Genomic DNA, 111,940 nt, shown 5'->3' with positions numbered 1-111,940 from the left:
CTGCACCACCGGAAGAATGATCACCTCGGCCGGGCTGTCGGGCATGACGCGCCCCCCGGCCGGCTGTGCGTGCGCCCTGCATGTCGGAAACGGCACTAAGGCACCCATCGCGCCCTCCCCTGTCCCGCCAAACGGCATAGGCTCAGTACGGAACAACCATGGTTAACGGCTTTCTAACATTCGGGAGCTAGTTTGGTTGCGCACCCCCGATCGGCGGTGCGACGTGCCAAATGCGAGCTGTCCGCCTCCATGCCCTCCCTGTCCGGTTCCGGCCCCATCCTCCCGCATGATCCGGCGCGCCGTCCCCTCCAGGACACCCGGCCGGCGATGCTGCGGCTTCTGATGCGCGAATTCCTGCGCCAGCCGCTTCTGAACGAGGCGGCGGAAACCCGGTTCACCACCCTCGCCATCCGCCTGATCGAGAGTGTCGACCTCGCGCTCGCCGCCCGCCATGTGCGCGAAATCGCGGCGCATCCGGGGCTACCGCGCGCGCTCGCCCGCCATCTCGCCGCCGGCCCGCTCTCGCTCGCAGGGCCGATCCTGCGCCTGTCGCCGGCGCTGGACGACAAGGACCTCACGGAACTCGCCGAGCAGCTCGGCCCCGCCCATCTCGCCGCCATGGCGGCCCGGCGCGAGGTGACGCCGGCGCTGGCCAAGCGACTCGCCGAACTCATCCATCGCCGCAGCGCTGGCCCCACCCCGGCGTCTGCCGAGGACGGGCCGGACGCTGACGCAGCAACAATCGGCCCCGCGCCCGCCGCCATCTCGGGCAAACCCGCCGAGCCCGCCGAGCCCGCCCCGCCGGCGGTGCCGGACTTCTTCCGCGCCGGCCCGGAGGAGCGTGCCGCCCTCATCGCCCGCCTCGTCACCCTGCCGCCGCTGCCGCTGGCCGAACGCCCGGCGGCGGCGCCGGCCGCCTTCATCGACGCGCTGCTCGACGCCGCCAAGGCCAAGGACAGCGCCGCCCTCGCCGCGCTGATGGAGCGCGCGCTCGCCGTGACGCCGGCGAACGCCGCTCGGATCGTTGCGGAGGAAACCGGCCAGGCGCTCGCCGTGGTCGCCCGCGCCCTCGGCCTGTCTTTCGCCATCCTCTCGCGCGTACTGTTCCGGCTGCACCCGGTGGCCGGACGTTCGGCCGGGGAGATGGCGCGGCTGGCGGAAATGTTCGACGAGCTGCCCCTCGCCAGCGCCCAGCATCTGGTCGCCTCCTGGCGCGCCGAGCGCCGGGTGGCGCGCGAGCGGGCGGAAGACGCGCCCTCGATGCGCAGCTTCAACCAGCCCCATGCCGCCCCGGCGACGAGCCCCTCCGTCACGGAGAACCGCCAGCGCAGCAGCTAGCGACGGCGGCTAATCCGAGGCGAGATCGAGAAAGCAACGGCCGGCGCGGTCTTCGATTTCCACCAGCCAGAGATCGGAATCATAGCGCGCCTCGCGCGCCATCCGCGCCTCCGCCTCGCTCTCGGGACTGCCGGGCGGCACCAGAAGGGTGAAGCGCCGCACCCCGTCGTCTTCAGCCGCCGCCGCGTCCAGCGAGGGCAGCGCCGGGCCGTACAGCGCGGCCCGGCCATCCTGCGTCGCCACGATCACGAACACCGCGCCCGCCTCTTCCGCCCCGCGCCGGCGCACGGCGGCGAAGGCGCCGGCGCCATTGGCGCGGCGCAGCAGGGCGGATACGAAGATCGCGCTTTTCAGCCGCATGCGGGGCTACCGGATGGTGAAGCCGGAAACGGCGGTGAGTTCGCGGATGACGCGGTCGGACATCTGCCCCGTCACCGGCAGGCGGCGGTCACGCTCGAAGCGCTGGATCGCCTCTTCCGTGGCGGCGCCGAAAATGCCGTCAATGCGGATCGGGCCGTAGCCGAGCCGCGCCAGCGCCTTCTGGATGTCCATCACGCGCGGCGACACCGGCACATCGCCGGGCGGCAGCAATTCACCCGCCGGCGCGGCGGCTTTCGGCGCCAACGGTGCAGCGACGCTGGCCGGGGGAGCGGCGGCGGCCGCGCGCGGCGCGTTGGGCTTGGAGGGCGGTACGGGCGCCGGCACCGGGGCCGTGTCCAGCGGCAGCGCAGCGGCGGGCGCCGCTGCAGGGGCGGCGGCGGGCGCGGGCGGGATCACCGGCGGCATGCTCTGGGTGGCGCGCGGCGTTTCCACCTGGCGAATATCGGGTGCGGCGAGGCCCGGCGTGCCGCCGCGTGTCAGCGGACCGGGACGGCCCTGCTGCAGCGCCAGCGCGTTGAACAGCACGGCGGCGCTGGCGCCGGCGGCGAGGACGAGCATGAACAGGTCCGAGCGCCGCCGCCCCTGGCGGTAGGGGCGCCCCGCGACGCGCTCGCCATCGAGGTCGATGTCGTCCACCAGAAGATCGCTGGCATAGGAACGGGGCATGGAACCGTGTTCTGGAATTCCGAATCGAAGGGCACGCGGCGCTGTCGGCAGACAGTGCCATGCGGGGGTTTAAGCGAACCCTAAAAGCCCACCGCGTGCTTAACATCGGCTTTCCGATATCGGGCGATTTTGCGGTTTTTCGACACAGCTTGGGCAACCCGCAGGCGTTATCCTGCGCGCTTGAGGACTACCGCGAGACGACCCATGTTCTTTCTGCTGCGCGTCGCCTTCTGGCTCACTGTCGTTTTTCTGCTGCTGCCGACCGTAATCGGCGGCCCGGCTTCCAACAGCCCCTCGGAGGTGCCGGCGGCGGTCGGCGCCACCGGAGGCAGCGAGCCGAAGGTGAGCGCCTTCGACGCGCTCTCGGCCGCCAGCGCGGCGGCGGCGGATGCCGGCGGCTTCTGTGCCCGTCAGCCTCAGGCCTGCGCCATCGGCGCCAGCCTGATCGAACTGATCGGTCAGCGGGCGGAAGCCGGGGCGCGCTTCGCGCTCGGTTATCTCTCCGATCAGATCGTCGAGGAAAAGCGCAAGGCGGCAGCCCGCGCCACCGGCACGCGCTCCGGCGACACGCTGACCACCCATGATCTCAGCCCCGCCTGGCAGGGCCCGCGCCTGGCCCCGGGCGAAACGGCCGAGCGCACCGGCGCGGCGGGAGCGGCACCGACAGCCTCGCCGCCGACCGCTGTTCCGGCATCGCCCGCCACGCCCGGCGGCGTGCCGCTGCCGCCCAAGCGCCCGGCCTGAGAGTATCTCCGCGCCGGCGCCATTGCGTTCCCTGCCGGCGCGCCCCTATATGCGGGCGCACGAGGCACTGAATGACATCCAGAATCGACAGCATCGTCGAGGATTTCGAACTTCTCGACAATTGGGACGACCGCTATCGCTACCTCATCGAACTGGGGCGCGCCCTGCCACCCTTCCCGGAGGAGCGGCGCAGCGAGCAGTCGAAGGTGCAGGGCTGCGCCAGCCAGGTCTGGCTGGTGAGCGATGTCACCGGCGACGCCCATGACCCGCGCCTGGTGCTGCAGGGCGATTCCGACGCTCATATCGTGCGCGGCCTCGTCGCCCTGCTGCTGGCTTTCTATTCCGACCGTCCGGCCCACGAGATCGTCGCCGCAGACCCCGCCAATGTGTTCGCGCGCATCGGCCTCAAGGACCACCTGAGCCCGCAGCGTTCCAATGGCGTACGCTCCATGGTCGAGCGCATCCGCGCCGATGCGCGGGCGGCGCTGCAGGGGACGCAGCAGCCCTAATCGGCGCCGGCGCTGTCCGGCGCCCTCCATGCGCGGAGACGGGCGCGGCTCGGGCCCTGCGCGGCCGCACTCAGCCCGTAATGGCGCGCGAGCCGGTCGAGCCCCAGCGCCAGCACCACCTTGGCGGTCCGCGCGGGCCAGCCGCGCTCCTGCTCCACCTGTTCGAGCCCTTTGAGGAAGCCGCACACATCCAGCAGCAGGCCGGCGAATTCCGGCCCCACCGCGTCCATCGCCCGCGCCAGCCGCTGGCGGGCGGCGAGCATCGCTTCCGAGGCGTTGAGCCCGGCGCCGGCGCCGGCCCGGTCGGTCCGTGTCGCCGCCTCCCAATTGGCGGTGACGCGCGGCGCCATGCCGGCGCGGGTGAAATCGGCCCGCAGCCGTTCCCCCGCCAGAAGCTGCAGCGGCGCGATGAAGCATCGGCCATCACGTCCGCGCCGGCGCGCCAACCAGCCGAGCGGGCTTTCCTCGAGATCGACGGCGACCATCCGACGCTCGCCCTCGATCTCCACCTCCACATGGTCGATACGGCGCTCAGCCATGGGCGCCTCCTCCCTGCGGAGCGGCGCCGGGTGCCGCAGGCAGCAGCCGCCGCGCGTCGTCTTCCAGCGCGGCGACCCAGCGGTCCCAGCCGGCACTCTCGCGCCGCTCCTCGATCCGGCGGCAGGCATGGGCGACGGTGGAGCGGTGGCGGCCGAAGCCGGCGGCGACCCGGCTCATCGGCAGGCCGAGCCCGACATGGGCGAGATACATGGCCAGCGCACGGGCGGAGGCGGAGCGCCGGTCGAGGCGGCGCGGATGCAGCAGGTGCGGCAGCGGGATGGCGGTGGCATCCGCCGCCAGCCGGGCAACGAGCAGACACGGCTCGGCCGCCGGCCGCACCGCGCGGGAAAGGGAGGAAGGGTCAGCCATGGGATTCTCCGATCAAGGAATTAAAGCCTAATCTCGGAACGAATGATTGACAAGAACAAAACACGAACGTCGCGAATGAAAAACGGACGTAACAGTCGGACCGGTTCGAGTCCCGGCCACTGTCGCGCCGTTCCTGAACTAGGAATTTTATCCGCACCGCGCTTCCGACCCGCGATACTCGCCCCTTCCTGCGAGCTTCCGGATGAACCGCGCCATGAAAGACCCTGCCCCGCCCGGCCCCTTGTCGACGCACCGCCCCGCCCGCCGCATCCGCGCCGCCCGCAGTGAGGAGCGCGAGGAGATCATCGCCCGGCGCACGGCAGCGCTGCGGCCGTTTCTCGGTCCGGCGGCGGACGAGGCCGGCGCCACGCTGCACCGCCTGCTACGGGCGGAGCGGAGGGCCGCACGCTCTGGCATGGGCTATGACCCGGCGCGCCACGCCGCGCTGGCGCGGCTTCTCGCCGAGGCCGAGGCGGTGTCGCGTGCCGGAGCGGCGGCCGGCAACGAAAAAGGCCGCCACCGGGGGTGACGGCCTTTCCATCGTTTCGAGTTGCCGCCGGGCGGCGGCGGCTCAGCCGGCGGCGCTGCGCCGGCGCTGCTGGCCGAGGCCCATCTCCTTCGCCAGCGCCGAGCGGGCGGCGGCATAGTTGGGCGCAACCATGGGATAGTCGGCCGGCAGGCCCCATTTCTCGCGATAGGCCTCGGGCGTGAGGTTGTACTGCGTCCGCAGGTGCCGCTTGAGCGACTTGAACTTCTTGCCGTCTTCCAGACACACGATGTAATCGGGCATCACCGACTTTTTCGGCGGCACCGCAGGCTTGAGCGGTTCGACCACCACCTCGGCCTCGCCCTTGTCGACACGCTGCAGCGCGCCGTGCACTTCCGCAAGGAGGGTGACGAGTTCACTGGCCGAAACGGCATTATTGCTCACATAAGCCGAGACGATATCGGCGGCGAGTTCGATATAGCTGTCGGCGTCGTTGATATCGCTCATGACACATTCTTCAATTCAAGTTACGGAATTCTCGTGCGTTTCCCGGATGGGCCCGCCGGCCCTTCACTGTACGTCAAAATACGTGACCACCTCACGTATTCGCGCGAGCGGCAACGCTACAGCTACAGATAGACTTGAAACGGTGGGATAACAAGGTCTTTCAAGCGTCTCCCGCCGCAAAGAGCTGTGCAACAGGCGGCACCGACGAGACTGTTCCCCCGCCGCCAAAGCTGAGCGGAAACGAAAGCCTGCGGCGAAGCGCCGCCGCCGCCGGCGATCCCGAGGGCAAAACTTCGTGAAGAATGAGAACACTTCGTGACGGATGAGAACACTTGCCGCTGTCGACCTGGGCCATTATCTCTTCGGAAAACCTCAAGGATTTTGCCATGGACCAGATCTCCCGCCGTCCCCGTGTGGTGAAGTCGGACGCGGAGTGGCGCGCCCAGCTCACCCCCGAGCAGTACCGCGTCACCCGTGGCCACGGCACGGAATGCGCCTTCAGCGGTCCCCACCTGTCGCAGAAGGAGCCCGGCCTCTACCGCTGCGTGTGCTGCGAGGCGCCGCTGTTCCGTTCCAACGCCAAGTTCGAATCGGGCACGGGCTGGCCGAGCTTCTTCCAGCCGGTCGATGCCGGGGCGGTCGCCGACTATCACGACCATTCCTACGGCATGCACCGCATCGAGGTGCGCTGCGCCAGTTGTGACGCGCATCTCGGCCATGTCTTCCCCGATGGCCCGCCCCCCACGCGCCAGCGCTTCTGCATCAATGGTGTCGCGCTCTCTTTCGAGGCGGATGACGCAGGCGGAGGAACGCGCGGGTGAGCCAGGACACGACGCCGCGCCCCGCGGCCGACCATCCGCCGCTGGTGCGCCAGTTCCACGGCCAGACGCTGAGCGACCCCTATGCCTGGCTGAGGGCCGACAACTGGCGCGAGGTGATGCGCGACCCGGCGCTTCTCGCCGCCGACATACGCGACTGGCTGGACGCCGAGAACACCGCCGCCGAGGCGTGGCTGGCGCCGCATGCCGAACTGCGCCGCCAACTGGTCAAGGAAATGCGCGGGCGCATCAAGGAGGATGATTCGTCCGTGCCATCGACGGATGGTCCCTTCGCCTATTTCACCCGCTTCCGCGAAGGCGGCCAGCATCCGCTCATCTGCCGCCGCCCGGCCGGCGCCATCGCCGGGGAGGCCGTGCTGCTCGACGGCGACGCGCTGGCGGAAGGCAAGGCCTATTTCCAGTTCGGCGACGCCCGCCAGTCGCCCGACCACCAGCTCTATGCCTGGACCGCCGACGAGGCCGGCTCGGAATATTACACGCTGCGCATCCGCGACATCGAGGCCGGCACCGACCTACCCGATCGCGTCACCGAAACCACGGGCGACGTGCTGTGGAGCGCGGATGGCGCCTATCTCTTCTACATCCGCCGCGACGCCGAGCACCGTCCGAGCTTCGTCTACCGCCACCGGCTCGGCACCGACCCCGCAGAGGACGTGCTGGTCTATGAGGAGCCGGACAAGGGCTTCTTCGTCTCGCTCGGCCACACCCAGTCGCGCCGCTTCGGCCTGATCTCCTGCGGCGACCACGACACCAGCGAGGTCTGGCTGCTCGACCTCGACGCTCCGCTCGACGCTCCCGTTCTGGTGGAGCCGCGCTCACCGGGCCTGCGCTACGGGGTGGAGCACCATCCCGCGCTCCATGGCGTGGAAAGCCTCGTCATCGAGACCAATGCCGACGGGGCCGAGGACTTCAAGATCGTCGTGACCCCGCTCGATGCCCCCCGCCGCGCCAATTGGCGCGATCTGGTGCCGCACAAGCCGGGGCGCCTGCTGCTCTCGGTCTGTGTGCTGCGCGCGCACCTCATCCGGCTGGAGCGCGAGGACGGCTTGCCCCGCCTCGTGGTACGGGCGCTGAGCGATGGCAGCGAGCACGCCATCGCCTTCGCCGAAGAGGCCTATTCGCTCGGCTTCGACCCCGGCTTCGGCTTCGACAAGACGGAAATCCGCTTCACCTATTCCTCCATGACCACGCCCTCCGAGGTGTGGGACTATGACGTGGCGAGCCGCGCCCGCGTGCTGCGCAAGCGTCAGGACGTGCCTTCGGGCCATGACCCCGCGCGCTATGTCACCCGGCGGCTGATGGCGCCCGCGCCCGATGGCGAGCTCATTCCCGTCTCGCTGCTCTATGCCGCCGGCACCCCGCTCGACGGCAGCGCCCCCTGCCTGCTCTATGGCTATGGCGCCTATGGCATCGCCATTCCCGCGGCCTTCTCCACCTCACGCCTGTCGCTCGTGGATCGCGGCTTCGTCTTCGCCATAGCCCATATACGCGGCGGGACGGAGAAGGGCTGGCGCTGGTACCGCGAGGGCAAGCTTGCGAAGAAGACCAACACGTTCAGTGACTTCATCGCCGCCGCCAAACATCTGATCGCCGAGAAGATCGTCGCCCCCGACCGCATCGTCGCCCATGGCGGCTCGGCCGGCGGCATGCTGATGGGGGCGGTGGCGAATGTGCGGCCCGACCTGTTCGCCGGCATCGTCGCGGAAGTGCCCTTCGTCGACGTGCTCAACACCATGCTCGACGACACGCTGCCGCTCACTCCGCCGGAATGGCCGGAATGGGGCAACCCGATCGCCGACGCTGAGGCGTTCGCCACCATCCGCGCCTATTCGCCCTACGACAATGTGACGGCGCAGGACTACCCCGCCATCTTCGCGCTGGCCGGGCTGACCGATCCGCGCGTGACCTATTGGGAACCGGCGAAATGGGTGGCGAAGCTGCGGGCAACCAAGACCGACGAACGCCCGCTGCTGCTGCGCACCAATATGGAAGCCGGCCATGGCGGCGCCGCCGGCCGCTTCGACCGGCTGGAGGAAACGGCGATGATCTACGCTTTCGCCCTCGCCACGGCCGGGCGTTGAGGCGCGCGCCCCGGCAAAGAAAAGGGCGCCCGCGGGCGCCCTTTACGCATCCGGGGGCCGGTCCGTTCAATCGCGGGCCACGCTGCCGGCGACATGGTCGCGCAGAGCCTGCAGCGAGGCGAAGCGCAGCACGCCGTCAGGCAGGTCGGCCTCGATCGAGCCATCCGAATAGAGCGTGTAGCTCATGCCGCCAATCGTGCCGGATTTGAGCACGGTCACGGAAGGCTCGGCGGGCGCGGGTTCCTCTGCCAGCAGATCGGTGTCGCGGAGGAAGCCGGACGGCGCGCTCTCCGGCTCGGGTTCGGGCCTGGCCAGGTACGGTTCGCGCACGAGGGCGGGCGGAAGCTCCTCGACGGCGGCAGCGGGCGCGGGACGCTCCGCGGGATGCGCGGCACCTGTCCCGCGCAGGAAGCCCGGCAATTCGCGACGCGGCGGCTCGGCTGGCTCCGGCTCGGCCCGCTGAGGCTCAGCGTGCGGGGGCTCGGCACGCAGGGGCTCGGCACGCGGGGGCTCGGGGCGCGTCGGTTCGGGACGCACCGGCTCACCGCGCGGCTCGGTGTGGGCAGTATCGACGCGGGGGGCGTCGAAACGCGGCGCCTCGTGACGCGGCGGTTCTTGGCGCGGTGCCTCCGCCGGCGGGGGTTCGGCCCGCGCCGTCTCCAGGCGCCGGCCTTCCGGCCGCGCGGCGCCGGGCAGAGGCGAGCGGAACGGCGGCAAGGGCTCGGCCTCCCGCTCGAAATCGGGCTCGCCATCGCCCGCGAAAGCCGGTTCAGGTGCGATCACCGGCGCCGGCTCGAAGGCCGCCTCGGCCGCGCGCGGCGGCGCGGCGGCGCGCTTGCGGCCGAACCAGGCGGGGGGCTCGCGCGTATCGGCGAGGTCGAGCGGTGCAAGCTCCTGTGGCGCCCGCACCGGGGCCGCCTCCTCATAAGCCGGCGCAGGCGGGACCACCGCCTCGGCCGCGAGCGCCGCCGCCACCTCGACACGCCCGGCGGGATGCTCATCCTCCAGCGGCTCGAAATGCACCGCCCCTTCCAGCTTGTCGGCAATGTCGCTCAAGATCCGCAGAATGAAGCCGAGGGCGACCATCAGAAGACCGCCGACAAAAACCGAGCTGCCGACCATCATCAGGCCCGCGCCGGAAGTCGTCTCCGCGGAACCGAAGCCGATCAGGCCGAAGACAAGACCGAGCACGGCCAGAGCCGCGCCGATTCCGATGACTGCTGCACCCATGAAGAAACTCCGCCGGACCGATTCGCCGTCGGCCCTTCTTGTACGAGACCTTACGTGCAGTACAGCTTTAGCGAAAGCCGGCAGCGCAATTGTTCGCCGCTCGGGCGCGGCGCCGGTGGGGTGGCGAAGAATTCGGCCGCGCGCGACGCTTTTGGTTGTCGCCTGCCGCGCCGCGCCCTATCTAGTCGGTGCCGATCTTTCACGGTGCCTGCGCACCCGCAAGGGGCGCCGAGGCGGCGCGGCCGGATTTCATTTCTGCGGAGACAGATTCCATGTCCTTCACGCTTCCCGAGCTTCCCTACTCCTACGATGCTCTCGCCCCCTACATGTCGCGCGAGACGCTCGAATATCACCACGACAAGCACCACCTCGCCTATGTGAACAACGGCAACAACCTGCTGAAGGGCACCGAGTGGGAAGGCCAGTCGCTGGAAGAGATCGTCAAGGGTTCCTTCGGCAAGAATGCCGGCCTGTTCAACAATGCCGGCCAGCACTTCAACCACCTGCATTTCTGGAACTGGATGAAGCCGAATGGCGGTGGCGCCCTTCCCGGCGAGCTTGAGAAGAAGATCGTCGAGGATCTCGGCTCGGTCGAGAAGATGAAGGAAGACTTCATCCAGGCCGGCGTCACCCAGTTCGGCTCGGGCTGGAACTGGCTCGCGGTCAAGGACGGCAAGATCGTCGTCATGAAGACCGCCAATGGCGAGAGCCCGCTGGTGCACGGCGCCACCCCGATCCTCGGCTGCGACGTGTGGGAGCACTCCTACTACATCGACTACCGCAACCGCCGCCCGGACTATCTCAAGGCGTTCGTCGAGAACCTGGTGAACTGGGACTACGTCGCCGAGCTCTATTCCAAGGCCGTCTGACCGGCCCTCGCGCGCGAAAATCGGGCGCCGTCGCCAGCCGACGGCGCCTTTTTTCATGGGCGGCTATTGGCCGAAGGGGACTTCCGTGCGCGGCCCGGACGGACGGGTCCTGGGCGGCCAGCCCTTGACGCAATAGTCGTTCCAGAAATTGAACTGCCAGGCCGAGCGCCACTGATAGAGCCAGTTCTCGCATTCCGCCTTGCTGCGGAAGCAGCCCTCGACCGTGCGGCCCTCGATGAAATCATAGTTCCACGGCGCCTGCCGCCGGCCGGTGAAATGGCCGTACCAGAGTTGCGCCGGCGGGGTCGCCGCCGCCATCTTGCGGCAGTCGCCGCCCGGGAAGGTCCCGGTGAACTCATAGGCGTCGGCCACACCGCCCGCCGCCCCCAGCATCAGCGCGGCGAGGCCCGCCGCTGCCGCAATCGCTTTCCTGCGCATGGCACATCCCTCCGGGGCCGGCACTGGTCGCGGCCCGCCATTCGTCAATGTATGCGCCTGCCCTGCAACGGGAAGGGTCTACAGCCAGCGGATCATCCGCAGCCACGCCACCAGCCCGACGCCGAGCGCGGCGGCGAGCAGGGTCACGGCCCAGAAGCCGTTGGGGTCCTGTGCGCCGGGAATGCCTTCCACATTCATGCCCATCAGGCCGGTGATCAGCGTCAGCGGCGCGAAGATCACCGTCACCGCCGCCAGCACCAGCATGGAGCGGTTCATCTGCTCGGCGCGCCGTTCCACCATCTGGTCATAGATGACGGCGGCACGGTCGCGCACCGAATCCAGTTCCTCGGCGAAGCGCGTCACCCGGTCCGCCGCCTCGCGCAGACGGTTGCGGTCGCGCGGCGAGAGCCATTCGGCGTCTTCCAGCGAGAAATGGTTCAGCGCCTCCCGCTGCGGGGCGATGTAGCGACGCAGGATGATGGCGACGCGCCGCACCTCCGAGACCTTGGGGCTGAGATTGGACAGGGTGGCGCTCAGCACCTGCTCTTCCAGCTCGTCCGCCTGCTCGGCCAGCGCGGTGATCACCGTGTCCATGCGGTCGACGAGACGCATGGACAGATCGGCGACGAATTCCCCCGGCGTGCGCGGCGCCCGCCCACGCAGGATCGCGTCCTCGAAATCGCCCACCGCCGACAGCACCTTTCGCCGCACCGAGATGATGCGGTGCGGCTCCACCCAGAAGCGGATGGAGTGCATCTCGTCCGGCAGCGAATAGGGCATCAGGTTGATGCCGCGCAGATTGAGGAAGGCACCATTGTCGAACAGGGCGCAGCGCGGGCGCGTCTCCGCCGCCACCAGGGATTCGACGATGGAGGGATCGACGCCGCTATGCAGGTCGAGCCAGGTGTTGCGGCCGTGACGATTTTCGAGGAGTTGCAGATTGATCCACTGGAAGCGCTCGCCCGAGGGCGCGCCTGCGGCGATTTCGTCCCAGTCGATCCGTCGCGCTCCGCCATTGCCGTCGAACGTCCAGGCGGAAACGAGGCCTTCCTTGTCATAGTCGGGCAAAGTGGGCTCCTGCGTTTCCCGAATGAATGGCAGATGAACGCCTGAAGTGGAATGCGTTCAGTTTGATGAACCTTTCGCAACAGCGGGTTCAGATTGGGTTCGGCCGACGCTGGCTAGGGTGTGTGCATCAAGGGCCGATGCGGCCCGGCCATCCGAGGACTACGCCATGACCGGCATCACCAAGACCAGCAAGCTTGTCGCCCTCGCCCTCGCCGGCACCACTCTCCTCGCCGCTGTTCCCGCCGCCGCCGATGGCTGGCGCGGCCCCGGCTGGGGCGGGCCGGGCCCCGGCTATGGCTGGGGCCGTCCCGGTCCCGGCTGGCGCGGTCCGGGCTGGCGCGCCCCCGGCTATTATTACGCACCCCGCCGCAACAATAACGGCGCCGCCATCGCCGCCGGCATCATTGGCGGCCTGGCCGTCGGTGCGATCGCCGCCGGCGCCGCGAACAACTATTACCGCCCGAGCTGCTGGATGGAGACCCGCACGCTCTACAATAGCTGGGGCCAGCCCTATTACCGCGATGTCGAGGTGTGCCGCTGAGCGGCCTTCCCTTCCAAGGCGCGACGGACGAGCGGGCGGCGGAGCGATCCGCCGCCCTTCGCGTCTTTCGCGTCGCTCAGGGCGCCTCGCACTCGCTCGCCGGCTGCGGCTCGACCCTGACGATGCCGCTGCGGTCCAGCCCGGCCAGCGCCGCCGACACCGCGACACCGCCGACCTTCAGGTCGGGCGCCAGCTCGCTCAGCGGGATCAGCGCGAAGGCCCGCTCCATCATGCGCGGATGCGGAATTTCGAGATCCGGCTCGGCGATCACCTCCTCGCCATAGAGCAATATGTCGATGTCGATTTTGCGCGGCCCAAAGCGCACCTCGCGCGTGCGGTCACGCCCGAAGGCGTGCTCAACGCCGAGCAGCAGGTTGAGCAGTTCCCGTGCGGCAAGCTCGGTTTCCACCGCCACCACCATGTTGAGATAGGGCCCCTGCGGCACCGGCCCCCAGGGCGGGGTCTCGTAGAGCGAGGAGCGGGCGATGATCTTCAACCCCGCGCGGGCGATCAGCCCCACCGCCTTCGCCATGGTGCCGGCGCGGTCGCCGAGATTGGAGCCGAGACAGAGATAGGCGACCGCCTTCTCCACCTTGCGCGGCCGGCGGACGAAAAAGTCGGGTGTCGGCTTAGGAGGCATGGAGTATCGCCTCCGTCACCCGCGCCGCCTGCACATGGGCGGCGACATCATGCACGCGGATGAGGGCGCAGCCGGCGCGGATGCCCAGCACATTGGAGGCGATGGTGCCCGGCAGGCGCTCGGCCGGCGTCGCCTCGATCACCTTGCCGATCAGCGATTTGCGCGAGGTGCCGAGCAGGAGGGGAAAGCCGAGCCGCGCGAAGGTCTCCAGCGAAGCCAGCGCCTTGAGATTCTGCTCGAACGTCTTGCCGAAGCCGATGCCGGGATCGAGCGCCATCCGCTCGGGCCGGATGCCGGCGCGCGCCGCCCGCTCCAGCGACTGCTCGAAAAAGCCGAGAATGTCGGCGACGATGTCGACTGCGGGATCCACGTTCGCGCGGTTGTGCATCGCCACCACGCCGGCATCATAGGCGGCGGCGACGCGGGCCATGTCGGGATCGCCCATCAGCCCCCATATGTCGTTGAGAATACAGGCCCCGGCCTTCAGCGCCGCCTCTGCGACCGTCGCCTTCTGCGTGTCGATGGACAGCGGCACGTTCAGGCCCGCCAGGGCCTCCACCGCCGGCAGCACCCGGCGCAGCTCTTCCTCCGCCGGCACCGGCGTGTGGCCGGGCCGCGTCGACTCGCCGCCAATGTCGAGAATATCCGCCCCCTCCGCCACCAGCCGGCGGGCATTGGCCACGGCGTCGTCGAGCGCGGCACTGCGCCCGCCATCGGAGAAGGAATCGGGCGTCACGTTGAGAATTCCCATCACCAGCGTGCGGCCGGCATAATCGAGCCGGCGGCCGCGCGCATCGAGACAGCGTTGGGTGGGCGGAGCAAGAGCGGCCATGAGCGTCCACAGTTTGGCGTTTCACGTTCACATCGCGCGACAGGGCGGCGAAGGCAAGCGGCTAAGGCAAGCGGCGAAGGCAACCGCCGATGCTGCCCAGCGACACCCTTACCCTCCCCGGCCTTCGCCACGCTTGCCGAACGGCCCCTGCCTGCGCTCTAAAGGAGCAAGGCGAGCGTGCGCAGGAGACGGCCATGTCCGGTGACACTGACGGCAAGATCTTCGTCGGCCAAAGCACGGGCGACGATGGCGGCAAGGCCGAATATCTCGCGCTGAAGCTCGCCAACCGCCACGGCCTCGCCACCGGCGCCACCGGCACCGGCAAGACGGTGACGCTGCAGACGCTGGCGGAGGGCTTTTCCCGTGCCGGCGTCCCGGTCTTCGCCGCCGACATCAAGGGCGACCTCTCCGGCATCGGCATGCCCGGCGAGGGCCAGGACTGGATCGTCAAGCGTTGCGCCGAGATCGGCATCGACTATGTGCCGGACGAATTTCCGGTGATCTTCTGGGACCTGTTCGGCGAGCAGGGCCACCCGGTCCGCGCCACCGTCTCGGAAATGGGGCCGCTGCTGCTGGCGCGGCTCCTGGACCTCAACGACGTGCAGGAAGGCGTGCTGAACGTCGTGTTCCGCATCGCCGACGAGCAGGGCCTGCTGCTGCTTGACCTCAAGGATCTGCGGGCGATGCTGGCCTTCGTGGCGGAGAACGCGGCCAAGCTCACCACCACCTATGGCAATGTCTCGCCCGCGACCGTCGGCGCCATCCAGCGCGCGCTGCTGGTGCTGGAAAATCAGGGCGCCGACAAATTCTTCGGCGAGCCGGCGCTGAAGATCACCGACCTGATGCGGGTGGAGCCGCGCTCGGGATACGGCACCATCTCGCTACTCGCCGCCGACAAGCTGATGGGATCGCCCCGGCTTTACGCTTCCTTCCTGCTGTGGCTGCTCTCCGAGCTGTTCGAGGAGCTTCCCGAGATCGGCGACCCCGACAAGCCGCGCGTGGTGTTCTTCTTCGACGAGGCACATCTTCTGTTCGACGGGGCGCCGAAGGCACTGCTGCAGAAGGTGGAACAGGTGGTGCGGCTTATCCGCTCCAAGGGGGTGGGCGTGTATTTCGTCACCCAGAACCCGCTCGACATACCCGACAGCGTGCTCGCCCAGCTTGGCAACCGCGTGCAGCACGCGCTGCGCGCCTTCACCCCGCGCGACCAGAAGGCGGTGAAGGCGGCGGCCGACACCTTCCGCCCCAACCCGAAGCTGAACACCGCCGAGGTCATCACCCAGCTCGGCAAGGGCGAGGCGCTGGTCTCGATGCTGGAGGGCAACGGCACCCCATCCATGGTCGCGCGCACGCTTATCGCCCCGCCCGCCGCCCGCGTCGGCCCCATCACCCCGGAACTGCGTCAGGTCGCCCTCGCCCGGAGCCCGGTGCGCCACGCCTATGACGAGACGCTCGACCGCGAATCCGCCTATGAAATACTGGCGAAGCGCGCCGAGCAGGCGACCGCGCCCGGGGGCGCGCCCGCGCCATCGGAAGCCGAGGCGCAAAGCGGCGGCTGGCTGGCGGACACGCTTGGGGGCCTGTTCCGGCGCGGCCCGCGCGGCGGCATGAGCATGGGCGAGCGCATGGTCAACCAGGTGACGCGGCAGGTCACGAATGAGGTGACCAAGGCCATTCTGCGCAACGTGCTCGGCGGTGCCCGCCGGCGGTAGACACCAATGAGACCCTCATGGCCGGGCTTGACCCGGCCACCCAGTCCTTGACAGAGGCGCAAGGTGTCTGGGTCCCCGGGTCAAGCCCGGGGATGAGGCGGAAACGCCTCCTTGAAACGACAAGGACTCCCGGCCATGGCCGCTCTTTCCAGGACAGACCTCGACCGCGTGCTCGCGGCCGTCGACGCCGATCTCGACGCCTCGCTCGCGCGTCTGTTCGACTTCCTGCGCATCCCCTCCATTTCCACCGACCGCGCCTATGCCGCCGATTGCCGCCGCGCCGGCCAGTGGCTGGCGGACGATCTCGCCACGCTCGGCCTCGACGCCAGGCTGAACGACACCGCCGGCCATCCCATCGTCACCGGCACCTCGGCCGGGGGAGCGGAGCGGCGGGTGCTCTTCTACGGCCATTACGACGTGCAGCCGGTCGATCCGCTGGAATTGTGGAACAGCCCGCCTTTCGAGCCGCGCATTGTCGAGACGGCGGAGGGCGTTAAGCAGATCGTCGCCCGCGGCTCTTCGGACGACAAGGGCCAGGTGATGACCTTCGTCGAGGCCTGCCGCGCCTATCAGCGCACCATCGGCCGCCTGCCGGTCGACGTGGCGATCGTCGTCGAGGGCGAGGAGGAGAGCGGATCGGCCAATATCGGCCCGTTCCTGGAGGCGCATAAGGATGAGCTGAAAGCCGATCTCGCCCTCGTCTGCGACACCGGCATGTGGGACGCGCAGACGCCGGCCATCATCCTCTCGCTGCGTGGGCTGATGCATGACGAGTTCGTCGTGCGCGCCGCCGACCGCGACCTGCATTCCGGCTATTATGGCGGCGCCGCCGCCAACCCGCTGCATGTGATCGCCAAGATCATCGGCGGCGTGCATGGCGAGGACGGGCGCATCACCATTCCCGGTTTTTATGACGGCGTGGTCGAGCCCTCCGCGCATATGCGCGAATCCTGGTCCAAGCTCGACCTGACGACGGAGAACTTCCTCGGCCCCATCGGCCTCTCCCATCCCATCGGCGAGAAGGATCGGCTGCTGATCGAGATGGTCTCGACCCGCCCGACCTTCGAGGTCAACGGCCTGTGGGGCGGCTATATCGGCGAGGGTGGCAAGACCGTCATCCCCTCCATCGCCACCGCCAAGATCACCTGCCGGCTGGTGGCGGACCAGGACCCCGTCCATGTGCGCGACTGCGTGCGCGCCTATATCCGCTCCAAGCTGCCGGCGGACTGCACGGTCGAGTTTCTCGGTGGCGAGGGCAACCGGGCGGTGGCCGTCGCCCATGACAACCCGCTGCTCGCCAAGGCCGCGAGCGCGCTCAGCGAGGAATGGGGCGCGCCGGCCGTCACCTATGGCGAGGGCGGCTCCATCCCCGTGGTCGGCCAGTTCAAGAAGGTGTTGGGGCAGGACACGCTGCTGGTCGGCTTCGCGCTGGACGATGACCGCATCCATTCGCCGAACGAGAAATACGACCTCACCTCCTTCCACAAGGGCATTCGTAGCTGGGTCCGCATCCTCGCGGCGCTGGCGGAGTAACGGGCATGGCGCATCACTGGACGCAGACCTGGACCTTCTTCGACGGCGCCTGGCAGGAGGGCAACATCCCGATCCTGGGCGTGCGCAGCCATGCGACCTGGCTCGGCACCTCGGTGTTCGACGGCGCCCGCGCCTTCGAGGGGGTGACGCCGGACCTCGACCTGCACTGCGCGCGGGTCAACCGCTCGGCGCTGGCGATGGGGCTGAAGCCGCTGGTCTCGGTGGAGAAATGGATCGAGCTGGCGCATCAGGGCGTGAAACGCTTCGCGCCCGGGGCCGCGCTCTACATCCGGCCGATGTACTGGGCGGAATATCCCGGCGCACGCACGGTGGACGCCGACCCGGAATCCACCCGCTGGTGCCTCAGCCTCTACGAGGCCGGCATGCCGAGCCCGGACCACGGCACGGCGATCACCCTGTCGCGTTACCGCCGGCCGACCATCGAATGCGCCGTCACCGACGCCAAGGCCGGCTGCCTCTACCCCAACAATGCCCGCGCGCTGGTCGAGGCGCATGCGCGCGGCTTCGACAATGCCGTGCTGTGCGACATGCTGGGCAATGTCGCCGAGCTCGCCACCGCCAATGTGTTTCTCGCCAAGGACGGTGTCGCCTTCACCCCGGCGCCGAACGGCACCTTTCTCGCCGGCATCACCCGCACCCGCACGGCGAATCTGCTGCGGGAGGCCGGCATCGAGGTGGTGGAAGCCGCGCTCACCTGGCGCGACTTTCTGGAGGCGGACGAGATCTTCTCCACCGGCAATTACTCGAAGGTCACGCCGGTGACGCGGATCGAGGATCGCGCTCTCCAGCCCGGCCCGGTCTATCGCCGCGCGCGCGAACTCTATTGGGAGTTCGCCCATTCCTGAGGTGACGCACGCCGCCCCGCTGCCCGCACTCGACGCGCTCATCGAGGGTGTTCGCTCCGGCCACCGCGCCACGCTCGCCCGGGCGATCACCCTGGTGGAATCGCGCAAGCCGGCGCATCGCGCGCTGGCGGGCGAGCTCTTGCAGGCGCTGCTGCCGCAGACCGGCCGCGCCCTGCGCCTCGGCATCACCGGCGTGCCGGGGGTCGGCAAGTCGACCACCATCGACGCGCTCGGCAGCCATCTCATCGCGCAGGGGCACCGTGTGGCGGTGCTGGCGGTCGACCCCTCCTCCACCCGCACCGGCGGCTCCATTCTCGGCGACAAGACGCGCATGGCCCGCCTGTCGCTGGAAGAGCACGCCTTCATCCGCCCCTCCCCCGCCGCTGGCACGCTCGGCGGGGTCGCGGCGCGCACCCGCGAGACCATGCTTCTGTGCGAGGCGGCGGGCTATGACGTGGTGCTGGTGGAGACGGTGGGCGTCGGCCAGTCGGAAACCGCGGTGGCGGACATGACCGACACCTTCCTCGTGCTCATGCTGCCGGGCGCCGGCGACGAATTGCAGGGCATCAAGAAGGGCATCATCGAGCTGGCCGACATCGTCGCGGTGAACAAGGCGGACGGCGCCAATCTCGCCCGGGCCCAGGCGGCGGCGGGCGAATACCGGGCCGCGCTGCATGTGCTGGGCGGGCGTGAACCGTTCTGGTCGGTACCGGTGCTCACCTATTCCGGCCTGACCGGCGAGGGCATCGCCGCCCTGTGGGACGCGGTGCTGCGCCATCGCGAGCACAGCCAGGCGGCCGGGGCCCTCGCCGCCCGCCGCAGCGCCCAGCAGGTGAAATGGATGTGGACCCTGTTCGACGACCGACTGCGCGAGAAAATGCGCAGCGAACCCGCGCTGCGGACGCAATTGCCCGCCATCGAAAGCGCGGTGGCGGCGGGAGACATGTCGCCCACGCTCGGCGCCGCGAAGATCGCCGCTCTGTTCGGCTGGGCCGGCCCGTGAGGGCGGACTCGCAAAAAAGCCGAAATGAGGGAGAATACTCAAAATGGCGGCGGTTGCTGGCCGGCACCGATTGGGCAAGCCCGGCCAGAAGGAGTGACACATCATCATGCAGGATCAGCCGACGCTGTCGGGCCAGCGCGTCTTCGTGGTCGAGGACGAAACGCTCGTCGCGATGATGATCGAGGGCATGCTTGAGGAACTCGGGGCCACGGTCGTCGGCAATGAATCGCGCTTCGACGACGCGCTGAACTTTGTCGCGACGCGGCACGAGGAGATTGATGTCGCCATGCTCGACCTCAATCTCGGCACCCGCCACAGCTACGACATCGCCGAGGCCATCGCCCGCCACGGCATCCCGATCGTGTTCTCCACCGGCTATAACGACTCCGCCATAGATGCCGCCTGGCGCAAATGTCCGGTGCTGAACAAGCCATTCCAGCTTTCCGATCTTCAGGGCGCCCTGGCGCGGGCGCTGGAGGCGCGCGCCGCCTGATGCGTGCGGGGCAGGCCGTGCCGCCTGACCGGCCGCGCCTGCTCATCACAGGCTTCGGCCATTTTCCCGGCATGCCGGCAAATCCGTCCGCTCAGCTTGCCCGCCACCTCGCACGCAGCCGTCCGGCCGGGGGCGCCACGGCCGCGTTTCACCTGCTCGCCACGCGGTGGGACGAGGCTGCCGGCTTCCCCGCCCTTCTCGCGCAATCCGCGCCGGATATCGTGCTCATGCTGGGCGTCGCCGCCCGGCGTCGGCGCGTGTCGATCGAGGTCGTCGGGCGCAAGGCGACGGGCGCGTTTCCCGATGCCGCTGGCCGCCGCCCGGCCTCGCTTGTGCTGGAGCCCGGCGCGCCGTCGCAGCGAGCGCTGACCGCCCGCCCGGCCCCGCTGCTGGCGGCACTGCGCGCGGCTGGGGTGCCCTCCCATCTCTCGCGCCATGCCGGCCGCTATGTCTGCAATGCGCTGGCGTTCCGCGCCTATGGCTGGGCCCGGTCCGGTCCTCGCGCCGATGGCGGGCCGCGTCTCGCGGTGTTCGTTCATGTGCCGATGCCGCGCCCCCGACCCGGACGGCGCGGCATAACCGGCCTCGCCCGTGGGCTGGAGGCGCTGCTCGCCGCCCTGCTGGCGGATTTCCGGCAGAGCCGTCTGCAGGGCTGAGGCCGGCGCCGTTCAGCGTTCCGGCACCTGCACGCTGATCTTGATCGAGGCGTACCATGCCGCGAGATTGGCGATATCGGCGTCGGTCAGGTCCTTGGAGACCACCGTCATCATTTCATTGACGCGGCGGCCGGCGCGGAAATCCTCCAGCGCCTTGGCGAGATAGACTTCCTGCTGGCCCGCGAGATTGGCGGCGGTGGGCAGTTGGGCGATGCCGTCGGTTCCGTGACACACGGCGCATTGGGCGGATGCCCTGGCGCGGCCGGCCTTGGCGTCCTGCGCCGTGGCGGGGGCGACGCCAAGCGCCGCGGCCAGCAGCAGCGGCACGCAGAAGAAGCGTTTCATCGAATGTTCCCGGCAAGAGAAAGAGCCCCCGCGCCGGTCTTGCGGCGCAGGGGCGATGAGGCGAAACCGCTTACTTCTCGTAGGAGATGCGGTAGATCGCGCCCGAGGTGTCGTCCGCCACCAGCAGCGAGCCGTCATTGAGCTGCGCCACCGAGGAGGGACGGCCGAGATATTCGCCGTTCACCAGCCAGCCCTCGGCGAAGGGCTCGGTCTTGGCGGCGGTGCCGTCCTCGTTCAGCGTGGTGAACATCACCCGCGCGCCGACCGGCGTGGTGCGGTTCCACGAACCGTGCTGCACCGAGAAGATGCCGCCCTGATACTTCGCCGGGAACTGCTTGCCGGTGTAGAAGGTCATGCCGAGATCGGCGGCATGGGCTTCCATCTCCACCTCGGGCGGCACGGAATCGGCCGGCGGCGCCTGGTCCTTGTACTCGACGGTGCGGACATTGCCGCCGCCGAAATAGGGGAAGCCGAAGGTCTGGCCCGGCTTGGTGGCGCGGTTCAGCTCGCCCGGCGGAATGGTGTCGCCCATGCCGTCCACCTGATTGTCGGTGAACCACAGGGTCTTGTCCTTCGGGTTGAAGTCCATGCCCACGGAATTGCGGATGCCCCAAGCATAGACCTCGCGGTTCTTGCCGTCGCGGTCCATCCGCACGATTCCGCCGATGCCGTTCTTCTTGTAGAGGTCGTATTTCTCCGGTGAGAAGACGTTGAAGGGCTGGCCGAGCGTGATGTAGAGCTTGTCGTCCGGCCCGATGCGGCAGACGCGGGCGGTGTGGTTGTACGATTCCTCGGCCGGCGGAATGAGGTCGCCCTGCTTCACCACTTCGAAGGCGGCGACATCCGGCCCCTCATAGAAGAACTCGGCGGCGGGGAAGAGCAGCACGCGGTTCTGTTCGGCCACGAACAGGAAGCCGTCCTTGGAGAAGCACACGCCGTTCGGCAGCTTGAACTGGATCGAGGGCGCGAACACCTTCACCTCGTCGGCGACGCGGTCCTTGTCGCGGTCGGTCACCGCCCATACTTTCGATTTGCGGGTGCCGACGAAGACGACGCCCGTGGTCGGCCCGACCGCCATTTCCCGCGCGTCCGGCACGATGGCATAGAGCGAAATCTTGAAGCCGTCCGGCAGCTTGATGCCGGCCAGCGTGCGGTTGAAGGCGTCGACGCGCGGGCCGGTCTGCGGCACCGTTTCCATTTCCATGGACGCGCCGGTCTGCTGGAAATTGGACAGTTTCTGCATGTTATCGGTCGACTGGGCCTGAGCCGAAGCCGACAGCATCACCGCGCCCGCGAACATGGTGGTGGCGAGCAGCGCCGCGGTCCGCGAACCGCGCCGGAAAAGAGACATGGGGTTCCTCCTAGGATGCCGGACCTCGTTCGGGTCCGTTGCCGCGGCACGCTAGCATGACCTCCTCAAACGTTAAGTCAGCAATGCTGGCGTTTTCGCCACTAATTACACTTGAAGGACAAAAAAATTTACCACTCAAAGCCACGCAACATTCCGCTACTACAGAGATCGCAAGAACAAGACCGACCTTATCTTTCATAATGTATTACAGAATCCGCCACTCTGCCGACGCAGCCCCCGCCGTCGCGCCGGTGTTAAAACCTTGTGAGGCGAATCCTGCTATGGCCAATGCTGCTATGGGCTGAGGCAGCCCCGACACCGTGCGGATGCGCCTGTGACGATCTACCTGCCGATCGCGGAACTGCCGGTGAATATCTTCACGCTGCTGGCGCTGGGGATCGCGGTCGGCTTCATCTCCGGCATGTTCGGCGTCGGCGGCGGCTTCCTGATGACCCCGCTGCTCATTTTCCTCGGCGTTCCGCCGGCGGTGGCGGTAGCGAGCGTGTCGACGCACATGGCCGCCTCCTCCTTTTCCGGCACCCTCACCTATCTCAGGCGCCGGCTGGTGGATGTCCGGCTGGGCTTTTTCCTGCTGGCCGGCGGCCTCACCGGCACGCTGGCCGGCGTGGTCAGCTTCATGCTGCTGCGCCGGCTCGGCCAGCTCGATCTCGTCATCGCCGTCACCTATATCGTCCTGCTCGGCACCATCGGCTCGCTCATGGTGGCGGAGAGCCTGCGGGCGCTGCTGCGCGAGTGGCGGGGCGAGAAGGCGCAGGTGAAGCGGCCGGGCGCGCATCCCTGGTTCCTGCGCATGCCGTTCAAGATGCGCTTCCGCCAGTCGCGCATCTATGTCTCCATCATCCCCGTGGTGACGATCGGCTTCGCCATCGGCTTCCTCGGCGCGCTGATGGGCATTGGCGGCGGCTTCCTGCTGGTGCCGGCGCTGATCTATCTGCTGCGCGTGCCGACGCTGACCTCCATCGCCACCGCGCTGATGCTGACGCTGGTGACGATGACCGCCGCCATCCTCATGCACGCCGTGCTCAACCAGACCGTCGACGCGGTGCTGGGGCTGGTGCTCATGGTGGGGGGCACCATCGGCGCACAGTTCGGCGCGCGTGCCGGGCAGGCGATGCGGGCGGAAAAGCTGCGCCTGCTGCTCGGCCTTTTGGTGCTCGCCGTGGGCCTGCGGGTGGCGGTGGACCAGATCGTCACCCCCGCCGATCTCTACGCCGTCAGCATCAGCGAGGTGGCGCGATGAGCGGGCGCGGCGCGCTTCTCCTGCTGGCGCTGCTGGCCCTCGCCGGCCCGCCGGCGCGCGCGGCTGAACTCGTTCTGTCGCTGTCGAAGGCCCGCGTCACCATCACCTCGAACTTCACCGGCGACACGCTGGTGCTGTTCGGCGTGATCGACCCCGGCACTGCCGAGCCCTCCGCCCCGACGGATGTCGTCGTCACCGTCCGCGGGCCGAGCGAGAGCTTCACCACCTGGCGCAAGGAACGGCGCTTCGGAATCTGGGTGAATGTGGACAGCCGCAGCTTCCTGGCCGCGCCGTCCTATCTCGCCGTGCTCGCCAGCCGGCCGCCCGCCCTCATCGCCGATGCGGAGACGCTGCGGCGCGAACAGGCCGGGCTCGACAACAACCATCTGTTGCAGCGCATCGGCTCGGACTATGCCGATGTGGTGCGCGAGGACCCGTTCCGGCAGGCTTTCCTGCGGGTCAAGCAGACTCAGGGGCTTTATTTCGAGCGGCCGGCGGGCGTCGACTTCATCGCGCCGAATGTGTTTCGCGCCACCATCCCCATTCCCGGTACCGCCCCCATCGGCGCCTATGAGGTGGAGGTGAAGACCTTCGCCGACGGCGCCCTGACCGGCCGCGGGGTGCTGCCGCTGGAAGTGGCGAAGGTGGATTTCGAGCAGACGGTCGCCACCACGGCGCAGGATTATCCCTGGGTCTACGGCCTCGCCACCGCGCTGATGGCGCTCAGCGTCGGCTTCATCGCCAATCTCGCCTTCCGCAAGGACTGAGCGCTACAGGGCAGGCTCGGGCGCCAGCGCGACACCGGCCCGCTCCAGCACCCGCGCCGCCTGCAGCGCCCGGTCCTCGCGCCACGGGGCGGCGATGAGCTGCACGCCGATCGGCAGCCGCTCCCCGGTCGGAATCGGCGCGGCGGCGACCGGCAGGCCGATGAAGGAGATGGGCTGGGTGTAGATGCCGATATTCGGCCGCACCAGCATTTCCCGCCCGTCGAGCACGAAGGTCGTCTGCCCGCCGCGCGGCGCCGGCACCGGTGTCGCTGGGGCGATCAGCACATCCCAGTCGGCGAAGAGTTCCAGCGCCCGCTCGCGGAACCAGCGGCGGAAGATCTGCGCGCGGGCGATCCACATGGCCGGCAGCACCGCGCCGGCCAGCAGCCGCTCGCGCACCGCCGGGTCGAAATCCTGCGGGCGGGCGCGCAGCCGCCCCTCATGCAGCGCCGCCCCTTCCGCCATGGAGATGAGATAAGCCGCCGCCCGCGCCCGCTCCACCTCCGGCAGTTCCACCGTGACCGTCGCCCCCAGCGCCTTCGCCGCGCGGGCCACCGCCGCATAGGCCTGCGGCGTGCCCTGCCGGGCGAACCAGCCGCCCAGCACCGCCACTTTGAGATCGCCCGACGCATCGAGCCCGGCCGAAACCGGCATGGCAGGCGCGTCGGCCAGCGCCGGGTCGTCGGCGTCGGGGCCCTGCAGCGCGTCATAGCAGGCGGCGAGGTCGCCGACATGGCGGGCGAAGGGCCCGAGATGGTCGAGGCTGGCGACAAAGGGAAAGCTGCGCGCCCGGGACAGCCGGCCATAAGTCGGCTTCAGCCCGAAAATGCCGCAGAAGGAGGATGGCACCCGGATCGAGCCATTGGTGTCGGAGCCGAGCGCCAGCGGCACCAGCTTGCCACCCACCGCCGCGCCCGATCCGCCGGACGAGCCGCCGGACATGTGGCCCGGGTCGTGCGGATTGGCCGAGCGCCCATCATGCAGGTTCTCGCCGGTGAAATCATAGGCATATTCGCCCATGTTGAGCCCGCCGAGGCACACCGCCCCGGCCGCGTTCATCCGCTCCACCAGCGTCGCGTCGCGCGCGGCGGGGGCGCGGTCGCGGTTGATCTTCGCCCCCGCCCGCGTCGGCAGACCCTTGAGATCGAACAGGTTCTTCGCCGCGAAGGGCACGCCGGCCAGCGGGCCCAGCGCCTGCCCGGCGGCGCGGGCGGCGTCCAGCGCGTCGGCCTCGGCGAGCGCGCGATCGCGCGTCACATCGGTGAAAGCGTTCAGCACCGGATCCACCGCCTGAATCCGCGCCAGCGCCGCCTCGGTGACAGCGCGGGCGCTCACCCGCCCCTCGCGCACGGCCGCCGCGATGGTGAGGGCCGGCCCGCCGAGCAGCGCCGCCGCCATCGTCTCCGCCACCGCCGCGCTCATGGCCGGTACACCGGGGCCGGCTCGGCCTCGTCGGGCAGGGCAAAGCCCGTCACCAGCGCCGCCATGGCCGTGGCGGTTTCCAGATGCATCAGCACGCGCGGGCGCAGTTCCGGCTCAAGCGGCAGGCCGGCGACGGCGAGCCCGGCGTCGAGCAGCGCCGCGCAGGGCGTTTCAGGCGCGTCGTCGGTCGCCGTCTGCATGCGCGGTCTCCCCGGAGTCGTGACATTGGTGCGGACGATACAGGAACCGTGCCATCCGCCGCCGCCGCCCGCGCGGAGGCCGTCGCGGCGGGGCGCGGGGTTGTCCACGGGACATGCGGAAGCTTGCGCGGCGGTCTTGCAAAGCGCCGGCCACCAAAGTAGGTTCCGCGCCGTTCTGGCACGCAGCTGTAGCTCAGTTGGTTAGAGCGCCGGTCTGTGGAACCGGAGGTCGGTGGTTCGAGCCCACCCAGCTGTACCAGAATCACGTGGCTTCCCGCTTTCCTTGACGGCGAGTTTCCCTTCCTCGCACAAGCGTGGGAGAAGATGCGGCATGACACGCAACCCGGTCTTCGTCTTCGGCTCCAACCTCGCCGGCCTGCATGCGGGCGGGGCGGCGCGCTGGGCGCATGACAATAGGGGCGCGGAATGGGGCGTTGGCTTCGGCCTCACCGGCACCGCCTTCGCCATCCCCACCAAGGACTGGGACATCGAGACCCTGCCGCTCGCCGAGATACGGAAATATGTCCGCCGCTTCCTGACCTTCGCCGCCGCGCGGCCCGACCTCAGCTTCCAGCTCACCCCGATCGGCTGCGGCCTTGCCGGCTACACGCCGGCGGACATAGCGCCGATGTTCGCCGGCGCCCCGGCGAATGTGATGCTGCCGGACGAGTTCAAGGCCGCGCTTGGCCTCTGAAACCGGGGCGCGAGGAGGCGCTCAGCGCGTGTCGCAGATATAGAGCGACATGTCGGCGCCGGCCGCGCGCAGTTCGAGCCACACATCCGGGCGCACGCGCACCCGCCCGCCCCTTTTGCGGGCATAGGCGAGGGCGAACGCCTCGGCGGCGCGCACCCGTTCATGGGTCAGGGGCGGGGATGCGGGGATGGGGCGCATCAGCGTCGGGGGGGAGATCAATGTCATCGGCACGGCCTCCTCGCTGGGGGCCACCGGCCATGCAAGCCGGCGGCCAGCCCGCGAGGCAGGCCGGCGGCCAGCCCGCCAGAGGACGGGCCGGCCTGTACTCAGGGCGCCAGCACCTCGGCGCCGGCACGGGGCGCGGGATAGGGCAATTCGGTCACCAGCCGCGCCGCCGGCTTTTCCTGCGCGAACAGCGGCGCGAGGTCGATGGCAAGGTAGTTCAGCCGGTTGTCGTAATCGGCGATCCGCAGCGTGTTGTTGGTCAGGTCCTTGATGACGATCCACTGGGTGTAGTCGGAGCCCAGCGTGCCGTCCTTCTGGTGAAACTGGGCGATGCCAAGCGGGATATCGACATTGTTGAGGATGTGGCCGACGGCCTGCGTCGCCTCGACCGCGTCCTTCGGCTCGGTGACATTGTGGCGCAGCACCGTGGCGCGGACGAAACGCGAGGGCGGAGTGTAGTCGCCCGGCAGGCCCAGCATGCCGCCGCCCTGGCCGAGTTCGGTCACATTGACCTCCGCCACCTCGCGGCTCGGCACGCCCACCGTGCTCAGGCTGAGATAGTTGCGCACATTGTTGAGGTGCCAGTCATAGGTCGGTGCATTGGTCAGCACATGCGCCGCATTGTCGTGGATCTGCACCTGGCCATCGACATATTCGACCACGATGCCGGCACCCGACCGGTCGAGGAAGATGAAATGCAGCGTCGCCGGCGTCGGGCCGGTGGGCAGGGAATCATCCGCCCACACCTTCATGGTCGGCAGCGCGGCGCGCAGTTCCGCCACGGTGGCGAAGCTGCCCAGCGCCCAGGCGCCGAAGGTCAGCACGGACTGGTAGTGTTTGTCGTCCTTGGTCACCGTCTGGTATTGGGTGAAGCCCGGCAGGAAATTGGCGCTCATCGAGAGGCCCTCGGCGTTCTGCCCGTCGAGTAGCGCCCCGCCGGGAATGATGCCGGCATTCACCCCCACGACGGCATATTTCGTCGTGACCTTCTGCGCCGGCAGGCCGAGCGCGGCGGGGGCGACCAGACTCAGCTCTGTGCCCTTGGGCTGGCTGACCAGTTGCCACTGCATGTCAAAGGCCCATTCCATGGTCCGTCCGGCGATGACGCTGCCATCCTTGGCTTTCAGATCCACCGCCGTGCAGGCCAGCGACATGTTGACGGTGGCGAGCAGTGCCAGTGTGGTGGCGAGGAGCTTTTTCATCGTCTTCCCTTCGGGTTGCGTGTCGTCGTCCCACCCCTTCAGGGGTAGGGTCGTAGGGTAGACCTGCCCCGCGACATCTTAAGGTTAGATTGCCACCCCCGCCTGACGGCAACCTTGCGGCAGGCGGAAGCGGGCGCGGCGCTGCGACCCCGGCCGGCGCCGACGCAAAGGCCCGGCGCAGCGCGCCGGGCCGTCTGTCGTGGGCGCGCTCCGGCGCTCAATGGGCGAGGAACAGCGGCACCGTCATCCGTTCCAGCATGTCGCGGGTCACGCCGCCGAGCACGAATTCGCGCAGCCGCGAATGGCCGTAGCCACCCATGACCACGATGTCGATGTCGCGCGCCGCCACTTCCTTCAGCAGCACGTCGGCGATGCTCTCATCCCCGCTCGGCACCAGCGTGCGCAGTTCCACCGTCTTCTCATGCCGCGCCAGATGGCGGGCGAGGTCGGCGCCAGGCAGGTCGACGCCCTTCTTGCGCAGCGGCTTGCCGGTCTCGACCACCACCGCCTCGACGAGATGGGCATGGCGGAGCAACGCCCGCGCCTCCGCCACCGCGCGGGCCGAGGTGCGGCTACCGTCCCAGGCGACCATGATGCGCTTGGCCGAGAACGGCTTCTGCTGCTTGCGCGGCACCACCAGCACCGGCCGGCCGGAATCGAACAGCACCGCTTCGGTCACAACATCCTCCGGACCGAGTTTGTCCGGATCGGCCTGGTTGACGATGGTGAGGTCATAGAGCCGGGCCAGGACGCCGATCTGCTCGGCGGCGCCGCCGGGCGTGCCATCGACCAGCCGGACCTCGCCGGTGAGGCCGAGCGAGCGCGCCGCCTCTCCGAAGCGTTCCACGGAGGTGCGCGCCAAGCGCTGGGCTTCCGCCCGCTGTGCTTCGATGAAATCGGTGGAGAAAGCTTCGGTATAGACCGGCGGCACGTCGATCTCGTAGCTCACGGCAACGCCCGTCAGATGGGCATCGAGCGCGGCGGCGGCCGACACCGCATAATCACCGGCGACATCTTCCCCAACGTCGGCCACCCGCAGGCTGACGAGAATATCCTTGATCATCTGCTTTCCTCCACGCTTTCAATGAAGACTTTTTTGCACCCAAAGAAGTGTCGCCGCCTTGACGGCCGTCAAGTCTTTCCGCGCCGGCCCGCCCTGCTTATGCGCGAGGCCGCGAGCGCAAACGTCGCGCATTTGCCGGCCGGCGGCTATAAGGGCTGCAACGAATGCAGGAATTTGCCTCATGGCCGCCATCGGGCGCGCGCTTGCCGTCACTCTCGTTCTGCTCGGCCTGTGGGAAGGCGCGGTGCGTCTTCTCGCCGTGCCGGCCTATATCCTGCCCGGCCCGCTGCGCATTGGTGTGACGGCGTGGGACAATGCCGGCATCCTCGCCCATAATGCGGGCATCACCCTGGGCGAGATGCTGCTCGGGCTTGTCTGCGGCTCGCTGCTCGGCATCGCCTGCGCGCTCGCCATGGCCGCCTCGCCGCTCGCCCGCCGCGCCATGCGCCCGGTGCTGTTGGTGGCGCAGGCGCTGCCGGTCTTCGCCATCGCCCCGCTGCTGGTCATCTGGTTCGGCTTCGGCCTTGCCTCCAAGATCGTGATGGCGAGCCTCATCATCTTCTTCCCCGTCGCCTCGGCCTTTCATGACGGGCTGGCCCGCACCGAGGCGGGGCTGGTCGATCTAGCCCGGCTCAGCGGCGCCGGCACGTACAAGACGCTGCGCTTCATCCGCATTCCCGCCGCGCTGCCGGCGCTGGCCTCCGGGCTGAAGGTCGCCACCGCCGTCGCGCCCATCGGCGCGGTGGTGGGCGAATGGGTCGGCGCCTCGGCGGGGCTCGGCTATCTCATGATCTATTCCAATGCCCGCATGCAGACCGACATGGTGTTCGCCGCCCTCGCCGTGCTGCTCGCCATGGCGCTGATCCTGTTCACGCTGGTCGATCGCGGGCTGACACGGCTGCTGCCCTGGGCGCCGGAGACCACCGGAGCGAACGCGCCCGCCTGAGCGGGCGCCTCACCCATCTTCGGCCTCACCCCATCTTCTCATGCGCGTCGGCCTGGCCCAGCACCCAGTAGCCGGCGGCCTTGATCCAGCCGATCGGCACGCCGCGCCGCTCGGTGAGATAGGCCCGCACCGCCCGCGCCACCGCGGCCTCGGCCGCGACCCAGACAAAGGTGGCCGGCGCCAGCTCCATCGTCTCCAGCGCGGCGATGAACGGCGCGGCCTCGGTCAGCGCGGTGGCGGGGCGATGGATCCAGCGCGCATCGAGCCTCGCCGCCGTGGCGAAACGCTGTTCCTCGGCGGCGCCCGTCACCGCGACAAGGCTGGTGAGGCGCGCGCCCGCTTCCGCCTCCTCGATCCGCCGGCCAATGGCGGGCAGTGCCGTCTCGTCGCCGATCAGCAACCAGTGCGCCACCGAGGCGCCCTCGACCACGGCGGAGCCGCGCGGCCCGAGCACGTCGAGCCGGTCGCCCGGCCGCGCCTTCAGCGCCCACAGCGTGGCGGGGCCGGCTTCATGCAGCGCGAAGTCGAGGGTGAGCTCGCGCCGCGCCGCATCGAAGCGCCGGGGCGTGTAGTCGCGCCGTTCCTCCGTCCCGTCCGGCAGGGTGATGGCGAGTTTCACATGGTCGTCCGGCGCGTCACTGACGAAATCGGCGAGATCGTCGCCGCCGAGCACGAGGCGCAGCATGGAGGGCGTGACACGCTCGGTGGAGAGCACGGTGAGGCGGCGCCGCTTCGGTTCGAAGCGCAGGCGGTTCAGCGTGGGGGCGGCGGGGAAAACAGGGGTGGCGACGTTCATCTCAGGTCCTCTTCGGCCAGGAATGCGCCGGCAGGACAAAGTCGCGCCGATCACGCCCCGAAGGCCGTTCGATCATGCGCGTTGAGTGACGTTAACGCTTACGTGCACGCGCGCGGTTCACCGACAGTGCCGGGCGGCACTCTCGGCCTGCACCGCGCTCCGCGTGCAGTACCCGTCTTTTAATCCGCCGGCCCGCCTCCCGCAATCGCCGCGGCTTCACGGTCTCGCGCGTCTCGGCAGGCGGACCATGGCGCGCTCGTCACGACGGCCGATGCCGGGACAGGACGGCATCGGCCGCAACCGGCGACCAAGGGCCCTGGCGGGCTGCTCAACCTATGCTGGCGCCGGGAAGGGAGATGGTGGCAATGTAATACGCCACGCTGCCGCTGCCCGAGTTGCAGTTGATGGCAAGGTTAAGTCCATCGGCGTTCGTGGCCTTGTAGCTCAGCTTGTCTTCCGAGGCCGTGCTGTTGGCCGCCTGCTCCGCAGTTATTTCGAATCCGCAATAACAATTATTGCTCCCGAACGCCAGCGGGCAGGCAACACCGAACGCAAACGTCACTTTCTTGGTCGGGCTGGTCTTACCGGTCGAATTGTACTCGCAGGTCAGACTGAAGCCATACTGCGTACCGACCAGCGCATTGTCCTTTTTTGTCGTGAGGAAGAAGCCGCCATAGGCATAGGTGCCGACGGGCGAGATATAGGCGCCCGGAATGGAGCTTGTGATGACGGCGGGCTTTCCGTGAACGTTGTATTCCTGGGAAAAGTCGACCTTGTTTCCCTTGAGATCCGGTCCGCCGTTCAGCTCATTGATGAGAAACACCACGCACACCGACGGCTTCTGCATGAAATAGATGATCGGAATCAGCACCGACAGAACGATAAAAGCGGCAATGGCAACCACCACGGCAACCGTCGCGGCCACGACGCCCGCCACCGTGCAGGTAACGGTGAAAGCACCGCTGAGGGTCATCAGCTGATAGAAGGTGACGGCGCCGGCGACGGCACCGATGGCTACCGAACTGAATCCGACGATCTGAAGGGCGGTCTGGATCGCGTCGTTGCCGGTCATTTTCGACAGACGCTCGACGCCATCGAGCAGTTTTTGAACCTGAACCTCGATTGCGGAGCCCTCGGCGGCGACAAGCGTGGCCAGCAGGTCCGGGTTCAGCGCAACAACCGCCGTCTCGGACGTGTCCTCCAGCTCGGCGAAGTATTTCATCGCGTCGAAAGCCGTCGAAACCGCCTGGCGATCGTGATGATTGCCGACCGAGGAAAGCAATGACTCCACGTTCGTCGTGCGCATCTGGTGGTTGATGGCGGCAATCTTCACTCGCAGATCGTTACGCGCCTCCGCAACAATCTTGCCGTAGATCTCGATTTGCTCTTCATCGCTGCGCGCGGCACGGAGAAGCCGCGTCTGCTCCGGAAACGTCTCTTCCAGCCGAGCCCGGTAATAGCTGATCTTCTGGTTGTTCATATCATCCTCCTAAGGTTGTATTATTGGATCATGATACCACCTATGCGTGTCGTCGGGAAGATTGCGAAAATTGGAATCTGCGTGTTTCGGAGGGCGCGGTAGCACCGGGACGAGGCGGGTTCGCCGCCATCGAAGAGGTCCGCTCATCGCCGGCGGCAGGAACTGATGCCCTGCGCAAACGCGCCCTATGATGGTGCCATGACGATTCGCCTCGCCAATGCCGATGCACGCCGCGTCTTCCTCGCCACCCAGGGCCTCAGCCGCCCGCGCGGGGCGTTGAGCAAGGCCGGGCTGCTGGAACTGATCGAGACGATTGGCTTCGTGCAGGTGGACAGCATCGCCACGGTGGAGCGGGCGCATCACCACATCCTGTTCGCCCGCAACCCCAGCTACAGGCGCGAGCATCTCACGGCGCTGCTGGAAAAGGACCATGCGCTGTTCGAGCACTGGACGCATGACGCGGCCATCATCCCCAGCGCCTTCTTCCCCTATTGGAAGCACCGCTTCGCCCGCGCGAAAGCGACGCTCGCCGCGCGCTGGCGCTCATGGCACGAGAACGGCTTCGAGACCTATGTCGACCATGTGCTGGAACGGGTGCGCCGCGAAGGCCCGCTGATGGCGCGGCATTTCGAGGCCGAGAAGCGCCCGCCCGGCGGCTGGTGGAACTGGCACCCGGAAAAGACCGCGCTCGAATATCACTGGCGCACCGGCGCGCTGGCCATTGCCGGGCGCGAGGGCTTCCAGAAGGTCTATGACCTCACCGAGCGGGTCATCCCCGCCCGCCACCGCGAGGCCGAGGTCGATGAGGCCGCGTTCATCGACTGGGCGTGTTCCTCGGCGCTGCAGCGGCTCGGCTTCGCCACCCATGGCGAGATCGCCGCCTTCTGGGATCTCGTCACGCCGGCCGAGGCGAAAGCCTGGGTGGAGACGAACCGCGACCGGTTGGAGCCGGTGCTCCTTGAGGGCGTAGACGGCAAGCCCCGCGCCTCGCACGCCTTCGCCGGCAGCGCCTCCCTGTTCGCCTCGCTGCCCGCCCCGCCGTCACGGCTGCGGGTGCTGAGCCCGTTCGACCCGCTGCTGCGCGACCGCGCCCGGGCGGAACGGCTGTTCGGCTTCTCCTACCGCATCGAGGTATTCGTGCCGGCGGAAAAGCGCGTCTATGGCTATTACGTCTTCCCGATCCTGGAGGGCGACCGGATGGTCGGGCGCCTTGACATGAAGGCGGACCGCAAGGCCGGCACGCTCGATGTGCGCCGGCTGTGGCTGGAGCCGGGCGTGCGTGCCACCAAAGGGCGGCTCGACGCGCTCGACACTGAGCTCACCCGCCACGCCCGCTTCGCCGGGGTGGAACGCATCGTCTATGGCGGGGGGTGGCGGGGGGAGTAGGGCGGACGGGACCCAAAACGCTCCCTCATCCCCGGGCTTGACCCGGGGACCCAGACTTTCCACCGCGCTCCCGGTCACTGGGTGCCCGGGTCAAGCCCGGGGATGAGGGCGGACACGGGGGCGACGCCGCGCGGGACCCAAACGCCCCCATTTGCCCCTGCCCGGCCGCTCTGTTAGCCTGCGCATGTCCGAGGGGTGTCCCGCCGGCCGAAAGGCCAAGGGGCTGAGATGGCAGCCGCCAGACCCTTTGAACCTGATCCGGGTCATGCCGGCGAAGGGACGGAGCGACGGTGGGGCCTCACGCGGCGCGTGACTCCCGCGCCGGATTTCCCCCGAAAGCTCGCGCCGGGTCTCCAACTGGGAGGAGATCCATGTTCAAGAACCTTGCCGCCCGCACCGGCGGCCTCATCCTCGCCCTGTCGCTCTCGCTGGCCCCCGCCGCGGCGGCGGACAAGCTCACCGTCCTGCTCGACTGGTATGTGAACCCCGACCACGCCCCGCTGATCATCGCGCAGGAAAAGGGCTTCTTCAAAGCCCACGACCTTGATGTCGAGCTGGTCGCCCCGGCCGATCCCGCCGCCCCGCCGCGCCTTGTCGCCGCCGGCCAGGCGGATGTCGCGGTGAGCTACCAGCCGAGCCTTTATCTGCAGGTGAAGGAAGGCCTGCCGCTGGTGCGTTTCGGCACGCTCATCTCCACCCCGCTCACCGCGCTGGTGGCGCTGAAGGACGGGCCGGTGAAGTCGCTCGCCGATCTCAAGGGCAAGACGGTCGGCTATTCCGTCGCCGGGCTGGAAGACGCGCTGCTCGGCACCATGCTGGCGAGCGCCGGGCTGAAGCCCTCCGACGTGACCATGATCAACGTCAATTTCGCCCTCTCTCCCGCGCTCATTGCCGGCAAGGTCGATGCGGTGATCGGCGCCTATCGCAATTTCGAGCTGACCCAGATCCGGCTGGAGGGCAAGGAAGGCGTCGCCTTCTTTCCCGAAGAGCACGGCGTGCCTGTTTTCGACGAGCTGATCTATGTCACCCACAAGGACAAGCTCGCCGATCCGCGCCTCAAGCGCTTCCTCGCGGCGGTGGAGGACGCCACCATCTACATCCTCAACCACCCGGACGAGGCGTGGGGGCTGTTCGTCAAGGCCAACCCCAAGCTTGACGACGAGCTGAACCGCACCGCCTGGACCGATACGCTGCGCCGCTTCGCCCACGCCCCGGCGGGGCTGGATGCCGGCCGCTATGCCCGCTTCGGCGCGTTCATGAAGGGCCACGGCCTGATCGAGACGGTCGAGCCGGTGTCGGTCTACGCGCCCGTTCTGCCCTAGAGGGCGCTGTGGCAGGGCGGGTCCCCGCGCCTGTCACGCCGTCCCCCACCGTCTTGGCCGGGCCGAGCCCGGCCATTCATGCCTTGCGGCCTTTCCGACACGCCGCCCGCGCGCAAAGCCGAGATGACGTGCCGCGTAACGCCTTTCAGCCTTCGCCTGCCGATGCTACCGATGCGCGGGGCACAAGGGAGGGCGAGGCGAGGCATGGGTAATCTGGCGTATCATCTGGTGGCGATCGCGGTCGGCGCGGTGGTCGGCATTCTCGGTTCCGGCTTCCATGTCGGGGTGGAGCGGCTCACCGCCGCCTGGCCGGCCTATCTCGACACCGGGCTCGGGCTCGACGGCCTGCCGCTCTATGCCGCCGCCGCGCTGGTCGCCGCCGCCATGACGGTGGTGTCGCTCTGGCTGGTGCGCCGCTTCGCCCCGGAAGCCAGCGGCTCCGGCGTGCCGGAAATCGAGGGCGCGATGGAAGGGCTGCGCGAGGTGCGCTGGCATCGCGTGCTGCCGGTGAAATTCATTGGCGGCATGCTCTCGCTGTCCTCCGGCATGGTGCTGGGGCGCGAGGGGCCGACCATCCATATCGGTGCCTCCGTCGCCAAGGCGGCGTCCGATTTGATGAAATGGTCGGGCGAGGACATGCGCGGCCTGCTCGCCGCCGGCGGCGCCGCCGGCCTCGCCGCCGCCTTCAACGCCCCGCTCGCCGCCGTGCTGTTCGTCATCGAGGAGACGCGCCGCCAGTTCCCCTATTCCTCGCGCACCTATATCGCCGTGGTGCTGGCCTCCATCGCCAGCGCCATCCTCACCGAATATCTCACCGGCAGCGAGCCCTATATGCTGCTGGAAGCCGCGACCATCCCCTATGTCTGGCTGCCCGCCTTCGCCGTGCTCGGCGTCATTCTCGGCGGCGCCGGCTTCGTGTTCAACCGCACGCTGGTCTGGTCGCTCGACCATGTGCGCCGCTTGGGCCTGCGCACCTCGTTCTACATTTTCCCGGCCTTTGTCGGCCTCACCGTCGGCGTGCTCATGTTCGTACGGCCGGAGGCGACACAGGGCGGGGAATTGCTGGCGGTCCAGCTCACCCGCGAGAATCTCCCCCTCACCATGCTGGTCTTCGTGGTGTTGCTGCGCTTTGTCATGACCATGGCGAGCTATTCCACCGGCGTGGCCGGTGGCATCTTCGCGCCGATCCTGGCGCTCGCCACCACGATCGGTCTTTGCTACGGCACGACACTGGAATTGTTCTTCACCCTGCCGGACCTCGCCCACACCACCTTCGCCATCGCCGCCATGGGCGGGCTGTTCGCCGCCACCATCGGCGCACCGCTGGTCGGCATGGTGCTGGTGCTGGAACTCACCAGCGCCTATGCGGTGCTGGTGCCGGTCATGATCACCGCCATCTTCGCCCATATGGTGTTCCTGGCGCTGGGCGGGCGGCCGATCTACGAAATCCTGCTGGAGCGCACTCTGGCGATCGAGGCGGAGGCCCGCGCCGCCGCCTCGCGCTGAAGCTTAGGCCGCCACCGGCGCCGGCGGGAGATCGACCAGTCGCGCCGGCCCCTCGCCCTCACGCGTGAGCACGATCTGGCGCTCATGCTGCTCGATCAGGGTCGAGCGATGGCCAATGGACAGCAGCGCCGTCTGCGGCAGCCGCGCCCGTAGCAGGCGGTAGAGCGCCGCCTCGCTCGCCTCGTCCAGCGCCGAGGTCGCCTCGTCGAGCAGCAGCACGTCCGGCGCCACCAGCAGGGCACGGGCAACGGCAAGGCGCTGCTGCTCGCCCCCGGAGAGGATGGAGGCCCACGGCCCGCTCTCGTCGAGCCGCGCCGCCAGCGCCGGCAGTCCGACCGCTTCCAGCGCCTCGCGCAGACGCTCGTCGTCATAGCTTTCCAGCGGGTCGGGATAGGCCAGCGCGCCGCGCAGCGTGCCATAGGGCAGATAGGGCCGCTGCGGCAGGGTCAGCACCCGCGCGCCGGGCGCGATTCCCACCTCGCCATGGCCATGCGGCCAGATGCCGGCGATGGCACGCAGCAGCGTGCTCTTGCCGCTGCCCGAGGGGCCGGAGAGCAGCACCCGCTCGCCGCGCGCCAGATCCAGCGCCGCCACGTCCAGCAGCGCCCGCCCGTCCGGCAGCCGCACTTCCAGAGCGCGCGCTGCCAGCGGCGCCGGCCCGTGCGCCGGCACGCGGCGGAACTCGCTGCGCAGCGCCTCGGCCTGCGTCTCCTGCACCGAGCGCTCGAAGCCGACCAGACGATCGACCACCGACTTCCACTCCGCCAGCGTCGTATAGGCGTTGATGAGGAAGGAGAACGAGCTCTGCACCTGCCCGAAGGCGGAGGAGGTCTGCATCAGTTGGCCGAGCTGGATCGCGCCGGCGAAATAGGCCGGGGAGACGACGACCAGCGGGAAGATGGTGGACAACTGGCCATAGCCGGCGGTGAACCAGGTCAGCCGCTTCTGGGCGATCATGATGCCCCAGTAATTGTGCACCACATGGCCGAAGCGGGAGAGCAGCCGCGCGCGTTCGACCGGCCCGCCCTGCATCAGCGCGATCTGCTCGCCATTCTCGCGCACCCGCACCAGATCGACGCGGTAATTCGCCTCATAACGCTGCTGGTCGTAGTTCAGCTTGATCAGCACCCGGCCAATGAGATGGGCGAGATAGGTGCCGAGCGCCGCATAGCCGAAGGCGGCCCAGACGAGATAGCCGGGAATGTCCCAGTCGGTGCCGAACAGATTGAACGAGAAATCGCCCGAGAGCCCCCACAGGATGAGGGCGAAGGAGGCGAGCGTCATCACCGCGTTGAGCAGTCCGAGGAACAGGCCGAGAGTCTGGCTCACATAGGAGTTGATATCCTCGGCGATGCGCTGGTCGGGGTTGTCCGCCTCGTCGCCCTTCAGCCGCATGCGGTAATGCGTCTCGTCGGCGAGCCAGGCGGTGAGGTATTTCTCCGTCATCCAGGTCCGCCAGCGTATCTGCAGCCATTGGCGCAGATAGACCTGATACACCGCGACGCCGATCGCCACCGCCGCATAGAGCGCGAAGACCCAAAGCTGGTGGACGAAGGCGGCGTAGTTCTTCTCCTGGATCGCGTTGTAGAACACCGCGTTCCACTCGTTGATGAGCACGATCACATAGACCCAGCCGACCTCCAGCGCGATGATCGCCGCCAGCAGCGCGCCGCCGCGCCATTTGTCCTCACCGCGGAAATAGGGGATCGACAGCCGCCAGACATCGGCGAGCAGGGAAAGAATGGCGCGCAAGGGAGTGGTCTCCGGCGGCAGGGAAAGCGGGTGCATTCGGCGACAAGCGCCGCCCCTTACCTAGCCGAAGAAATACCGCCGGGATCATGGCGAACGGATTAAACTTTGGACAGCCTGACGGTACGTCAGCGCCGGCGCGGCGGGCGCCGATCGCCCCCCGTGCCGTCCCCCGTCCCGGGCCTCAGGTGAAGCCGAGGAAGGTGATCGTCACCGTGCCGCCGCTGCCGCTGGCGGAGCGCTGGACATTGCAGATCGCCGTGGCCTGGGGAGTGATGGGATCGGGCGCGTTGACCGGATGTGTCGCGCAAGGGGGCGGCGCCACGCTGGCCGTGCAATCGTCGCAGCCATAGGGAAACACGCCGACCTGGCCGACATTGGCGCCGATCGCCTTGTTTTGAAACGAGGTCACATTCGGATAGGCCGTCGTTGCCGACCAGGCCCCGCCGCCGCTCATCTCGAAGGCAATGAGCGCATTCACCCCGCCAACCGCGCTGATGTCGATAGTCTCCTGCGCGAGGGGGCCCTGGAACGCATTATTGACGATGAACTCCGCCAGATTGATCCCGTCCGGGCAGTCCGGCGTCGGGCAGTTCAATGGCGGCGTGCCGAAGGTGATGTTGCCGTTGAAGCCCATCGGCGCCGGCGAGGTGTAGGAGACGGAGGCATTGCCGGCCAGCACGAAGGAGCCCTGCAGGGGCGTTAGCTGCGTCTTGACGAACGGCACTTCGCTGACATTGGAAATGCAGCCGGGCGTCGGCCCCAGCGTCAGCCACGCGGTAACGGGCGCGTTGGTGCCATTCGTCACAATGATTTCGGTCTGAGCGGACATGGTCTCCCCCTGCCAAGCGTTGGAGCGTCAACCGACGGCCCGGCAGGCGAGGCCCACGCGGTGGGAGAAGGATACCGCGCGAGCGTTCGAAGACAACCTTTTCGTGCACTCTCTGTCCGGCTCGCCGGAATGATGCAGGGCGGCTGGCCGCGCTTCAGATGAACTTCTTGCGGATGCGCTGGCTCAGCATGTCGAGCACGGTGACGGTGACGATGACGATGATCAGGATCGCCGAGGCCTGCGAATAGAGGAAGCCGCGCATGGTCTCGTTGAAGGTCATGCCGATGCCGCCGCCGCCGACGATGCCGAGCACGGTCGCCGAGCGGACATTGGATTCGAAGCGGTAGAGCGCGTAGGAAATCCACAGCGGCAGCACCTGCGGCAGCACGCCATAGATGATCTCCTGCAGCCAGGTGCCGCCGGTGCCGCGAATGCCTTCCACCGGCGCGGGGTCGATGGCCTCGACCGCTTCCGAGAACAGCTTGGCGACGACGCCGGTGGTGTGGATGAACAGGGCGAGCACGCCGGCGAAGGGGCCGAGGCCGACGGCGGCGATGAAGATCAGCGCGAAAACCAGTTCGTTGATGGCGCGGCACGCATCCATCAGCCGGCGGATGACAAAGGCCAGCCAGTGCGGGGCGACATTCTCGGCCGAGAGGACGCCGAGCGGAATGCCGGCGATGACGGCGAGCAGCGTGCCCCAGATGGCGATCGCCAGCGTTTCCAGCATGGCGTTGGTGTAAACGTCCCAATCGGAGAAGTCGGGGCGCAGGAAGTCGGCGCCCAGCGTCGCCATGTTGCCGGCGTCGCGCCAGAGCTGCGCCGGGTTCATCTCCGCCTCATACCAGGCGGCGACCAGCACGACGATGGTGAGCGCGGCGATCGCGAGGCGCAGCAGGCGGGTGCCCAGCGGGGTCACCGGCGGGGCCGGCATGGTGCGCGTGGCGGTGCGGTGAGCGGCGTCGGTTGCGGCGAACATGTGGCAATCCCCGTGATCGTCGTGCGGCCCGCGTCAGTGGCGGGCCCTGTCACAGCGATCCCGGATCGGCCTTTCGGCCGTCCGGGATGCGTGTCGGTGGCAGGAGGCGGGACCGGCCTGCGGTCCCGCGCGGCTCACATGGCCGGGAACTTCTTCTGCTCTTCCACCAGGGCGGCGAGCTTGGCGTCGATCTCGGCGATCTTCTTCGCCTTCTCGTCGGCCGAGAGCTTGTCGTCGTTCTGCAGCTTCACCTTGGCCTTGAACAGCTCAAGCTGGCGGATCGGCAGAAGCTGGGCGTCGGAGGAAGCGAGGAAGGGGCCCCAGCCGTCCGAGGTCTTGGCGAGGACTTCACGCGCATGGGCGACTTCCTCGTCGGAGCCGAGGCGGCCATAGCTCATGAAGAAGTAGTAGATCTTCGCCTTGAGATCGTTCGGCAGATCCTTGCGCCACACGATCGGGTCGCCGGCGATCAGCGGCGAGCGCCAGATTTCCTTGATCTTGGCGGCTTCTTCCGGACGGGTCTGCTGCAGGCGGGTGATGTTTTCGGTGTTGTTGGTGGCGAAATCGACCTGCTTGTTGGCGACCGAGAGCAGGTTGGCTTCATGGTTGCCGGTCACGACGCGCTTGTAGCACTTGTTCGGATCGACATTGTTGAGCGCGAAGACGTAGTAGCTGGGAACGAGGAAGCCCGAGGTGGAGTTCGGGTCGCCATTGCCGAAGTTGAAACCCTTGGAGCAGTCGAGCACGTCCTTGAGCTCGTTCAGGTCCTTGCGGTCGGCATTGGTGACGATGAGGGCGTAGTAGCCCGAGGAGCCGTCCGGCTTGGCGGTCTTGACGAACACTTCGCCGCCCGCGCGGTCCACGGCTTCCATCGCCGACTTGTTGCCGAACCAGCCGATATCGACCTTCTTGAAGCGCATGCCTTCGATGACGCCGGCATAGTCACCGACGAAGAAGGGCTTCACCGGAATGCCGATGGCCTTTTCCATGTCCTTGAGCAGGGGCTCGAAGCTCTTGGCGAGGTTGGCCGAGGATTCGGTGGAGATGAAGCCGAAGTTCAGCTCCTTGATCTCTTCGGCGCGAACCGGGGTGCTCGCGAGGGCGGCCAGCGCGAGGCCGGCGGCGATCAGGCGTTTCATGGGCGTGCTCCTGTCAGGAAACGGTCTGGGTGGAGGAAACGGCTTCGGCGGGGGCCGGCACCGCGAATTGGCTGGGCAGGATCAGCTCCTCGGCGCTGGCGCCGTAGAGCTCGGTCAAAAAGGCCGCGTTGATCTGCGCGGCGGGGCCGTCGAACACGACCTTGCCGGCATTCATCGCCACGACGCGGTCGAAATAGGCGGTGGCGTAGTCCACCTGGTGCAGCGAGACGACCAGCGCGATGCCGTGGTCGCGGCTCATGGTCACCAGCGTGTCCATCACCCGCTTGGCGCTCTTGGGGTCGAGCGAGGCGATGGGCTCGTCGGCGAGCACCAGCTTGGCGCCCTGCACCAGCGCGCGGGCAATGGCGACGCGCTGCTGCTGGCCACCGGAAAGCTCGCGCGCCCGCTTGGCGGCGTGCTGGGCGATGCCGACCTCGGCGAGGGCGGCATAGGCGGTGCGGCGCTCATCGGCGTTGAACAGGCCGAGCGTGCCGCGCCACACATTTATCCGCCCGAGCGCACCGACCAGCACATTGGTCAGCACGGAAAGCCGGCCGGACAGCGCGAATTGCTGGAAGACCAGGCCGATATGGCGGCGCGCGGCGCGCACATCGCCGCTGAGCTTGCCGCCTTCCTGCACCTTGACGCCGAAGGAATGCACGGCGCCGGAACCGGCACCGTTGCGGTCGGCCAGAATGAGGCCGGAGGCGAGGCGGATCAGCGTCGATTTGCCGGAGCCCGAAGCGCCGATGAGAGCGACACGCTCGCCGGGCTGGATGGTGAGGGAGACATTCTCCACGGCACGCATCTGCCCGTAGGTCTTGCTCACGCGGTCGAGTTGAAGGGCTGCCGCCATCGGTGCTCCGCCGGCCTGTTGAAGACCGGCTTGGGGTAGTCGCCCGCGGTGACGGGTGGATGAAGTGACGATTACAATTTCATGACAGCCCCGCCCCCGCCCTCTGCCCGCCTCCGCCTTGGCCTTGCGGCACCTCAAGCCACCTGCCGCGCCGTGCGGTAACATCGGGCCGTCAGGCGCCGTCAGGGCGCTGCGAGGAGGAAGGCATGACTGCGTTTCGAGGGCTCGCCGCCGCGCTCACCGCGGCGGTTCTGGCGATCGGCGCCCCCGCCGCCGCTAGCGAGGGACCGGACGCCGCGACCATTGCGCGCGACGCCTATATCTATCTCTACCCGCTCGTCACCATGGAGGTGACGCGCCAGCAGCTCATCAACCTGCCGCCGTCCTCCGGCCTCGGCGGGCCGATGAACGTGTTCGTCAACGTGCCGGGCTTTCCCACCGCGGACATGAAGACGGTGGTGCGGCCCAATTTCGACACGCTCTATTCCTCCGCCTGGCTCGATCTGTCCGCCGGGCCGCTGGTCGTCTCCGCCCCGGACACGCAGGGCCGCTACTACCTGCTGCCGATGCTGGACATGTGGACCGACGTGTTCGCCTCGCCGGGCTGGCGCACCACCGGCACGGCGGCGGCGGATTATCTCGTCACCCCGCCCGGCTGGACCGGCACCGTGCCCGCCGGCCTGACGCGGATCGCCGCGCCGACGCCGACCATCTGGATCATCGGCCGCACCAAGACCGATGGGCCGGCCGACTATGCCGCCGTGCATAAGGTGCAGGCCGGCTTCCGCGTCACCCCCCTCGCCGCCTGGGGCCGCGCGCCGGAGCCGCCGCCGGTGCAGAAGATCGACCCGGCGGTGGATGTGAAGACCCCGCCCAAGCTGCAGGTGGACGGCATGAGCGGCCCCGCCTTCTTCGCCAAGGCGGCCGAGCTGCTGAAGCTTCACCCGCCGCATCTGACCGACGAGCCGATCCTCGCCCAGATGAAGCGTCTCGGCCTGGTGCCCGGCGCCTCCTACGACGCGGCCGCCCTGTCGCCTGCGGTGAAGGCCGCCATCGACGCCGCTCCCGCCAGCGCGCAGGAGCTGATGGCGTGGAAGGTGCCGAAGCTCGCCGACGTGGTCGACGGCTGGAGCATGAATGTCGACACGATGGGCGTGTATGGCAATTACTACCTCAAGCGCGCCATCATCGCGCAGCAGGGCCTCGGCGCGAACCTGCCGGAAGACGCCATTTACCCGCTCAACTTCGTCGATGCCGGCGGCCACCCGCTCGACGGCACCCACCGCTACACGCTGCGCTTCCCGCCCGGCCAGCAGCCGCCGGCGGATGCGTTCTGGTCGGTCACGCTCTATGACGCGGCCGGCTACCAGGTCGCCAACCCGTTGGAGCGTTTCGCCCTGTCGAGCTGGATGCCGCTGAAGACCGAGCCGGACGGCACGCTGGTGCTCTATGTCCAGGCGGACAGCCCGGGGGCGGACCGCGAATCGAACTGGCTGCCGGCGCCGAAAGGCCCGTTCAACCTCACCATGCGCCTCTATGCCCCGCGCACCGAGGCGCTGACCGGGCGCTGGAATCCGCCCGCGGTCACGCGCGCCGGCGCGGTGCTGCCGCTCGGCACGCCGTGAGCGCCGCCCGCGATTGACAGCGCCCCGTTCCCCGGCTCCAACTGCCGCCGGGGAACGGGGATGCGGGAGAAGGCTCTTCCGCCGCACGGGGGAATGGGCGCATGTATTACGTGTTGGTCGCGGTGACGATGGTTGTGGCGCCGCTGATGAGCATCGCGGCGGAATATCCCAACATTACCGGCCTCGGCAGCTTCATCGTCATCGCCACCAAATGGTTCGCCTTCTGGGCGGTGGGCGTGCGGCTACTGCTGGCGGGGCTGTCGCAAATCCTCAAGCCCGGCTTCACCCTCAAGGGCATTCTCGGCGTCGACGCGCCGGCCGCCCATGTGGTGGTGCAGGAACTCGGCTTCGCCAATGTCTCCCTCGGCCTCGCCGGCCTGCTGTCGATCCTGTTCTCGATCTGGGCGCTGCCGGTGGCCTTCATCGGCGGGCTGTTCCTCGGCCTCGCCGGCATCAATCACCTGATGCGCCCGCACCGCACCATGCATGAGAACGTCGCCATGGTGACGGACCTGTGGGCCGCCGCCATCCTGCTCGCCGTGTTCCTGTTCAGCCTGTTCTGAGCGGGCCGCGCCTCAGCGCGGCCGGAACCCGACATAACCGCCCTCGCCGTCGAACAGCACGTCGAAGCCGTTCAGGAGGTGGTAGCTGGTGTTGACGAAGGTGCGGTCCGCCGCCACCCGCAGATGGATGGCGCTGGGCGTCACCGGCCCGCCATCGCCGGCGCTGAAGCTGTAGAGCGGGAAGGCGCTCTCTTCCGTGCCGATGCTGATGGCGACCTGCGTGCCCGGGGGCAGCGTGCCTTGCGCCCCCTGCGCCTGCGCTTCCGGCACGGTCATGTACATCACCGAGACGCCGGTATCGACCAGCACCGTGCCGCAGGCCGGCGGCGTGGCGCCGTTCAGCGAAATGCAGGCGGGCAGCGGCGCCCAGTCCGTGCCGTCGGGCCGGCGGGCGAGCTTCACATAGCGGAAGGCGCCGCGTGTATTGGCGGCGGTGAGCCCGACATGCACGCCCTCGGGCGAGAGAATATAGCCCTGCCGCCGCTCACCGCCGGTCACGTGCAGCAGCGGGTTCTTGTCCGGCGTGCTCTGGCTCTGGCTGTCGCCCTCGCGGGCGAAGCCGACGCCGACCATGGCGATGTTGCGCGGCGAGGTAGTGGGCTGGCAGACACGGGCATAATCGAGGCACTGCACCTCGGTGACGACGAGCACCGGCAGCGGATCGGTGGTGACGCTCGCCCCCTCGCGCCCCGACAGCGTCACCGGCATCACCACCCACTGGCCCAGCATCACCCGGCCGGAGCTGGAATAGGTCAGCTTGGCCGGCCCCAGCGACGGCATCGCCTCGAAGCCAGGCACGAACTCGGCCGCCACCACGATGCCGGTCGAGCCGGAATCGATCACCGCCCGCAGCGGTCGCCCGCCAAAGGAGAGGCCGATGCGCGGCACACCGTCGATCTCGCCCGGCTCGGCGTTGAGGTAGCGCAGGAACAGCCCTTCCCGGTAGGGCGCGTAATCCGGCCGCTCCTGCGCCCGCGCCGGCAGGCCGGCCCCCATAAACAGGCTAGCCCCGATGGCCAGGGCGGCGAGAAGACGGCTCCGCATGGTCGTTCCTCACATATTGGGATAGTTCGGCCCGCCCCCGCCCTCGGGCGCCACCCAGGTGATGTTGCGGTTCGGGTCCTTGATGTCGCAGGTCTTGCAGTGCACGCAGTTCTGCGCGTTGATCACGTAGCGCGGCTCTCCGCCCTCCTCCACCCATTCATAGACGCCCGCCGGGCAATAGCGCGCCGAAGGCCCGGCATAGACATCGTGCTCGGAGGCTTTCTGCACCGCCATGTCGGCGACTTTGAGGTGGATCGGCTGGTCTTCCTCGTGATTGGTGTTGGACAGGAATACCGAGGACAGCCGGTCGAAGGAAACGACACCGTCCGGCTTGGGGTAGTCAATGCGCTTGGCCTGCGCCGCCGGCATCAGCGTCGCCGAATCCGGCTTGCCGTGCCCCAGCGTGCCAAAGGGCGAGACGCCGAGCAGCGTGTTCAGCCACATATCGACCCCGCCCAGCGCGATGCCGATATAGGTGCCGAGCTTCGACCACAGCGGCTTGGCGTTGCGCACCTTCCACAGATCGCGCCCGATGGCGGACTGGCGCCAGCCGGCCTCATAGCCCGCGAGTTCGTCGTGCTGGCGCCCTTCGCCCAGCGCCTTCGCCACCTCTTCGGCGGCGAGCATGCCGGAATGCACGGCATTGTGGCTGCCCTTGATGCGCGGCACATTGACGAAGCCGGCGGCGCAGCCGATCAGCGCCCCGCCGGGGAAGACCAGCTTGGGCACCGACTGATAGCCGCCCTCGGTGATGGCGCGGGCGCCATAGGAAATCCGCTTGCCGCCCTCCAGCGTCTCGCGCACCAGCGGGTGCGTCTTGAAGCGCTGGAACTCCTCGAAGGGCGACAGCCAGGGGTTGGCGTAGTTGAGATGGACGACGAAGCCCACCATCACCTGCCGGTCCTCCATATGGTAGAGGAAAGAGCCGCCGCCGGTGGCGTTGTCGAGCGGCCAGCCGAAGGAATGCTGCACCAGCCCCGGCCGGTGCTTGTCCGCCGGCACGGTCCACAATTCCTTGAGGCCGATGCCGTATTTCTGCGGCTCGCGCCCGGCATCGAGCCCGTAATGGGCGATGAGCTGCTTGGAGAGCTGGCCGCGCGCGCCTTCTGCGAACAGCGTGTATTTCGCCCTCAGCTCCATGCCGCGGGTGAAGCGGTCGGTGATGGCACCGTCGCGGCCGATCCCCATGTCGCCGGTGGCGATGCCGACGACCGCGCCATCCTCATACAGCACCTCGGCAGCGGCGAAGCCGGGATAGATCTCCACGCCCAGCGCTTCCGCCTTGCCCGCCAGCCAGCGGCAGACATTGCCCAGCGAGCCGATATAGGCGCCGTGATTGTTCATCAGCGGCGGCAGCAGCGCATTGGGCAGGCGCAGCGAACCGGCGGGGCCGAGGAAATAGAAGCGGTCGTCGGTCACCGGGGTCTTCAGCGGCGCGTCGGCGGCCTCGCGCCAGTCCGGGAACAGCACGTCGAGCCCGGACGGATCGACCACTGCGCCGGAGAGGATATGCGCGCCGACCTCCGAACCTTTCTCGACCACCACCACAGAAAGATCCGCGTCGAGCTGCTTCAGCCGGATGGCGGCGGCAAGGCCGGCCGGCCCGGCGCCGACGACGACCACGTCGAATTCCATCGCCTCGCGCTCAGGCAGGTCTGCCGGCCGTTCCGCCGCGTCCATTCCGTCTCTCCGCTGCCGCAGGGTGCTGATTGGACTTCTTCCACGCTTGCCCCGGCCTGACAACTCTCCCCGCGACGGATAGGATCGCCACTCCGACAGGGTAGAATGCGCCTGATGAGTTCGACACTTAGCGACAGCGACGACTGGGCGGGCGACCGCGACGCCCTCGCCGACATCCTCGCCTTCCATCTGGAGGCGGGGGTCGATGTCGCGCTGGGCGAAGAGCCGGTAAACCGCTTCGCCGAAAGCGAGGCGAGCCGCGCCGCCGCGTCTTCCGCGCCGGCGCGTGAGGCGCCGCGCCCGGCATCCGCGTCGGCCGGCATCGCCCCCGCGCCGGCCGCGCGCCGCGCTGCCCCCGCGCCGGTAGCCGCGCCCGCCCTCCTCGCCCCTGCCGCGCCGCCGCCGCCGGATGTGGCGGCGCTGGAAGCGCGCGAAGCCGCCGCCGCCGCTCCCGACCTCGACGCGCTGCGGGCGCTGCTGGAGAGTTTCGACGGCTGCCCGCTCAAGCACACTGCCACCCGCCTCGTCTTCGCCGATGGCAACCCGGCGGCACGGCTGATGCTGGTGGGCGAGGCGCCGGGGCGCGAGGAGGATATCGAGGGCAAGCCGTTTGTCGGCCGCTCCGGCAAGCTGCTCGACCGCATGCTGGCGGCGATCGGCATCGACCGCACGAGCGCCTATATCGCCAATGTCGTGCCCTGGCGCCCGCCGGGCAACCGCACCCCGACGCCGCAGGAAACCGCCATCTGCCTGCCCTTTATCCGCCGGCAGATCGAGCTGGCGAACCCGGACATCCTGGTCTGCCTCGGCGGACCCGCGGCGCAGACCCTGCTCGACATACGCGACGGAATCACCAAGGCGCGCGGGCGCTGGATGGAGTACGACACCGGCAGAAGGGTCATCCCCGCGCTCGCCACCTTCCATCCCGCCTATCTCCTGCGCACCCCGCTCGGCAAGCGCATGGCCTGGCGCGACATGCTGACCATCGAGGCGAAGCTGGCGGAAAAGCCAAGCACGCCATAGGTTTCGCCAGTGTGCGGGCGTGCACCCCAGACAATTTGACCATGGCGCGGCTGATTTGAGTCATTCCATTGACGCGCCGGCGGGCTTACCCTGCCTGCGTCACCCTCGCTGGCGGTGACGGCGGAGCTTGAGCGATGGAACTAGATCCCACAATGTTGGCGCGCATCCAGTTCGCCTTCACTGTTTCCTTCCACATCATCTTTCCCAGCTTCACCATCGGCCTCGCCGCCTATATCGCGACGCTGGAGGTGCTGTGGATCGGCACAGGGCATGAGCGCTACCACCGCATCGCCCGCTTCTTCACCAAGATCTTTGCCGTCTCCTTCGCCATGGGCGTGGTGTCCGGCATCGTGCTGTCCTACCAGTTCGGCACCAATTGGAGCCATTTCTCCCGCGTCGTCGGCAACGTCATCGGCCCGCTGATCGGCTATGAGGTGCTCACCGCCTTCTTCCTGGAGGCGACATTCCTCGGCATCATGCTGTTCGGCTGGAACCGGGTGCCGCGCGGGCTGCACGTGTTCTCCTGCGTCATGGTGGCGGTCGGCACCACGCTCTCCGCCTTCTGGATCCTCTCGGCCAATAGCTGGATGCAGACCCCCGCCGGCCACGAGATCATCGACGGCGTCGCCCATCCCGTGGACTGGCTGGCGGTCATCTTCAACCCGAGCTTCCCCTACCGCCTCGCCCATATGGTCACCGCCTGCTACCTCACCACCGCCTTCGTGGTGCTGGCGGTGGGCGCCCGCTACGTCTATTCCGGCCGCTATCCGGAAGACGGGCGCACCATGATGCGCATGGCGCTCGGCCTCATCGCCATCCTCGCGCCGCTGCAGGCCTTCATCGGCGACGCGCACGGGCTGAACACGCTCCAGCACCAGCCGGCCAAGATCGCCGCCATCGAGGCGCACTGGCAGAACGAACCCGGTGCCAGCGGCGTGCCGCTGGTGCTGTTCGCCTGGCCCAATGAGAAGGAAGAGCGCAACGACTACCAGATCGCCATTCCGCATCTGGGCAGCCTCATCCTCACCCATAGCTGGGACGATACCTTCAAGGGGCTGAAGGAATATCCGCGCGACGAGCGCCCGCCGGTGGCGGTGCCGTTCTTCGCCTTCCGCGTCATGGTGGGCCTCGGCATCCTCATGATCCTCGTCGGCTGGCTCGGCGTGTTCCTGCTCTGGCGGCGCCGGCTGTTCGAGACCGACTGGTATCTCGCCCCGCTGCAGCACATCTGGCCGATCGGCTTCGTCACCATCCTGTCCGGCTGGTTCGTCACCGAGGTCGGCCGCCAGCCCTGGGTCGCCTATGGCATCCTGCGCACGGCGGACGCGATCTCGCCGGTCGACGGATGGGCGGTGGCGACCACGCTGGCGCTGTTCGTCTTCGTCTACGGCATCGTGTTCTCCGGCGGCATCTACTACATCAACCGCCTGATCGCCCGCGGCCCGCAGGGTTCCGCCGTCGAGACGCCCGAGGGCGTGCCGAGCCGTCCGCTCACCTCGGCGCACAAGGCGACGCGCGCCGCCATCAACCATCCGGGGGAATGAACATGACCGGCGTTGGTATGGAATGGTATCTGCCCGTCATCTGGTCGCTGCTGCTGGCCGTCGCCATCGCCATGTATGTGGTGCTTGATGGCTTCGACCTCGGCATGGGCATTCTCTTCCCCTTCGCGGCCAGCGAGAGCGAGAAGGACCAGATGATGAGTTCCGTCGCCCCGTTCTGGGACGGCAACGAGACCTGGCTCATCCTCGGCGGCGGCGGCCTTTTGGTCGCCTTCCCCCTCGCCTACTCCATCGTCATGCCGGCACTGTATCTGCCGGTCATCTTCATGCTGCTGGCGCTGGTGTTTCGCGGCGTCGCCTTCGAGTTCCGCCATGTCGCCGACACCAGCCGGTTCCTGTGGAACATCGCCTTCGCCGGCGGCTCGACGCTGGCCGCCTTCTTTCAGGGCGTGCTGCTGGGCGGCTTCGTGCAGGGCATCAAGGTGGAGAACAACGCCTTCGCCGGCGGGCCGCTCGACTGGCTCACTCCCTTCGCCCTGGTCTGCGGCGTCGGCGTTGTCGCCGGCTATGCGCTGATCGGTAGCGTCTGGCTGGTCATGAAGACGGAGGGCGCCGCCGCCGCCCGCGCCCGCGCCCGGGCGAAGAAGCTGCTGCCGGCGGTACTCGTCTTCATGGCCATCGTCAGCCTGTGGACCCCGCTGGCCTTCCCGCGCATCGCCGAGCGCTGGTTCACCACGCCGAACCTGTTCTATCTCGCCCCGGTGCCGCTGCTCACCCTGGTGCTGGCCTATGCGGTGTGGCACTGGCTGGAGAAGGGCCATGACAACCTGCCCTTCTTCGGCGTCATCGGCCTGTTCCTGCTGGGCTATTTCGGCATCGGCGTGTCGATCTTCCCCTATCTGGTTCCGCCCTCGCTCACCGTGTGGGAAACCGCCGCCGCCCCGGCCAGCCAGGTGTTCATGCTCATCGGCACGGTGTTCATGCTGCCGGTGATCCTCGGCTATATCGCCTTCGTCTACTGGCTGTTCCGCGGCAAGGTGCGCGAGGGCGAGGGCTACCACTGAGGCGCCACCGGCTCGCCTCAGGACCCGCCGAAACGCCCGCCGCTCAGGCCGCCGGCGTTTCGCCGAGGCGCAGGCGGATGGGGGCGAAGGAGGTGCGGTGGTGGCGGCACACGCCGAGCGCCGCCAGCGCCTGCTGATGCTCCGGCGTGCCATAGCCCATATGCCGCTCGAAGCCATAGCCGGGATGGGCGGCGCCGAGCGCGCCCATCAGCCGGTCGCGCGTCACCTTGGCGACGATGGAGGCAGCGGCAATGGACGCCACCAGCCCGTCGCCGCCGATGATGGTGCGCGCGGCGCAGGGCACGGGCGGCAGGTCGTTGCCATCGACCAGCACGAGGCGCGGCGTGCAGGCGAGGCCGGCCACCGCGCGGGCCAGCGCCCACAGCGTCGCCTGCCTGATATTGTGACCGTCGATCCGCGTCGGCGGCGCGAACGCCAGCGACACATCGGCGGTGGCGCAGATCTCCTCGAACAGCCGCTCGCGCTGGCCCGCCGACAGGCGCTTGGAATCGTCCAGCCCCACCGGCACCCGCGCGGGATCGAGCACGACCGCGCAGGCCACCACCGGCCCGGCCCAGGGGCCGCGCCCCACTTCATCGACACCGGCTACCGGCGCCTCGCCCGCGCGGTGGGCGTCCAGCTCCCGCGAAAAGTCCGGTTTCTGTCGCGGCTCCGCCATGATGCAGGGTCTCTCATACGATTCGCCGGCGTCGGCGCGCCGGCCGGCACCATGCCCACGGCCCGTCCGCGATGCAACTTGGCGCCGTCGCAGATACCGCTATAAGGCAGGGCGAACGGGTGGGCGGATCATGAACTGGGCGGAACGCATTCAGGAGTTCGTCACCCTCTGGGTGGTGATCGACCCGCTGGGCACGCTGCCGGTCTTCCTCGCCGTCACCACCGGCTTCAGCGCCGCCGAACGCAAGAAGGCGGCGGTGCTCTCCGTGCTCATTTCCTTCGGCGTGCTGGTATTCTTCGCCATGGCGGGAAGCTGGCTGCTGCGGTCGATGGACGTGTCCATCGACTCCTTCCAGATCGCCGGCGGCATCGTGCTGTTCCTGTTCGCCCTCACCATGATCCACGGCAAGAGCCACGCCGACCCGCACACCCCGGCCGAGATGAACCCGATGGAGATCGCGATCTATCCGCTCGCCATCCCCTCCATCGCCAGCCCGGGCGCCATGCTGGCCGCCGTGGTGCTCTCCGACAATGCGCGCCACGATCTTCCCGACCGGATGATGACCATCGCCACCTTCAGCCTGGTGCTGGTGGTGACACTGCTCATCATGCTGGCGGCGGGCCGGCTGGTGAACCTGATCGGCCGGGGCGGCGCCTCGATCATCAGCCGGGTGATGGGCATGATCCTCGCGGCGCTGGCGGTCGACCTCATTCTCAGCGCCGCGGCGAATTGGCTGCACCTGCCGCCGATCTGAGCCCGCCTCTTCCCCCGGGCATCCCCGGGGGAAGAGATTGGTCCTTATTGCGCCAGTTCCGGCAGGTTGCGGAACAGTTCCAGCGATTCCGGGTTGGCCAGCGCCTCGGTGTTCTTCACCGGCCGGCCATGCACCACGTCGCGCACGGCAAGCTCGGTGATCTTGCCGGAACGGGTGCGCGGAATATCGGCCACGGCGACGATGCGCGCCGGCACATGGCGCGGGCTGGCCCCAAGGCGGATCTGGGTGCGGATACGCTTGTCGAGTTCGGCGTCGAGCACCGCCCCCTCGCGCAGCCGCACGAACAATACCACGCGCACATCATTGTCCCAGTCCTGGCCGATGGCGATGGCCTCGACGATCTCCGGGATCTGCTCGGCCTGGGCGTAGATTTCCGCCGTGCCGATACGCACACCCTGCGGGTTCAGCGTGGCGTCGGAGCGGCCATGGATGATCAGCCCGCCATGCGCCGTCCATTCCGCGAAGTCGCCATGGCACCAGACATTGGGGAAGCGCTCGAAATAGGCGGCGCGGTACTTCGCCCCCTCCGGGTCGTTCCAGAACATGACAGGCATGCAGGGGAAGGGCTTCACGCAGACGAGTTCGCCGCGCTCGCCGGTTACCGGCACGCCCTCATCCGACCACACCTCGATCGCCATGCCGAGCCCTGCCGCCTGGATCTCGCCGCGGTAGACCGGCGCCGTCGGGTCGCCGAGCACGAAGCAGGAGACGATGTCGGTGCCACCCGAAATCGAGGCGAGATGCAGGTCCGGCTTGATCGCCTCATAGACGAAGGCGAAGCTCTCCGGCGCCAGCGGCGAGCCGGTGGAGGTCACCGCCTTCAGCGCCGAGAGGTCATGCGTCGCGCCCGGGCGCACGCCGTCCTTGCGGAGCTGGTCGATATATTTCGCCGAGGTGCCGAACAGCGCGAAACGCTCCGCCGCCGCATAGTCCCACAGCACGGCGGCGTTGGGGGCGAAGGGCGAGCCGTCATAGAGGCAGAGGGTGAGCCCGCTGGCGAGGCCGCTCACCAGCCAGTTCCACATCATCCAGCCGCAGGTGGTGAAATAGAACAGCCGGTCGCCGGGCGCGAGGTCGCAGTGCAGCCGGTGCTCCTTGATATGCTGCAGCAGCGTGCCGCCGGCGCCATGGACGATGCATTTCGGCGCGCCCGTCGTGCCGGAGGAAAACAGGATGAATAGCGGGTGGTTGAAGGGCAGCCGCTCGAAGCTCAGCGGCGCCGGCGCGAAGGGGGCGATGAAGCCGTCGAGCGTCACCCCGTTCGGCAGGGTGGCCGCCACCTCCTCCGCCTGGCCCAGATAGGGCACGATTACCGTCGTCGCGAGGCTCGGCATCTGCGGCACGGCGGCGCGCAGCTTCTCGGCGATGGAAACGGCCTTGCCATTGTACCAGTAGCCGTCGCAGGCGACATAGACCTTGGGCTCGATCTGGCCGAAACGGTCGAGAATGCCGCGTTCGCCGAAATCCGGCGAGCAGGAGGAGAACACCGCGCCGAGCGAGGACGCCGCCAGCATCACCGCGATGGTTTCCGGCAGGTTCGGCATGGTCGCCGCCACCCGGTCGCCGACCCCGACGCCCGCCGCGCGCAGCGCCTGCTGCAGCCGCGAGACGAGGTCGGTCAGTTCGCCGAAACTCACATGACGCTCGACCTTGTCCTCGCCGCGAAACACCAGCGCCACGCTGTCGCGCTCACGCGGGCGCAGCAGGTTCTCGGCATAGTTCAGCCGCGCCTCGGGGAAGAAACGGGCGCCCGGCATTCGCTCGCCATCGACCAGCGCCGGGCCGCTGCGGCTGCCGATCACCGCGCCCAGGTCCCATATGTCTTCCCAGAAGGCGGCGGGATGGGCGATAGACCAGGCGTGCAGGCCGCGATAATCCGCGAGTTCGGTGCCGTGGCGGGCATTCACCCCGGCGATGAAGGCGGCGATCTGCGTGCGCGCCACCCGTTCCGGGCTCGGCGTCCACAGGGGCGCGCCGTCCGCGCCGCTCGGCCCCATGCCCGCCATGCCGTCTGCCTCCATAGCCTTCCTCCCGTTCCACGCGCCGTTCCTTCGGCGTTTTGCACTGCAACACTCATAGCGCCGGCCGCGCCGCCTGTCAGGCCATCAAACAGACACAGAGGCCGAACATGGTGCGGCAACCTTTGGTACGGCACCTGCGCGCGACCCGTACCTGTCCGAGCGCCGCCTTGCTTGCGCGGCTTCGCTCCGATGGGGTAGCGAGGGCGGGGAGCATGACGGCAGAATGAAAAAATATATTCCATTCCTCCTCGTGCCGGTGGCACTGGCGATGGCGGCGGGCGTGCTTGCGCCCAAGCTCGCTTCGGAGGAGACGCTGCGCAGCCAGGCGCGGGCGATGATCGCCGCCGCCACCGGCGTGGAGCCGCGATTCGACGGCCCGGTATCCTTCGCCGCGCTGCCCTGGCCCGCGCTCTCGATCGACGGCATGAGCCTCGAAGATCCGCGCGCACGGCTCGATGCGCCTTCCGTGCGGGTGGTGCTGGACCTGCTGCCGCTGTTCGCCGGCCATGTACGCGCCGACGCGATCGAGCTGCCGCAGGCGCGGCTCACCCTTGCCGATCCCGGCGACGGGCTGGCCGCGCTTGGCGGTTTCATCGCCGCGCTCGGCACGGCGACTACGCGCGGCGACCTCGTCATCACCCATGGCAGCGTCGGGCTGGCCCGCGGCGAGGGTGTCGACATGCTGGTCCCGGACGCGGACCTGACCATTGGCTGGCGCGGCGGCGCCAATGTCGAGGTCTCCGGCACCGCCGTGTGGCGCGGCGAACGGGTGGCGATCGACGGCCGCCTCAGCAATCTGCGCGCGCTGGCCGCGAGCGAGGTCGGCGGGCTCACCCTGTCGCTCACCGCCCCGCTGGCCAGCGCCAGCTTCACCGGCGGCGCCCGGCTGGCCGGCGGGCCGGTCGTTTCCGGCGATCTCAAGGTGAGCGCGGGAAAGCTGCGCGAGGCGCTGGACTGGCTCGGCATGGAAGCGCCGACCGCGCGCGGCTTCGGCCCGTTCAACCTGCGCGGCGTGGCGCTGCTGTCGGCGCAGGGCGTCCAGCTCAGCCAGGCCAAGCTCGATCTCGACGGCAATTCCGGCATCGGCGCCTTCAACCTGCGGATTGACGGCGCGCGGCCGATGCTGCAGGGCTCGCTGGCCAGCGAGACGATGGACCTTTCTCCCTATGGCGAACTGAGCCTGTCCAACCCGCATGTCGGCGGCTGGAGCCGCGAGGCGCTCGATCTCGGCCCGGCGCGCGGGCTCGATGTCGAATTGCGGCTGTCCGCCGGGCAGGTCCGCCTCGGCGACACCACCTTTCAGCGCATGGCGGCGAGCGCCACCGCCAAGGGCGGGCGGCTTTCGCTCACCATTGGCGAGGCGGAGGCCTGGGGTGGGCTGTTCCGAGCCGCCGTGCAGCTCTCTCCGCGCCCGTCCGGGCCGGGCATGAATGTGCGCCTCGACCTGTCTGCCGACGATGTGGCGCTGAGCCCGGCGCTGGGCGAACTGTTCCGGGTGCCGCGGCTCGAAGGCACCGGCTCGTTCCGGCTGTCGGCCGTTGGCGGCGGCGGCAGCGTCATGGATATCGCCGAGGGTCTCGGCGGCGCCTTCACCCTGACCGGCAGCGATGGCGCCCTGCTCGGCATCGACGTCGGGCGCATCCTGACACGGCTGGAGAAGCGCCCGCTCTCGGGGGGCGATCTGCGCGGCGGGCGCACGCCTTTCACCGATGTGGCGGTCGATGCCCGCATCGCCGAGGGGATCGTCACGCTCGACCGGTTCGATCTCTCCAGCAGCACGCTGCATGTGGCGTTGACCGGACAAAGCCCCGTCGCCTCGCGTGGCCTCGACCTGTCGGGCGTCGCGCAGTTGGTGCGCGCGGCCCCGGCGGCCAAGGTCGCGGCGGCCGCGCCGCCCGCCGGGCCGGACGCTGTGACGGCGCCGGCCGCCGCCCCGGCCGTGGCCGGCGTGGTGGCGAGCCTGACGGCGGAGAGCACGACCCTTCCGGCCGCCACGACGGCGCCCTCCCCCTCGGTGGCGGTGGCGTTTGAACTGCCCTTCATCGTGCGCGGCGACTGGCAGCGGCCGATCGTGCTGCCCGATCCGCAGGCGCTGATCCGCCGCTCCGGCGCCGGCCGTGCCCTGCTCGGCACCGGCGAAAAACTCGACGTTTCCGCCCCGGCGCCCTGAACGCCCCTACTCCGCCAGCACCCGTGTCGAGGGGAAGATGATCTCGACAATGGTGCCGACATCCACCGCGCTGCGGATGTTGAAAGAGGCGCGGTTGGCTTCCGCCAGCGCCTTGGTCAGCGGCAGGCCGAGCCCGGTGCCGCCGGAGCCGGCGCGCGAGGAGGTGGTGATCTGGCGGAACGGCTCCATCGCCACCACCACATCCGCTTCCGACATCCCCACCCCGGTATCGCGCACCCGCAGCACGACCTCGCCTTCCTCGGTCAGCGTCGTCGACAGGATCACCTGCCCGCCGGGCTTGGTGAACTTGATCGAGTTGGAGACGAGGTTCAGCACGATCTGGCGGATCGAGCGCGTGTCGGCCACCACAGGCGGCAGGTCGGTGGCGAGCGAGGAGCGGATGATGATACGCTCGCGGTTCGCCTGCGGCTGCATGATGCCCATGCATTGCTGCACCACCTCGTTCAGCGACACGCTGGTGAAGGCGAGGTCGAGCTTGCCGGCCTCGATCTTGGAGAGGTCGAGCAGATCGTTGATCAGCGAGACGAGGTGCTCGCCGGAAGCGTGGATGTCGCGCAGATAGTCGCGGTAGCGCTGGTTCTCCACCTGGCCGAAGCGCTCCTCCATCATCACTTCGGAGAAGCCGATGATGGCGTTGAGCGGGGTGCGGATCTCGTGGCTGATCTTGGCGAGGAAGTCGGACTTGGCGAGATTGGCGCGCTCGGCGAGCCGCTTGGCCTCGATCAGTTCCTCCTCGGCCCGCTTCCACTGGGTGATGTCGCGCAGCACGGCGCAGAACTTGCTGGGATCGTCGCCGACCCGGCCCACCGTCATGAACAGCGGGATCAGCCCGCCCTCGCGCACCCGGCCGATCACCTCGCGCCCGTCATTGAGCACGCTGGCGACGCCATTGGCGGCGAGGCCGTCGAGATAGTCGACAGCCGCACGGTGGCTTTCCGGCGCCAGCAGCAGGGTGAAGGATTCGCCCTTCACCTCGCCGGCATGGAAGCCGAACAGCGCCTCGGCCGGATGGTTCATTGACAGGATGGTGCCGGCGGCGTCGATCAGCACCACGCCGTCCGTGGCGGTGTCGAGAATGGCGCGCAGTTCGCGCCCGGCGCTTTCCGCCTCGCGCAGGGCGAGTTCGGCCTGGCGCAGGCGCTCATCGGCGGCGGCGCTGGCCTCGGCGGGCGCGGGCGGCGGCTCTGCCGTCGTGGAGCGGTGCAGCACATAGAGCATGGCCGCGCCACCCTCCCAGGGGGAGGACATCAGCCGCGCCTCGACCCGGATCGGCGCGCCCTCGGCGCCGACGATGGTGAGCGGCACGTCGCCGCCGCCCACCGCCGGGGCGGTGTCGAACAGGGCGGAAAGGCCGCCGGCTGCTTCCAGCGCGGCGAGGTCTTCATGTCCGGTCCAGTCGAGCAGGGCGCGATTGGCATAGAGCAGCCGGTCGCCGCGAAAGGCGAGCAGGCCGAGCGGCAGCCGGTCCAGCACCGGGCGTTCGCCTTCGGTGAGCACACGGCGCAGCCCGGCGGGCGTGCCGGGCGTTTCGGCGTTACGGCGGGCATCGCCGCGCGCTCCATCCGCCGCGTCGCTGGCGGAAAGACTCTCCGGCGGTGGCGCGGCGTCGCCCGCATCATTGGCGGCGGCCGAGACGAGCGTCGCCGGGGAAGCCGCCTCGCGCGTCGCTTCCGGCGCGGCTTCAGCCGGAGCTTCGGGCGCCGCATGCCGCGCTTCCGGGGCCGGCGCTTCGGGGGCGGCCGGCTCGCTGTCGTCGACGCCTTCCAGCCGCGCGCCAAGGGCGCGGGCGATCTCGCGGAAAGCGGTGCGCTCGCCGCTCGACAGCCCCTCCCAGGAGGAGCGGGCGGCGTCGCGGCCGGGCTCGGCCGCTCCGGCGCGCAGCGGCACCACATTGGCGGGCGAGGGCACGAGGCTCAGCGTCACCCGCATCGGCGGAACAGGCTCGGGCGGAACAGGCTCGGGCGGGAGAGGCTCGGGCGAGGCCGGCTCCGGCGGCCGCGTCTCCACGGGCGGCACCGGCCGGGATGCCGGGCGCTCCCCCGACGGCGCGGCGGCGGGAAGCTCGGCGGCGGGAAGCTCGGGCCGGGCGGGCGGGCTACCCGCCGCCAGTTCCAGCGGCCGGCGGCCCTTTATCACGCCGAAGCCGCGCATGCCGTCGCCGCGAATGGGCGCGCCGCCGAGTTCGATGTCGAGTCCCTCGCCGCCCGCCGTCGGCAGGTGCACCGCGAGATGGGTGAAGCTGCGCCCTTCCGTCACCGCGCGATGCGCGGCCGGCGCGCCGAGCGCGCGGAAGTCGCGGCCGGCGATCTCCTCCGGCGCGCGCTCCAGCGCGGCGGCGAGGCGCGGGTCGATGCGGTTCAGCCGCGCATCCGGGCCGGTGCTCCAGGTGAAGCGGGCCGGCGCCGGCGGCGCGGGCTCCGCCGCTGCGGCGGGAGCGTGGGCGGGTGCCGGCGCGCGCGGCGGCGCGGCATCGAGGCCGACCAGCAGCAGCGCGCGGGCGGGACCGGCGGCGAGCAGCGAGCAGGCGAAAGTGGCGGGGGTGAGCGCGCCGGGCAGGCGCAGCCGCTCCAGCCGCGCCGGGCGGGCGGGGCGCAGTGTGCCGGCGAGGCGGGGGGCGAGCGAGGCCAGCGTCGCCGCGTCCAGCAGCGCCCGGCCGGCCGCATTGGCGGCGATCGGCGTGCCATCGGCGCGCACCAGCACGGCCGGCGCCGCGCCGGCAAGCGCGCTCGCCGCCTGGGCCCGCAAGGTCTGCGTCGCCGATGTGCCGTGCTCGTCCGTGTTCATGAGCGCCCGAATGATCCCGCCGGTACGAACCGGAAGCCGCCGCCGGTCCGGTTAAGACCTGCGGCTTCTTCCAGACAATAATGCGGGCCGGCGCCGCTTGCCATGCGCCGCCTTCCCTGTCGCGCCAGCTTCACCTTTTCCGGTTAATCCCTTGCCACCGATCCCGGTTAACCAACTGCAACCGGCCGGGCCATGTGGGCGCAATTTCCGTTGCGTTTTGCGCGCCGCCTACTACTTTAGATGTAGGCATCCGGCCGGATGGACGTGCCTTCCGTTGCGTCTACACTCCCTTTTCGTCCTCTGGAGGAGTTTTCGCCATGGCCGACACCCCGAAACTCGACGTGCCTCCCGAACTGCGCACCCTTGCCGAGCAGGGCGTCGGACAGGCGCGCGCGGCGATGGACGGCTTCCTCAATGCCGCGCACAAGGTGCTCGACGACGCCAGCCGGCAGGTCGACAGCGCCCAGGGCAACGCCCGCGAGATCGGCCGCACCACGCTGGATTTCGCCGAGGCGAACATCGCCGCCGGCTTCGACTTCGCCTCCCGCCTCGCCAAGGCGACGACGCTGGACGAATGGACCCGGCTGCACGCCGACTATGTAAAGGAGCAGGCGAGCCGCCTCGCCGAGCAGGCCAAGGCGCTCGGCCAGCACGCCAGCGCCGCCGCGCCCTTCGGCAAGGGCGGCAAGTAGCCGCCGCTCCCGCCGGAACGGGGGCGCCGCGCCGCCGCTCGAAAAAAGTCGAAAAAAATTGCCTCGACGGGCATTTTGTGCATTGCAATATGATGCTGCATTGCACAAATATAGCGGACAAGACAGGGCAGAGGGTCGGGTTTCACTCGGACAGGCCTTTGCCGGTCAGGGCGCGGCCGCGGGCGCGGAGCGGTCGGCCCCCATTGCCAATCCGCCGCGACTGCGAGGAGAACACCCATGGTCGACGCTGCCCCCGCTACCCCTGCCACTCCGGCGCCCGCCGCCAAGAAGACCGCCAAGGCCGCCGCTGCGGCGTTCGAGGCGTCCATGCCCAAATTCGAAATGCCGAAGTTCGACATGCCTTCCGCTGTGGAAGTGCCCGCCGTGATGCGCGAAATGGCCGAGAAGAGCGTGCAGAACGCGCGCGAGACCTATGAGAAGTTCAAGGCCAACGCCGAAGAAACCACCGACCTGCTCGAAGACACCTATTCCACCGCCTCGCGCGGCCTCGCCGAATATAATACGGCGGCGCTGGAATCGCTGCGGACCAATGTGAACGCCGCCTTCGACTATATGGGCGCGCTGTTCGGCGCCAAGAGCGTGTCGGAAGCGGTGGAGCTCTCCACCGGCCACCTGCGCAAGCAGTTCGATGTGCTCTCGGCCCAGACCAAGGAACTCTCGACCCTCGCCCAGAAGGTCGCCACCGACACCGCCGAGCCGATCAAGGCCTCGGTCGAGAAGAACATCAAGAAGTCGGCCTGACCGCCGCTTCCCTCCCCCGTGAAACCCGGTCCGCGCCCCGCGCGGGCCGGGTTTTTTCATGCCCCGCCGCGCGGGCCCGCAGATGACGGTTTATGACGGCGCGATCGCCCTGCCCCGCGCTTGACTCAATCCGGTACCATTCCTATCTCGGCGACGGTTTGGCACTCGCTATCCAAGAGTGCTAATACGCTGCTCACCAGCGCCGCACCGGCGCGCGACAGGAAGACCGAGGATCTACCGATGGCCCAGTTGAAGTTCCGCCCCCTGCACGACCGCATCGTGGTGAAGCGCCTCGACGCCGAAGAGAAGACGGCGGGCGGCATCATCATCCCCGACAGCGCCAAGGAAAAGCCCTCGCAGGGCGAAGTTCTCTCCGTGGGCCCCGGCGCCCGCGACGAAGCCGGCAAGCTCGTCCCGCTCGATGTGAAGGCCGGCGACAAGGTGCTGTTCGGCAAGTGGTCGGGCACCGAGGTCAAGATCGACGGTCAGGACCTCCTGATCATGAAGGAATCCGACGTGATGGGCATCGTCGGCTGAGCCGACGCGATGAGCATGGTCGGCTGAGCCGACTTTCGCTCCCCCGGACCCACTGAATTTCAGGAGTAGGCCAGATGGCTGCCAAAGACGTTAAATTTGCCGGCGATGCCCGCGAGCGGATGCTGCGCGGCGTCGACATCCTCGCCAATGCGGTGAAGGTCACGCTCGGCCCCAAGGGCCGCAATGTCGTGATCGAGAAGAGCTTCGGCGCCCCCCGCATCACCAAGGACGGCGTCACCGTCGCCAAGGAAATCGAGCTTGAGGACAAGTTCGAGAATCTCGGCGCCCAGCTCGTGCGTGAAGTCGCCTCCAAGACCAATGATCTCGCCGGCGATGGCACCACCACCGCCACCGTTCTCGCCCAGGCGATCGTGCGCGAAGGCGCCAAGTTCGTCGCCGCCGGCATGAACCCGATGGACCTCAAGCGCGGCGTCGATCTCGCCGTGGTCGAGGCGATCAAGGACATCGAGAAGCGCGCCAAGAAGGTGAAGAACAGCGACGAAGTCGCTCAGGTCGGCACCATCTCCGCCAATGGCGATGCCTCCATCGGCCAGATGATCGCCGGCGCCATGCAGCGCGTGGGCAATGAGGGCGTCATCACCGTCGAGGAAGCCAAGACCGCCGAGACCGAGCTCGACGTGGTCGAAGGCATGCAGTTCGACCGTGGCTACCTCTCCCCCTATTTCATCACCAATGCCGAGAAGATGACGGTGGATCTGGAAGATCCCTACATGCTCATCTTCGACAAGAAGCTCTCCGGCCTGCAGGCGATCCTGCCCGTGCTCGAAGCCGTGGTGCAGTCGGGCAAGCCCCTGCTCATCATCGCCGAGGACGTGGAAGGCGAGGCTCTGGCCACGCTCGTGGTCAACAAGCTGCGCGGTGGCCTCAAGGTCGCGGCGGTGAAGGCGCCGGGCTTCGGCGACCGCCGCAAGGCCATGCTGGAAGACATCGCCGTCCTCACCGGCGGCCAGGTCATTTCCGAAGAGCTCGGCATCAAGCTGGAAAGCGTCAATCTCTCCATGCTCGGCCGCGCCAAGAAGGTGCTGATCGAGAAGGAAAAGACCACGATTGTCGACGGCGTCGGCAAGAAGAAGGACATCGAGGGCCGCGTCGCGCAGATCAAGGCGCAGATCGAGGAAACCACCTCGGACTACGACCGCGAGAAGCTGCAGGAGCGTCTCGCCAAGCTCGCCGGCGGCGTCGCGGTGATCCGCGTCGGCGGCGCGACCGAAGTCGAAGTGAAGGAAAAGAAGGACCGCATCGACGACGCGCTGAACGCCACCCGCGCGGCGGTGCAGGAAGGCATCGTCCCCGGCGGCGGCATCGCCCTGCTGCGCGCCAAGAAGGCGGTCGAGAAGCTCACCTCCGACAATCCGGACATCCAGGCCGGCATCAAGATCGTGCTGCGCGCGCTTGAAGCCCCGATCCGCCAGATCGCCGAGAATGCCGGCGTGGAAGGTTCGATCGTGGTCGGCAAGGTGCTGGAGACCAAGGACCAGAACTTCGGCTTCAACGCCCAGACCGAGCAGTTCGTCGACATGATCGCCTCCGGCATCGTCGACCCGGCCAAGGTCGTGCGCACCGCGCTGCAGGACGCCGGCTCCGTCGCCGGCCTGCTCATCACCACCGAAGCCATGATCGCCGACGCGCCCAAGCGCGACAGCGGCGCCCCCGCCATGCCGGGCGGCGGCGGCATGGGCGGCATGGACTTCTGAGGAAGTCCATCCGCCCCTGCGGTTGGTTGAGTGCCTGAGCCGGGCAGGCCCGGCTCAGGTGGCGGCATGGATTTCTGAGAAAGTCCATTCGCCCCTGCTTGGCGCTGAGTGCCGAAGCCGGGCTTGCCCGGCTTCGGTGGCGGCAGGGATTTATGACGAAGTTCATTCGCTTCGGAGACACATCGAGGGCGCGGCGCAAGTCGCGCCCTCTTTGCTGACACCCCGCCCCCCGCACGCCCTCATCCCCGGGCTTGACCCGGGGACCAAGCCCCGCCGCCCGTTCCGCGCTGAAAAAATCCGGGGAGCCAGGCCAACCCGGCCAGGAGGGATGGGCGGGAACCCTCAGCCCTGGCGCGGCCGGGCGAGGCGGGCGAGCAGGATCACCGGCACCAGCCCGACCAGCACGATGAGCAGCGCGGCCAGCGCGCCGTCCTCATAGGTGCCGCGCGCCGCCTCGGCATAGACGTGGCTCGCCAGCGTCTCGAAGTTCAGCGGGCGCAGCATCAGCGTCGCCGGCAGTTCCTTCATGCAGTCGACGAACACCAGCAGCGCCGCGGTGGCCAGCGCCGGCCGCAGCATCGGCAGATGGATCAGCCGCACCACGCCGCCGGGCGTCTCGCCGAGGCTGCGCGCCGCCATGTCGAGCGTCGGGCCGACCTTGCCATAGCCCGCCTCCAGCCCGCCAATGGGAATGGCGAGGAAGCGGATGACATAGGCGATGATCAGCGCCGCGCCGGAACCCGAGATCAGCAGGCCGGTGGAAACACCCGTCAGGCGCTCGGAGAGGTGCGAGACCAGATTGTCGAAGCCGGCCAGCGGCACCAGCAGGCCGACCGCCAGCACCGTGCCGGGCACGGCATAGCCGAGGCTCGCCATCCGCAGCGCCAGCGTGCCGCGCAGCGCGCCGGTGCGCAGCGCCACCACCACGGCGAAGCCCAGCACCAGCGCCAGCGCCGTGCCGAGCGCGGCGAACAGCGCGGTGTTGGCCGCCTCGGCCAGCACGGTCTGCGGCAGGCCGTGAAACGCCACCCGCTTCCACGCCGCGAGCACGAGATGCCCCGCCGGCAGCACGAAGCCGAGCAGCACCGGCAGCAGGCAGGCGAGGAAGGCGAGCCCCGCCGCTCCGGCGGAAAGCGTGCGGCGCGCCGGCGGGCGGGCGCGCTCGCCCACCGTGCCGGTCTTCAGCTTGCGCCGGCCCCAGCGTTCCAGCAGCACCAGCGCGAACATCAGCGCCAGCATGCACAGAGCGATCTGCGCCGCGCCGGGCAGGCTGGAGCGGTTGAGCCAGGTGGAGTAGATCGACAGCGTCAGCGTCTGCACGCCGAGGAATTCCGAGGCGCCGATGTCGTTCACCGTCTCCATCAGCGCCAGCGTCATGCCAACGGCGATGGCCGGGCGGGCGAGCGGCAGGGCGATGCGGAAGAACGCCTCCCCCGCCCCCGCCCCCAGCGTGCGCGCCGCGTCCAGCACCGAGGCGGTCTGCACCAGGAAGGCGGCGCGGGCGGAGAGATAGACATAGGGGTAGAGCACCAGCCCGAGCAGCACGATGCAGCCCGGCAGCGAGCGCACCTCCGGCAGCCACAGATCGCGCGGGCGCAGGCCAAATGTGGTGCGGATCAGCGTCGGGATCGGCCCCAGCGGGTGCACCGCGTCGACATAGACGAAGGCCTGGATATAGGTCGGGATGGCGAGCGGCAGCAGCAGCGCCCATTCGAACACGCCGCGCCCGGGAAAGCGGCACACCGCCACCAGCCAGGCGGTGCCGGTGCCGATGACGGCGACGAACAGGCCGACGCCGAGCACCAGCACCGTGGTCTCATACAGCGCGTGCGGAATGACATTGGCGAGGAGGTGCGGCCACAGATCGCCCGAGCCCTGCAGCGCGGTCCAGCCCAGCGCCAGCAGCGGCAGCAGCACCAGAAGCACGACCGCCCCCGCCGCCGCCCGTACGAGACGGGAGCCGGTGACGGGGGCGCGGCGCGGACTGTGGGGAAGTGCGAGGCTCATGTCGCCAAACGTCCCGGGGCGGGCGACCATCCCGGGACCCGATGCGCGGGAAGACGGAGCGGCGGCGCGGGGGGCGCCGCCGGTAGCGCCGGATCAGTTGTCGAACCCGACCTTGTCGGCGAGGTTGGTCGCCGCCTTGCGCGCCTTGGCGACCTCGACCAGGTCGATATTGTCGACCTTGAGCGGGCCGAAGGCGGCGATGATCGGGTCGGCAGGCACGCCCGGCACCACGGGATATTCGAAATTCGCCTTGGCGTAGATTTCCTGCGCCTGCGGCGAGACGAGATATTCCAGCAGCTTGACGGCGTTGTCCTTGTTCGGGGCGTTCTTGGCGACGCTGGCGCCGGAGATGTTCACATGCGTCCCGCCATTCTCGAAGGTCGGCAGCACGACATTGATCGCCTTGCCCCATTCCTCCTGCTCGGGCCCGCCCTTGCCGGAGCGCATCAGGCCCACATAGTAGGAATTGGCGAGGCCGATGTCGCAGATGTCGCCGAGAATGTCGCGCGCCACCTCACGGTCGCCGCCGGCGGCCTTGCGGGCGAGGTTGGCCTTCACGCCCTTCAGCCATTCCTCGGCCTTGGCTTCGCCGTGATGGACGATATAGGCGGCGATCAGCGCGGTGTTATAGGGGTGCTTGCCCGAACGGATGCACACCTCGCCCTTCCATTTCGGGTCGGCGAAGCTCTCATAGGTGATCGCCGTGTCCTTCACCCGGTCCTTGGAGGTGTAGGCGACGCGGGCGCGGGCGGAAAGGGCGAACCACTCGCCCTCCTTGCCGCGCAGATTGGCGGGAATGGCCTTCTCCAGCGCGTCGGAACTCACCTTCTGCGTCACGCCCTGGTCGACGAGGTCGAGCAGCGCGCCGACATCCACCGTCATCAGCACGTCCGCCGGGGAGGCGTCGCCCTCGGCCTTCACCCGCTCGGCGAGGCCGTCCTTGACGAACACGCTGTTGACCTTGATGCCGGTCTTCTCGGTAAAGGCGTCGAACAGTGGCTTGGCGAGGCCCGGCTCGCGGGTGGTGTAGACATTCACCACCTCTTCCGCCGAGGCGGTGAAGGGGGCGAAGGCGAGCGTCGCGGCGACGAGGCCGCCAAGGGCGTAGCGGGAAAACAGCGGATTGCGGACAGGCATGGGCGTCTCCTCAGTGCGCCGCCGTCAAGGGGCGGTTGCTAGGTGGACGGTACGTCTGTCCGAGGCGGTAGCCGACGAGGCCCCGCCGGTCAACGAAAAGGGAAGTGAACTCAATAGGTTGGAATAAGTCTAATCAAGGCGAGCGGAGGTCGGAAATCCCTCGGGCGGCGTCGGTGCGGCCGGGCGCGCCGGTGCCTGGAAACGCCGAAGGCCGGTCTTGCGACCGGCCTTCGGTAAGCCTTTGGAACGGAGCGGAGAGACTCAGTCCAGCTCGCCGACATGGTGCTGGGCGTAGAGCTGCAGGCCCAGCGTCTTGATCAGGTCGAGCTGGGTTTCGAGGAAGTCGATATGGCCTTCCTCGTCGGTCATCAGCGCCTTGAACAGGTCGCGGCTGGGATAGTCCTGCACGGTCTCGCAATAGGTCGCGGCCTCCTGGTAGAGCGAACGCGCCTCGATCTCGGCGGCGAGATCGCACTCGATCACTTCCTTGATGTCCTGGCCGATGCGCAGCGGGTCGAGCACCTGCAGGTTCGGCAGGCCTTCGAGGAACAGGATACGGTCGATGAAGCGGTCCGCGTGCTGCATCTCCTCGATCGACTCGGCGCGCCACTTGGCCGCGAGCTTCTTGAAACCCCAATTGTCCAGCATGCGGTAATGCAGCCAGTACTGGTTGATCGCGGTAAGCTCCGAGCGGACGCCGCGGTTGAGATATTCGATGACCTTTGAATCGCCCTTCATGGCGCCGCCTCTCCTGTTGCGAGTAGCTGCATCTTTTTAGAAAACTTCTAAGGAGAAGGCAACCACTCTTCCACAGATCACGCGAGAAGAAGCCGCGCGCGAGAGACCGCGCGGCGCTTCACTCGGCCGCGATCGCCGGCAGAGCCAGCGCAGGCTCAGAATGCCCATGGCCATGGGAATGGCCGTGCGCATGGCTATGATCGTGCGCGTGCCCGTGCGGGCTATGGGAATGCGGCGCATGCGTGTGCGCGGCATGGCCGTGGGGCGCGTGATAGTGCGGCGCCGCGGGATGAGCGTGCGGGGCGGGCGCCCCCTCCCCCTGCAGGGCGGCCGGGCATTCGCGCGGGCACACCGAACAGGCGCTGGCGTTCACATCATCGAGCAGCTTGCGGATGGTGCGGGCGCAGCGGCCGCATTGGGCGCTGCAGCCGAGGCAGCGATACACCTGCCCCACTGTACGCACGGGCGCCGTCGTCTCCGACACCGCGCTGCGGATCTGACGATCGGAAAGCACATTGCAGGAACACACGATCATCGCGACGCGAAACCGAAGTTTTCAGGCGTTTAGAATTATTCTAAATATCGCCTTTCTCTTCTCTTTTCGCGCTATTCCGCTGGGGCGTCAATCGGCAAATGCCAATCTGCCGATCATGTGAGGTGATCGACTAGTCTTCGTCGCGATAGATTTTAGAAGTTCCAGATTAAGCGCCGGAACTCATCTCATCTGCACTTTTGAATGGCACCAAACTGGCGCCCTCGAACCCCGGCACGCGCGCGATCGGGTCACCCGCCAGCCGGGCATAGAGCACATGGTCCTGCCAGCGGCCATCGATGCAGAGATATTCGCGTCCATAGCCCTCGCGCCGGAAGCCGGCGCCCTCCAGCAGCCGCATGGAAGGGGTGTTGCTCGGCAGGCAGGCGGCTTCGATGCGGCGCAGACCCAGCGTGCCATGGGCGAAGGGCAACAGCGTGCGCACCGCCGCGCTCATATAGCCCTGCCCGGCGAAAGGCGCGCCCATCCAGTAGCCGAGGCTCGCCGTCTGGGTGACGCCGCGCCGGACATTGGACAGCGACACCCCGCCCAGCAGCACCTTGTCGGCGCGGCGGATGACGAGAAAGGGATAGGCGGCGTCCTCGCGCACGTCGCGGGCGTAGCGGCGCATGCGCCGCCGGAACGAGCCGCGCGTGAGATCATAGGCCGGCCAGGTCGGCTCCCACGGGGCGAGGAAGGCACGGCTCTGCTCGCGCAGCCCGGCCCAGGCGGCGAAGTCGGCCATGTTCGGCAGGCGCAGCAGCACCGTCGCCCCCTCGACGAGCATGGGCGGCTCAGACCAGGAAACGGTGCGGAACAGGGCCATCTGCGCTGCCGGCGGGGATTTAAGCTGCGTTCAGACGTTCCGCGATGCGCGCCGCCGATTCAAGCGATTTTCCCGGCCCCAGCGCGGTGAAGGTCGGCCGGCCACGCCCGATCAGCGCCTTGCCGGCGGCGCGGGCATCGTCCAGCGTCACCGCTTCCACCTTGGCGACGATCTCTTCCAGCGGGATCGGCCGGCCGAAAGCAAGCATCTGCCGCGCCAACTGGTCGGCCCGCGCGCCGGAACTCTCCAGCGCTGCCAGCAGCCCCACCTTGGCCTGGGCCTTGGACCGCGCCAGCTCCGCCTCGGTCATCGTCTCGATGGTGGCGAGGATCTGGTCCACCGCCACATCGACGAGTTCGCCGACATCACCGCCATCCGTGCCGGCATAGACGCCGAACAGGCCGGTATCGGCATAGCCCCAGTGGAAGGAATACACCGCGTAGCACAGGCCGCGCGCCTCGCGCACTTCCTGGAACAGGCGCGAGGACATGCCCCCGCCGAGCACATTGGTGAACACCTGCAGCGCGTGGATGCCGGGATCGCGGTAGGAAAGGCCCGGCAGGCCGATCAGGAGATGCGCCTGTTCGAGTTCGCGCCCGCCGCCGATCTCCACCCCACCCTCATAGCGGGCGGGGGCGACCGCCGGCTTGTCGGCGCCGGGGAAGGAGGCGACGCGCTTTTCCGCTTCCGCCACCAGCGCCTCGTGCGACACCGCGCCGGCGGCGGAGACGATCATCTTCGGCGCGCGGTAGGTGCGCCCGAGATAGGTGCGCAGCTTGTCCGGCCCGAAGGAGCGCACGCTGTCCGGCGTGCCGAGGATGGAGCGGCCGATCGCCTGGCCGGGAAAGGCCCGCTCCTGGAACAGGTCGAACACCAGATCGTCCGGCGTATCCAGCGCCGCGCCGATCTCCTGCTCGATCACATTGTGCTCGCGCGCCAGTTCCTCCGGGTCGAAGGCCGGCTCGGCGAGAATGTCGGACAGCACGTCGAGCGCCAGCGGCATGTCTTCGGCCAGCACGCGGGCATTGTAGGAGGTGTGCTCGACGCTGGTGGCGGCGTTGATGTCGCCGCCGACCGCCTCGATCTCCTCGGCGATACCGCGGGCGCTGCGCCGCCGCGTGCCCTTGAACGCCATATGTTCGAGCAGATGCGAGATGCCGTGCTCGTCCGCCTCCTCGTCGCGCGCCCCGGCCCCGACCCAGATGCCGAGCGAGGTGGTCGCCAGATGCGGCATGGAATCGGTGACGACGGTGACACCGTTGTCGAGCGTGGTGATGCGGGGGCCCGGGGTGGTGGGGTTGCTCACGCGGCGGTCTCCGAGGCCCGGGCGTGCCGGGTGATATAGGCTTCGATCGCCGCGACATCATTGGGCAGGGTCGGCGTGCGCTCGGGCCGCTCCAAAAGGTCGGCGAGGTGCGGCGGCAGCGCCGGGCGCTCGCCGCAGGCCCGCTCCACCGCGTCGGGGAATTTGGCGGGGTGCGCGGTGGCCAGCACCACCTGCGGCACATGCGGATCATGTTTCACGCGCTCGGCCACCGAGACCGCGACCGCCGTGTGCGGGTCGATGAGATAGCCCGCCTCCGCCCGCACCCGGGCGATGGTGTCGAGGGTCTGCGCCTCGTCCGCCCGTCCGGCGTCGAAATCGGCGTGCAGCGCGGCCATGGCGGCGCTGGACGGCGCGAAGGCGCCGGACTGCGCCAGCGAGGCCATCAGCCCGCGCAGCGCGCCGGCATCGCGGTCCATCGCCTCGAACAGCACGCGCTCGAAATTCGACGACACCTCGATGTCCATCGACGGCGAGGAGGACGGGCGCACGCCGGTCACCTCATAGCGGCCGGTCGCCAGCGTGCGGGCGAGAATGTCGTTCACATTGGTCGCCACCACCAGCCGCTCGATCGGCAGGCCCATGCGCTTGGCGACATAGCCGGCGAGCACGTCGCCGAAATTGCCGGTCGGCACCACGAAGGAAGTCTTGCGCTGCGGCGCGCCCAAGGCGACGCCGGCGACGAAATAATACACCACCTGCGCGACGATCCGCGCCCAGTTGATCGAGTTCACCCCGGCGAGGCGCTGGCGGTCGCGGAAGGCGTGATGGTTGAACATCGCCTTCACATGCGCCTGGCAGTCGTCGAACGTGCCCTCAATGGCGATGGCATGGACATTGGCGTCCGGCACCGTCGTCATCTGCCGGCGCTGCACCTCGGAGACGCGGCCGGCGGGGTAGAGGATGAACACGTCGGTGCGCTTGGAGCCGCGAAACGCCTCGATCGCCGCGCTGCCCGTATCGCCCGAAGTGGCGCCGACAATGGTGGCGTGCTGGTCGCGCGCGCTCAGCACATGGTCCATCATCCGGCCGAGCAACTGCATCGCCACGTCCTTGAAGGCGAGCGTCGGGCCGTGGAACAGCTCCAGCACGAAGCGGTTGGGGGCGATCTGCACCAGCGGCGTGGTGGCGGGGTGGCGGAAGCTGGCATAGGCCTCCTCCAGCATCGGCGCCAGCACATCGGGAGTGAAGGCGGCATCGACGAAGGGCGCGATCACCCGCCCGGCGACCTCGGCATAGGAATGGCCGGCAAGGGTGGAAATCGCCGAAGGGGCCAGCGCCGGGAAGACCTCGGGCACATAAAGGCCGCCGTCGCGCGCGAGGCCGGCGAGCAGGGCGTCGGAGAAGGCGAGCACGGGAGCCTCGCCGCGGGTCGAGATGTAGCGCACGCGCGCCTCCGCTGGAAAAAGTCGGCGCAACCTAGTGTCGGGGGCGGGCATGCGCAAGCGCGGCCGGGCGGGGATGCCTGCTCAGCCCGCCGCGCCTCCCCGCCGCCGCCGGCTCCACACATAGGCGGCGAACACGCCGGCCAGTGAGGCGGCGAGGCCGAACCAGGTCAGCGCATATTCGAGATGCCGGTTCGGGAACACGATCCGCGTCAGCCCGCCGCGCGGCAGCCCGCCGGGATTGGCGGTGGCATCCGCGTCGATGAGGAAGGGCGCCACCCGCACCAGCCCCTTGGCGCTGGCGATCGCGTCGGGGTCGCGCACATACCAGGCATCGCGCGCGGCATCATTGGCCGGGGTGAACAGCGCCGCCTCCTCCGGCAGGCGCAACAGCCCGGTGACAGTGACCAGCCCGTCCACCTGCCCCTCGGCCCGAGTCGCCGGCGCCTTGCGCGTCAGCGGCACGAAGCCGCGATTGACCAGCACATAGGCGCCATCGGCGAGGCCGAGCGGCGTCACCACCCAATAGCCCGGCCCGCCGGAACCGTCCGGTTCCTGATCCACCAGCGCATAGACCTGCACTTCGAGATCGTGGCGGAACCGCCCCTGAACGGTGACGCGGCGATATTCGTCCTTGGCGAAGTCGATCTGCCCCCAATCGGCTTCCGGCGGCAGCGGCACCGGGTCCTGATGGATGCGCGCCTCGACCTGAGCGATCAACGTTTCCTTCCAGGCAAGGCGCTGCAACTGCCACAGGCCGAGCCCGACCAGCACGGCGAAGGCCACCAGCGCGGCGAGGGCGACCGGCAACATCCGGTGCCGGGCGGGCGCGGCCTCGCTCACGCATCCCCCTTGTCGAGGCGGCCTTCCTGCGCGCGCTTGGCATATTGCAGCGCGATCAGCGTCGCTTTCAGCGGCCGCAGCAGGCCGAGCGTGGAGATCAGCACCAGTGGGGTCCACAGCACCGCATGCACCCAGAAGGGCGGCTGCCAGGTGAGTTCCACCCACAGCGCCAGCCCCACCACCAGTGCGCCGGCGGCGAGGATGATGAACACCACCGGCCCGTCGCCGGAATCGTCGAAGCTGTAGTCGAGGCCGCAGGCGGTGCAGGACGGCGCCACGGTGAGAAAGCCGTTGAACAGTTTGCCCCGCCCGCAGCGCGGGCAGCGGCAGGTGAGGCCGGCCGTATAGGGCGAGACCCCGCTATCGAAAGGTTGCAGGTCCATGGCCGGTTTCTACTCCCATTCCGTGCCGGTTTGGCACGGGCATTTCGCCACATAAACGAAAAAGGGGCGGCCCGAAGCCGCCCCTTGCCGAAAGCTGTCGCCGGATCAGTGCGGAGCGCCCGCGCTGCCCCAGACATAGATGAAGGTGAAGAGGAACAGCCACACCACATCGACGAAGTGCCAGTACCAGGCCGCCGCCTCGAAGCCGAAATGATGCGTCGGGGTGAAGTGGCCGGCATAGAGACGGCCGAGGCACACGGCGAGGAAGATGGTGCCGACGATGACGTGGAAACCGTGGAAGCCGGTCGCCATGAAGAAGGTGGCGCCATAGATGTTGCCGGAGAAGGCGAACTCGGCGTGGCTGTACTCGAAGCCCTGCAGCAGCGAGAAGATGAAGCCGAGGCCGACGGTGAGCCACAGGCCCCATTTGGCGCTCTGGCGGTCGCCATGCACCAGGGCGTGGTGCGCCCAGGTCAGCGTGGTGCCCGAGGTGAGCAGGATCAGCGTGTTGAGCAGCGGCAGGTGCCAGGGATCGAAGGTCTCGATGCCCGTCGGCGGCCACACGCCGCCGGTCGCGGTGGCGCGGGCGAAGTTGATCTCCTCGCCGACGAACAGCGAGGCGTCGAAGAAGGCCCAGAACCAGGCGACGAAGAACATCACCTCGGAGGCGATGAACAGGATCATGCCGTAGCGCAGGTGAAGCTGCACCACCGGGGTGTGCGCGTGCTCGTGCTCCCCCTCGCGGATAACGTCCCGCCACCACACCGCCATGGTGTAGATCACGCCGAGCAGGCCGGCGATCATCACCAGCGAAGTGAGCTGGCCATGCATCCAGAACACCGCGCCCACGGCGAGGATGAAGGCGAAGATCGAAATGACGAACGGCCACGGGCTCGGGTCGACGAGGTGGTAGTCGTGATGTTTGGCGTGGGCCTCGGCCATGGGTCGCGCTCTCCGTTCCGTCTGCTTCTCTAGAGCCCTTTCCGGTCCGGCGGAACCGCCGGATCGCCAGGAAAAGGCTGCCTGTTCACGTCGGCCGCGGGGGCGGCCGAAAAAGCGGGTTCCGCCGGTTTAAAGCGGCGCCTTGCCATCCTTCGCCGCGCCGGCGGCGACCGGGGTCGCCTTGCGGAAGAAGGTATAGGAAAGGGTGATGGTCTTCACGCCCTTCATCTCCGGATCCTCGGCGAAGGCGGGATCGACGAAGAAGACGACCGGCATGTCGAGCGTCTCGCCGGGCTGCAGCGTCTGGTCGGTGAAGCAGAAGCACTGCATCTTGGCGAAGTGGTAGCCGGCCTGGGCGGGCGTCACATTATAGGTCGCCGCGGCCGTGACCGGCTGGGAGCTGCGATTGTGCACGCGGTAATAGGCGAGCTTGGTCTCGCCGACGCGCACCTCCACCGAGCGCTGCTCGGGGGTGAAGGCCCAGTCGAGCCCGGGCGCGGTATTGGCGTCGAAGCGAACTTCCACCATGCGCTCCAGCGCCGCGCCCGGCGCGGCGGCGGCAACGCGGGTGGCGCCGCCAAAGCCGGTGACCTGGCAGAACATCTGGTAGAGCGGCACGGCGGCATAGGCCGCGCCGGTCATCGCGGCGACGAAGGCGGCGCAGCTCAGCGCCACGCCGCGATGGCTCACCGCGCGGCGGCGCGCCGGCGAAGCGGCCGGGGTCGGGGCGGCGGAAGCGTCGATCGGGTCTTCGCGGTCTGCGGCCATGACACCCTCACAGCGGCCGGATCAGCACGGCAGGGCCGAGCTTGACGATGGTGACGACATAGAACAGCAGGCACAGCGCCGCGAGGACGCCGGCAATGGCGATGGAGCGGGCGCGCCGGCGCCGCTTCTGCTCCTCGGTCAGCACCACGCCTTCGGCGCCGCGGTCCGGGATTTTCTTGTCGTCGCTCATGCCCATCCTCGCTGCCATGCGCTCACAGCCCGAAGCCGGCCGGCGCGACCGCCTCGACGAGGAGGACCGCGAAGAGCAGGAAAAGATACAGGATCGAGAAGCCGAACAGCCGCCGCGCCGCGACCTCCGCCGGGGCGCCCTCGCGGCGGCGATAGACCTGCACCGCCAGCAGCAGCATCAGCGCGCCGGTGACGCCGGAGACGACGCCATAGGCGAGGCCGGCCATGCCGAGGAAGAAGGGCGACATGGCGAGCGGCACCAGCAGCACGGTGTAGAGCAGGATCTGGCGGCGGGTCTCGGACGGGCCGGCGACCACGGGCAGCATCGGCACGCCGGCGCGGGCATAGTCGCCCGACTTGTACAGCGCCAGCGCCCAGAAATGCGGCGGGGTCCAGAAGAAGATGATGAGGAACAGCAGCAGGCTTTCCAGCCCGATGCCGCCAGTGGCGGCGGCCCAGCCGACCATGGGCGGGAAGGCGCCGGCGGCGCCGCCGATGACGATGTTCTGCGGCGTCCAGCGCTTCAGCCACATCGTGTAGATGACGACATAGAAGAAGATGGTGAAGGCCAGCAGCGCCGCCGCGACCAGGTTCACCAAGAGGCCGAGCACGATCACCGAGCCGACCGCGAGCGTCATGCCGAAGGCGAGCGCCTCGCCCGGGGTGACGCGGCCGGCGGGGACCGGGCGGCGGCGGGTGCGGCTCATCACCGCGTCGATGTCGGCGTCCCACCACATGTTGAGCGCGCCGGAGGCGCCGGCGCCGATGGCGATGCACAAAAGCGCGGTGAAGGCGATCACCGGGTGCACCTCGCCCGGCGCGCGCACGAGGCCGACCAGCGCGGTGAAGATCACCAGCGACATGACGCGGGGCTTCAGCAGCGCGACATAGTCGGCCACCGAGGCGGGCGACGGCATGTCGAGCGCGCGGGGCTCGCTCGGGGTCAGGTCATAGTCGCGCGAGGCGATGTCGCTCATCACTTCACTCCGGCGCGCCCGGCGGGCGGCGCTTTCCTTCGGGCGGGCCGCGCGCGGCGCCACCCTCTTGCACGACCGGCGCGGAGAACCGCGCCGGGTGGTCTCGTCAGGCCGTCCGGCCGTTCACTTGATCTTCGGCAGAACGTCGAAGTGGTGGTAGGGCGGCGGCGAGCTCAGCGTCCATTCCAGCGTGGTCGCGCCTTCGCCCCAGGGGTTGGCGCCGGCCGGCACCTTGGCGGCGAACATGCGCCAGATGCCGAACAGGAACACCAGCACCGCGAAGCCGGAGATATAGGAACCGATCGAGGAGACGAAGTTCCAGCCGGCGAACGCATCGGGATAGTCCGCGTAGCGGCGCGGCATGCCGGCGAGGCCGAGGAAGTGCTGCGGGAAGAACACCAGGTTCACGCCGACAAAGGTCAGCCAGAAGTGAACCTTGCCGATCGTCTCGCTGTACATGTAGCCGAACATCTTCGGCGCCCAGTAGTACCAGCCGGCGAAGATGGCGAACACGGCGCCGAGCGAGAGCACGTAGTGGAAGTGGGCCACCACGTAATAGGTGTCGTGCAGCGCGCGGTCGATGCCGGCATTGGAGAGCACGACGCCGGTGACGCCGCCGACGGTGAACAGGAAGATGAACCCGATCGCCCACAGCATCGGCACGCGCATGGAGATCGAACCGCCCCACATGGTGGCGATCCAGGAGAAGATCTTCACGCCGGTCGGCACCGCGATGATCATGGTCGCGGCGACGAAATAGGCCTGGGTCGAGGAGGACAGGCCGACCGTGTACATGTGGTGCGCCCACACGACGAAGCCGACCACGCCGATCGCCACCATCGCATAGGCCATGCCGAGATAGCCGAACACAGGCTTGCGCGAGAAGGTGGAGACGATGTGCGAGATGATGCCGAAGCCCGGCAGGATCAGGATGTAGACTTCGGGGTGGCCGAAGAACCAGAACAGGTGCTGGAACAGGATCGGATCACCGCCGCCGGCCGGATCGAAGAAGGTGGTGCCGAAATTGCGGTCCGTCAGCAGCATGGTGATGGCGCCGGCCAGCACCGGCAGCGACAGCAGCAGCAGGAACGCGGTCACAAGCTGCGACCAGGCGAAGAGCGGCATCTTGTGCAGCGTCATGCCCGGGGCGCGCATGTTGAGGATCGTCGTGATCAGGTTGATCGCGCCGAGGATCGACGAGGCGCCGGCAATGTGCAGCGAGAGGATCAGGAGGTCCATCGCCGGGCCGGGATGGCCGAGCTTGGAGGAGAGCGGGGGATAGATGGTCCAGCCGCCGCCGAAGCCGTAATTGCCCGGCGCGCCTTCCACGAACAGCGACAGCAGCGCCAGCGCGAAGGCGGGCGGCAGCAGCCAGAAGGCGACATTGTTGATGCGCGGGAAGGCGGTGTCCGGCGCGCCGATCATCAGCGGCACGAAATAGTTGCCATAGCCGCCGATCATCGCCGGCATCACCATGAAGAAGATCATGATGAGGCCGTGGCCGGTGGTGAACACGTTGAAGGTCTGCGGATCGGAGAAGATCTGCATCCCCGGTTCCTGCAGCTCCATGCGGATGCCGATGGAGAGGGCGCCGCCCACGATCCCCGCGACGATCGCGAAGATCAGGTACATCAGCCCGATGTCCTTGTTGTTGGTCGAATAGACCCAGCGCTTCCAACCCGTCGGATCGCCCGCGTGACCGGCTGCGTATGCCATGGAACCGTCCCTCATGCGCGCCCTTTAGGGGCACTTAGAATCGTCAATGCGCCGAACCGGCACTCTCAGCGGGCGGCGACGCCCGCCACCTCGCCCTGCGCGACCCGCGCCGGCGCCGGGGCCGCCGCGAATTCCTGCTTGGCCTTCTCGACCCAGGCCGCGAATTCCTGCTCGCTCACCACCCGGATGGCGATCGGCATGAAGGCATGGTCCTTGCCGCAGAGCTCCGAGCACTGGCCGTAATAGATGCCTTCCTTGGTCGCCTGGAACCAGCTTTCGTTCAGCCGGCCCGGCAGGGCGTCGATCTTCACGCCGAAGGAGGGAAGAGCGAAGGAATGGATCACGTCGGCCGCCGTCACCTGGATGCGGACCACCTTGTTGACCGGCACCACGACATCATTGTCCACCGCCAGAAGGCGGGGCTGGCCGGGCTTCAGGTCGGCTTCGGGAACCATCAGGCTGTCGAAGCTGAACGCGCCATTGTCGGGATATTCATAGGACCAGTACCACTGGTGCCCCGTCACCTTCACCGTGAGGTCGGCCTGCGGCAGGTCGAGTTGATGGAACAGCAGGCGGAAGGAGGGGATGGCGATCGCCACCAGGATGAGCACCGGCACCACGGTCCACACCACTTCGATCATGGTGTGGTGGGTGGTGCGCGAGGGCACCGGATTGGCCTTCTCGTTGAACTTCACCATCACCACGATCAGCAGCGCCAGCACCAGCAGCACCACGGCGACGATGATCACCAGAAGGAAGAAGTGGAAGGAGTGCATGCTCTCCATGACCGGAGAGGCCGCCCCCTGAAGATTGATCTGCCAGGGCGAAGGCTGCCCGGTCCCCGCCAGCGCAGCCCCAGCCAGCGCCAGCATGCCGAACATCCCGCCGGCCAGGCCCGCGACCGTGCGCGCAGCGTTGCGGATCCACGATTTCATCGCGAACGTCACTCCCATCAGCTTCCCCACGGCCCAGCCCAAGCGATAATGATCGCTCCCCGGGACAGCGGCATTTGATCTTCATCAAACACAAAAAGGACACGCGGGCAACGCGCCTGGGGCCTTCGACTCCTGCGACATGACGTCGGGTGCCTGGAACCGTTCTATCTCCACACAGCGATGGATTGCCGCATTCTTGACATCACCCTCGGGCTTCTACCGCTTCCTGCACTGGGAGCGGCCGAAAAGGGGGCCCTGCACGATTCGCCTTGTCCCCTGCCGCCGATTCTTTAGAAGACATAGCGAAAGACACTTTTCGGGAGACAGCCATGCCCGGCTTCGCGGCCCTCCGTTCAGCCATTGTCGCGGCGCTTGCCGCTGTGGCGCTGTTCGCCTCGCTCGGCGGGGCCTCGGCGCAGGGCGTCGTGCGCTCGGTTCATGGCGAATGGCAGATCCGGTGCGACACCCCGCCCGGCGCGCAATCCGAGCAATGCGTGCTGCTGCAGAGCGTGCAGGCCGACGACCGGCCGAATGTCGGCCTCACCGCCATCGTGCTGAAGATGCGCGACAACGGCAAGACCCTGCTGCGCGTGCTGGCCCCGCTCGGCGTGCTGCTGCCCTCCGGCCTCGGCCTCATCATCGACGACCAGCCGATCGGCAGCGTCGGCTTCGTGCGCTGCGTGCCCAATGGCTGCGTCGCCGAGGTGGAGATGGACGCGACGCTGATGGACAAGCTGCGCAACGGCAAGAAAGCCATCTTCGTCATCCGCGAGACCCCCGAGCCGGATGAGGGCATCGGCATTCCGCTCAATCTCAACGGGTTCGGTCAGGGCTACGACGCGCTCCCGTGAGCGAGCCGATGACCGCCGCCCTTGCGGAGCCGCCCGGCGCCCGCCCTCCCCGCCTCGTCATCTTCGACATGGACGACGTGCTGCTGCGCTACGATGTCGAGGCACGGCGCGCCGCCATGGGCGCCCCGGCCGGGCTTTCCGCCGCCGAGGTGGAGCGCCGCGTCTGGCACAGCGGCATCGAGGATGCCTCCGATCTCGGCCACCTCACCCCCGACGCCTATCTCGCCGCCGTCGCGCAGGCGCTCGGCGTGCCCTTCGGCCGGCCCGAATGGCTGCACACCCGCGCGCTGGCGATGACGCTGGACCCGGAGATGCTGGCGCTGGTGCCGCAGGTCCGCGCCCGCCTGCCCATCGCCCTGCTCACCAATAATGGCCATATCATGCGCGAGCATTTCGACGTGCTGGTGCCGGAGCTGCGGGCGCTGTTCGGCCCCGCCATGCATGTCGCCTGCGAGTTCGGCGCCAAGAAGCCGACGCCCTCCGTCTATAAAGGTGTCGCCGCCCGCTATGGCGTCGCCCCGGACGAGGCGGTGATGATCGACGACAAGCCGGTGAACTGCGCCGGCGCCCGCGAGGCCGGGCTACGCGCGCACTGCTTCACCCGCGCCGCCGATCTCGCGCCCTTCCTCGCGGCGCACCATATTATCGGCTGAGTTTGTCCGGCTGATCGCCGGCCGCGCCGACGCCCCTTCGCGAGACCACCCGGCCATGCCCGAACTGCCTGAAGTCGAAACCGTCCGGCGCGGCCTCGCGCCGGTCATGGAAGGACGGCGCATCCTCGCCGCCCTCGCCCGCCGGCCGGACCTGCGCTGGCCGCTGCCCGAACGCTTCGCCGAGCGGCTGACGGGCCGGACGCTGCGCCGGCTGGAGCGGCGGGCGAAATATCTCCTGGCCGATGTCGGGCCGGACGCGGACGGCAGGGACGAGGTGCTGGTCATGCATCTCGGCATGTCCGGCTCCTTCCGCATCGAGCCCGACGAGGGCCCGCCGGAGACCCCCGGCGATTTCCACCTGCCGCGCTCGCGCCTCGCCGCGCACGATCATGTCGTGCTGCGGATGGAGGGCGACGGAACGGCGGGCGGCGCGGGGGCGGCGGAGGTGGTCTATAATGACCCGCGCCGCTTCGGCTTCATGCTGCTGCTGCCGCGCGCGGGGCTGGCGGAGCACCCGTTGTTCCGCGACCTCGGGCCCGAGCCGCTGGGGGAGGATTTCACCCCCGAGTCGCTGGCCCGCGCGCTGGCCGGGCGGCGCACCCCGCTGAAGGCGGCGCTGCTCGACCAGAAGGTCGTCGCCGGACTCGGCAACATCTATGTGTGCGAGGCGCTGCACCGCGCCGGCCTGTCGCCGGAACGTGGCGCTTTCACTCTCGTCGGTCTCACTGGCGGTCCCATCGAACTCACGGTCCGCCTGGTCGAAACCATCCGCGAGGTGCTGCGGGAGGCCATCGCGGCGGGCGGCTCGACCCTGCGCGACCACGCCCAGGTCGACGGCACGCTGGGTTATTTCCAGCACACATTCCGGGTTTATGACCGCGAGGACGAGCCCTGCGGCACGCCCGGCTGCGGCGGCCGCATCGCCCGGCTTGTGCAAAGCGGGCGCTCCACCTTCTATTGTGCCGCCTGCCAGCGCTAGGAGATCGCCATGTCCTACGACACCATCCTCGTCGAAACCAATGGGCGCGTCGGCGTCATCACGCTGCACCGCCCCAAGGCCCTGAACGCCCTCAATGCCGCGCTGATCGCCGAGATGGGCCGGGCGCTGGACGGGTTCGAGCGCGACCCTGGCATTGGCTGCATCGTCCTCACCGGCTCCGACCGCGCCTTCGCGGCGGGGGCGGATATCAAGGAAATGCAAGCACTTGGCTTTCCCGCAACCTATGTCGACGACTTCATCACCTCCTGGGAACGGCTGTCGCGCTGCCGCAAGCCGGTGGTCGCGGCGGTGGCCGGCTACGCGCTCGGCGGCGGCTGCGAGATCGCCATGATGTGCGACATCATCCTCGCCGCCGACAATGCCCGCTTCGGCCAGCCGGAGATCCAGCTCGGCATCATGCCGGGTGCCGGCGGCTCGCAGCGGCTCACCCGCGCGGTGGGCAAGGCGAAGGCGATGGAGATGTGCCTGACCGGCCGCACCCTCACGGCGGAGGAGGCGGACCGCTACGGGCTGGTGTCGCGTGTGGTGCCGCTGGCGGGCCTGAAGGAGGAGGCGATGAAGGTCGCCGACACCATCGCCTCGCTGTCGCTGGCCTCGGTCATGATGACCAAGGAGAGCGTGAACCGCGCCTTCGAATCCTCACTGGCCGAAGGAATCCGATTCGAACGCCGCCTCTTCCAAGCCTTGTTCGCCACCGCCGATCAAAAGGAAGGAATGACAGCGTTTATCGACAAGCGCGGCGCCTCGTTCACCAACAATTAACCCGTCCCGGGGCGGCGGTTTCACCTTGCATATTGACGCGCCGCCGCCCCCCGACTATAAGCCCGCCACTCGCGCGGAGCTCCTTCGGGGTTGGCTCCGCTTAGTCTTTTGCAACCGACATTTCGGCAAGGCGCGGCACGCAGCGTCCTTGCGACGATGAAGAGGATGGCCGATGGCCAATACGCCCTCCGCCAAAAAGGCGGCTCGCAAGATTGAGCGCCGGACCGAGGTCAACCGGAACCGCCGTTCGCGCATGCGTACCTTCGTGCGCAAGGTCGAAGAGGCGCTGGCCGCCGGCGACAAGGATGCGGCGGGTGCCGCCTTCAAGTCGGCCGAGCCGGAGATCATGCGCGCCGCGCAGAAGGGCGTCCTGCCCAAGAACACCGCCTCGCGCAAGGTGTCGCGGCTGGCGCACCGCCTGGCCAAGCTCGGCGCCTGATCAGACGGCCGCTACGGTCGGTCACACTACCCACGACGACAAGCCCGGCCTCGCGCCGGGCTTTTGCCGTTTGCGAAGGGGCCCGCCCCGGCCGCGGGCCGACCATGAGGCCCCGGGCTGCCCGACGTTGCAAAAGTGTCACGAGGCGACGCGGCCGCACATATCGGCCCTGCCGCAACCGCATGCTTCTTGACTCTGGCGCCGGGTCCGAGCAGCGAAAAAGCCGTCAGATTCGCGCAAAAACGGCGCCGCGTCGCGCAAAATTCCTTCTTGTATTTCATAAACTTACTTCCCATGCGGGCGAGCACCGCCCGAATCGGGCGCGGCCACACCCACCGCGCCCCTGCCGGCACAAATTTAGCTGCGGAAAGACCCGTCATCGGGGCCGGAAGAATCTTGCAAGCGAGTCAGAGATTTGCCGACTGATGGCTGTTTTTTGAGCGGTTGATTCGGCGCTTCGTGGCACCCTGATACAGGTGGTGCGACTCCGATGGCGTTGCACCGCCGGGGGGGGCTGTGTATGTTGTCTTCATCCGGTTGGGCCGGACACCTCAGCGAAAAGTTGAGTTTTGGAACGGGTCATCGCGACGTGGGGAGGGTGGCGTGTGCTGTATTCATGACCCTACCTCCACGCTCATGCTATCGCCCGGCGTTGATCGACAGGGCTTCTTCGAGAGAAGAACTTGTCAGCGTAATGCGTAGTGTTGGCGATTTTAGGTGAATCATAACAATCTAACTTTTGACGACGGCAACAACCTTGCCGTGAAGGGGCTGCTATGACTACGCGAATGAACGCACATGAGGGTGCGTGCCCAGTGCGCCCCACGGCTGCGGCCGTGGCCGGCGTCTGCGATGAAGAGCGACAAGACCCTCGCCCAAGCTGCGTTCCGCGTGAGCCTCACATCTTGGCCTTTTGGCCTGTTGAGGCGCTGATGCGGGTCGTCTAAGACACCTCCCCGCCCAACTGCCGAAAGGCGACCTCAACCACTTCATTCGCACTGATGAGCCTGTCGTCCGCACGGTCGCGTCCGCGAGCCGGGCCGGTCGGCATGGCTCTCGTGTGTCCCAACAACCGCATAAGAAGCGCGGAGCCGATATGTTGAAAGATGGCATCGAACCCTCAGGCAAGGCCCAGTTCCCCGGGGTGGCGGCAAGCGCCGGCGCGCGAGCCGGGCTGGACGGCGACGCGCGGGACGCCTGGGACCGTGTCCGGCGCCGGCTGCGTGCCGAAGTGGGGGAAGAGGTCTATTCGAGCTGGTTTCCGCGCATCGAACTCGACGGAATCCGCGACGGCTTCGTGCGCCTGTCGGTTCCGACGCGCTTTCTGAAGACCTGGATTCAGCAGCACTATATCGAGCGCCTGGTGGCGCTCTGGCAGGAAGAAGCGTCCGCGGACCGCGTGGAGCTGATCGTCCGCACCGCGGTGATGCGCGCGCCGGGCTCCTCGCCCATGCCGGTGCGCGCGGCCGTGACGCGCGTCGCGACGCCGGTCGAGGCCGAGGCCACGCCGGCCATTTCGGCCTCACCGGTCAATCCGGCCGAAGTGGCCAACGGCTCGCCGCTGGACCCGCGCCTGACCTTCTCCACCTATCGCCTCGGCGAGTCGAACCGCCTCGCCCACGCGGCAGCGCTCAAGGTCGCCCGCGCGCCGGCCGGTAGCGGCGCTGTATTCAATCCGCTTTATCTGCACGCGGCCGTCGGCCTCGGTAAGACGCATCTGCTTCAGGCCATCGCCGCCGATGGCGCCGATCACGGCCGGCGTGTCGTCTATCTGACCGCCGAGCGCTTCATGTATGGTTTCGTGGCCGCCCTGAAGAGCCAGTCCTCGCTGGCCTTCAAGGAACAGTTGCGCGGCATCGACACGCTGGTCATTGACGATCTGCAGTTTTTGCAGGGCAAGAGCGTGCAGCAGGAATTCTGCCACACGCTCAATGCACTGATGGATTCCGGCCGTCAGGTCGTGATCGCCGCCGACCGGCCGCCGGCCGAGCTCGACGCGCTGGAAGAGCGGGTCCGCTCGCGCCTCGCCGGCGGGCTGGTGGTCGAGATCGCGCCGCTGGACGACGAGTTGAAGCAGGAAATCCTGACCGCGCGCATCGCCACCCTGGCGCAGCAGCATCCCGGCTTCGGTGTGCCGCCGGACGTGCTGAACTTCATCGCCCGCAATTGCGGCCAGAACGGCCGCGACCTCGACGGTGCGCTGAACCGGCTGCTGGCGCATAACCAGCTCACCTCGCGCGCCATCACACTTGAAATGGCAGAGACCGCCGTGCGCGACCTCGTCCGTTCGAGCGAGCCCAAGCGCGTGCGGGTCGACGACATTCTGCGCGTCGTCGCCAAGCACTACAATGTCAGCCGTGCCGATATCCTGTCACAGCGGCGCACCGCCAATGTGGTGAAGCCGCGCCAGATCGCGATGTACCTCGCGAAGATGCTGACCCTGCGCTCGCTGCCGGAAATCGGCCGGCGCTTCGGCGGGCGCGATCACACCACGGTCCTGCATGCCGTACGCAAGATCGACGGGCTGGTCGGCACTGATCGCGCGCTCGCTGACGAGGTGGAGACGCTGAAGCGGCTGGTCAACGACGAATAGCCCCAGCGATACGCGGGGCGTTTTACCCGGTATCCCCGCAGATTTCCCCATCATTCGGGCGTGTCCGTGCGGCACGCCGCTTGCCTTGATGCGCGAGGGGCGGCAATGTCGTCGCCCCCGGCGGCGCAGCCGCGCCGCTGCCCGGGGCGCGTGGCCGGGCGCTGTTCCGGCCGCCCGTGCCTCGTGCGCCTTCCCTTTTTCGTAAAGCCACGGGTGTCGCGGCCATGAAGGTCACTGTCGAGCGGGCCGAGTTGCTCAAGTCTCTCGCCCACGTCCATCGTGTCGTCGAGCGGCGCAACACCATTCCGATCCTCGCCAACGTGCTGATGCGGAGCGATCCGCGCGGGCTGGCGCTGCGCGCGACCGATCTCGACATCGAGATCGTCGAGACCATACCGGCTGACGTGCAGGTGGAAGGCGCGACGACCGTGCCGGCCCACACGATCTACGACATCGTGCGCAAGCTGCCTGAAGGCGCGCAGGTGCAGATTGAAACCTCCGGCGACCGTAGCACGCTGACCGTGCGGGCAGGCCGCTCCCGCTTCGCGCTGCAGACCCTACCGGAGAATGAGTTCCCCGATCTTGCCGCCGGCGAGATGACCCACAGCTTCACCCTGCCGGCGGGAGAACTGAAGCGGCTGGTCGACAAGACCCAATTCGCCATCTCCACCGAAGAGACGCGCTATTATCTCAACGGCATCTATCTCCACGTCGCCGAAGCCGGCGGGCCGGTGCTGCGCGCAGTGGCCACCGACGGACATCGTCTGGCGCAGGCACAGACGAACGCGCCGGCCGGCGCGGCTGGCATGCCCGGCGTCATCGTCCCCCGCAAGGCGGTGGCGGAAATCCAGCGCCTCGCCGAGAACGCGGATGCCGAGGTGAAGGTGGAACTCTCCGCCGCCAAGGTCCGGGTTTCGCTCGACCGCGTGGTACTGACCTCCAAACTCATCGACGGCACCTTTCCCGATTATGGCCGCGTCATCCCGGTCGGCAACGACAAGACGCTGGTTGTCGACAAGACGGATTTCGCCGCCGCCGTCGATCGCGTCTCCACCGTGGCCAGCGAACGGGGCCGCGCGGTGAAGCTCTCCATCGCCGATGGCAAGCTCACCCTCTCCGTCACCAACCCGGACTCGGGCAGCGCCACCGAGGAAATCGAGGTCGAGTATGCGGCTGAGCCGATCGATATCGGCTTCAACAGCCGCTATCTGCTCGACATAACCTCGCAGATCGAAGGCAGCATGGCCGAATTGAAGCTCGCCGACCCCGGTTCGCCCACACTGGTGCAGGACCCGGACAAGCGCGGCGCGCTCTACGTGCTGATGCCGATGCGCGTGTGAGTTCGCAAGCAACGGCGCGCATCGCGCGGCTGCGGCTCACGGATTTTCGCAGTTACCATTCTGCGGATATCCGCGCGGGTGAAAGGCCGGTGGTGCTGCTCGGCCCCAACGGGGCCGGCAAGACCAATCTGCTGGAAGCCATTTCGCTACTCGCGCCCGGCCGGGGGCTGCGGCGCGCCACGCTCGACCAGTTCGCGGCGCGTGGCCGCGATGGCACGCCGGCGCCCGGCTGGGCAGTGTCCGCCGTGGTCGAGGGCGCCTATGGCGAGGTCACGCTCGGCACCGGCGTCGAGGCCGGAAGCGAGGCGCGCAGCCGCCGCTGCCGCATTGACGGCGAGACGGTCGGGTCCGCGACGGCCTTCGCCGCCCATATCCGCATCGTCTGGCTGACCCCCGATATGGACGGGCTGTTTCTCGGCTCACCCTCGGAGCGCCGGCGCTTTCTCGATCGGATGGTGCTCGCGGTGGATGCCGATCATGGGGCGCGGGTCAGTGGTCTGGAGCGGGCGCTGCGGGCCCGCAATCGCCTGCTGGAGGAGTCCTCCACCGATCCCCGCTACCTCGATGCGGTGGAACAGGAACTGGCGGCGCTCGCCATTGCGGTTGCCGCCGCGCGGATGGAGACGGTGCGACGCCTTGCGGCGGGCATCGCGGCCGGCCGCGACGACGCCTCCCCTTTTCCCTGGGCGACGGTAGCGGTCGACGGCGAGGTGGAGCGCGCCCTGACACGTGAACCCGCAACGCTCGTCGAGGACCAGTACCGCCTCGCCTTGCGCGCCGCGCGTGTGCGCGACCGGGCCGCCGGGCGTACGCTCGAAGGTCCGCACCTCACCGATCTTCTCGTCGGCCACGGCCCAAAGGCCATCCCGGCGGGACAGGGCTCCACCGGCGAGCAGAAGGCGCTTCTTATCGGCCTCGCTCTCGCCCATGCGCGGCTCGTGACGGAGATGGCGGGGGTTACCCCGGTAATGCTGCTCGACGATGTCGTCGCCTATCTCGACCCCGAACGGCGTGTCGCCCTATTCGCGGCGCTCGACGCGCTGGGCGGCCAAGTGTGGATGACCGGCGCGGATCCATCCGCCTTTGCCGCGCTGGACGGACGGGCGGAAACCTTCGCGGTGGCCCCCGGTCGCGTGGCACCACGTCCTAGCCCTTGAAACAAAAGAGAAAACACTATAAACGATAGGGCGCGCGCATGCCCGCATTCGCTGGCCGCGGCCCGATCCGGCTCCGGCCTGGCGCCTGCCGATGCAAGAGCCGGAGCGGCGCCACGAATTAACCGCCCCAGTGCGGTATAAACTCCTTTCACGTTCAACGATTCGAAGAGCTTCATGCCATGGCCGAGCCCGACAACGCCCCGCCCCCCGCCGCGAACGGGGAAGATTACGGCGCGCAGTCGATCCAGGTGCTTCGCGGCCTCGATGCGGTGCGCAAGCGCCCGGGCATGTATATCGGCGACACCGATGACGGCTCCGGTCTGCACCATATGGTCTATGAGGTCGTCGACAACGCTATCGACGAGGCACTTGCCGGCTACGCCAACGAAGTGACCGTCACACTCAATGCCGACGGTTCGGTCACCGTCACCGATAATGGCCGTGGCATCCCGACCGACATCCATGACGAGGAAGGCGTCTCGGCGGCGGAAGTCATCATGACCCAGTTGCACGCCGGCGGTAAATTCAACCAGAACTCCTACAAGGTCTCTGGCGGCCTGCACGGCGTTGGTGTCTCGGTGGTGAACGCCCTCTCGACCACGCTCGACCTCACCATCTGGCGCAACGGGCTGGAGCACCATATGCGCTTCCGTCATGGCGAGGCCGAGGCCCCGCTGGCGGTGAAGGGGCCAGCGATGGAAGGCCGACGCGGCACGATGGTGACCTTTGTCCCAAGCCCGCAGACATTCACGCATATCGAGTTCAGCTACGCGACGCTGGAACACCGGCTGCGCGAACTCGCCTTCCTCAATTCGGGCGTGCGGATCGTCCTGACCGACGCCCGCCATGCGGAAGTCAAGCGCGAAGAGATGATGTATGAGGGCGGCGTCGAAGCCTTCGTACAGTATCTTGATCGCTCCAAGCAGGCCTTGTTGCCCAAGCCGATCGTCATCCGCGCCGAGCGTGACGGCATCATGGTCGAATGCGCGCTTTCGTGGAACGACAGCTACCATGAAAACGTGCTGTGCTTCACCAACAACATTCCGCAGCGCGACCGCGGCACCCATTTTACCGGCTTCGCGGCGGCTCTGACCCGTCAGATCATCGGCTATTCCGAGCGCTCCGGCATCGCCAAGAAGGAGAAGGTCGACCCGACGGGCGAGGATTGCCGCGAGGGGCTGACCGCTGTGCTCTCCGTAAAGGTGCCGGATCCGAAATTCTCGTCTCAGACCAAGGACAAGCTGGTCTCGTCCGAGGTGCGGCCGGTGGTCGAAGCGCTGGTGAACGATGCGCTCGGCACCTGGCTGGAAGAGCATCCCGGCGAGAGCAAGGCGCTGGTGACCAAGGTGGTCGAAGCCGCCGCCGCGCGCGAAGCGGCACGCCGGGCGCGCGAACTCACCCGCCGCAAGAACCCGCTCGATGTCGCGTCGCTGCCCGGCAAGCTCGCCGACTGTCAGGAGCGCGATCCGGCCAAGTCCGAACTTTTCATCGTCGAGGGTGACTCGGCCGGCGGCTCGGCCAAGATGGGCCGCAACCGCGCCTTCCAGGCGATCCTGCCCCTGCGCGGCAAGATTCTCAATGTCGAGCGGGCTCGCTTCGACAAGATGCTCTCCTCGGACCAGATCGGCACGCTGATCACGGCGCTTGGCACGGGAATCGGCCGCGACGACTTCAACGTCGACAAGCTGCGCTACCACAAGATCATCATCATGACGGACGCGGACGTGGACGGTTCCCACATCCGTACCCTGCTGCTGACCTTCTTCTTCCGCCAGATGCCGGAGTTGCTTGAGCGTGGGCACATCTACATTGCCCAGCCCCCGCTCTATAAGGTGACGCGCGGCAAGTCCGAGCAATATCTCAAGGACGAGCGCTCGCTGGAAGACTACCTCATTACACAGGGCCTGGACGAAGCTTCGCTGCACCTTGCCACCGGCGAAGTGCGCGGCGGGGCCGATCTTCACCATGTGCTGGAAAGCGCCCGCTCCTTCCGCCATGTGATGAACGGCCTGCATCCGCGCTACAACCGCGCGGTGGTGGAACAGGCGGCGATCGCCGGCGCTCTGACGCCCGGCCTTCTCATCGAGGAAGAACGCGCCGCCGAGGTAGCGACTATCGTGGCGCGCCGGCTCGACCTCATTGCCGAGGATACCGAGCGCGGCTGGATGGGCGAGGCGGATGGCGCCGGCTTCCGCTTCACCCGCACCGTGCGAGGCGTGAAAGAAGTGGCGGTGCTCGATGCCACCTTTACCGGCTCGGCCGAGGCGCGCCGTCTCGATAGCTTGGCTGCCGACCTGCAGGAGGTTCACGCGGAGCCGGCGACCCTGCGCCGCAAGGGTTCGGAAACGCTGGTCTTCGGCCCGATGGACCTGTTCGATGCGGTGACCGATGCTGGCCGCAAGGGTGTCGCGCTGCAGCGCTACAAGGGCCTTGGCGAGATGAATGCCGAGCAGTTGTGGGAGACGACGCTGGACGTGGATGCCCGCTCGCTGCTTCAGGTGAAGGTGAAGGAGGTCGCGGACGCCGATGACCTGTTCAACCGCCTGATGGGCGATGTGGTGGAACCGCGCCGCGAGTTCATCCAGGACAATGCGCTGCGCGCCAGCGTCGACGTCTGAGGCCACTTTCCGCGAAGCGCTGTGCTGGCGCAGATGTGAGGGGCGGACGGCTCGTCGCGGAGCCCGCCCGCCCCATAGTCTGGTGCGACTTCCCTTACGACAGGAGCCGCACCATGCCCACAGCCCTCCGACTGCCACGCGCGATCCTCGGCGCCGGCCTTGCCGGCCTCCTTGCCCTCTCGGCCCCCGCTCTCGCCCATCACGGCTGGAGCTGGGCGGAAAGCGAGCAGATGACGCTGGAAGGCACCATCAAGACCATCTCGATGGCGCCGCCGCACCCCTCGCTTGAGGTGACGGCCAGCGACGGCACCCTCTGGCAGGTCGATCTCGGCAATCCCCGCCAGACCGCCAATTCCGGCTTTACGGGCGACACAGCGAAGCCGGGCGACGCGATCACCGTGCTCGGCAATCGCAACCGCGACGAAGCCAAGCGGCACATGAAGGCGGTGCGTATCACCCTCGACGGCACGCATTACGACATGTACCCGGAGCGGATCGGCCGGAACTGAGGCCGGGATGGACGAGGCTGTCAGCCTTCTCGCCGCGCTGGGCGACTGGCCGGGCGCCCGCATGCTGCGGGCGTCCTGGGTGGCGTATCTGCTGGTCAACGCCGCCCACATACTTGGCATTGCGCTCCTGCTCGGGGCTATCCTCGTGCTCGATGTACGGCTGCTGGGCGCGCTTTCCACCGCGCCGCTGGCGGTGATGGGGCCGCTGCAGGTGCGGGTGGCGGCGTGCGGTATGGGGCTAGCCGTGCTGACGGGCCTGTGGCTCTTCTCGGTGCGCCCCGCGGAATATGCGGCCAATCCCGCCTTCCTGACCAAGCTGGCACTCCTCGCCGCAGCCTGTGCGAATATCGTCCTTCAGCATGCCCATCCCGCCTATCGGAGAGCAATGCAGGGCGGGCCGGTGCCAGCCCGCCTGCGCGTCTCCGCAGCACTCTCCCTCCTGCTCTGGCTGGCGGTTCTCGTCGCGGGACGGTGGATCGGCTTCGCCTGAGCAGCGGCTTGGCCGCAAGTTCGCTCGCCTTCGCGGCACGCCGGCTCTAGAGTGCGCCGTCCTTCGCGTCGAGTTCCTGCCCATGACCTCCCTGCCCTCCTCTGCCCCCCGCACCGGCGCCCGTCTCCTTGTCGACACCCTTCTCGCCAACGGCGTCGCGCGCGCCTTCGGCGTGCCCGGCGAGAGTTATCTCGACGTGCTCGACGCGCTCTCCGACAGCGCCATCGACTTCATCATCTGCCGGCAGGAGAGCGGCGCGGCGATGATGGCGGAGGCTTCCGGCAAGCTCACGGGGCGGCCGGGAATCTGCTTCGTCACGCGCGGACCCGGTGCCACCAATGCGAGTGCCGGCATCCATATCGCCCAGCAGGACTCGACGCCGATGATCCTGTTCGTCGGCCAGATCTCGCAGGCGATGCGCGGGCGTGAAGCGTTTCAGGAGGTCGACTACCGCGCCGTCTTCGGCCCGCTCGCCAAATGGGCGGTGGAGATCAACGATGCGGCGCGCATCCCGGAAATCGTCTCCCGCGCCTTCCGCGTGGCGATGCAGGGCCGGCCGGGACCGGTAGTGATCGCCCTCCCCGAGGATGTGCTGAGCGACATTGTCGATGTCCCGACCGCCCCTGCGGTGGAGCCGGCGGAGACATGGCCCGGCCTCACCGACATGATGCGGCTGCAGCGCCTGCTCTGGGCGGCGAAGCGGCCGCTGATGATCCTCGGCGGGGCGCGCTGGAATGAACGGGCGGTCGCCTCCGTCATCCGCTTCGCAGAGCGCTTCGATTTGCCGGTGGCGGTCAGCTTCCGGCGGCAGATGCTGTTTCCGGCCGACCATGCCTGTTTCGCCGGCGACATCGGTTTCTCCGTCAATCCGAAGCTCACGGCCCGGCTCAAGGAGTCCGATCTCGTCATTCTCGCCGGCGGACGGTTCGGCGAAGTACCCTCGCAGGGCTACAGCCTGCTAGGCATACCCGATCCCGGCGTCACGCTGGTGCATGTCCATGCCGATGCCGAAGAGCTGGGTCGGGTCTATCAGCCCGCGCTCGCCATCAACGCCTCTTCCGGCGCCTTCGCCTCCGCGCTGGAAGGGGTGCAGCCGCCAAACACCATCACCTGGGGCGACTGGCGGGCGCAGGCGCGGGCCGATTATCTCGAATGGACCGAGACGCCCCCCGCCAATCCGGGCGCGGTGCAGATGGCCACGCTGGTGCAGTATCTGCGGGACCTTCCCAAGGAGACGGTCATCTGCAATGGCGCCGGCAATTTCGCCATCTGGGTTCATCGCTTCCACCGCTTCCGCGCCTATGGCACGCAGCTCGCCCCCACCTCCGGTTCGATGGGCTATGGCCTGCCGGCGGCGTTGGCGGCGAAGATTTCCCAGCCCGAAACGCCCGTTGTCGCGGCCTGCGGCGACGGCGATTTCCTGATGACCGGGCAGGAATTCGCCACGGCGGTTCAGTATGGCGCACCGATCGTCGCTGTCGTGATCGACAACGGCATGTATGGCACCATCCGCATGCATCAGGAGCGCGAATATCCCGGCCGCGTCTTCGGCACGACCCTCCGCAACCCGGATTTCGCCGCCTATGCCCGCGCCTTTGGCGGCTTTGGCGTGACGGTGGAAACCAACGAGGCGTTCGTGCCCGCGCTCGACGCGGCCTTTGCGTCGGGCCTGCCGGCCATCGTGCATGTGAAGCTCGACCCGGAAGCCATCACGCCGAGCACCTCGCTGACCGCCCTCCGCGAGAAGGCACTCGCCGCACACACGCCGGGCTGAGCGTCAGCCCGGCGCCTTGTGGATCGGATCGACCCAGTAGACCTCTTCCGGCCTCTCCACGGGCTCGACATCGGGGATGTTCACCACAACGGCCTCATTGTCCGAACGCACCAGCACGCAGTCGAGCGGCTGGCCGGGGTCGGCGTTGATTTCCTGATGCGGCACATAGGGTGGAACGAAGATGAAGTCGCCCGCCTCGGCCTCGGCCACATATTCCAGCCGCTCGCCCCAGCGCATGCGGGCGCGGCCGCGCACGACGAAGATGACGCTTTCCAGCGCCCCATGATGGTGCACGCCGGTCTTCGCGTTGGGTTCTATGGTGACCGTGCCCGCCCAGATTTTCTGGGCGCCGACGCGGGCGTGATTGATCGCCGCCTGACGGAACATGCCCGGGGTCTGCGCCGTATTCGCGTCGAGCGCGTCGCCCTTGATGACGCGAACGCCATCATGCTTCCAGCGCGCAGCACCGGAATCGCCGTGCGAGTGATCTCCGGATGGATGGTCGGAATGGTCCATGGCGTCCTCCTCAAGCCGAGAAGAGTAGGACGCCATGGCGCATCGGAAAAGCGTCAGCCGGCGCCGTTGGCGAGTTCCCCGGAAAGTGCCCGCGCGATCAGGGCGCGGGTCTCGGGAATGCCGTAGGCAGCGACGAAGCCGCCAAAGCGCGGGCCTTCCTTCTCGCCGAGCAGAAGCTCGTAGAGCGCGCTGAACCAGGCGAAGGTCACGCCCGGCCCGCCGCTCGGGCTCTTGCGCTTGTGGTCCTGATAGCGTGGCTCGGCTCGGCCGACATCGAGGACCGCGTTCTGGATGGCGTCGCGATCCTCGCCATCCACCACAGCCAGCGCCGCGTCGAGCCGCGCCAGCGCCTGCGCCTCGACCTCGTCGGGCAGGCGATAGCTGCGGTGCGGCTTCACACGGTCGATGAAGTAGCGCACGGCATAGCCGGCCAGTTGGTCGACAGTCGGGTGGGTTTCCGGCGACGTGCCGGGCGCATAGCGCTCGATGAAGCGCCAGAGCACGCCCTTGTCCTCGGCATTGGAGGCCGAGGCGAGCTTGAGCATCAGGCCGAAGCTCAGCGGCAATTCCTCCACCGGCGGGTTGCCGGAATGGATGTGCCACACAGGATTGCCGAGCCGGTTCTTCCAGTCCTGGGTCGGATAGCGGGCGAGGAAGCTGAAATACTCGTCCACCGCCTTCGGAATCACGTCGAAATGCAGCTTCTTGGCGGAGCGCGGCGACTGGAACATATACAGCGCCAGACTCTCCGGGCTCGCATAGGTCAGCCATTCGTCGATGGTCAGGCCGTTGCCCTTCGACTTCGAGATCTTCTGGCCGTTCTCGTCAAGGAACAGCTCATAGACGAAGTGCTCGGGCGCCACGCCCCCAAGGATTTCGCTGATCCGGTCATAGATCGGCGCATTGGTCTGGTGGTCCTTGCCGAACATCTCGAAATCGACATCGAGCGCCGCCCAGCGGGCGCCGAAATCCGGCTTCCATTGCAGCTTCACATGGCCGCCGGTGACGGGAAGGGTCTTGTCCACCCCATCCTCGTCCGTGAAGGTGATGGTGCCGGCCTTGGCGTCGACGGCCTTGAGCGGCACGTAGAGCACGCGGCCGGAAACCGGCGAAATCGGCAGGAAGGGCGAATAGGTCGCCTGCCGCTCCTCGCCCAGCGTCGGCAGCATCACTTCCATGATGGCCTCGTACTTCTCCGCCGCCTTCAGCAGCACGGCGTCGAGCTTGCCGGAGAAGTAATAGTCCGTGGCGCTGGCGAATTCATAGTCGAAGCCGAACGTGTCGAGGAAACGCCGCAGCATCGCATTGTTGTGGTGGCCGAAGCTCTCATAGCCGCCGCCAAACGGGTTCGGCACCTTGGTCAGCGGCATCTGCAGATAAGGCTTCAACGCCGCCGGATCCGGCACGTTCTCCGGAATCTTGCGCATGCCGTCCATGTCGTCGGAGAAGCAGAGCAGACGCGTCGGAATCTTGCCCTCGGTCAGCACGTGGAAGGCGTGACGCACCATGGTGGTGCGCGCCACCTCGCCAAAGGTGCCGATATGCGGCAGGCCGGACGGGCCGTAGCCCGTCTCGAACAGAACCTCGTCTTTGGGTTTCCGCTTCAGACGCTCGACGATCTTGCGGGCTTCCTCGAACGGCCAGGCGCCAGCGGTCTCCGCCAGCGTGCGCAGTTCGACTGCAAAATCTTCGACCGGAGCGGTCGCCGTCATGATAGGCCCTCCTGGGCTTTGCTTCACTGAAACGTCAAAGGCGGCCACGCCGCCTCCGGGCAGATGCTCTAGGTAGTGCGGAAGCCCGCGTCAATAAACGCTGATCGGGAACCAGCGCAGATAGAGGTCGGTATAGACCCCTTCCTCCCAGAGTTGGGCCAGCGCATAGTTCAGCGACTGACGCAATGGGTCGTTGCCGCGCTTGACCGCGATGCCCATCCCTTCGCCGAAATAAAGGCTCTCGGTGAAGGGGCCGCCGACGAAGACACAGCAGCCGGCGGAGGCCGTGCCGTTGAGCCACAGGGCGAGTTGCACACCGTCGCCGAAGAGAAGGTCGACCTCACCCTTCTGCAGCGCGGCACGGGCCATGTCGGCATCGGCAAAGCGACGAATGGCGATCTCATTGAAGAAGTCGCGCAGATAGGCTTCGTGCGCGGTGTCGCCGACCACACCGACAGATTTGGAAGCGAGCGCATTCGGTGTCACTTTCAACTCGCCGTCGCCCCGGCGGGCGACGAACCGCGCCGGCGAGCGGAAATAGCGGTCGGAGAAATCGCTCCTCTCCCGGCTGGCGGCAGAAATGGCGATCCCGGCGATCGCTGCATCGGCCTTGCCGCTCTCCAGAGCCTCGACCAACTCATCGAAGGGAAGGATTTCCAAGGTGCAGCGAATGGCGAGTTCGGTGCAGATCGCGCGGGCGATGTCGACATTGAACCCGGTCGGACGCCCATCCTCGCCGCGGAAGCTGAAGGGCGGATAGTCCTCAGTGGTGACAAACCGTATCTGCACCGGCAGGCGGGTCACGTCCGGCCGCTCGGGCCGCCGCTTAGGGTCCCAGAAGCCGGGAACCACCACCGGGTCGGAGGGGGGCGCCACCGCCGATACGTCCCGCTGTTGCGCCGAGACCACATCGCCGGACATTACGACGGAGAGCATAGCCGCCAATAGAAGCGCTGTCATGGAACCGGACTTAACTACCGGATAAAGATACCGCACACTGTCCTCGCGCTGGATTAGGCGGCTGCCGCGCCACCGCGATGTTCTACCGTTTTGGTGTTCGCTAGGCGAGGGCCGCCCGATGACGCAGGTGGTGCGCTGGCGCTCGTGGGGCCCGCTGGAGGCTCTCGACGCAGCCGGCATTCCGGTGGAGGCGGCGGGCCTCGCCCGGACGCTGGACCCGGCCGTCCTGCATTATGCCCGACGGCGAGCCGACCGGCTCGGAACCGGTCTCGATGAGACCTTACTGGCCATGGGCCACGCCTCCTCCGATGCGCTTGCTCAAGCCGCGGCGCGCGAATTGGGCATCGCATTCGAACCCCTCGATCCGACGGTTTTCAGCGCCGCTCCGAAGCTCACGGCGTCCGATATATCCGCCGCATTGCGGAGCGGCATCCTGCGCACGGCTGACGGCCGGCTTGTGATCGCGGCACGCGGCCTACGGCTGCGCCGGCTGGCGGCGCAACTCGCGGAACGGCCGGAGTTGCGCGCACGGACACAACTGACGACACCGGAGCGCCTGTCCGGCTTCCTGCGCTTGCGCTATATACGGCAACTGGGCGGTTACGCCGCCTATGGTTTACGCGACCGGCAGCCGCATCTCTCGGCAGGGACGCTCACCGTGTCGCGCTACCTGTTCGGCCTCTTCGCCGTAGCGCTGGCCGCGCTCTTCCTCACCGCAACCGCAACCTCCTTCATCGGGGCCTGGGCCCTGCCGGGCTTGGTGGCATTGATACTCGTCGGTGCGGCGACCTTGAAGCTGGCAGCCTGCACCATCCCGCCGCAACCCCCGCCGCGCCCGGCGCGTGACGACAGGTCCCTGCCCTATTACAGCCTGATCGTTCCGCTCTACCGCGAAGCGCGCGTTGTGCCCCAGTTAGTCGATGCGCTGGAGGCCATCGACTATCCCCGCGAAAAACTACAGATCCTCCTCGTCATCGAACACGACGACGAGGCAACCGCGACGGCACTAAAGCTCCATGCTCGCCGCCCCGGCTTCGAGGTCATTATCGCGCCCGGCATAGGGCCGCGCACCAAGCCGAAGGCGTTGAACGTCGCCCTGCCTTTCGCACGCGGTACGGTGATCGGCATTTATGATGCCGAGGACATGCCCGACCCCTTGCAGTTGCGGCGGGTGTGCACCACCCTCGGGCGCCAGGGCAATGAACGCCTCGGTTGCGTTCAGGCCCATCTCGTTATCGACAATCTCGCCGATGGCTGGATCCCTCGGCAGTTCGCCGCCGAATATGCGGCCTATTTCGATGTCGTACTGCCCATGCTCGGCCTTTGCAGGCTGCCGCTGCCGCTTGGAGGCACGTCAAACCATTTCCGCCGTGACGCCCTTGACGAGGTGAGCGGCTGGGATCCTTTCAACGTGACCGAGGACGCGGATCTCGGCGTGCGCCTCGCCCGGGCGGGCTGGAGTACACAGGTCATCACCTGCACGACCGACGAGGAGGCGCCGCGCCGGCTTGGGGCCTGGATGCGTCAGCGCACGCGCTGGTACAAGGGATGGATGCAGACGCTGCTGGTGCATGCGCGCCGGCCGCTACACATGGTACGCAGCGCCGGCTGGCCGGGGACGCTGACGCTGCTGTTTCTGCTCGGGAGCGGTACTGCGGCCGCACTGCTCCACCCTGTGCTGTTCGCCTCACTCGTGCTGGGACTTTTCCTCGCGCCGGTGCCTCACCCCTCCGCGATGTCGACATTGCTCGACGCCGTATGGTTCGGCGTGCTGCTGGCGGGACTGATGGGCACCGTCCTGTCAACATTTCTGGGCATGCGTCGGCGGCGCATTGCTGGCGCCGCCCAGGTCGCGCTGTTGATGCCGGTTTACTGGCTCATGATGTCAGCCGCCGCCTGGCGGGCGCTGATAACGCTCGCCATCGCCCCTTCACATTGGGAGAAGACCGAGCACGGCCTTGCGCGCACCTCACGCCGGCGGCAGGGATTGCGGCCGACCGTACGGCTTAGAAGTAACGGCGCAACTCGGCCGCGGCGTCCGCTGGCGGCTGCTTCAGGTTGAACGGGGCGACGAAGCGGCCCTCCTTGTCCATGAGATAGACAATGGCCGTGTGGTCCATGGTGTAGTCGCCATCCTGCGTCGGCACCTTCTTGGCATAGGCGCGATAGGCGCGGGTCACCGCAGCGATCTGCTCCGGGGTACCGCTCAACCCCTGAATGCTCGGGTGGAAGCTGCCGAGATAGTCCTTCATCACCGCAGGCGTGTCGCGTTCGGGATCGACGGTGATGAACAGACCCGTCGCCTTGTCCGCATCCGGCCCTAGCGCCTCGAAGAGCTGCGACATCTCGAACAGCGCGGTCGGGCAAATATCCGGGCAGTGGGTGAAGCCGAAGAACACCAATGTCGGTCTGCCGAGATAGCTCTCCTGCGTCACCGCATTCCCGTTCTGGTCAACGAGTTGAAAGGGACCGCCGATCGACACCTCGTTCGAGACCGGGCCCTTGCCGGAGGGCAGCAAAGCCAACGCACTGGCAACGATGACAACGGCGCCGACAACAAAGGCAGCCAGCAGCAGGACGATACGACGATGGGACATGGCACCACAGCACAACTCGGCGCAGCCGCACCGGCCGGCGCCACGGATCGGTCAAACGGTCAGAAACAATAAGCGAGACCAGCCGCGAGCATCTCGAAGAAAACGGCCGCACCGTGGCGCGCCCACAGGCCGATCGCCGCACCGAGGGCGAGGACGGCGGCGATCCCGAGCCCCCATCTCCATGCGCCAACCCGCACTGAAACCGTACCCATCATGTCCGCGCCCTTCGATCGGTCCGATACCTCTGCCCGCAAGCCATTCGCGCCATGACCCCCGTCAATACCCCCGCCGCGGGTCCACTTCGTGCAGCGGCGGCAGGCCCTGGCGAACGCGCCGAATACTCTCTGCAACGTCGCGCGCCGCAAGCTCCGGCACGGTGATGCTCGCCACATGGGGCGTTATCAGCACATTGTCGAGACTCCAGAGCGGGTGCTCCTTGGGAAGCGGCTCGGTCTCGAACACGTCAAGTGTCGCCTCGGCAAGATGGCCCGAGCGAAGCGCCTCCACAAGGGCCGCCTCATCGACCAGAGCACCACGCGACACATTCACCAGCTTCGCGCCTCGCGGCATCAGCGCGAGTTCGGCGGCGCCGAGCAGGTGATGGGTTTGCGGCGTCAGCGGCACCAGGCACACCACAATGTCGCTCTCGGCCAGAACGCGCTCAAGCCCCTCGCGGCCTGTCCGTGCGGTGACGCCGGGAATCTCCTTGGGGCTCCGCGACCAGCCCCACACGGCGTAGCCCATCGCCGCCAGCGCCTTTGCCGCCGCAGCGCCGAGTTCACCCAGCCCCAACACGCCGACCTTGATCTCGAACAGCGGACGGGGATGGATATAGTGCCACTCACCCCGCCGCGTTGCACGCTCGAAGGCCGGTATATCGCGGGCATAACGTGTGACGGCAAAGATGACGTAGCTCGCCATCATCGCCTCCATCCCGGGGTCATTGAGGCGGGCGAACTTCACCGGCACCAGATCGTCGCGCTGCATCAACGAGTCGACGCCCGCACCGAGATTGACCACGAGTTGAAGATTGGGAAAACGGGCGAAGAAACCGGCGGGCGGGGTCCAGCACAGCGCATAGCGGATATCGGCGGGATTGCCCACGTCAGGCTCGATCCGTACATCGAGATCGGGCAGTTCGGCGATAAGCGCCGACCGCCACGCCTGCGCATTGTCCACCGAACTGTAGAAGACCAGGGCATCACCGCTCACGCTCATTCTCCGCTTCTCACCCCCGGACGACTCGCCGATCCTGTCATCCTATAGGGTGGGAGCGGCGCCGACACTCATCGCCGCCGCGCAGAAGGAGCCACAGGAGCGGTCTGCACGCTCGTCCACAGTTTGCCTGGAGTGGCGGTTTTTCAGGCCACCTCCGGCAGACGGTCGAGATGCTTATCGAGGGTGATGGGGTAGTCGCGCACGCGCACGCCGGTGGCGTTATAGATGGCATTCGCCACCGCAGCGCCGACGCCGCAGATGCCGAGCTCGCCGATCCCCTTCGCCTTCATCGGCGAGGAAATCGGATCCGCTTCGTCGAGGAAAATGACCTCCTGATGCGGGATGTCGGCATGGACCGGCACCTCATAACCGGCGAGGTCGTGATTGACGAAAAAGCCACGCCTCTTATCGACGGCGAGTTCTTCCATCAGCGCCGCCCCCGCCCCCATTGTCATGGCTCCGATCACCTGGCTGCGCGCGGACTTCGGGTTGAGAATGCGGCCGGCGGCACAGACCGCCAACATGCGCCGCAGGCGCGTTTCGCCAGTTGCGCCGTCGACCGCCACCTCGACGAAATGCGCGCCAAAGGTGGATTGCTGATAGGTCTGATCGAGGTCACCATATTCAATCGCGTCCTCGGCGGTGAGATCGCCCTCCGCAGCCGCGTAACCGAGCCTCGCGCTGCGGTTGCCCGCGCGCACCTCGCCGTCCACGAAGCTGGCTTCGCCCGAATTGAAGCCGAGGCGGCGCGCCACCTCCTCCCGCAGCTTGACGCAGGCGGCATAGACACCGGAGGTCGCATTATTGGCGCCGAACTGGCCACCCGAGCCGGCCGAGACGGGGTAATCGGAATCGCCGAGCTTCGCCGTAACCGCCTCCACCGGCACACCCATCATCTCCGCGGCTGTCTGCGCGATGATGGTGTAGCTGCCAGTGCCGATATCGGTCATGTCGGTTTCGACTGTCACCCGGCCTTGCGCGGACAACCTAACGCGGGCACCAGACTTCGTCAGCAGATTGTTGCGGAAAGCAGCCGCCATGCCCATGCCGACAAGCCAGCGCCCGTCCCGACGCATGCCCGGCCGGGAGGGACGAGCGTTCCACCCGAAGCGCTCAGCCCCGAGGCGCAGGCATTCGGCCAAAGGCCGCGCCGAGAACGGTCGCTCGGGATGTTCCGGATCGACCTGGGTGTCGTTGCGAATGCGGAAGTCCACCGGGTCCATGCCGAGCTTTTCGGCCATTTCGTCCATCGCCATTTCCAGCGCCATCATGCCCGGCGCCTCGCCCGGCGCGCGCATGGCATTGCCCTCCGGCAGATCGAGCACGGCCAGGCGCATCGCCGTCATGCGGTTGGCCCCGGCATAGAGCAGGCGCGTTTGCCCGACAGCGGTCTCCGGCCCGCCGCCCTCAAGGTCGCCGGACCAGCTTTCATGGCCGATGGACGTTATGGTTCCGTCCCGCTGCGCGCCCAGCCGGATGCGCTGGATCGTCGCCGGACGGTGCGTCGTGTTATTTGCAATGAGCGGGCGCTGCAGCGCGACCTTCACCGGCCGTCCCGCCGCCCGCGCCCCCAGCGCGGCCAGCACCACATCAGCCCTGAGGAACAGCTTGGCACCGAATCCCCCGCCAATATAGGGCGAGACAACACGCACCTTGTCCGCGTCCATACGCAGCGTTCTGGCAAGATCCCCCCGCGACCAGGCGATCATCTGGTTGGAGGTCCATACCGTAAGCCGTTCACCTTCCCAGCACGCGAGCGTCGCGTGCGGCTCCATCATCGCGTGTGACTGGTCCGGCGTGGTGTAAGTCCTGTCCAGTGTCACCGGAGCGGCCGCGAAAGCAGCCGCGAAATCGCCGACATGGGTGTCGATGGGCCCAGTCAGCCCGTTGGCCTCTGGCGGGAAAGCCGCTCCCTTCGCTGCCTCAAGATCATAATTCCCTGGCTCCGCCAGATAGTCGACGCGCACCAGGGCGGCAGCGGCGCGGGCCTGCTCGAAGCTCTCCGCCACCACGAGCGCCACCGCCTGATGGTAATGCTGAATAAGCGGACCGCCGAGCAGAGGCGCGGTGTTGTAATTGCCCTTGTCCAGAGGCCCGGCATTCTCCGCCGTGACGATGGCGAGCACCCCCGGCGCGCGCTCTGCGGCGGACAGGTCCATCGCCTTTAGGCGGCCCTTGGCGATGGTGGCGCCGATCACATAGCCATAGGCGGGATCGGCCACCACATCGTGCCGCTCATAGGCATAGGGCGCCGTGCCCGTGGTCTTCAGCGGGCCCTCGATCCGGTCCAGCGGCTGCCCCACCACCTTCATCCGGTCGATCGGGTTTGTGGTTTCGGGCTTTTCGAACTTCATGGTTCAGCCCCTTCCCTCGATGAGGATCGAGTCCAGCGTGCGCGCGACCAGCGTGATCTTGAAGGCGTTGTCGCGCGTCGGCCGGGCGGCGGCGAGCAGCCGGGAAGTGACAGCGCGGGCGCCGCGCCCCATCTCGCTCTCCGCCGCCTCGACGCGCCACGGCTTGGGAGCGACGCCGCCGAGCGCGACGCGCCCCGTGCCGTCCGGCTGCAGCACGGCAGCGACGGAAACCAGAGCGAAGGCATAGGAAGCTCGGTCGCGCACCTTGCGATAGACATGGCGACCACCCGGCGGCGGCGGCAGCACCACGGCGGTAATCAATTCGCCGGCGTCCAGCGCCGTCTCCACATGCGGCGTGTCGCCCGGCAGACGATGAAGCTCGGCCATGGGGATCGAGCGTTCGCTGCCATCAGCACGCACCGTTTCCACCGTCGCGTCGAGCGCGCGCAAAGCCACCGCCATATCGCTGGGATGGGTGGCGATGCACGCCTCACTGGTGCCGATCACGCCCAGTTGGCGGGACACCCCGCCTATCGCCGCGCAGCCGCTGCCGGGCACGCGCTTATTGCAGGGCTGGGCGGTATCGTAGAAGTAGGGGCAGCGCGTGCGCTGAAGCAGATTGCCGGCGGTGGTGGCCTTATTGCGCAATTGGCCCGATGCGCCCGCCAGAAGGGCACGTGCCAACACAGCATAGTCTCGCCGCACCCGCGGATCGGAGGCCAGCGAGGTGTTGCTGACCAACGCGCCGATGCGCAGCCCGCCTTCCCGCGTGGGCTCGATCGTGTCGAACGCGAGGCCGTTCACATCAATCAGATGGCTCGGCGTCTCGATCTGCAGCTTCATCAAGTCCAGAAGATTCGTACCGCCTGCGATGAATTTTGCGCCGGGACTGGCAGCCGCCGCGCGCGCTGCCTCGGCCGCCGAGGAGGCGCGCTCATAGGTGAATGGCATCATGACTGCCTCCCCGCCACGTCGGAGATGGCGTCAATAATATTGGAATAGGCACCGCAGCGGCAGATATTGCCGCTCATCCGCTCCCGCAATTCGTCCACCGATGCTTCGGGACGCCCGGTGAGGTCTGGAGTGACATGGCTGGGAATACCGGCCTCGATTTCGGCGAGCATCGCCACGGACGAGCAGATCTGTCCCGGCGTGCAATAGCCGCACTGATAGCCGTCGTGCCTGACGAAGGCAGCCTGCATCGGGTGCAAATCTGCCGGCCCTCCCAGTCCCTCGATGGTCGTCACCTCATCGCCCTCATGCATAACCGCGAGGGTGAGGCAGGCATTGATGCGGACCCCGTTGACCATGACGGTGCAGGCACCGCACTGGCCATGATCGCAGCCCTTCTTCGTGCCCGTGAGATGAAGCTGCTCGCGTAGCGCGTCGAGCAGGGTAGTGCGGGTATCGACCTCCACCTCGGTGGTAGTGCCGTTGACGGCAAAGCGAACAGAGAGCCGCGACGGCAGGGTTCCCGGCTTGTCACGTCCCACCCCGTCACCTCTCGGTGCAGAGGCGTCTTCAGCGCGCGCAATCGTCCCGCTCGCGTGCGAGACGGTGACGGTCGCTGCCCCAGCGACCAGGAGGTCACGTCGAGACAAGGTGGTTTGGGGGGGGCTCTGCATGGGTGTCCCGGCCTTCGGTGGCGTAGTCGCGCTCATTGATCGCAACGAAAATGCGAGCGGCGCGCGAGAGGTTCCCTCATTCCCGCGGCCCGAATGGGCCAACGGGGAGCGCCCTCGGCGGCAGAGCCAGCACGGATCGGAATTTCTGGCCGGGCGCACGGCGCCCCGATCCCTGCGATCACGTTCGCTTGCAACGCCGACAGAACACCCGGCGCGAGGCCGCAGCAGGGGTGGACGCAGGAGAATTGCCGCTGGAGCGGGCGAAGGGAATCGAACCCTCGTATGCAGCTTGGGAAGCTGCCGTTCTACCATTGAACTACGCCCGCTCAGGCAGCGCGCACCTTAAGGGCGAGACAGCGAGGCTTCAAGGGGGAAAGAACCCGCGTTCACAGGGCCTGTACGGAGAACCTCAGGCATTCGCGGCGACAGGCCTACTCAAGGCCATGCCGAAGGAGAAACCGCCGGGTCCCGCTGACATGCAGCGGACGGCCGCGATTGATCAACTGCCTGATGATGCGTCGACGCGCCTCGGGCGGCACGTCGTCGAGTATCTGCAAACAGTCCTGCTCAGACCACAGGCCGCGCTGAAGAAGGTCCTTCTTGACGACAGGCGCGCCCAATAATAGCCGAAAAAGGCCAAACCCCACGTGAATCTGGCTATGAGCAGAAACCTCCGCCAGCATTGCCTGAATGATACTCCATCGCAGCACCTCCCGATGGGCGGCCGCGAAGGTGGTCTGCTGACGACCGCGAGGCGTATCGGGCGGACGGGTCAGGGAACTGAGCGTTGGCACCGCGCCTTGGGAAGACGATTGCGGAGTATCGCCGCTTGGGCGTGAGGTGTGGCGCTCCACTTCGAAGGCGCTCACCAGTTGCCGGCCGACACCTAAGGTCCCCTCGCGGGTTTGCGCCAGAAAAGCCGACCTCCATGCCGGAGTCATATATTTGAGGAGCCCAAGCAATTGGGCAGCGTCGAACGTGCGGAGATGTTCGCCGAGACGATCCACGGAATAGATCACGCCGATAGCGTAACCGCGCTTTTTCAACTGCCGAGATAAGGCAATCTCACCCTGATGGATCGCGTGAGGGCGGATATCGTACGGCCGATAACGCTTCCAGAACGACAGCAGCTTCGAGTCGTAGAACACCTCGCCGCTCACCGAAAACACATAGGAGCCGATGTGGTGCTCGAATTCGTGGTTCTCGAACGCACCGATGACAGGATACGTATCCTCGATCATCCGATGCACCATCGCGTCCAGCTCGGCACCGGCGATATAAATGACGCTGTCGTTGAAATACAGCATGCGTGAGACGGCTCGCCCCTCAGCTGCGAGGCGGAGGGTCGCCGCGCGAAAGGCGCCGAAATCACGACCCACATTCCGCCGCACCATCACTCGATGAGCGTCCCGCCGAAGCATTTCCAGCACGTTCAACTTCGGCAAACCGTTGCATATGACCACGGCGTTCACGCCACGGCGGCGCAGTGCCTTCAGCAGATCAATAAGGTCGGATGCAACACCAAAACCCGAATAAGAAACAACAATTGCATAATTATTTCCGACAGCCGGGCAACACTCCTCATCTACATAAAAACGCGGCACATTTTCCCGGATTACACTCGGGAATTGACGCATCTTCTTCGAGAGAAGATAAGCGCGGAGCCTCAGATCATCAAAGCGCAGGCGCACGACAACGACTCCGGGATGCGACAAACATGCTACCATATGCCGATATGAGGGTCGGCGGCGCGTTTGAATTGCGTCTTTGTGGCTGCTGACAACCCGCGAGCGCAAGAGGGTTTCGCATGGACTTCCGCAATTACGTGCGCTCGAGAGTTGGGAAATATCGCATAGGGATAGAATTCGGCGCGTCCTATAATCCGATCGTCGCGAAGAAGGATGGTTTTAACGTTTATATTGTCGATCATGCCGATGAGGCGTCATTGAGGGAGAAATACCGCGACCATCCCGTGGATGTGACACGTATCGAACCGGTTGATGCAATTGATGATGGCGGAGAATTGACCCGACTTCTACCGGAAGGCGAGAGATTTGACTATATCATTGCCAGTCATGTCTTCGAACATCTCCCCGACCCGATCAGATTTCTCCAGCGCTGCACGCGAGCGCTAAAACCCGACGGGAAGCTGTATCTTATGCTGCCCGATCGTCGCTTCACCTTCGATTATTTTCGCCCTGTCAGCACAACAGGCGCCATGGTCCGTGCCTATCTGGAGAAACGCACGCGGCATGATCCGGCCCACCTTTTCGACCACTATTCGATGTCGGCGGAGCGAAACGGTGCCGGCGTCTGGGCTGATCTTGACGGTGGCGTATTCAGCTTTACCGGAACCCTTGAAGCGGGCTACGCGGCCGCCACGTCGCTACAGACCGATTATTTGGATTGTCATGCGTGGATATTCACGCCAGCGAGTTTCCGCAATATCATCGAGGAGCTTCGGGAAATAAATCTCATCGAGATGGGTGAAGTCGAGTTTTACGACAGCGTGGGCTGCGAGTTCTTTGTTGTACTGTCCCCCAATGCTCCGTCTAACCTGCTCAGCCGCGTGGAGCGAGCGGAGCGGGTGGTCCGGGAAGCGAGCAGAATAGCGACATGACCGCGCGATCACCGATCGACGCCGTTCCCGCCAGACGGCGAACGAAGGGGAGTGCCCGGCAGACTTCCGCGTAGCCGCCCGCCGGCGCGGGCTCTCCAAGCCTTCCTGCGCTCCACCCGGCAGAGAACGGGGCTGCCTGGGTCGGCAAGCGGACCCTTGCAGGCTCTGCGCATCCGCGCGTCAGATCTCGGCGATCGCGCTTTCCGGCAACCGCACCTTGCCGTGATGATGCCCACGCCCGCCAACCTCATCGAGGCTGACGCCCGCCGTCTCGATGCGGAACCGCCAGGTGATGGCGGCGCCAAGCAGCGACATCACGACCAGCCCGTACAGCAGGGACTGCTGACCGATGGTGGACAGGAGCACCGGGAAACCGAAAGCAGTAACCACCGCACCCATCTTGGCGAACGCCGCCGCGAAGCCGGCTCCCTTGCCGCGAATGGCGGTGGGAAACACCTCGCCGGCGAGCAGGTATGTTTGCGCGTTCGGGCCGAGATTGGTCATGAAGTTGAACATCATGAAGCCGGCGAAGATGAGGGTTGTCGAAAGGGGGCCGTCATAATAGGCCGAGAAGGAAGCGATCAGCAGCCCGGCGGCGCAGCCGACGAAGCCGAGAATCTGCAACGGAACACGCCCCACCCGATCGGCCAGCGCCACGGCAAAGATGATGCCGACGATGAGCAGCACGTCGATCATGGCCGCCCCCTGGGCGGCGGAGATGTCGTTCTGAATGACCTCGGCGATGTTGCGGGCATTGCCACTGTCATGACCCAGCGCTGCGGCGAGGATGGTGGGCGTGAAGATCCCAATGCCATAGGTCGACAAATCCTGCAGGAACCACGGCACCGAGGCGAGGATGGTGGCACGGCGGTTCCGGCGCTCGAATAGGGCCGCCCAGCCATTTCCTTCCGTCGCCTCCTTGTCGGGCGCCGACAGCACGACCTTTTTCGGATAGGCCGGCCGGCGGTGCAGCAGCCGGGCAGTGACGCGCTCGGCCTCGTGCTTGCGACCGCGGGCGAATAGCCAGGGCGCGCTCTCGGTCACGAAAAAGCGGCCGGCAAGAACGATCATGGCCGGGACGATGGCTGCGGCATACATCCAACGCCAGGCGGTGACATCGGGATCGAGGGTGAGCACGGCATAGCCGACCCCGGTGCCGACCAAGGCGCCCACCGCCTGGAACGCGAACGCGCCCAGAACGAGACGACCGCGGGCGCTGGTCGGAATGCTTTCTGAAATGATGAGATGGGCTGTCGGATAGTCGCAGCCGAGCGCCAGACCGATTCCGAAGAGAAAGACCACAAGCCAAGGATAGCTCGGCGCAACCGACAGCAGCACCAGAAAGATGATGAAGAGGACCATCTCGACGATGAACATGAGTTTGCGCCCGAACTGATCGGCAAGGCCGCCGAGCAGCAGCGCGCCCACCAATATACCGGCGAGCGAGGCGGCTCCCACCACGCCATGGGCAACGGCGTCGAGGCCGAATTCGTTGGCGATCAGCGGCATCGCCACGCCGGTCATGAAGACGACAAGCCCCTCGAAGAATTTGCCCGCCGCCGCGAGCCCCCAGATGCGCCATTGCATCGCGGTCATCGGTGTGACCGGCACCGGCGTGCCATCCGGCCAGCTCGGGCGCTCGTCAATGTAGTTTTGAACCGTCCTGCCGATCTCGGTGTCGTGTCTATCCGGGGAGAGGTTCTGTTGCATCAGGCTTTCCTGAATCGTACGGCAGTGGAAGGACGCAACGTGGTCAACTCGCGTGAAAACCGCGTGACGGGCATTGGAGACGGGGTCTCCCGAATGCGGCGCCTCCCCCGGGCGGCAGCGCACTTCCCGGCCGCACGGCATGCCGGCAGACCGAGGCGGCAGTAGCGCTGCGGCGCCAGCAAGATTAAGGAGGGGGTCCCCGGACCTTCTCGAAGGGCGCCCCGGATGCCCGACGAACCTGCGACATAGGCGGACGACCCGTGACCTTCATGACGACCAACCCGGCGCTCGCCCGCGCACTTGCCGAGCGGGACTATACCAATCCGACGCCGGTGCAACTTGCTGTGCTGGCGCCCGAGGCGGCCGAACGCGACCTGCTGGTGTCGGCCCAGACGGGCTCGGGCAAAACGGTGGCCTATGGTCTTGCCATGGCCGAGACGCTGCTGGCCACGCAGGAGCTTTTTCCCCCGGCCGGAGCACCACTTGCCCTGGTGGTGGCGCCCACGCGCGAACTGGCGCTGCAGGTGCAGCGGGAATTCGGCTGGCTTTATGCAGCCACAGGCGCGCGCGTGGTCTCCTGCGTCGGCGGCATGGACCCCCGGCAGGAGCAGCGCCTGCTGAACCAGGGCGCCCACATCGTCGTCGGCACGCCGGGGCGGCTGCGCGACCATCTGGAACGCAGCCGGCTCGATCTCTCCGCGCTGAAGGTCGCGGTGCTCGATGAAGCCGACGAGATGCTGGACCTCGGCTTCCGCGAGGACCTCGAATTCATTCTCGACGCCACCCCGCCGGAACGGCGCAGCTTGCTTTTTTCCGCTACCATGCCACGCGGTATCACGGCGCTTGCCCGGCGCTACCAGCGCGATGCCCTACGTATCGAGGTGGCGAGTGCGGAGGGCGGTCATGCCGATATCGAGTACCGCACTCTGCGCGTCGCGCCGACCGAGATCGACCACGCAGTGGTCAATGTGCTGCGCTTTTACGACACACCGAGCGCCATCGTGTTCTGCAACACCCGCGAAGCCGTGCGGCGGCTGCATGCCATGCTGCAGGAACGCCAGTTTTCGGCCGTCGCGCTCTCCGGCGAGTTGAGCCAGAACGAGCGAAACCATGCCCTGCAGGCGCTGCGCGACGGGCGGGCGCGGGTATGCGTCGCTACGGATGTTGCCGCGCGTGGCATCGACCTGCCTAATCTCGGCCTCGTCGTCCATGCCGAATTGCCCAATGACGCGGAAAGTCTCCAGCATCGCAGCGGCCGCACCGGCCGTGCGGGACGCAAGGGCGTGAGCGTGCTTTTGGTGCCGCCGTTCCGGCGCCGACGCACAGAGGACCTGATGCGCGGGATCGGCGTCGCGCCGGCCTGGTCTGGCCCGCCGACGGCCGAAGAAATCCGCAAGCTCGACCATGAGCGAATGCTGAGCGACGCATTGCTCACCGACGATCCGAGCGAGGACGACCTCGCCGCTGGCCGCACCCTGCTCACGGCGCATCCGCCCCAGCACCTTGCCGCCGCGCTGGTACGACTTTATCGGGCCGGCCTGCCGGCGCCGGAGGAAGTGGCCGATCCCGGTGAGCCGCGGCCCGCGCGAGACCGGATGGCGGATCGCGCCTTCGGTGAGCCGGCAGGGGGCGGCAGCGTCTGGTTCCGGCTCAATGTCGGACGCCGCAGCAATGCCGATCCCAAATGGCTGCTGCCGCTGATCTGCCGTCGCGGCAATGTGACCCGCAAGGACATTGGCATCATCCGGATTCTCGACGAGGAAACCGCGTTCGAGGTGAGCCTTGCCGCTGCCGACCGCTTCGCCAAGGCGGCGCGGAAGATCGAGAGCGGCGACGTGGTGATCGAGCCACTGCCCGGTGGCCCGCCGGAAGGTCGCTTCGTCCGCACGCCCCGCGAGCGGCCGATGCGCGAGCGGACGGACCGTCCCGAGCGTGAACGACGTCCCGAGCGTGAACGTCCCGAGCGCGCGCGACCGGAACGGGAAAAGCCTGCCCAGGACAAGCCTGCCTATGAGGCGCCTTTCTACGAAAAGCCCGCACGCGCGCCGGCGGCACGCCACGAGCGATCGCACGATGCCGCGACCGAGGGCCGTCCGCGGCGCGAGGCGATGCCGGGCGACAGGCCCGAGCGCACCAAAACCGCTCATCGCAAGGGCGGGACGGAGAAGCGCGAATGGAACCCTCTGGCGGACGCCGATCGGGAGCGTTCGGCACGCCCTGAGCGGCCGAAGACGTTTGAAGGTAAAAAGCCGGGACGCCTTGAGGGCAAGAAGCTGGAAGGCAAGCCGCGTTTCGACAAGGGAACCGAGGGCAAGAAACCCTATACCAAGCCCGGCAAAAGCAAGCCGCCGCGCCGGCCTTGACCGGTAACCGGCCTCGGGTTCGGTCTGACACCTGAAAAAGCAAACGAAAAGGGACGCAGCGATCACGCTGCGTCCCCTTCATCAATGCGTCGGCGGCACCCGATGCTCGGCAACGGGTGCCGGCCTGAAGCGGTTCAGACGACCTTGACGGTCAGCGTGCCGACGCCGTCGACGCCACCTTCCATCACATCGCCGCGCACAATGGCGCCGACACCCGCCGGGGTACCGGACATGATGACATCGCCGGGCCGCAGTTCGAACAGGCCGGAGAGGTAGGAGATCATCTCCGGCACCTTCCAGATCATCTGGTTGAGATCACCGACCTGGCGCTGGGTGCCGTTGACGTTGAGCCACACCTTGCCATTGGCGGGATGGCCGATGGAGGAAGCCGGCACCAGCGCCGAACAGGGAGCGGAGGCCTCGAAAGCCTTGCCCACTTCCCAGGGGCGGCCGAGCTTCTTGGCTTCGCCCTGCAGGTCGCGGCGGGTCATGTCGAGGCCGACGCCATAGCCCCAGACGTGATCAAGGGCGGATTCGACCGGGATGTTCACCCCGCCCTTGCCGATGGCGACGAGCATTTCGAGTTCATAATGCACATCGCTGGACTTGTCGGGATAGGGAAAGGTGCCGTCGACGATGACATTGTCCGGGTTCTTCTGGAAGAAGAAGGGCGGCTCCTTGTTGGGATCATGCCCCATCTCGATCGCGTGTTCGGCGTAGTTGCGGCCGACGCAGTAGATGCGATGGATCGGGAACAGCTTGTCCGAGCCTTCGACGGGCAGCGTCGGAATGCCAGGAGGCGTGATCACATAGGCGGAAGTGTCGATAGGCGCGTTCATCAGCGTACTCCTGCGTAATAGTCGACGCGTTTCTCAATGCTTTCGATCAGGCTCGACAATCCCATCGCCGCGACGAACAGGATGATGGTCAGGGCCCAGAAATTCTCCATGTCGAAATTGCGCGAGTAGAGCTCGAACAATTCGCCATAACCGATGATCGCCACCAGCAACTGGCCGATCACCACGCCCTTGACCCCGCGCACCACGCCGAGGCGAATGCCGGCAAGAATTTCCGGCAGCGCCGCCAGAAGGATGATCTTGCTGTACAGCGCGAAGCGGGAGGCGCCGTAGCTGCGGCCCATTTCCAGCAGCGAATTGGGCACGCTCTGGATGCCGGCGCGGGTGTCGAGGACGATGATCCATACGGCGAACAGGAACACCGTGACCACGACCGTGGTCTCTCCCATGCCGAAGAGGATCATCAGAACCGGCACCAGAGCGGAGAGCGGGGCAGACACGAAGATGTTCACCCAGATGCCGAGCAGATTGTCGGCGGTGGTGGACCGCCCCATCAGCACCCCGACCGCGATGCCGACGACAATGGCGAAGAACATGCCGATCAGGAAGCTGTTCAGCGTGGTCAGCGCCGCCGCCTGCCAGGTGCCGGTCTGCACCAGCGCCACCGCCGCCACCAGCACATCGGAAAGCGGAGGAATGAGGAACATCGCGCCGGAACGTCCGACCAGTTCCCAGACGACGCACCACACAAGCAGCGACGCCATCATAGGCACGCGAAATCCGAACAGTGTCATCGCGCCCTCCCCTAGTCGACGTAGTGCTTGAGGCCCTGCCAGATTTCCTCGACCGTATCGAGGTAGCCCTGGTCACGGCGGATGGCGTCGGGCGAGGCGGAGCGGTCGATCTCCGGTTCGATAATCTGGGCAATGCGGCCGGGGCGGCGCGAGAGGATGACGATGCGGTCCGAGCAATAGACCGCTTCCTCGATCGAGTGGGTGACGAAGATGAAGGTCTTCTTCTCCTTTTCCACCAGCTCCAGCAGATCCTCCTGGAACTTGCGCCGGTTCTGTTCGTCCACCGCCGAGAACGGTTCGTCGAGGAGGAGCACATCGGCGTTCACCGCGAAAGCGCGGGCGAGGCCCACGCGCTGGCGCATGCCGCCGGAGAGTTCGTGTGGGTACTTGTTCTCGAAACCCGCCAGTCCGACCTCTGCAATGTACTTGACCGCGATCGCCTGTCGCTCGTCCTTGCCCATGCCTTTCAGCTCAAGGCCGAAGGCTACGTTGCGCAGGACCGTGGCCCACGGCATCAGCGCGAAGTCCTGGAACACGAAGGCCCGCTCGGGCCCCGGGCCGGTGACGGTCTGGCCATTGACGCGGATCTCGCCCGAGGTGGCGGGGATCAGGCCGGCGATGATCTTGAGAAGCGTGGTCTTGCCGCAGCCCGAGGGGCCGAGCAGCGTGGTGAGCTTGCCCGCGGGGAAATCGAGGTCAATGCCGCGCAGGGCCTCCACCTCATTGTACATCTTGCAGACGCCACGCACCTCGACCGCGACATCCGAGCCGGCGGGACGGGAGGCGGCGCTCGCCGCCTGGGCGGTGATGTTGCGCATGGTCAGGACCTTCTTTTCTCGGGACGCAGCACGCGAAGCTCGAAAGCCTCAAGCGCGGCGAGCGTCAGGGTGGACACAAGGATGATGGACACCACCGCTGCATACATCTCGGCATAGTTCGCGACCGAGCGGTGATAGGTGATAAGATCGCCAATGCCCGTCGGGGTGATGAGCAGTTCCGCCAGGATCACGCCGATAAAGCCGGCGGCCAGGCCAAGGCGCAGGCCGGCGAAGATCACCGGGCTGGCGTCGGGGATGATGATCTTGGTGATGCGCTGCCAGAGATTGCCCTGGAACGAGTAGCACATGGCGACCAGCGAAGGGTTGGCGTTACGCACCGCCTTGTAGCCGTTGAGCACGATCACCGGCAAAGCCAGCATGACCACCGCCAGCGTCTTCGACACGAGGCCGATGCCGTAGACGAAGGTGATGAGCGGGATCAGCGCCG

Annotated in this window: 106 protein-coding genes, 2 tRNA genes and 1 riboswitch (1 of these 109 running past the window's edge); of the genes, 48 read left to right on the top strand and 60 right to left on the bottom strand. The window is 67.7% G+C overall.

Annotation, left to right across the window (positions count from 1 at the left end; all coding sequences use genetic code 11):
* Positions 1-327: 327 nt before the first annotated feature.
* The gene (locus AAC979_RS02530) at positions 328-1,338 is read left to right on the top strand and encodes a DUF2336 domain-containing protein (protein WP_371345250.1); all 1,011 of its coding nucleotides are present in this window, start codon (positions 328-330) and stop codon (positions 1,336-1,338) included.
* 9 nt (positions 1,339-1,347) lie between these two features.
* Here AAC979_RS02530 and AAC979_RS02525 read toward each other — a convergent pair whose 3' ends face one another.
* Positions 1,348-1,698 (bottom strand): DUF1491 family protein, encoded by a 351-nt coding sequence (locus tag AAC979_RS02525; protein WP_371345249.1) that lies wholly within the window; start codon positions 1,696-1,698, stop codon positions 1,348-1,350.
* Between the two features lie 6 nt (positions 1,699-1,704).
* Positions 1,705-2,385 carry a peptidoglycan-binding domain-containing protein gene (locus AAC979_RS02520; protein ID WP_371345248.1) on the bottom strand — a complete coding sequence of 227 codons (681 nt, stop codon included), beginning with the start codon at positions 2,383-2,385 and terminating at the stop codon, positions 1,705-1,707.
* A 204-nt stretch (positions 2,386-2,589) separates the two neighbouring features.
* Here AAC979_RS02520 and AAC979_RS02515 point away from each other — a divergent pair, with 204 nt between their 5' ends.
* Together AAC979_RS02515 and AAC979_RS02510 are read left to right on the top strand one after the other, a co-directional pair.
* Positions 2,590-3,129: a DUF5330 domain-containing protein gene (locus AAC979_RS02515; protein ID WP_371345247.1), complete on the top strand. Its 540-nt coding sequence runs from the start codon at positions 2,590-2,592 to the stop codon at positions 3,127-3,129.
* A 71-nt stretch (positions 3,130-3,200) separates the two neighbouring features.
* Entirely contained in the window at positions 3,201-3,638 is a 438-nt protein-coding gene (locus AAC979_RS02510; protein ID WP_371345246.1) for a SufE family protein, read from the top strand.
* Here AAC979_RS02510 and AAC979_RS02505 read toward each other — a convergent pair.
* Together AAC979_RS02505 and AAC979_RS02500 are read right to left on the bottom strand one after the other, a co-directional pair.
* Positions 3,635-4,177 (bottom strand): DUF6456 domain-containing protein, encoded by a 543-nt coding sequence (locus AAC979_RS02505; protein WP_371345245.1) that lies wholly within the window; start codon positions 4,175-4,177, stop codon positions 3,635-3,637. The two genes, AAC979_RS02510 and AAC979_RS02505, sit on opposite strands and share 4 nt — an antisense overlap.
* Positions 4,170-4,547 (bottom strand): helix-turn-helix domain-containing protein, encoded by a 378-nt coding sequence (locus tag AAC979_RS02500; protein WP_371345244.1) that lies wholly within the window; start codon positions 4,545-4,547, stop codon positions 4,170-4,172. Before AAC979_RS02500 ends, AAC979_RS02505 begins: the two co-directional genes overlap by 8 nt.
* Before the next feature lie 214 nt (positions 4,548-4,761).
* On the opposite strand from AAC979_RS02500, the gene AAC979_RS02495 reads away from it, so the two are divergent.
* The gene (locus AAC979_RS02495) at positions 4,762-5,076 is read left to right on the top strand and encodes a hypothetical protein (RefSeq protein WP_371345243.1); all 315 of its coding nucleotides are present in this window, start codon (positions 4,762-4,764) and stop codon (positions 5,074-5,076) included.
* A gap of 42 nt (positions 5,077-5,118) precedes the next feature.
* Here AAC979_RS02495 and AAC979_RS02490 read toward each other — a convergent pair whose 3' ends face one another.
* A complete protein-coding gene (locus AAC979_RS02490) occupies positions 5,119-5,541 on the bottom strand; it encodes a MucR family transcriptional regulator (protein ID WP_371345242.1) in 423 nt (140 codons plus the stop codon).
* 386 nt (positions 5,542-5,927) lie between these two features.
* On the opposite strand from AAC979_RS02490, the gene msrB reads away from it, so the two are divergent.
* A complete protein-coding gene (msrB, locus tag AAC979_RS02485) occupies positions 5,928-6,362 on the top strand; it encodes a peptide-methionine (R)-S-oxide reductase MsrB (protein WP_371345241.1) in 435 nt (144 codons plus the stop codon).
* The gene (locus tag AAC979_RS02480; RefSeq protein ID WP_371345240.1) at positions 6,359-8,461 is read left to right on the top strand and encodes a S9 family peptidase; all 2,103 of its coding nucleotides are present in this window, start codon (positions 6,359-6,361) and stop codon (positions 8,459-8,461) included. The genes msrB and AAC979_RS02480 overlap by 4 nt, the downstream gene beginning before the upstream one ends.
* 66 nt (positions 8,462-8,527) lie before the next feature.
* Here the strand turns inward: AAC979_RS02480 and AAC979_RS02475 are convergent, their stop codons facing one another.
* Complete coding sequence (locus AAC979_RS02475; protein ID WP_371345239.1) at positions 8,528-9,691, bottom strand: hypothetical protein; 1,164 nt, start codon at positions 9,689-9,691, stop codon at positions 8,528-8,530.
* 272 nt (positions 9,692-9,963) lie between these two features.
* Between AAC979_RS02475 and AAC979_RS02470 the strand changes: the two genes are divergently transcribed.
* A complete protein-coding gene (locus AAC979_RS02470) occupies positions 9,964-10,560 on the top strand; it encodes a superoxide dismutase (protein WP_371345238.1) in 597 nt (198 codons plus the stop codon).
* A gap of 63 nt (positions 10,561-10,623) precedes the next feature.
* Here AAC979_RS02470 and AAC979_RS02465 read toward each other — a convergent pair whose 3' ends face one another.
* Complete coding sequence (locus AAC979_RS02465) at positions 10,624-10,998, bottom strand: hypothetical protein (RefSeq protein ID WP_371345237.1); 375 nt, start codon at positions 10,996-10,998, stop codon at positions 10,624-10,626.
* Between the two features lie 78 nt (positions 10,999-11,076).
* On the bottom strand, positions 11,077-12,066 hold the full coding sequence (locus AAC979_RS02460) for a zinc transporter ZntB (RefSeq protein ID WP_371345236.1): 990 nt from the start codon (positions 12,064-12,066) through the stop codon (positions 11,077-11,079).
* 166 nt (positions 12,067-12,232) lie between these two features.
* Between AAC979_RS02460 and AAC979_RS02455 the strand changes: the two genes are divergently transcribed.
* The gene (locus AAC979_RS02455; protein WP_371345235.1) at positions 12,233-12,607 is read left to right on the top strand and encodes a hypothetical protein; all 375 of its coding nucleotides are present in this window, start codon (positions 12,233-12,235) and stop codon (positions 12,605-12,607) included.
* 76 nt (positions 12,608-12,683) lie between these two features.
* Here AAC979_RS02455 and folK read toward each other — a convergent pair whose 3' ends face one another.
* Both folK and folP read right to left on the bottom strand, forming a co-directional pair.
* Entirely contained in the window at positions 12,684-13,247 is a 564-nt protein-coding gene (gene folK / locus AAC979_RS02450; RefSeq protein ID WP_371345234.1) for a 2-amino-4-hydroxy-6-hydroxymethyldihydropteridine diphosphokinase, read from the bottom strand.
* Positions 13,237-14,079, bottom strand: coding sequence for a dihydropteroate synthase (gene folP, locus AAC979_RS02445; RefSeq protein ID WP_371345233.1), 843 nt, complete (start codon positions 14,077-14,079; stop codon positions 13,237-13,239). Before folP ends, folK begins: the two co-directional genes overlap by 11 nt.
* 194 nt (positions 14,080-14,273) lie before the next feature.
* On the opposite strand from folP, the gene AAC979_RS02440 reads away from it, so the two are divergent.
* The 6 genes from AAC979_RS02440 to AAC979_RS02415 all read left to right on the top strand — a co-directional run bounded on the left by AAC979_RS02440 (position 14,274) and on the right by AAC979_RS02415 (position 20,342).
* The gene (locus AAC979_RS02440; protein WP_371345232.1) at positions 14,274-15,791 is read left to right on the top strand and encodes a helicase HerA-like domain-containing protein; all 1,518 of its coding nucleotides are present in this window, start codon (positions 14,274-14,276) and stop codon (positions 15,789-15,791) included.
* A 135-nt stretch (positions 15,792-15,926) separates the two neighbouring features.
* Positions 15,927-17,324, top strand: coding sequence for a dipeptidase (locus AAC979_RS02435; protein WP_371345231.1), 1,398 nt, complete (start codon positions 15,927-15,929; stop codon positions 17,322-17,324).
* A 5-nt stretch (positions 17,325-17,329) separates the two neighbouring features.
* The gene (locus AAC979_RS02430) at positions 17,330-18,190 is read left to right on the top strand and encodes a branched-chain amino acid aminotransferase (RefSeq protein ID WP_371345230.1); all 861 of its coding nucleotides are present in this window, start codon (positions 17,330-17,332) and stop codon (positions 18,188-18,190) included.
* A gap of 1 nt (position 18,191) precedes the next feature.
* Positions 18,192-19,193, top strand: coding sequence for a methylmalonyl Co-A mutase-associated GTPase MeaB (gene meaB / locus AAC979_RS02425; protein WP_371345229.1), 1,002 nt, complete (start codon positions 18,192-18,194; stop codon positions 19,191-19,193).
* 106 nt (positions 19,194-19,299) lie between these two features.
* The gene (locus AAC979_RS02420; protein ID WP_371345228.1) at positions 19,300-19,686 is read left to right on the top strand and encodes a response regulator; all 387 of its coding nucleotides are present in this window, start codon (positions 19,300-19,302) and stop codon (positions 19,684-19,686) included.
* Positions 19,686-20,342, top strand: a complete 657-nt coding sequence (locus tag AAC979_RS02415; RefSeq protein ID WP_371345227.1) for a peptidase C15 — start codon at positions 19,686-19,688, stop codon at positions 20,340-20,342. Before AAC979_RS02420 ends, AAC979_RS02415 begins: the two co-directional genes overlap by 1 nt.
* Before the next feature lie 12 nt (positions 20,343-20,354).
* Here AAC979_RS02415 and AAC979_RS02410 read toward each other — a convergent pair whose 3' ends face one another.
* Together AAC979_RS02410 and AAC979_RS02405 are read right to left on the bottom strand one after the other, a co-directional pair.
* A complete protein-coding gene (locus tag AAC979_RS02410; RefSeq protein WP_371345226.1) occupies positions 20,355-20,687 on the bottom strand; it encodes a cytochrome c in 333 nt (110 codons plus the stop codon).
* Positions 20,688-20,757: 70 nt separating this feature from the next.
* Entirely contained in the window at positions 20,758-22,038 is a 1,281-nt protein-coding gene (locus AAC979_RS02405; protein WP_371345225.1) for a sorbosone dehydrogenase family protein, read from the bottom strand.
* Between the two features lie 334 nt (positions 22,039-22,372).
* On the opposite strand from AAC979_RS02405, the gene AAC979_RS02400 reads away from it, so the two are divergent.
* Together AAC979_RS02400 and AAC979_RS02395 are read left to right on the top strand one after the other, a co-directional pair.
* Positions 22,373-23,299, top strand: coding sequence for a sulfite exporter TauE/SafE family protein (locus AAC979_RS02400; protein WP_371345224.1), 927 nt, complete (start codon positions 22,373-22,375; stop codon positions 23,297-23,299).
* On the top strand, positions 23,296-24,066 hold the full coding sequence (locus AAC979_RS02395; protein ID WP_371345223.1) for a TIGR02186 family protein: 771 nt from the start codon (positions 23,296-23,298) through the stop codon (positions 24,064-24,066). Before AAC979_RS02400 ends, AAC979_RS02395 begins: the two co-directional genes overlap by 4 nt.
* Before the next feature lie 3 nt (positions 24,067-24,069).
* Here the strand turns inward: AAC979_RS02395 and AAC979_RS02390 are convergent, their stop codons facing one another.
* A complete protein-coding gene (locus AAC979_RS02390; RefSeq protein ID WP_371345222.1) occupies positions 24,070-25,488 on the bottom strand; it encodes an AtzE family amidohydrolase in 1,419 nt (472 codons plus the stop codon).
* The gene (locus tag AAC979_RS02385; protein WP_371345221.1) at positions 25,485-25,688 is read right to left on the bottom strand and encodes a DUF4089 domain-containing protein; all 204 of its coding nucleotides are present in this window, start codon (positions 25,686-25,688) and stop codon (positions 25,485-25,487) included. The genes AAC979_RS02390 and AAC979_RS02385 overlap by 4 nt, the downstream gene beginning before the upstream one ends.
* A 182-nt stretch (positions 25,689-25,870) precedes the next feature.
* On the opposite strand from AAC979_RS02385, the gene AAC979_RS02380 reads away from it, so the two are divergent.
* Positions 25,871-25,947, top strand: a tRNA-His gene (locus AAC979_RS02380).
* Between the two features lie 72 nt (positions 25,948-26,019).
* Positions 26,020-26,382: a hypothetical protein gene (locus AAC979_RS02375; protein WP_371345220.1), complete on the top strand. Its 363-nt coding sequence runs from the start codon at positions 26,020-26,022 to the stop codon at positions 26,380-26,382.
* Positions 26,383-26,403: 21 nt separating this feature from the next.
* Here AAC979_RS02375 and AAC979_RS02370 read toward each other — a convergent pair whose 3' ends face one another.
* The 3 genes from AAC979_RS02370 to AAC979_RS02360 all read right to left on the bottom strand — a co-directional run bounded on the left by AAC979_RS02370 (position 26,404) and on the right by AAC979_RS02360 (position 28,872).
* Entirely contained in the window at positions 26,404-26,607 is a 204-nt protein-coding gene (locus tag AAC979_RS02370; protein WP_371345219.1) for a hypothetical protein, read from the bottom strand.
* 101 nt (positions 26,608-26,708) lie between these two features.
* A complete protein-coding gene (locus AAC979_RS02365; RefSeq protein WP_371345218.1) occupies positions 26,709-27,809 on the bottom strand; it encodes a choloylglycine hydrolase family protein in 1,101 nt (366 codons plus the stop codon).
* 217 nt (positions 27,810-28,026) lie between these two features.
* Positions 28,027-28,872: a universal stress protein gene (locus tag AAC979_RS02360; RefSeq protein WP_371345217.1), complete on the bottom strand. Its 846-nt coding sequence runs from the start codon at positions 28,870-28,872 to the stop codon at positions 28,027-28,029.
* Between the two features lie 181 nt (positions 28,873-29,053).
* Here AAC979_RS02360 and AAC979_RS02355 point away from each other — a divergent pair, with 181 nt between their 5' ends.
* A complete protein-coding gene (locus tag AAC979_RS02355) occupies positions 29,054-29,818 on the top strand; it encodes an ABC transporter permease (protein WP_371345216.1) in 765 nt (254 codons plus the stop codon).
* A gap of 25 nt (positions 29,819-29,843) precedes the next feature.
* Here the strand turns inward: AAC979_RS02355 and AAC979_RS02350 are convergent, their stop codons facing one another.
* Positions 29,844-30,614, bottom strand: coding sequence for a siderophore-interacting protein (locus AAC979_RS02350; protein WP_371345215.1), 771 nt, complete (start codon positions 30,612-30,614; stop codon positions 29,844-29,846).
* Between the two features lie 328 nt (positions 30,615-30,942).
* Positions 30,943-32,094, bottom strand: a complete 1,152-nt coding sequence (locus AAC979_RS02345; RefSeq protein WP_371345214.1) for a hypothetical protein — start codon at positions 32,092-32,094, stop codon at positions 30,943-30,945.
* Between the two features lie 198 nt (positions 32,095-32,292).
* Between AAC979_RS02345 and AAC979_RS02340 the strand changes: the two genes are divergently transcribed.
* From AAC979_RS02340 to clcA, 3 genes are all read left to right on the top strand, one after another.
* On the top strand, positions 32,293-33,480 hold the full coding sequence (locus AAC979_RS02340) for a winged helix-turn-helix domain-containing protein (RefSeq protein ID WP_371345213.1): 1,188 nt from the start codon (positions 32,293-32,295) through the stop codon (positions 33,478-33,480).
* Positions 33,481-33,661: 181 nt separating this feature from the next.
* A riboswitch (TPP riboswitch) is annotated at positions 33,662-33,777 on the top strand.
* 74 nt (positions 33,778-33,851) lie between these two features.
* A complete protein-coding gene (locus AAC979_RS02335) occupies positions 33,852-34,802 on the top strand; it encodes an ABC transporter substrate-binding protein (protein WP_371345212.1) in 951 nt (316 codons plus the stop codon).
* 204 nt (positions 34,803-35,006) lie between these two features.
* Positions 35,007-36,308: a H(+)/Cl(-) exchange transporter ClcA gene (gene clcA, locus AAC979_RS02330; protein WP_371345211.1), complete on the top strand. Its 1,302-nt coding sequence runs from the start codon at positions 35,007-35,009 to the stop codon at positions 36,306-36,308.
* A 3-nt stretch (positions 36,309-36,311) separates the two neighbouring features.
* On the opposite strand, the gene AAC979_RS02325 is transcribed toward clcA, so the two are convergent.
* The 5 genes from AAC979_RS02325 to phnC all read right to left on the bottom strand — a co-directional run bounded on the left by AAC979_RS02325 (position 36,312) and on the right by phnC (position 41,863).
* Positions 36,312-38,060 carry an ABC transporter ATP-binding protein/permease gene (locus AAC979_RS02325; RefSeq protein WP_371345210.1) on the bottom strand — a complete coding sequence of 583 codons (1,749 nt, stop codon included), beginning with the start codon at positions 38,058-38,060 and terminating at the stop codon, positions 36,312-36,314.
* 181 nt (positions 38,061-38,241) lie between these two features.
* Positions 38,242-38,889 (bottom strand): hypothetical protein, encoded by a 648-nt coding sequence (locus tag AAC979_RS02320; protein WP_371345209.1) that lies wholly within the window; start codon positions 38,887-38,889, stop codon positions 38,242-38,244.
* Positions 38,890-39,043: 154 nt separating this feature from the next.
* On the bottom strand, positions 39,044-39,868 hold the full coding sequence (gene phnE / locus AAC979_RS02315) for a phosphonate ABC transporter, permease protein PhnE (protein WP_371345208.1): 825 nt from the start codon (positions 39,866-39,868) through the stop codon (positions 39,044-39,046).
* Positions 39,869-40,002: 134 nt separating this feature from the next.
* A complete protein-coding gene (gene phnD, locus AAC979_RS02310) occupies positions 40,003-41,007 on the bottom strand; it encodes a phosphonate ABC transporter substrate-binding protein (RefSeq protein WP_371345207.1) in 1,005 nt (334 codons plus the stop codon).
* 13 nt (positions 41,008-41,020) lie between these two features.
* Positions 41,021-41,863, bottom strand: a complete 843-nt coding sequence (gene phnC / locus AAC979_RS02305; RefSeq protein ID WP_371345206.1) for a phosphonate ABC transporter ATP-binding protein — start codon at positions 41,861-41,863, stop codon at positions 41,021-41,023.
* 206 nt (positions 41,864-42,069) lie between these two features.
* Between phnC and AAC979_RS02300 the strand changes: the two genes are divergently transcribed.
* Together AAC979_RS02300 and AAC979_RS02295 are read left to right on the top strand one after the other, a co-directional pair.
* Positions 42,070-43,488, top strand: coding sequence for a DUF1254 domain-containing protein (locus AAC979_RS02300; protein WP_371345205.1), 1,419 nt, complete (start codon positions 42,070-42,072; stop codon positions 43,486-43,488).
* Between the two features lie 101 nt (positions 43,489-43,589).
* A complete protein-coding gene (locus tag AAC979_RS02295) occupies positions 43,590-44,051 on the top strand; it encodes a hypothetical protein (RefSeq protein ID WP_371345204.1) in 462 nt (153 codons plus the stop codon).
* Between the two features lie 12 nt (positions 44,052-44,063).
* On the opposite strand, the gene AAC979_RS02290 is transcribed toward AAC979_RS02295, so the two are convergent.
* Entirely contained in the window at positions 44,064-45,095 is a 1,032-nt protein-coding gene (locus AAC979_RS02290; RefSeq protein ID WP_371345203.1) for a hypothetical protein, read from the bottom strand.
* A gap of 9 nt (positions 45,096-45,104) precedes the next feature.
* The gene (locus tag AAC979_RS02285) at positions 45,105-46,775 is read right to left on the bottom strand and encodes an electron transfer flavoprotein-ubiquinone oxidoreductase (RefSeq protein WP_371345202.1); all 1,671 of its coding nucleotides are present in this window, start codon (positions 46,773-46,775) and stop codon (positions 45,105-45,107) included.
* A 114-nt stretch (positions 46,776-46,889) separates the two neighbouring features.
* Between AAC979_RS02285 and AAC979_RS02280 the strand changes: the two genes are divergently transcribed.
* The 3 genes from AAC979_RS02280 to cydB all read left to right on the top strand — a co-directional run bounded on the left by AAC979_RS02280 (position 46,890) and on the right by cydB (position 50,364).
* Positions 46,890-47,798 (top strand): uracil-DNA glycosylase, encoded by a 909-nt coding sequence (locus AAC979_RS02280; RefSeq protein ID WP_371345201.1) that lies wholly within the window; start codon positions 46,890-46,892, stop codon positions 47,796-47,798.
* 134 nt (positions 47,799-47,932) lie between these two features.
* Positions 47,933-49,342, top strand: coding sequence for a cytochrome ubiquinol oxidase subunit I (locus tag AAC979_RS02275; RefSeq protein ID WP_371345200.1), 1,410 nt, complete (start codon positions 47,933-47,935; stop codon positions 49,340-49,342).
* The gene (gene cydB / locus AAC979_RS02270) at positions 49,339-50,364 is read left to right on the top strand and encodes a cytochrome d ubiquinol oxidase subunit II (RefSeq protein WP_371345199.1); all 1,026 of its coding nucleotides are present in this window, start codon (positions 49,339-49,341) and stop codon (positions 50,362-50,364) included. The genes AAC979_RS02275 and cydB overlap by 4 nt, the downstream gene beginning before the upstream one ends.
* Before the next feature lie 43 nt (positions 50,365-50,407).
* On the opposite strand, the gene AAC979_RS02265 is transcribed toward cydB, so the two are convergent.
* The gene (locus AAC979_RS02265) at positions 50,408-51,043 is read right to left on the bottom strand and encodes a ribonuclease HII (RefSeq protein WP_371345198.1); all 636 of its coding nucleotides are present in this window, start codon (positions 51,041-51,043) and stop codon (positions 50,408-50,410) included.
* A gap of 130 nt (positions 51,044-51,173) precedes the next feature.
* Here AAC979_RS02265 and AAC979_RS02260 point away from each other — a divergent pair, with 130 nt between their 5' ends.
* Complete coding sequence (locus AAC979_RS02260) at positions 51,174-51,797, top strand: MarC family protein (protein WP_371345197.1); 624 nt, start codon at positions 51,174-51,176, stop codon at positions 51,795-51,797.
* A gap of 44 nt (positions 51,798-51,841) precedes the next feature.
* Here the strand turns inward: AAC979_RS02260 and AAC979_RS02255 are convergent, their stop codons facing one another.
* On the bottom strand, positions 51,842-53,839 hold the full coding sequence (locus AAC979_RS02255; RefSeq protein WP_371345196.1) for an acetoacetate--CoA ligase: 1,998 nt from the start codon (positions 53,837-53,839) through the stop codon (positions 51,842-51,844).
* Between the two features lie 223 nt (positions 53,840-54,062).
* Here AAC979_RS02255 and AAC979_RS02250 point away from each other — a divergent pair, with 223 nt between their 5' ends.
* A complete protein-coding gene (locus AAC979_RS02250; protein WP_371345195.1) occupies positions 54,063-56,009 on the top strand; it encodes an AsmA family protein in 1,947 nt (648 codons plus the stop codon).
* Between the two features lie 6 nt (positions 56,010-56,015).
* On the opposite strand, the gene AAC979_RS02245 is transcribed toward AAC979_RS02250, so the two are convergent.
* Positions 56,016-58,814, bottom strand: coding sequence for a histidine kinase dimerization/phospho-acceptor domain-containing protein (locus AAC979_RS02245; RefSeq protein WP_371345194.1), 2,799 nt, complete (start codon positions 58,812-58,814; stop codon positions 56,016-56,018).
* Between the two features lie 317 nt (positions 58,815-59,131).
* Between AAC979_RS02245 and AAC979_RS02240 the strand changes: the two genes are divergently transcribed.
* The 4 genes from AAC979_RS02240 (at position 59,132) to groL (ending at position 62,520) form a co-directional block, all read left to right on the top strand.
* Positions 59,132-59,506 carry a phasin family protein gene (locus AAC979_RS02240; RefSeq protein ID WP_371345193.1) on the top strand — a complete coding sequence of 125 codons (375 nt, stop codon included), beginning with the start codon at positions 59,132-59,134 and terminating at the stop codon, positions 59,504-59,506.
* Positions 59,507-59,743: 237 nt separating this feature from the next.
* A complete protein-coding gene (locus AAC979_RS02235) occupies positions 59,744-60,268 on the top strand; it encodes a phasin (RefSeq protein WP_371345192.1) in 525 nt (174 codons plus the stop codon).
* Between the two features lie 249 nt (positions 60,269-60,517).
* Positions 60,518-60,805 carry a co-chaperone GroES gene (locus AAC979_RS02230; protein ID WP_026221330.1) on the top strand — a complete coding sequence of 96 codons (288 nt, stop codon included), beginning with the start codon at positions 60,518-60,520 and terminating at the stop codon, positions 60,803-60,805.
* Positions 60,806-60,879: 74 nt separating this feature from the next.
* The gene (gene groL, locus AAC979_RS02225; RefSeq protein ID WP_371345191.1) at positions 60,880-62,520 is read left to right on the top strand and encodes a chaperonin GroEL; all 1,641 of its coding nucleotides are present in this window, start codon (positions 60,880-60,882) and stop codon (positions 62,518-62,520) included.
* A 342-nt stretch (positions 62,521-62,862) separates the two neighbouring features.
* Here the strand turns inward: groL and AAC979_RS02220 are convergent, their stop codons facing one another.
* The 15 genes from AAC979_RS02220 to coxB form a co-directional block, all read right to left on the bottom strand.
* Complete coding sequence (locus tag AAC979_RS02220; protein ID WP_371345190.1) at positions 62,863-64,527, bottom strand: ABC transporter permease; 1,665 nt, start codon at positions 64,525-64,527, stop codon at positions 62,863-62,865.
* A 93-nt stretch (positions 64,528-64,620) separates the two neighbouring features.
* Positions 64,621-65,664 carry a Fe(3+) ABC transporter substrate-binding protein gene (locus AAC979_RS02215; protein WP_371345189.1) on the bottom strand — a complete coding sequence of 348 codons (1,044 nt, stop codon included), beginning with the start codon at positions 65,662-65,664 and terminating at the stop codon, positions 64,621-64,623.
* A 261-nt stretch (positions 65,665-65,925) separates the two neighbouring features.
* The gene (bfr, locus tag AAC979_RS02210; RefSeq protein WP_371345188.1) at positions 65,926-66,402 is read right to left on the bottom strand and encodes a bacterioferritin; all 477 of its coding nucleotides are present in this window, start codon (positions 66,400-66,402) and stop codon (positions 65,926-65,928) included.
* Between the two features lie 118 nt (positions 66,403-66,520).
* Positions 66,521-66,937, bottom strand: coding sequence for a bacterioferritin-associated ferredoxin (locus tag AAC979_RS02205; protein ID WP_371345187.1), 417 nt, complete (start codon positions 66,935-66,937; stop codon positions 66,521-66,523).
* Between the two features lie 166 nt (positions 66,938-67,103).
* Positions 67,104-67,760 carry a GNAT family N-acetyltransferase gene (locus AAC979_RS02200; RefSeq protein ID WP_371345186.1) on the bottom strand — a complete coding sequence of 219 codons (657 nt, stop codon included), beginning with the start codon at positions 67,758-67,760 and terminating at the stop codon, positions 67,104-67,106.
* A 19-nt stretch (positions 67,761-67,779) separates the two neighbouring features.
* Positions 67,780-69,066: a M16 family metallopeptidase gene (locus AAC979_RS02195; RefSeq protein WP_371345185.1), complete on the bottom strand. Its 1,287-nt coding sequence runs from the start codon at positions 69,064-69,066 to the stop codon at positions 67,780-67,782.
* Positions 69,063-70,472, bottom strand: a complete 1,410-nt coding sequence (thrC, locus tag AAC979_RS02190; RefSeq protein WP_371345184.1) for a threonine synthase — start codon at positions 70,470-70,472, stop codon at positions 69,063-69,065. The genes AAC979_RS02195 and thrC overlap by 4 nt, the downstream gene beginning before the upstream one ends.
* Before the next feature lie 81 nt (positions 70,473-70,553).
* A complete protein-coding gene (locus AAC979_RS02185) occupies positions 70,554-71,282 on the bottom strand; it encodes an SURF1 family protein (RefSeq protein ID WP_371348981.1) in 729 nt (242 codons plus the stop codon).
* 26 nt (positions 71,283-71,308) lie between these two features.
* Positions 71,309-71,695, bottom strand: a complete 387-nt coding sequence (locus tag AAC979_RS02180; RefSeq protein WP_371345183.1) for a DUF983 domain-containing protein — start codon at positions 71,693-71,695, stop codon at positions 71,309-71,311.
* A 105-nt stretch (positions 71,696-71,800) separates the two neighbouring features.
* Entirely contained in the window at positions 71,801-72,637 is an 837-nt protein-coding gene (locus AAC979_RS02175; protein WP_371345182.1) for a cytochrome c oxidase subunit 3, read from the bottom strand.
* Positions 72,638-72,766: 129 nt separating this feature from the next.
* Positions 72,767-73,405: a cytochrome c oxidase assembly protein gene (locus AAC979_RS02170; RefSeq protein WP_371345181.1), complete on the bottom strand. Its 639-nt coding sequence runs from the start codon at positions 73,403-73,405 to the stop codon at positions 72,767-72,769.
* 7 nt (positions 73,406-73,412) lie between these two features.
* Positions 73,413-73,595: a hypothetical protein gene (locus AAC979_RS02165; RefSeq protein ID WP_371345180.1), complete on the bottom strand. Its 183-nt coding sequence runs from the start codon at positions 73,593-73,595 to the stop codon at positions 73,413-73,415.
* A gap of 22 nt (positions 73,596-73,617) precedes the next feature.
* Complete coding sequence (locus AAC979_RS02160) at positions 73,618-74,571, bottom strand: heme o synthase (protein ID WP_371345179.1); 954 nt, start codon at positions 74,569-74,571, stop codon at positions 73,618-73,620.
* Between the two features lie 123 nt (positions 74,572-74,694).
* Complete coding sequence (ctaD, locus tag AAC979_RS02155) at positions 74,695-76,287, bottom strand: cytochrome c oxidase subunit I (protein ID WP_371345178.1); 1,593 nt, start codon at positions 76,285-76,287, stop codon at positions 74,695-74,697.
* A gap of 65 nt (positions 76,288-76,352) precedes the next feature.
* Positions 76,353-77,240, bottom strand: a complete 888-nt coding sequence (coxB, locus tag AAC979_RS02150) for a cytochrome c oxidase subunit II (protein WP_371345177.1) — start codon at positions 77,238-77,240, stop codon at positions 76,353-76,355.
* Between the two features lie 311 nt (positions 77,241-77,551).
* On the opposite strand from coxB, the gene AAC979_RS02145 reads away from it, so the two are divergent.
* From AAC979_RS02145 to AAC979_RS02090, 12 genes are all read left to right on the top strand, one after another.
* Complete coding sequence (locus AAC979_RS02145) at positions 77,552-78,073, top strand: invasion associated locus B family protein (protein WP_371345176.1); 522 nt, start codon at positions 77,552-77,554, stop codon at positions 78,071-78,073.
* A gap of 8 nt (positions 78,074-78,081) precedes the next feature.
* A complete protein-coding gene (locus AAC979_RS02140; protein ID WP_371345175.1) occupies positions 78,082-78,726 on the top strand; it encodes an HAD family hydrolase in 645 nt (214 codons plus the stop codon).
* A gap of 55 nt (positions 78,727-78,781) precedes the next feature.
* Positions 78,782-79,705 (top strand): bifunctional DNA-formamidopyrimidine glycosylase/DNA-(apurinic or apyrimidinic site) lyase, encoded by a 924-nt coding sequence (gene mutM, locus AAC979_RS02135; RefSeq protein WP_371345174.1) that lies wholly within the window; start codon positions 78,782-78,784, stop codon positions 79,703-79,705.
* Positions 79,706-79,714: 9 nt separating this feature from the next.
* On the top strand, positions 79,715-80,488 hold the full coding sequence (locus AAC979_RS02130) for an enoyl-CoA hydratase (RefSeq protein WP_371345173.1): 774 nt from the start codon (positions 79,715-79,717) through the stop codon (positions 80,486-80,488).
* Between the two features lie 172 nt (positions 80,489-80,660).
* On the top strand, positions 80,661-80,927 hold the full coding sequence (gene rpsT, locus AAC979_RS02125) for a 30S ribosomal protein S20 (RefSeq protein ID WP_371345172.1): 267 nt from the start codon (positions 80,661-80,663) through the stop codon (positions 80,925-80,927).
* Positions 80,928-82,101: 1,174 nt separating this feature from the next.
* Entirely contained in the window at positions 82,102-83,520 is a 1,419-nt protein-coding gene (gene dnaA, locus AAC979_RS02120; protein WP_371348980.1) for a chromosomal replication initiator protein DnaA, read from the top strand.
* A 224-nt stretch (positions 83,521-83,744) separates the two neighbouring features.
* Positions 83,745-84,860 (top strand): DNA polymerase III subunit beta, encoded by a 1,116-nt coding sequence (gene dnaN, locus AAC979_RS02115; RefSeq protein ID WP_371345171.1) that lies wholly within the window; start codon positions 83,745-83,747, stop codon positions 84,858-84,860.
* A complete protein-coding gene (gene recF / locus AAC979_RS02110) occupies positions 84,857-86,017 on the top strand; it encodes a DNA replication/repair protein RecF (RefSeq protein WP_371345170.1) in 1,161 nt (386 codons plus the stop codon). Before dnaN ends, recF begins: the two co-directional genes overlap by 4 nt.
* 179 nt (positions 86,018-86,196) lie before the next feature.
* A complete protein-coding gene (gyrB, locus tag AAC979_RS02105; protein WP_371345169.1) occupies positions 86,197-88,635 on the top strand; it encodes a DNA topoisomerase (ATP-hydrolyzing) subunit B in 2,439 nt (812 codons plus the stop codon).
* Between the two features lie 113 nt (positions 88,636-88,748).
* Positions 88,749-89,144: a DUF6152 family protein gene (locus AAC979_RS02100; protein WP_371345168.1), complete on the top strand. Its 396-nt coding sequence runs from the start codon at positions 88,749-88,751 to the stop codon at positions 89,142-89,144.
* A gap of 7 nt (positions 89,145-89,151) precedes the next feature.
* A complete protein-coding gene (locus AAC979_RS02095; RefSeq protein ID WP_371345167.1) occupies positions 89,152-89,634 on the top strand; it encodes a DUF6644 family protein in 483 nt (160 codons plus the stop codon).
* An 82-nt stretch (positions 89,635-89,716) separates the two neighbouring features.
* Positions 89,717-91,408, top strand: a complete 1,692-nt coding sequence (locus tag AAC979_RS02090) for a thiamine pyrophosphate-binding protein (protein WP_371345166.1) — start codon at positions 89,717-89,719, stop codon at positions 91,406-91,408.
* Positions 91,409-91,411: 3 nt separating this feature from the next.
* On the opposite strand, the gene AAC979_RS02085 is transcribed toward AAC979_RS02090, so the two are convergent.
* The 3 genes from AAC979_RS02085 to AAC979_RS02075 form a co-directional block, all read right to left on the bottom strand.
* Entirely contained in the window at positions 91,412-91,924 is a 513-nt protein-coding gene (locus AAC979_RS02085; RefSeq protein WP_371345165.1) for a cupin domain-containing protein, read from the bottom strand.
* Positions 91,925-91,977: 53 nt separating this feature from the next.
* Positions 91,978-93,636 carry a lysine--tRNA ligase gene (locus tag AAC979_RS02080; protein WP_371345164.1) on the bottom strand — a complete coding sequence of 553 codons (1,659 nt, stop codon included), beginning with the start codon at positions 93,634-93,636 and terminating at the stop codon, positions 91,978-91,980.
* A 90-nt stretch (positions 93,637-93,726) separates the two neighbouring features.
* Positions 93,727-94,488 carry a transporter substrate-binding domain-containing protein gene (locus tag AAC979_RS02075; RefSeq protein WP_371348979.1) on the bottom strand — a complete coding sequence of 254 codons (762 nt, stop codon included), beginning with the start codon at positions 94,486-94,488 and terminating at the stop codon, positions 93,727-93,729.
* A 226-nt stretch (positions 94,489-94,714) separates the two neighbouring features.
* Here AAC979_RS02075 and AAC979_RS02070 point away from each other — a divergent pair, with 226 nt between their 5' ends.
* Complete coding sequence (locus AAC979_RS02070; protein WP_371345163.1) at positions 94,715-96,658, top strand: glycosyltransferase; 1,944 nt, start codon at positions 94,715-94,717, stop codon at positions 96,656-96,658.
* Here AAC979_RS02070 and AAC979_RS02065 read toward each other — a convergent pair.
* The 8 genes from AAC979_RS02065 to AAC979_RS02030 form a co-directional block, all read right to left on the bottom strand.
* Positions 96,603-97,193 carry an SCO family protein gene (locus AAC979_RS02065; RefSeq protein WP_371345162.1) on the bottom strand — a complete coding sequence of 197 codons (591 nt, stop codon included), beginning with the start codon at positions 97,191-97,193 and terminating at the stop codon, positions 96,603-96,605. The genes AAC979_RS02070 and AAC979_RS02065 overlap by 56 nt on opposite strands.
* 59 nt (positions 97,194-97,252) lie before the next feature.
* On the bottom strand, positions 97,253-97,408 hold the full coding sequence (locus AAC979_RS02060; RefSeq protein WP_371345161.1) for a hypothetical protein: 156 nt from the start codon (positions 97,406-97,408) through the stop codon (positions 97,253-97,255).
* Positions 97,409-97,469: 61 nt separating this feature from the next.
* Positions 97,470-98,405, bottom strand: coding sequence for a 2-hydroxyacid dehydrogenase (locus AAC979_RS02055; RefSeq protein ID WP_371345160.1), 936 nt, complete (start codon positions 98,403-98,405; stop codon positions 97,470-97,472).
* Positions 98,406-98,554: 149 nt separating this feature from the next.
* Positions 98,555-100,765 carry an aldehyde oxidoreductase molybdenum-binding subunit PaoC gene (gene paoC / locus AAC979_RS02050; protein WP_371345159.1) on the bottom strand — a complete coding sequence of 737 codons (2,211 nt, stop codon included), beginning with the start codon at positions 100,763-100,765 and terminating at the stop codon, positions 98,555-98,557.
* 3 nt (positions 100,766-100,768) lie between these two features.
* Complete coding sequence (locus AAC979_RS02045; protein ID WP_371345158.1) at positions 100,769-101,719, bottom strand: xanthine dehydrogenase family protein subunit M; 951 nt, start codon at positions 101,717-101,719, stop codon at positions 100,769-100,771.
* On the bottom strand, positions 101,716-102,390 hold the full coding sequence (paoA, locus tag AAC979_RS02040; protein ID WP_371345157.1) for an aldehyde dehydrogenase iron-sulfur subunit PaoA: 675 nt from the start codon (positions 102,388-102,390) through the stop codon (positions 101,716-101,718). Before paoA ends, AAC979_RS02045 begins: the two co-directional genes overlap by 4 nt.
* 252 nt (positions 102,391-102,642) lie before the next feature.
* Positions 102,643-102,716 (bottom strand) — tRNA-Gly (locus AAC979_RS02035).
* 105 nt (positions 102,717-102,821) lie between these two features.
* A complete protein-coding gene (locus AAC979_RS02030) occupies positions 102,822-104,081 on the bottom strand; it encodes a lipopolysaccharide biosynthesis protein (protein WP_371345156.1) in 1,260 nt (419 codons plus the stop codon).
* A gap of 116 nt (positions 104,082-104,197) precedes the next feature.
* Here AAC979_RS02030 and AAC979_RS02025 point away from each other — a divergent pair, with 116 nt between their 5' ends.
* Positions 104,198-105,010 (top strand): class I SAM-dependent methyltransferase, encoded by an 813-nt coding sequence (locus tag AAC979_RS02025; protein ID WP_371345155.1) that lies wholly within the window; start codon positions 104,198-104,200, stop codon positions 105,008-105,010.
* A 180-nt stretch (positions 105,011-105,190) separates the two neighbouring features.
* On the opposite strand, the gene AAC979_RS02020 is transcribed toward AAC979_RS02025, so the two are convergent.
* The gene (locus AAC979_RS02020; RefSeq protein ID WP_371345154.1) at positions 105,191-106,720 is read right to left on the bottom strand and encodes an MFS transporter; all 1,530 of its coding nucleotides are present in this window, start codon (positions 106,718-106,720) and stop codon (positions 105,191-105,193) included.
* A gap of 269 nt (positions 106,721-106,989) precedes the next feature.
* Between AAC979_RS02020 and AAC979_RS02015 the strand changes: the two genes are divergently transcribed.
* Complete coding sequence (locus tag AAC979_RS02015; RefSeq protein ID WP_371348978.1) at positions 106,990-109,083, top strand: DEAD/DEAH box helicase; 2,094 nt, start codon at positions 106,990-106,992, stop codon at positions 109,081-109,083.
* Positions 109,084-109,217: 134 nt separating this feature from the next.
* On the opposite strand, the gene AAC979_RS02010 is transcribed toward AAC979_RS02015, so the two are convergent.
* The 4 genes in view from AAC979_RS02010 to AAC979_RS01995 are tightly spaced (at most 11 nt apart) and all read right to left on the bottom strand, a layout consistent with a single transcriptional unit that may run on beyond the window.
* On the bottom strand, positions 109,218-109,922 hold the full coding sequence (locus AAC979_RS02010; protein WP_371345153.1) for a fumarylacetoacetate hydrolase family protein: 705 nt from the start codon (positions 109,920-109,922) through the stop codon (positions 109,218-109,220).
* The gene (locus AAC979_RS02005) at positions 109,922-110,674 is read right to left on the bottom strand and encodes an ABC transporter permease (protein ID WP_371345152.1); all 753 of its coding nucleotides are present in this window, start codon (positions 110,672-110,674) and stop codon (positions 109,922-109,924) included. The genes AAC979_RS02010 and AAC979_RS02005 overlap by 1 nt, the downstream gene beginning before the upstream one ends.
* An 11-nt stretch (positions 110,675-110,685) precedes the next feature.
* Positions 110,686-111,492, bottom strand: a complete 807-nt coding sequence (locus tag AAC979_RS02000) for an ABC transporter ATP-binding protein (RefSeq protein ID WP_371345151.1) — start codon at positions 111,490-111,492, stop codon at positions 110,686-110,688.
* 2 nt (positions 111,493-111,494) lie between these two features.
* A protein-coding gene (locus AAC979_RS01995) for an ABC transporter permease (RefSeq protein ID WP_371345150.1) crosses the window boundary here: on the bottom strand, positions 111,495-111,940 show its 3' portion. 385 nt of this gene lie beyond the right edge of the window; only the last 446 of its 831 coding nucleotides appear in the window; its start codon lies off the right edge, out of view; the stop codon is at positions 111,495-111,497.

The organism is Ancylobacter sp. IITR112, assembly GCF_041415945.1.
Classification (GTDB): domain Bacteria; phylum Pseudomonadota; class Alphaproteobacteria; order Rhizobiales; family Xanthobacteraceae; genus Ancylobacter.
This window is presented reverse-complemented; position numbering and strand designations above follow the sequence as displayed.

Coding starts and splice junctions, on each gene's coding strand:
- AAC979_RS02020 (WP_371345154.1), bottom strand. CDS start 106,720: ATGCAACAGAACCTCTCCCCGGATAGACACGACACCGAGATCGGCAGG.
- AAC979_RS02060 (WP_371345161.1), bottom strand. CDS start 97,408: ATGATGGGTACGGTTTCAGTGCGGGTTGGCGCATGGAGATGGGGGCTC.
- AAC979_RS02335 (WP_371345212.1), top strand. CDS start 33,852: ATGTTCAAGAACCTTGCCGCCCGCACCGGCGGCCTCATCCTCGCCCTG.
- AAC979_RS02005 (WP_371345152.1), bottom strand. CDS start 110,674: ATGACACTGTTCGGATTTCGCGTGCCTATGATGGCGTCGCTGCTTGTG.
- AAC979_RS02440 (WP_371345232.1), top strand. CDS start 14,274: ATGTCCGGTGACACTGACGGCAAGATCTTCGTCGGCCAAAGCACGGGC.
- AAC979_RS02290 (WP_371345203.1), bottom strand. CDS start 45,095: ATGCGGAGCCGTCTTCTCGCCGCCCTGGCCATCGGGGCTAGCCTGTTT.
- AAC979_RS02045 (WP_371345158.1), bottom strand. CDS start 101,719: ATGATGCCATTCACCTATGAGCGCGCCTCCTCGGCGGCCGAGGCAGCG.
- paoA (WP_371345157.1), bottom strand. CDS start 102,390: ATGCAGAGCCCCCCCCAAACCACCTTGTCTCGACGTGACCTCCTGGTC.
- AAC979_RS02285 (WP_371345202.1), bottom strand. CDS start 46,775: ATGGACGCGGCGGAACGGCCGGCAGACCTGCCTGAGCGCGAGGCGATG.
- AAC979_RS02245 (WP_371345194.1), bottom strand. CDS start 58,814: ATGAACACGGACGAGCACGGCACATCGGCGACGCAGACCTTGCGGGCC.
- bfr (WP_371345188.1), bottom strand. CDS start 66,402: ATGAAGGGCGATTCAAAGGTCATCGAATATCTCAACCGCGGCGTCCGC.
- AAC979_RS02365 (WP_371345218.1), bottom strand. CDS start 27,809: ATGAAAAAGCTCCTCGCCACCACACTGGCACTGCTCGCCACCGTCAAC.
- AAC979_RS02100 (WP_371345168.1), top strand. CDS start 88,749: ATGCCCACAGCCCTCCGACTGCCACGCGCGATCCTCGGCGCCGGCCTT.
- AAC979_RS02280 (WP_371345201.1), top strand. CDS start 46,890: ATGAGTTCGACACTTAGCGACAGCGACGACTGGGCGGGCGACCGCGAC.
- AAC979_RS02495 (WP_371345243.1), top strand. CDS start 4,762: ATGAAAGACCCTGCCCCGCCCGGCCCCTTGTCGACGCACCGCCCCGCC.
- msrB (WP_371345241.1), top strand. CDS start 5,928: ATGGACCAGATCTCCCGCCGTCCCCGTGTGGTGAAGTCGGACGCGGAG.
- phnE (WP_371345208.1), bottom strand. CDS start 39,868: ATGTTCGCCGCAACCGACGCCGCTCACCGCACCGCCACGCGCACCATG.
- AAC979_RS02455 (WP_371345235.1), top strand. CDS start 12,233: ATGACCGGCATCACCAAGACCAGCAAGCTTGTCGCCCTCGCCCTCGCC.
- AAC979_RS02515 (WP_371345247.1), top strand. CDS start 2,590: ATGTTCTTTCTGCTGCGCGTCGCCTTCTGGCTCACTGTCGTTTTTCTG.
- AAC979_RS02320 (WP_371345209.1), bottom strand. CDS start 38,889: ATGTCCGCTCAGACCGAAATCATTGTGACGAATGGCACCAACGCGCCC.
- groL (WP_371345191.1), top strand. CDS start 60,880: ATGGCTGCCAAAGACGTTAAATTTGCCGGCGATGCCCGCGAGCGGATG.
- folP (WP_371345233.1), bottom strand. CDS start 14,079: ATGGCCGCTCTTGCTCCGCCCACCCAACGCTGTCTCGATGCGCGCGGC.
- AAC979_RS02370 (WP_371345219.1), bottom strand. CDS start 26,607: ATGACATTGATCTCCCCCCCGACGCTGATGCGCCCCATCCCCGCATCC.
- AAC979_RS02340 (WP_371345213.1), top strand. CDS start 32,293: ATGACGATTCGCCTCGCCAATGCCGATGCACGCCGCGTCTTCCTCGCC.
- gyrB (WP_371345169.1), top strand. CDS start 86,197: ATGGCCGAGCCCGACAACGCCCCGCCCCCCGCCGCGAACGGGGAAGAT.
- phnD (WP_371345207.1), bottom strand. CDS start 41,007: ATGAAACGCCTGATCGCCGCCGGCCTCGCGCTGGCCGCCCTCGCGAGC.
- mutM (WP_371345174.1), top strand. CDS start 78,782: ATGCCCGAACTGCCTGAAGTCGAAACCGTCCGGCGCGGCCTCGCGCCG.
- AAC979_RS02160 (WP_371345179.1), bottom strand. CDS start 74,571: ATGAGCGACATCGCCTCGCGCGACTATGACCTGACCCCGAGCGAGCCC.
- AAC979_RS02390 (WP_371345222.1), bottom strand. CDS start 25,488: ATGAGCGCGGCGGTGGCGGAGACGATGGCGGCGGCGCTGCTCGGCGGG.
- AAC979_RS02095 (WP_371345167.1), top strand. CDS start 89,152: ATGGACGAGGCTGTCAGCCTTCTCGCCGCGCTGGGCGACTGGCCGGGC.
- AAC979_RS02410 (WP_371345226.1), bottom strand. CDS start 20,687: ATGAAACGCTTCTTCTGCGTGCCGCTGCTGCTGGCCGCGGCGCTTGGC.
- AAC979_RS02430 (WP_371345230.1), top strand. CDS start 17,330: ATGGCGCATCACTGGACGCAGACCTGGACCTTCTTCGACGGCGCCTGG.
- AAC979_RS02375 (WP_371345220.1), top strand. CDS start 26,020: ATGACACGCAACCCGGTCTTCGTCTTCGGCTCCAACCTCGCCGGCCTG.
- AAC979_RS02435 (WP_371345231.1), top strand. CDS start 15,927: ATGGCCGCTCTTTCCAGGACAGACCTCGACCGCGTGCTCGCGGCCGTC.
- AAC979_RS02465 (WP_371345237.1), bottom strand. CDS start 10,998: ATGCGCAGGAAAGCGATTGCGGCAGCGGCGGGCCTCGCCGCGCTGATG.
- AAC979_RS02000 (WP_371345151.1), bottom strand. CDS start 111,492: ATGCGCAACATCACCGCCCAGGCGGCGAGCGCCGCCTCCCGTCCCGCC.
- dnaN (WP_371345171.1), top strand. CDS start 83,745: ATGAAGGTCACTGTCGAGCGGGCCGAGTTGCTCAAGTCTCTCGCCCAC.
- AAC979_RS02185 (WP_371348981.1), bottom strand. CDS start 71,282: ATGTTGCCGGTCGCCCTCGCCGCGCTGGTGGCCTTCGCCGTGCTGGTC.
- AAC979_RS02250 (WP_371345195.1), top strand. CDS start 54,063: ATGAAAAAATATATTCCATTCCTCCTCGTGCCGGTGGCACTGGCGATG.
- AAC979_RS02265 (WP_371345198.1), bottom strand. CDS start 51,043: ATGGCGGAGCCGCGACAGAAACCGGACTTTTCGCGGGAGCTGGACGCC.
- AAC979_RS02260 (WP_371345197.1), top strand. CDS start 51,174: ATGAACTGGGCGGAACGCATTCAGGAGTTCGTCACCCTCTGGGTGGTG.
- AAC979_RS02505 (WP_371345245.1), bottom strand. CDS start 4,177: ATGGCTGAGCGCCGTATCGACCATGTGGAGGTGGAGATCGAGGGCGAG.
- AAC979_RS02175 (WP_371345182.1), bottom strand. CDS start 72,637: ATGGCCGAGGCCCACGCCAAACATCACGACTACCACCTCGTCGACCCG.
- AAC979_RS02275 (WP_371345200.1), top strand. CDS start 47,933: ATGGAACTAGATCCCACAATGTTGGCGCGCATCCAGTTCGCCTTCACT.
- AAC979_RS02090 (WP_371345166.1), top strand. CDS start 89,717: ATGACCTCCCTGCCCTCCTCTGCCCCCCGCACCGGCGCCCGTCTCCTT.
- AAC979_RS02255 (WP_371345196.1), bottom strand. CDS start 53,839: ATGGAGGCAGACGGCATGGCGGGCATGGGGCCGAGCGGCGCGGACGGC.
- AAC979_RS02420 (WP_371345228.1), top strand. CDS start 19,300: ATGCAGGATCAGCCGACGCTGTCGGGCCAGCGCGTCTTCGTGGTCGAG.
- AAC979_RS02200 (WP_371345186.1), bottom strand. CDS start 67,760: ATGGCCCTGTTCCGCACCGTTTCCTGGTCTGAGCCGCCCATGCTCGTC.
- folK (WP_371345234.1), bottom strand. CDS start 13,247: ATGCCTCCTAAGCCGACACCCGACTTTTTCGTCCGCCGGCCGCGCAAG.
- AAC979_RS02490 (WP_371345242.1), bottom strand. CDS start 5,541: ATGAGCGATATCAACGACGCCGACAGCTATATCGAACTCGCCGCCGAT.
- AAC979_RS02085 (WP_371345165.1), bottom strand. CDS start 91,924: ATGGACCATTCCGACCATCCATCCGGAGATCACTCGCACGGCGATTCC.
- AAC979_RS02360 (WP_371345217.1), bottom strand. CDS start 28,872: ATGATCAAGGATATTCTCGTCAGCCTGCGGGTGGCCGACGTTGGGGAA.
- AAC979_RS02220 (WP_371345190.1), bottom strand. CDS start 64,527: ATGAGCCTCGCACTTCCCCACAGTCCGCGCCGCGCCCCCGTCACCGGC.
- AAC979_RS02525 (WP_371345249.1), bottom strand. CDS start 1,698: ATGCGGCTGAAAAGCGCGATCTTCGTATCCGCCCTGCTGCGCCGCGCC.
- AAC979_RS02015 (WP_371348978.1), top strand. CDS start 106,990: ATGACGACCAACCCGGCGCTCGCCCGCGCACTTGCCGAGCGGGACTAT.
- AAC979_RS02235 (WP_371345192.1), top strand. CDS start 59,744: ATGGTCGACGCTGCCCCCGCTACCCCTGCCACTCCGGCGCCCGCCGCC.
- rpsT (WP_371345172.1), top strand. CDS start 80,661: ATGGCCAATACGCCCTCCGCCAAAAAGGCGGCTCGCAAGATTGAGCGC.
- AAC979_RS02240 (WP_371345193.1), top strand. CDS start 59,132: ATGGCCGACACCCCGAAACTCGACGTGCCTCCCGAACTGCGCACCCTT.
- AAC979_RS02140 (WP_371345175.1), top strand. CDS start 78,082: ATGACCGCCGCCCTTGCGGAGCCGCCCGGCGCCCGCCCTCCCCGCCTC.
- AAC979_RS02395 (WP_371345223.1), top strand. CDS start 23,296: ATGAGCGGGCGCGGCGCGCTTCTCCTGCTGGCGCTGCTGGCCCTCGCC.
- AAC979_RS02530 (WP_371345250.1), top strand. CDS start 328: ATGCTGCGGCTTCTGATGCGCGAATTCCTGCGCCAGCCGCTTCTGAAC.
- AAC979_RS02470 (WP_371345238.1), top strand. CDS start 9,964: ATGTCCTTCACGCTTCCCGAGCTTCCCTACTCCTACGATGCTCTCGCC.
- AAC979_RS02010 (WP_371345153.1), bottom strand. CDS start 109,922: ATGAACGCGCCTATCGACACTTCCGCCTATGTGATCACGCCTCCTGGC.
- ctaD (WP_371345178.1), bottom strand. CDS start 76,287: ATGGCATACGCAGCCGGTCACGCGGGCGATCCGACGGGTTGGAAGCGC.
- AAC979_RS02065 (WP_371345162.1), bottom strand. CDS start 97,193: ATGTCCCATCGTCGTATCGTCCTGCTGCTGGCTGCCTTTGTTGTCGGC.
- AAC979_RS02510 (WP_371345246.1), top strand. CDS start 3,201: ATGACATCCAGAATCGACAGCATCGTCGAGGATTTCGAACTTCTCGAC.
- AAC979_RS02345 (WP_371345214.1), bottom strand. CDS start 32,094: ATGAACAACCAGAAGATCAGCTATTACCGGGCTCGGCTGGAAGAGACG.
- AAC979_RS02215 (WP_371345189.1), bottom strand. CDS start 65,664: ATGCCTGTCCGCAATCCGCTGTTTTCCCGCTACGCCCTTGGCGGCCTC.
- AAC979_RS02205 (WP_371345187.1), bottom strand. CDS start 66,937: ATGATCGTGTGTTCCTGCAATGTGCTTTCCGATCGTCAGATCCGCAGC.
- cydB (WP_371345199.1), top strand. CDS start 49,339: ATGAACATGACCGGCGTTGGTATGGAATGGTATCTGCCCGTCATCTGG.
- paoC (WP_371345159.1), bottom strand. CDS start 100,765: ATGAAGTTCGAAAAGCCCGAAACCACAAACCCGATCGACCGGATGAAG.
- AAC979_RS02300 (WP_371345205.1), top strand. CDS start 42,070: ATGACTGCGTTTCGAGGGCTCGCCGCCGCGCTCACCGCGGCGGTTCTG.
- AAC979_RS02520 (WP_371345248.1), bottom strand. CDS start 2,385: ATGCCCCGTTCCTATGCCAGCGATCTTCTGGTGGACGACATCGACCTC.
- coxB (WP_371345177.1), bottom strand. CDS start 77,240: ATGGGAGTGACGTTCGCGATGAAATCGTGGATCCGCAACGCTGCGCGC.
- AAC979_RS02405 (WP_371345225.1), bottom strand. CDS start 22,038: ATGTCTCTTTTCCGGCGCGGTTCGCGGACCGCGGCGCTGCTCGCCACC.
- AAC979_RS02070 (WP_371345163.1), top strand. CDS start 94,715: ATGACGCAGGTGGTGCGCTGGCGCTCGTGGGGCCCGCTGGAGGCTCTC.
- AAC979_RS02355 (WP_371345216.1), top strand. CDS start 29,054: ATGGCCGCCATCGGGCGCGCGCTTGCCGTCACTCTCGTTCTGCTCGGC.
- AAC979_RS02415 (WP_371345227.1), top strand. CDS start 19,686: ATGCGTGCGGGGCAGGCCGTGCCGCCTGACCGGCCGCGCCTGCTCATC.
- AAC979_RS02130 (WP_371345173.1), top strand. CDS start 79,715: ATGTCCTACGACACCATCCTCGTCGAAACCAATGGGCGCGTCGGCGTC.
- AAC979_RS02025 (WP_371345155.1), top strand. CDS start 104,198: ATGGACTTCCGCAATTACGTGCGCTCGAGAGTTGGGAAATATCGCATA.
- AAC979_RS02170 (WP_371345181.1), bottom strand. CDS start 73,405: ATGGCCGCAGACCGCGAAGACCCGATCGACGCTTCCGCCGCCCCGACC.
- AAC979_RS02350 (WP_371345215.1), bottom strand. CDS start 30,614: ATGAACGTCGCCACCCCTGTTTTCCCCGCCGCCCCCACGCTGAACCGC.
- AAC979_RS02500 (WP_371345244.1), bottom strand. CDS start 4,547: ATGGCTGACCCTTCCTCCCTTTCCCGCGCGGTGCGGCCGGCGGCCGAG.
- AAC979_RS02295 (WP_371345204.1), top strand. CDS start 43,590: ATGTATTACGTGTTGGTCGCGGTGACGATGGTTGTGGCGCCGCTGATG.
- AAC979_RS02165 (WP_371345180.1), bottom strand. CDS start 73,595: ATGAGCGACGACAAGAAAATCCCGGACCGCGGCGCCGAAGGCGTGGTG.
- AAC979_RS02145 (WP_371345176.1), top strand. CDS start 77,552: ATGCCCGGCTTCGCGGCCCTCCGTTCAGCCATTGTCGCGGCGCTTGCC.
- AAC979_RS02385 (WP_371345221.1), bottom strand. CDS start 25,688: ATGCAGACGGCGACCGACGACGCGCCTGAAACGCCCTGCGCGGCGCTG.
- AAC979_RS02080 (WP_371345164.1), bottom strand. CDS start 93,636: ATGACGGCGACCGCTCCGGTCGAAGATTTTGCAGTCGAACTGCGCACG.
- AAC979_RS02475 (WP_371345239.1), bottom strand. CDS start 9,691: ATGGGTGCAGCAGTCATCGGAATCGGCGCGGCTCTGGCCGTGCTCGGT.
- clcA (WP_371345211.1), top strand. CDS start 35,007: ATGGGTAATCTGGCGTATCATCTGGTGGCGATCGCGGTCGGCGCGGTG.
- AAC979_RS02180 (WP_371345183.1), bottom strand. CDS start 71,695: ATGGACCTGCAACCTTTCGATAGCGGGGTCTCGCCCTATACGGCCGGC.
- phnC (WP_371345206.1), bottom strand. CDS start 41,863: ATGGCGGCAGCCCTTCAACTCGACCGCGTGAGCAAGACCTACGGGCAG.